The organism is Portibacter marinus (assembly GCF_021533195.1).
GTDB classification, from domain to species: domain Bacteria; phylum Bacteroidota; class Bacteroidia; order Chitinophagales; family Saprospiraceae; genus Portibacter; species Portibacter marinus.
In genome coordinates this window covers 173,015-268,681 of record NZ_JAJNKB010000007.1, presented here as the reverse complement: position 1 = coordinate 268,681, position 95,667 = coordinate 173,015, and the positions used below count along the sequence as shown (strand labels likewise).

Below are 95,667 nucleotides of genomic sequence, written 5' to 3'. Positions count from 1 at the left end.
AGATTTGTAGTCGGATGGTCAATATCTAATACAATGGAGGCTGAATGGTGTGTTCAGGTTGTAGACGAGGCTATAACAATGTATGGTAAACCAGAGATCATAAATACAGATCAAGGATCTCAGTTTAGCTCTGAGATTTTTACAAAGGCTATTACGAAAAAGCATAAGATAAGACTGAGTATGGATGGTAAAGGCAGAGCTATTGACAATGTATTTATAGAAAGATTGTGGAGAACTGTAAAGTATGAGAAAGTATACTTGATGCCTCCAAGAGATGGAGAGCACTTATATTTGATGTTAAATGATTACTTTCACTATTATAACTACAAAAGACGTCATTCAAGCTTGAACGATTATCACCCAGCAACAATCTATAAAACGAAGCTAAAAGTAGCTGCATAAATATTCATGTTTCCCACTATGTTCAACATCTGAAAATATCTTACCATGGATATTTTTGATATTGAAATGTGGAAAACCGAACTGCCAAATTCAAACTTAAAAACAGACTATTTCTGTCTAACAATTGGGGGGAAGCTCAGTTAGCTATGTAGGATTTAGCAGAAATTCAGGCCGTTATTAGGCAACTAAATTGAAAATTAGAAATGAGCACAATATTCATCAGTCACAGTAGTAATGATAATAGTCTTGCTCAACTTGTGAAAGAAAAACTTGAGAAAAAAGGGCACTATTCAATTTTTTTGGACTTTGATCCAACTTTAGGAATTAATGCTGGCAGTAGCTGGGAGCAAACCTTATATAGAAAATTAAGGTCATGTCAAGCTGTAATCGTAATTGTGACGAAAGACTACTTAAGTTCAAAATGGTGTTTTGCTGAATTAGCTTTAGCAAGAATGGAAGGAAAATACATTAATACATTGATTTTCGATGAAAATCTAGACAATAGCGAATTGAATTATATTCTATTAGATCGCCAAATCATTGATATGTCAAATTCTGAAGAAGAAGGTTGGCAACGTTTGTATAAGGGGCTTGAATCTGCGCAGATTTTAGGAGTAGAAGGCGAATGGAAAGCAAATCAATGCCCTTATTTAGGACTTTTATCTTATAAAGAAAAAGATGCGCCAGTCTTTTTTGGAAGGAATGATGAGATTCGAATGGGATTGGAGTTACTTTCTAGAGGAGCACCGAATACGGCTATGGTTGTAGGAGCATCAGGTTCTGGAAAATCTTCACTAGTCATGGCGGGGATATTGCCTAAACTTAGAGCTCTAAGTAATGAGTGGATCATCATTGATCAGTTTCAACCAAGATATGATCCTTTTTTAGAGATTTCTATATCACTTGAATCAACCTTCAAACAATATAATTCTGATGATTACTCAAAAATCATGAATGCAGAGAGTATTCAAGAAAAATTAGAATCTGATGTATACCTCGCAAATGCAAGTAATTATTCTTATGAAAAAAATTCATCGTCACCTACAGCACTGAATAAGATACTCGACAAAATTACACATCAAAGCGCTGAAATACGCAATACTAAAGTTCTTATCGTGATTGATCAATTTGAAGAATTTTTCATCAATTTTAATTCTAATGATAAGATGAATAGCTTTGTGAGAATACTTTCAAATAGCTTGATATTTGATCAAAAGAAACTTTTTCTCTTATTTACTATGCGGTCTGATTTTTTAGGTGTTTACCAGAAAAACAAGACATTGCAAAGGCTTGATTACGAAGTACTTTCTTTAGGTCCTATGCAAAAAGAGAACATGCGTAAAGTCATTGAGACTCCTGCAAGGCTAGGTGCTGTAAGTCTAGAAATGGGTCTTGCTGATCGTTTATTAGAGGATTCAGAAGATGCACTCCCTTTACTTTCTTTCACTTTAAGGAAACTGTGGGAAGATTATGGTGATGATAAAAAACTTAAAATACATGAATATGAGCAATTAGGTGGGATAAAAGGTGCCATTTCAAACGAAGCATCAGCTATATTAAAAAGAGCTTTTGCTGATGATAAGCAAGAAGCTTTAAAAAATGTATTCCTACAAATGGTAAGTGTAACTCATGATGGCAAATATGTGAGGAAGCCTGTTAGAAAAACAATACCCGAAGTAGTTATTGTTGATAAATATATAAACGAGTTTATTGCTAAACGATTGCTAACTACATATATTAATAATGATGAAGTGATGATAGAAGTCTCTCATGAATCATTATTTGATTCATGGCCTTCTCTTAAAAAATGGCTTAATGATAATCATTCTGAACTTCTATTTCTACAACAACTCCAACAAGATGCCAACACCTGGATTGTGAACAAAAGGGATCCAGAAGATCTTTGGTCTGGATTAAAATTGCAGCGTGCTCAAGAGATATTTATAAAGTTACATGATCCGGCGATTATTGAATTTGTCGATTCTAGTCAACTTTTGGTTAATAAAAAGAGGTTGAAAAATAGAATATCAATTCTTATTTTTTCGGTAATAGTGATTTCACTAGTCGTCTCAGTCCTGTTATTTTATTTAAGATATGTAAAACATATTAAGGAATCTGAGATGCTTAGTAAAGCGATAAGCATGAAAGAAATCGATCCCACAATGTCATTGCATCTAGCAACTTATCTTGAAAAAAATGCAACTTACAAAGATTCATTTTTTGAAAGTGACATATTAAGTTTGAAGAATGGTATTTTAAATTGTTATGATAAAACCCATTTCTATTCAAAAATATTTCCTAGACATAATGGTTACGTCTTATCTCTTGATTTTTCTCGAGATGGAACGAAAATACTTTCAGCAGGATTAGGCTCAAAAGTATTCTTGTGGAATACAGATGGCGCCTTAGTGAACGAGTTTGATATTAAAAGGTCGCAAGTAGGATGTGCTCGATTTTCTCCGAAAGGAGACTATATTATTGCAATAGATTATAAAGGCACAGTTACTATAGTTGACTTGGCTGGTAGCGTGAAGCATAAATTTGAACTTGGAGGGTTAGGAAATTACGACATCCAATTCTCCCCCAACGGCGATTTTGTTGTCGCATACAGTAGAAAGCATGCTTACTTATTTAGACCAAATAGTGACAGAGAAGCTAAGAAATTTAATCTTCCAGGCAATAGCTATTCAACACCAATATTTCGTAAAATTTATATATCTAAAGACGGAGCATCTATTTTGTCAATCCATGATAACAACAGAGCTTTTTTATGGAATGATGAAGCTAGTTTGTTAAAAATAATAGACAATAAAAGTCTTGATTTTGCAAATTATAAAAACATGTGGATTGGTCTTAAAAGCAACGGTAGTCCTTACATAATTGACAGTAAAGGACAGATGAGTGAAAATGATTTTCAATTTAAAGGCCCAAACAGTACATTTAGAAATATTACCACATCACCGAATGGTGATAAAATCTTAACATATGATTTTGATAATCAAATCTTTCTTCATGATCTTAATGGTAATTTAATTAATTCATTTAAAGGTATTGAACATCACAATGACGGACTTCTTTTTAAAAAGGGTGAAAACTTATCTTTTTCACCTTCCGGTAACTACTTATATGATATTTCGGAAAGCAAACAAGTTTTGGTGTGGAATACGAAAGGCGAACTCATTTCCACATTTTACAGTCCAAAACCAGGTGGTAGTCTTGCTTTAGTTTTTTCACTTGATGACAAATTAATAGCTTCAAGTCAGCATACGACCTTTGTATTGAGAGATTTGGCAACTAAAGAGTCAGAGCTAAATTTGGACGAGGCAGAAAGAGATACAATTAGAGCTAATTACTTATCTGAAAATATGAGCTTGACTGAAGAAATTGCTAAATATTTTGATCCAGGAAAACTAAATGGATATCTGAATAATTGGAATATCTGTGAGTGAAAAAAACCAAGCTGAATTTTAATAAATGCTATTTGCTAATTTTAATAGGAAAAATTTTCTTTAACAAGTACTTTGCACTCCAATATAACCTCTGAAACCGTTTATTTTTCCTGGGATTGACTCTTGGCTGTGGTCCAATAATTATCTTTTCAATATTGGTTCTAGCATTGTATGCCATTTCTATGACACTATAAAAGTTATCCTCTAAATCTTTCCATCTTAATTCTTTAGCATAACCTGAATCTATATTTTTTTGCAGTCTCTCAGGAACATTATGTTTTTCCACAGGTAGATATAAAGCGACTAATCCTTTTGGTTTAAATGTTACATTTTGAGCTTTTTTTGATTGAATATTTTGAAGCGAATACCAAATTTCCCAATCTATCCACTCACTATTTCCGGTTTCACTTCCTATCAAAACTACAACAACTGATGAAGACCAGAGACGATACTGAATTTTATATGAAATATCATACTTGGAAGATTCACCAAGATCCTCATCATTAAAACCGTAGTCTGAGAATGTTCTATTTTTGAAGATTTCTCGAAGTTTTTTTAAGTACATTAGATTGCTACTATGATGATAGCTAAAAAACACATTATTCATTTTTCGATTGTTATTTTTAATTTTAGAATCCCCATATTATTCTTATATGCCCATCTGCTATCATAATCATTCGCAAAAACAAAAAACTCTCCATCCGCTTGAGCTATAAATGACATTTTTTTTTTACCGATTAAAAAAGCATGGGTATAGTCATCTCCTATCCCTCCGCACAACGAATAGTATTTAGCACCCTTATAAATAGGAGGTAGAAAAAATCTGAATAAGGGATTCCAACCTGCTAAACTACAAGGGACTATTCAATCCTTCCACTTCTCTTTTAACTCTGCTACATTGATCATGTATTTGTGTCCTTTTTCAAGGTAAACTCCTGAAGGGTTCCTCTTAATTCGGGAATCCATTTCAAAGAAATGCGATTTATTATCTATGAGCTTTTTCATTCCTTCAATCCTTCCAATTCTTCCAAAATTTCGTCTATCGCTTCTTTCACCTCCTGATTGGGGATTCTTATTTTTTCCTTTTTGTCGGTATTATTCATCTCTACTAAAAACTTAAAATGTTCTATTTCTGAATTCAATTTTTGAGGATCTCCATATTTTAAGTAGAGATGTTTATATCCCTGCAGAACTTTATCTTTCCTTGATTTGATCTCTTTATATTCAGTGGCATATAACAACTGAGCAGTCCATACATTTATATCAGAGATCTCCTCCCAGAAACTATCCATATTTCTCCATAAACTATCCTGATTAAAGTACTCCTCTACTTTCATTAGCACTTTCTTCGGACTCATTAGATCACCTTCGTAACTAATATCTTTCGTGGTAGGATTCACGTAGTAATGAGCAGTCAAAAAGTTTACCAAGGTATAGGTATACTTTCTTGGCTCAGAATGGGATAACAACTCATAACCTAAGCGGTAATCATCGCTCATTTTGTTTAAATAGGCTAAACGATCTTTCGGGAAAATCTGAGCAAAACGTTTATGAGCACTTCCTGAAATAGCAAGCCTTTCAGGAGTTTTTCCAATAAATACTAAGCTTCTAATTTGCTCAAGAATTATATCTCTTCTATCGGGATCTTTGACACCGTCTTGCACATAGTCTTTTACCAATAGATTACAATATTGCTCTAGTGCGGCTACCGAATAGCTCGCATCATTAATGCTAAAGAGTTCAAAATACTTGCTAATCGCTTTCTTTACATCTCCAAGTTTATTGTAGATGTTGCCTTCTAATTCAATTATTCTCGCATGTTGATGATATCCTGATTTTCGAGCTTTGGTTATACATTCTTTCAAATTATTCCTCACATCTTCCATACTCTCTTGATCCATATTGGAGCATTTAATATATAGATTCTCTAAATCTATTATTACATCTTCTTCTGATATGTATTCCGATTTGCCTGGTTCATAGTAATCCGTATTAACTAACTTATACCAGGGACTTCCATAGCATTGATATGCGCCCCATGTTGCATTATTTCGATTGTGCCTGTAACAAGCTCCTCTTGCAGCTTTTACTGCCTCACCAAAGAATCTCCCTTCGATCATATACTTATATAGTGATTCAGCAAAGACTTTTGCGGCTCCATCGTTAACGGCCCATGCAGCAACGACAATTGCTTTGACCCCCATTTTGATTAGTTGAGTGCCAATATTTGCGGCCAATTTATGACGATCAGCATAGTATCTCTCATATTTACTATCAATTTTGCCAAGATGGCAGCAATTAATGAATACAAATTCCGGAATTAGGGGAAGTTGAGCAATATCTCCTGAAGTCAAAACACCATCCTCTATCACAATGCCTATTCTCTCTTCTTTGTCTTTAGTTTCGGGCTCATATATGCCATGTCCTGCAATATGTAAAATCTTAACCTCACTATTAAATAGCTCATTGGCTATGACATCTGCATTTTCATTGATAAGAGAAGTTACATTAAAATCATGATTTAACATTTCAGCGACCGCTTCAGCTTCTGCTTTTGCACCTGGCAACGAAGGCAGATCTGCATAGATCGGATCACCAATTACTAAAACATCATTGGAAGTGGAAATGACCGTTTTGACAATACCATCCTGATCGATAAGTTGCCTTATTAAACCTGTGTGTGCAAACGTAGGAGTTTTATTTACCTTCCAGTCATAAAGTAGTTCCCATGGATATCCAGCTGTTATTTCATCAAGTTTCCAAATGATGTCTTTGCCTGATCTTAAAATGTCTTTTAATGAAGGCGGTATCAACAATTCAAATAGTGTTTTTGAAGTTTTTTCGTCAAATCCTTCACTCTCGGAAAATTTAGCGATTAGATTTTTAACGAATTTGATTGAGGCAAAGGATTTACTAGCTTCAATCTTAGCGATTCCCGAGGAAGAAAGATATTTCAAGCCAACTTCCCTAGCTTCTTTACCTTCTTTTATACTTTGAGTAGTTAAAGTGTGCCACCAGCCTTGATCTTTTTGAAAAATATAACGTTTTATTCCACCTTGACCTTTATTGATTTGACCGACTACTTCTATAGAATGTTTCTGATTGCTTCTTTCTATGGTCTTTAATTCCTTGTAAATGAAACGTGCCATATCTTCATAGTAGTCGATGAATTCTACATGATTGATTACATATCTGCCATCTTCAATATGTTTTACTTTCAAGTTGGCATCAGAAACTCCTTTGACAATTGCATTCAGACTGGACCCTACATTAAGACCGCCATATCCACTGCCAATACTTAATGAAACAATTCTACCTAGTAACGGACCATTATTATCACAAACTTTATTGTCTCTGTGATGTAAAGCATAATTGATAATAGCTTTTTCAACAGTTATACTTAAAAGAGATTCCGTAAGATCGTCTTTGAGTCCAAGACCCACAATGATTGCTCCCGAAGGAAGGTCATCAGGATTAAATAGGGCTAAATTTTCCCCTATCTCCTCTGGATAGGTTCCAAACAATCTTCGCTCTTCCAATTTGTTATTGAGTGCGCTATTCAAGGCCGCCTCTGCACTCATAATTCCGTCCCCCTCAAAATGACCAACCATAACTGGTTTTCGAGATGCTTTAAGGTTTCCATGCGTTACACTTACAAATAGGGGAGCTCTAACGCCTTCTTTTTCAGTACTCGAGTCATCGATTCCAAAAATACCCTCAATTATACTGGTATGATCTTTTTCGCCATTAGGATCAGAAGGAAGTAACGGTAATGGTGGTGCTAAGTAATTAGCACTTAGTTCCGATCCATCTCTATTTGATGTAAAAGTCAATAAATGGAGAATAAGATCAAAGTTCTTCTTGTCATCCATTAAGAAGTTATGTTCACTTCCTACTTGTGCTATTTGGTTTTTGGGTAATTCTTTTGGAATACCTAATTCCCAACTGACAACTCCATCTCCATTTACGTATGGTCCTTTTGGGAAAGTTAGTTTCTTTCCAAAAAGACTTTCCTTAATTTTGTATCGGTATACCGTTCTCTTCGAACCCTTTATGTAATAGATATTTGAAGTGTCCTTTAATTTGAAGTTACTTGCCTTCTTCTTAAACTCTTTGAAGTTGCTGAGTAAGGTTTTATTTGGAGTGAATAGCTCTGAATTTTCAGCCTCGTTAAACAGTTTAATCCAAAATTTGTCATAGTCTTCAATTTCCTTATCATCAACCGGTAACAAGTCGTATATGCCTTGGAAGGACTGAATAGCTTGGATGACTTTTTTCTTGCTATGTTTACTGTCTGCAATTACGATCTTATTCAGCATTTTACTGATACCAAATAAAGCGCTAACAGCAACATAAGACCCTTTCCATGGTGTTCCTAACATGATTAATTTGAAGCCGTCTCTCTTTTGAAATCGTTCCCAAAGATCGGGATAGGATATCATCACTTCTCTCGCGACCAAACCTCCCATACTGTGGGCTAAAATTTTTACTGGAAATCCATAGTCAATGTAATCTTCTAGAATATCTTTTAATTTTGCACCTCCGACTGACACGGATTGTCTCCAATCATATGGCATAATCAGGACATCGTAGCCTTCGCCTTTTAATTTATCTGTCAACCTTCCATAGAATGATTTAAAAATGGCCTTAGGCTCTAGCGTATAATCCATGCAGTATTTAGTAAGATTGCCACTAAATAATGCTCCCAGGTCGGTCCAGACTACATCGTTGTCTTTTGTGTAAAGATGTGTTGCTAAATTTCCCGGTAAAATGATAATTAATGGTTTCTTCCCACTTACTTTAGGAGGATATAGGGGTTTGAAATTAAGAATCCGTGTAATTCCTCTTTCTTCTTCTGTTCTAGGTATTTCATCAAACCCTTTAGGAATATCTCCGCCATCCCAAAGTACAGCATTTTTAATAGCCACTTGGGTATTGGTATTCTTGAAATAATTAAAATGATGTGTTTGATTATCTTTTGAAAGTGTAAACAGCGTCTTCCCACCTCTTTGTACGCCGTATCTCATGCTATCTGTATTAACCACAAAATCATTGGCTTTCCAATAGAAAAGATTTGATAAGATGACAAATATGGATTGCTTAATAGAACCTCCGATTTCAGCATCTCCTTCTACTATCAATAAGTCACCAGTTACCGTTCTGGAAGGATTGTTTAAGAGTCTTTGCAATGGGGAATTCGGAATCATGGCATTTAGACCAGGCATCTGCTCTGCATTCTTTCTATTAGAAATAACCTGAACAATTAATTCTTTTAGTGCTTCGTATATTGGATTTGCTTTTCCTCCGACTGCTTTGCCGATACACCATAATAATCCATTTAAGAAATGATCCAGTCGCTCAGAAATTAATGTTGTACCTCTAGAAGGACTTGCGACTCTGATTACTCTTCCAACTGAAATTTTCTTCTCATTGGCCTGCTTATTTAATTCATCTATAAGTCCTGGAGAGGGATCAGTGTATTTGTGCCTCTTTTCCCATTCTTTGATATCATCATTTAGAATAGCAATCTCTTCATCAGTGAAACCGTAAAAATTTTCATGTTGATTCACCACCTTATTGCACCTGGCTAGCAAATCACTAATTATACCTCCTCGTGATGAGGATATAATATCGACTTTCGATCCTTCAGGAAGATTTTTTATTACATCTATAGCATTTTGAACGGGACTTGCTGAAATGGTGTGGTGTTCAAGCGTATAAATGTTGTCTTTATATACTTTCTTGATCGCATCCCACAGTCCATTTTTGTTAAACTTTAATATATTTTCAAATGATCCTAGTGTTGAGGATGCTGTACCATGTAAAAAAAGCAAAAGACGTCGGTTGGTTTTCTTAATTTCAGATACTCTTGTTAGGTTGAAGTTTTCGTCAACTTTGAAAATACCTGGGTTTGCTACAATTTTTTCATCAAATTTTGTTGCCACCTTTCCCATAAAGTCATCGAGTCTAGGAATTTTGGCACCAGTGATTTTACGGAAATATTTAAAAATGAAGTCCGTTACTCCTCGGTTATTGTCTGATTGTATATATGCTGGAAACTTAAAATCTGCTTTAGTATTTTCTGCTCCTCTTATTTCAGCATCCTTCTTTTGAGCCTCTGAAAGAATCTCTTCGATATCTTGCGCTGGCCCTAGCCATTCAGAGCCATCTTCGAATTCTATATTGATGGTGTCCTCATTATTGCAGTTCAATATTTGTTCACTAAATTCTCCACGAAAACTACTTACTTCCACTATTTCCTCCACGACCATTTTTAAGCCTAGTGTACTTTTATTGAATTGGTCTGAAGTTAGTTTCTTACCTGGGATGGAAATGCTCTTTTCTGATTTGGTTGTTGCCATGATTTTAATTTTAGACACAGGTTATTAGCCAAAAAGGTACGACGTACCTCTTTGCGGTAAAATAATACCACCGGAATCAGGGATGGAAAAGAGTGTTAAATTGAAAGTCGATCTTCATATCAGTGAAAATCTACTAAATTGGAAAGGATTTAATAAAGTTTTACGTGCTAATTGTTGGTTTTATCGAGCAAAAACTGAATCATGTGTGCCATTCCATGATCTCAAAATAAAATATTTTACAAAATTACCAGCATAATAGAGGCTTATTTAACATATTAAAATTGGCTTTTAGAGATTGAAAAGAAGAATAAAAATGTTAAGACGATACTTAGAAAGAGAAATTACAGCATCGAGAACTGCCATGCTGTCCCCACTCGTCAGCTTCCAATTTAGAACTGTAAATTATTGGCCGTAGTGCTACACTAAAATTGTTAGTGTGTTGCCGTAGTATTTACAAACGCCGCTTCTAATGCCTAAATCGTTAAACAGTTGCCTGCCTATATAAAGAGAATTGCTCAAATACAAAATAATAGTTGTAATGACGTTGTTGATCGATAGGGATGTTGTTCACCCCATAAGAGGTGTTGTTCAGGTACAAGTAATAGATAACGCCATGTTTAATTTAAATGTCACTTTTAAAATTTCAAACCTTTGAAATTTCTGAACAGCAATCATAATCTATGCTACATTGATAATCACAGATTCATATTTTATCTTAGAACACAGATTATAGTGCACTCCAATACTTTCTCTTCTTCTTGAAATAGATTTAGCGCTGATCGTAAATACCCGTAATTATTGTTGCTGATGTGCCAGAAATAATGAATGCAGACACTATGTATTAAGAAATACAATCTGTTTGCCTGACTTTTGCAATTTAAGATTAATTTAAAAGAAAGCAAATTCGGTAAATATCTTTGGAAAGCGAGAATAATGCTAAAGAGATTAATAGTCCCGTGCATAAATCTTTAAGAAATTATAGTAAGATACCAAAGCGACTACAGCTGCAGAATAACTAAATTAATTGAACACTCAACTAATAAACCCGTTCGTAATTATCAAATCATCGAGTATCTTGCTCATTCTTACCTCAAAGATATTATGTACACTGAAGTTAAGACTTACTTATTTAATTTACTTAATAACAGTTACACTAAATCCAACAAATTTTTAAAACCATCTCAAAATAAAACCTAATTCCCAACTGTAAAAACTACCCACACAATATCTTTAATAGAATTCTAAAGATATTAATATATATAATAATGAAATGTAATTTGCTTTAATGAAAACTTTCTTAACCTTAACATATACGCAGTCTCCTTTACCATCATCTTACTCCTTAAAGATAGATATTCAGATGAAAGCTATAATATTCAATGTGGCCACCAACATATTTATAGCAAAAGTTGACTTTTTTACAGAGCGCATGGACACCGCGGGCATTCAATACCAAACGGTCAATGACAAACCGGATTTAATGGGGGTACTGGTGTAAAAAAAAGGACTACCAGTTATCTGGCAGTCCCCATCTTTTTTTAAAGAATCAAACTTTTTATTGCTTGACAAACTTTGTGGTTACCACTTGTGAGTCACTGATAAAAGTCGCATAATAGACGCCATTCACAAGGTCAGAAACGTTGATCGTCATATTTACCTGACCTGTAGTAGCTTCATTCTTCAGCCTCCTTCCTGTCAGATCCTGCACAATCACATGGCCGGGTCCATTTGACTTTAAATCTAAATACAATTCATTAAAGACAGGATTAGGTGAAATGGCCATACTGATCACTTCACTGCTGGTTTCAGATCTTGGTGATGCCTGCGATTCTGGTTCACAATCCGGCGCATCATAGTATTCGCCTTGCGTAAAAGTACATCCTGGTTCCAACTTGATTTTTACCGGAACATCTTCTCTTCCTGTGCTTTCTATTCCTCCTGCACAGATCACAAAGTATTGTTCTCCATCTTCGTCAAAATCGTAACCGATGAATACGATATTGGCCTCTTTTCCTCCAACTCTAACTGTATAATCATCCGCATTCAAAGGTTGATTAAATGGATCTATCCCATCTACCCGAAAACACATGACATGCGAACCAACAGGACCAAAGGCACCTCCATCCTCTGAAAAGATTCCGGGAAGGTCGCAAATAAAGAGAGGGAAATTAGGATCCGGGCTAATTCCCGTAATTTGACACCTTGTACTTAAATCCTGGGATTCAGGTCCTTCACAATCTTGTGATAGGACCCAGCCATGATCTTGAAACATGTCCAAGGTGTTGGAGCCTGGATTGTGATTGGCTTCTTGAAAGCTTAAGAATGGTGTCATCAAAGAGTTAGGGTTACTTGGCGGAAATGTCGATTCATCCCAATGAGAATAGCTGGATCCTCCACGCCAGGTGGAAGGTGCGAATATCTTATTAGGTGAAGACATAGATGGTGTTTCAATGAATAGATCGTTACTTTGCAGCACATTCAAGGTGGTGGGTGAAACCACACTTAGAGGTGCCAAGTCAAAAATGGAGGTCCCTTGACCATTTTGTACAAAAACATCATATATATATGGGAAACCTCCTCTACCGAATAATCCAACTTGAGTGTTAGCAACAGCACTTCCAAAAAATCCCAAGCCGTGTCCCAACTCATGCAACACAACAGTCACAAAATCATAAGTTCCCGGAGGTGGATTTCCATCTGTTCCCAGATACCATCCAAAAGAAGTATTAAAAGTAGTTACAATTTCAGATCCCGTTAGGTCAGGAAAAAAATCAGATACATTTACACTTAAAAGCTGATTAAGCAATGCCTCACCATACCAGGGACTCTCAGCTGTAGGTCTGAAAATATAATTGGTTCTTGCTTGTCCTAAAACAGATGCACCCAGATCCTCAAAATTCGCATCAATGACTGTCTCTACAGGACCACTGAGTTGACTTTCCCAGATAGAGACCGCATATTCGAAAGCATTGATAAAGTCCCTTCTCCTTTTATCACTAAAATTATTTGGAAAATTGTAGATAACAGAAATATTAGAACAATCACTGGCACTTCTGCTGACACCACTTTGTTGAGCCACAAAATTTGCAGGTGGCACAACAAAGGTCTCACTCGTGTAATCAGCCGCAAGCAAGCTACACATTGGCTTGTCAATAATCATGTATTCCATTTCGGCATGTGACCGAAAACCGTCTCCTTTTCTGAATTTTTTAAGTTTTTCAACAGCAGAGGATTTTTGTTCAGATTGTTTTAAAATCTGTGAGCGACTGTGATTGTGCTCATCAATTAGCAATTCCTGACCGTTAATAGCCATTGTACTAAGCATTAATAATAAAGAAAGTAAAAAAGATAACTTCATATTACATTTTATAAAAGATTAAGAAATATGGGGAAGGGTGCTATTATCGCCTGATATTACAAATATCCTTAATATTAATCAAAAAAATAGGAAGGAATATTGGATAAATTGTCATGTTATGTGAAACTAATACGTTCAATTTGAATCCTGGACATGTCTTATATATCAAGTACACATTGCTTTTACGAAGTCTTTCGATTTAGCAGTGGCACTAAATACCTCCCTCCCCTACTGCTTCACGAATCTCTTCGTAATCGTCTGTGATTCGCTGACAAATGTAGCAAAGTATAAGCCGCTGGTCATGGAAGCTACATCGAGTTCTATACTCCGCTGGCCGTCTACCTTGAAGTTCTGAAGCATTCTTCCGGAATAATCCCTGATCACCAAACTACCTTGGTCGTTACCTCGCACCTCTAAATAAAGGGTGCCACGGACAGGATTTGGCGAGAAGCTCAAGTCTAATTCGTCGGTCATGGTGGTCGTCCTTGGTGAAGCTATACTACGAAATCCACAGTCCGGTGCATCATAATACTTTCCTTGAGTAAAGGTACATCCTGATGCAAGTTTTATTTTAACTGGAATGTTCTCCCGACCTGTGCTGGGGACACCGCCTACGCAGACCGAAAAATATTGCTCACCATCATCATCTAAATCGTAACCGACAAATAAGACATTCACATTCTTACCTCCGATTTTAACTTCATAGTCATCCAAATCAAGCGGTTGGTTAAATGGATCTATTCCATCTACCCTAAAGCACATGACATGTGACCCAACCGGACCATAAAAGCCTCCTTCGGGAGAGAACAGTCCTGGATTATCGCAGACAAAAGGAAAAAAATTGGGATCTGGACGGATTCCGGTAATTTGACATCTTTCACTCAAATCCTGAGATTTGGGACCATCGCAGTCTTCTGCTAATATCCAGCCGTGATCCTCAAACATATGCCGTGTATTGGATCCCGGATTGTGGTTGGCCTCCTGAAATCCTAGAAATGGCGTCATTAACGAATTCTTACTGCCTGGTGGGAAGGCATCTTCGTCCCAATGCGAATAACTTGAACCGGATCTAAATCTTCTCGGTGCATAAATCTTCTGTTGGGACGACATAGATGGTGATTTGATATATAAATTATCACTTTGAAAAAGATTAAGCGTACTTGAAGAATATTGGCTGATAGGAGCCAATTCGAAAATTGACTGGCCACTCTTGTTTTGTACAAATTGATCGTAAATGAATGGTGTTCCACCAAGTCCGTAAGTAGCCCATCTAGAATTAGAAACAGCACTTCCGAAAAAGCCCATACCGTGTCCTAATTCGTGCAATACAACGGTTACAAAATCGTAAGTACCAGGCGGCGGATTACCGTCAGTTCCCAGGTACCAACCAAATCCAGTATTGAATATGGTTGTAATTTCAGGAAGTGAAAGACCTCTCAGTTCGGATAAATTGGCTCCTACCAATTGGTTAAGCAAAGCTTCAGGATACCAGGGTGAGTTCGAGTCTAACCTAAATACATAATTACTTCTAGCTTGTCCGAGAATAGAGCTCCCTAAATTCCTGAAATCAGCATCGATTTCAGTCTCTATCTGGCCACTTAATTGGCTTTCCCAAATCGCCACCGCATACTCAAAGGCATTCACAAAAGCTGCCCTTCTCTCTTTGTTGATGTCACTTGGAAAGTTATAATTGATCTTAACTTTTGAACAGTCACTTGCTCCTCGTGAATGCTGATTAGACCAATCAAAATTTGAGGGGGGTGCAATGTAGCTTTTTGGAGAATCTTTGGAAGCCAATAAATTACACAGAGGCTGTTTCACCTTTCTATATTCGATCTGTGTAGACAATCGAAAGGAAGAACCTTTCCTATATTTATTTAAAATGATAACATCATTGATGGAAGCAGCTGACTGATGAAAATCTTTAGTATTAATAGATTCCAGGGCATTCGCAAACACTTCCTGCGCATGAATAGAAGAGTTTAAAAAAGAGTGTAGTATTATAAATAAAGCTATAAATCTCATTTAGTAATGGTTATGATGTGCAAATAAGCATCGTGAAGAGCTAAAGTTTTTGTGATGCTACAAATATATTCAAATAGATATAAATACTCATATATTGACAAAAACTGCACTTTGAGTTTCAATACATTCAACATACTTATTAATAACCAGTTCAGTTCAAGGTTGATAAAACATAACATTTGAAATGCCAATTACACGACCAAAATTAAAGATGAAAATAGTATCAGCTCAGCATTTGAGCTTACAAACCACTCGTAAGTATCAGATTCAGGTCCGTATACTTTAGATCATATCGCTTTGCCAAATACTCATTGGTCAATTTGCCCTGGAAAATATATACGCCACTTCGGATACCCACATCGTTAAATAACAATCGACCTATATCCTGAGAATTGCTCAACTTTAAAATGATGGGGGTAATGATATTGCTGATCGATATGGAGGCTGTCCTACCTACATTAGATGCAATATTGGGTACACAGTAATGGATCACACCATGCTTGATAAATGTGGGATTTTTTAAGGTTGAGACTTCAGAGGTTTCAAAACAACCTCCCTGATCTATGCTAACATCTATGATCACTGCACCGTCTTTCATTTTGGCAACCATCTCTTCAGTCACAATCACCGGCGCACGTCCATTTTTAGAGTGAATCGCTCCGATCACAACATCTGCACTTAACAATTGATATCCTAAATAAACCGGATTCAGAGCAGAAGTGTGAAGTGGCCTTCCTACCTTGTTCTGCAATCGCATCAACTTATAAATATCATTGTCAAAAATACGCACAGAAGCTCCCAGGCCTAAAGCCGTTCTCGTCGCATGTTCACCTACGACACCTGCACCTAAAATGACCACCTTGGCGGGTGGTACACCAGAAATACCTCCTAGCAAAACACCTCTACCTCCTGAAGATTTTGTTAACAATTGGGCTCCGGTCAACATGGCAACCATACCAGCAATTTCGCTCATCATTCGTACTATGGGATAGCTGCCATCCTCACTTTGAATATGCTCCATGGCGATAGCATAAACTTTTTTCTTTTGCAGTTTCTCGATATACTCTTTAGAAATGATCGGTAAAGGCATGGGAGAAACCAGAATCTGTCCCACTTGCATAAGATCTATTTCATCCAATGTGGGGGGCTGTGTTTTGATAATTATATGAGATTCGTAAACTTTCTTCTTACTTTTGGTTACCTCAGCTTCAGCTTCTGTATAATCTCTGTCTGTAAAACTAGAACTTTTACCAGCACCGGACTCTACCAGAACATCATGCCCATAACCTTTGAGAATTCTAATGCTGTTCGGTACAATGGCCACACGATTTTCCTGCAGAGTGGTTTCCAGCGGAATGCCAATGGTCAACTTTCTGGACTTTTCGACTACTTCCAACATTTCAGTCTGAGTCTCATACTGACCTTCAGCAAAAAAAGTAGAAAAAGACCCCGGCCTAACTGGATTGCTCATATCATATAATTATGCTCCGTAACTTAAAACTACCACATTTCGATTATTATCCTCATTAATAGAAAGATTAATTTCAAGATATGGCATATCCAGATAAGGCACAACAAGCTCAGGCCATTCGATCAAACACAAAGCACCACTATCCAGATATTCAAAAAAGCCAATTTCTTCTAATTCTTCAATAGATTTCAAGCGGTACAAATCAAAGTGATATACGGGTCCGCTATATTCGTTCACAATGCTAAAAGTAGGGCTGCTCACCTTATCTGCCACACCCATTGCTGCCACTATTTTTTGTGCCAATGTGGTCTTTCCTGTTCCCAGATCCCCCTTCAAAATGATAATGCTTTTATCCCCTAATTCAGACAAAATAATAGAGGACAACGAATCCAGTTCCGATAGCGTTCTAATTGTATATTCTTTCTCCATTCAGAGCGACAAAAATAACAAGTTTTATAGATTGCTAAAACTATAATAAGACCTTTAAAATTCGTATCTTTGCACGCTGATTAGACATAAAAAATTTTTATAATATATGAGTAGTGAAAACGGGAATTACGGTGCGGATAATATTCAGGCACTGGAAGGACTCGAAGCGGTAAGAAAAAGGCCTGGGATGTACATCGGCAGCACTGATGTCAAAGGTCTGCACCACCTCGTTTGGGAAGTGATCGATAACTCCATCGATGAGCACATGGCCGGGCACTGTGACAGCATCGAAACCATCATTCATGAAGACAATTCCATTTCAGTTACAGATAATGGGCGTGGGATACCAGTTGCGATGCATAAAAAATTACAGAAATCTGCTCTAGAAGTGGTGATGACTGTATTGCATGCGGGTGGTAAGTTTGATAAAGACACTTATAAAGTCTCCGGGGGTTTGCACGGTGTGGGTGTTTCTTGTGTAAATGCGCTTTCTAGTATGTTAAAAGCTGAGGTGCATAGAGACGAGAAAGTATACACACAAGAATATTCGCAAGGAAAGCCAGTTACTGAAGTCAAAGAGGTGGGCACGACCGACCATACCGGAACAACCATTCATTTCAAGCCGGATAGTGAAATATTCGAAACATTGGTCTACAACTTTAACACGCTTCAGACCAGAATGCGGGAAATGGCATTTTTGAACCCCGGACTGACGCTGACATTGACAGATGAGCGGGAAACAGAAGAGGACGGTAGCTTTAAGAAAGAGACCTTCTATTCTGAAGGCGGTCTTAAAGAATTTGTTCGATACCTCGATGAGAGTAGAACACCATTGATCAGCGAACCTATTCATGCTAAAGGAAAGGAAGAAAATGTGGAGGTAGAAGTAGCCCTTCAGTACAATACCGGATATTCAGAAAACATCTTCTCCTTTGTTAATAATATCAATACCAGAGAAGGAGGAACGCATGTCAGTGGTTTTAAAAGAGCATTGGCAAGAGTATTTAAGCAGTATGGCGAGGACAATAATATGTTCAGCAAGTTGAAGTTTAGCATCTCAGGTGAAGATTTTCGCGAAGGACTGACAGCTATTGTTTCAGTTAAAGTTCCGGAACCACAGTTTAAAGGTCAAACTAAAGGCGAGTTAGGAAATTCAGAAGTAACCGGAATCGTTTCGAGATGTGTAGGAGATGTACTTAAAACCTATTTGGAAGAAAATCCAAGCCAGGCTAAAAAAGTAGTTGAAAAAGTGATCGTAGCTGCTACAGCGAGAAATGCAGCCAGAAAGGCCCGTGAGATGGTACAAAGGAAGAATATACTTACTGGTGGTGGCCTACCTGGTAAGTTATCGGATTGTTCCTCTAAGGACCCGGGTGAATCAGAAATATTCCTTGTAGAGGGAGATTCAGCAGGTGGTACTGCAAAGGCAGGTAGAGATCGAAAGTTTCAGGCCATTTTGCCATTAAGGGGTAAAATTCTCAATGTCGAGAAAGCCATGGAGTATAAGATCTATGAGAATGAGGAAATTAAAAATATGTTCACGGCGCTTGGCGTAAGCATTGAAGAGAAAGATGGGGAGCGCATTTTAAATATTGATAAGTTGCGCTATCACAAGATTGTCATCATGTGTGATGCCGATGTCGATGGTTCTCACATCGTGACGTTAATATTGACATTCTTCTTTAGATACATGAGACCACTGATAGAAAACGGCCATATCTATATTGCTTCTCCTCCACTTTATTTAGTGAAAAAAGGAAAGAGCTCAAGATATTGTTGGACCGAAGAAGAAAGAAAAGACGCCATCGCCCAATTCAGTAATGGTAAAGAAAATACTGGTGTGAAGGTACAGCGCTATAAAGGTTTAGGAGAGATGAATGCCATCCAACTTTGGGATACTACCATGGATCCTGAAACAAGAATTTTAAAAAAGGTGAGTGTGGACGATGCCATCGAAGCTGATCATATTTTCTCAGTATTGATGGGAGATGAAGTCCCACCTCGGAGGGCTTTTATCGAATCTCATGCGAAGTATGCCAATATTGACATATAAAATAAAAAGGGTAGATGAATTTGAAAACTTAGAAAATTAGTCTTAGTTTGGGCTGAAATTCAGAATCTAACATTATTATACATATATTCTGATCTACCAATTAAAAACGCAAGCCATGAGGTAATTCCAACCTCATGGTTTTTTATTTTACATTCATCATGAAAACTTTATTCCTATTCACCTGCTTATGCGCATTATGGCTTTCCTGCCAAAATGCCAATGATCAGCTTGTAGGCCACTATTATACCAAAGCAAACCACAACAATCGATTCGACGGTCCTTACATTAGTTCTAATGATAAAACAGTGAGATTTACCAAAGAATCCTTCCTGGACTTTTATCGCGACGGATCCTATCTGGCATACTTTGACAAACTTGAACAAGGGCATTACCAGTTGGTCCGAAATTCCATCGAACTGACAAGTACTGAAGATATAAAATATGAGCTCCTATTCATCGAGGATGGAAGCCTCGGTCATTTTAAATTTCCAATTTCGGAAAAGGTGATAACATTGAGCAAAACCTCTAATCGGCTCAAACCAGATTATCCTTTTATTCCAAAACTAAACGAATGGCGTAATAAGCCGGATGCAAAGATGTCCAATAATGAATTAATCGAGAAGTTTCAAAATTACTCTCTGTTTATGAGTAAATATTTGCTTTGGGCAAAAAAGAATGACTTGCATTTAGGGCTGACACACATCAGTGGTCCGCTCCAATTTGGAAATAATGGACTCATGATGCGGAAATTGAAAGATACTGGTGATTGGTGTCAATATTTCTACCAAGGAGACTGTCAGGAAATGGATAAAATATTAAGAAATTACTTTGAGGATCTGGTCATCGACTGGAAATACACACACGATAGGGTCTCTATGCTTTCCAATGCGCTGGGGCAAGTTTCAAAAGGAATAGAAGTTCATAAAACAAATTTTAAGTAAGAAGAGGTGCCAGGCGCATTCTGTCTTGCGTAATAACAGTGTGGCTGCCCATTTGACCTGCTAGTCGTCCCAGATATTCTTGTTCTGTCTGTCCTGGTGTGGGTATTAGAATGGCTTTTCGTCCCATTGCTTTATAATCCATAAGCGAAGAATATCCAGATCTGCTTATGATATGTTTTGATTCTGAAATCCAAAGGGTCAATTGCTCAACACTTGCATATGGATATATAAGAAGATTATGCGTCTGTTGGACTTCATGTTGTACACCGGAAACAATGATGTGATCTCCCTTGCAATGGATGAGCTGACTTTCCAGTTGCTCCTGAAAAATACTCCTCTGTGGTTCAGGCCCTGAAAGTATACTGATCGATAGATATTTGGGATCAGCAGGTATGGGTATCATTGCAAATCGGGATTGCAGGCCAATGTATTTTTTAGGTATGTCCAGCTCTATATCTTTATTCATTCCGCCTGATAAAGTAGCACCTTCCTCATCAGGAATCCAACATTCATCAAATTTAGAAACCATACTTAAATTTAACTTCGTCGCGGATGCCTGGATAAAAGCATTGGGATGCATCAGTTTTAGTTGGTGCGTTATGAATACATTTTTACAATGATCATTGTAACATCCGTATCGACTGTCAGAAATGATATGTGAAAATTGATGTTTTTCCACGAGAGCATTCACCATCCGATTTTCTTTTCTGATGGCCCTCAAAATCTTATAAGATTGACTAAGAAGATTAGCTGCAATTGAATCATAACGATAGTGAATATGATATGGAGGCAGCTCGAAGGATGGAAGGTACGGAAAGTGTTCCTTCAGCATCTTCAGAGGCAGTCCATCAGAAGCCATACTAACATCATGACCATTTTTTATCAAGTCCCGTAAGATAGGAATAGACCTGCTGGCATGACCAAGGCCCCAGTTTAAAACACAGTATAATGTCTTGTCAGTCAATAAAATAAGATGGTTTTAGCGTCAATTTAACAATCATTTCTTCTAGAAATAACTAACTTAGCTTGCCTAAATATATAAGAATATGAAAGTACTAAAATTATCAGCGATACTTCTGCTTGGCTTTGTTTTTTCAGCGACCAGCAATGCTCAGAATACGAATGAAAAGAAGATAGTGGTGACGGAGCGAATTACAGATCAAAATGGCAAGGTAGTAGAAAGGAAAGTGGTGAAAACCGGTGAGGAAGCGGAACGATATCTCAGAGAAAAGAAACAGGAATTAGGTATAGAGCTGGAAAAAGGGGAGACGACTAAGACCATCAATAAATCTGTGGATGTTGAATACGGTGCCAAAGGGGTTTCTGATCAAAGAAAAATGAGGATCAAAATTGTGGATGAAAATGGAGAACCCAAATTACTGGAATGGGACGGTGAAGGTGAAATGCCTGAAGAGATGAAAAAATATGTGGAAGAACATAATATAGATATGGATGTAGATGTAGATGACATTCATAATGAAATTGACGTCAAGGTCAAACAATATGATGAGATCGCCAATGAGCCCGGAGTAAAGAAAGAAGTAAAGGTAAAGCAAATTGGTAAGGAAGGCCAGGTTGTGATCGAGAAAGTAGAAGGAAAAGAAATCGGAGAAGAGATCATCATTAAGGAAGTTACAGGAAAAGAGAAAAAGATAGTCATAGAAACCATTGAAAAAGAAAATGTCGAAAAGGAAAATATGGATGAGGAGCTGGAAATGCAGATTGAAAAAGAAATTGAATTAGAAGAATATGAAAACGATAGACCTCGACTAGGAGTCATGCCTCAAAATCATGTAGACGGTGTAGAAATTCAGGAGGTCATCACAGGGTCAATAGCCGAAAAAGCCGGACTTAAAAAAGGTGATATCATTTATAGTATTAATGGACAAAGTGTAGGCAGTGTTGTTCAACTGAGAGATCGTCTGAGCAAGGTAAGTGAAGGTGCGGAAGCAAAAATTGATTTTCTAAGAGCAGGAAAAAAACAATTTATTAGAACCAACCTGTAAATAAAATTCTTACTTGTCAAAATAAAATTAAAGTCAAAAGGCTGTCCAGGGTTATGGACAGCCTTTTTAGTGCGTTCAATTGGTTTACCGGGATTGGTAAATGTTTCTATAAATATAACGGTGATTTTTTCTTTTTGTATCACCCGTACGGGTGATATTGTAATTTTATCTTTCTAAAAATTTAATTTTCATCCGTCTTAGATCATCATCAACATGATGCTTAGGTGCATCTTATAAAAATTAAAAGGTGTATGAAAATATTTAAGCAATACTGTTCACCGTATTTTTGGTAAGATACTTGATCTAACTTTTTCATGAAGCAGACAGAAACAGCGGTGTTACTCATGCACTGTGAAGACCAAAGAGGCATTCTAGCGCAGGTGACCGATTTCATCATGGGAAACAAAGGAAATATTATCAACCTTGATCAGCATGTCGATGAGGATGACAATCGCTTCTACATGAGAATAGAGTGGGAACTGGAAAATTTTTTGATTCCAAAAGAGAAAATTGAAGAATACTTTTTAACCATACTGCTTCGGAGGTTTAAGGCAACCTATAATCTCTATTTCTTACCTCGCAAGAAAAATGTAGCCTTGTTTGTTTCAAAATACAGTCACTGCTTCCTTGATATTCTATCTCGCTATGAATCCAATGAATGGAAAGTCAATATTCCAATAATCATTAGCAATCATCAAAAATTTGAAGCCATCGCAGATCGCTATAAAATTCCCTTTTATTACTTTCCTGTAAAAAAAGATAATAAAGAGGAATTAGAAGCTGAAGAGTTGAAACTATTGAAAGAGCATAAAATAGACTTAATCATTTTAGCAAGATATATGCAGATCTTGTCCGATGATTTCTGCCGACACTACCCTAATAAGATCATCAATATCCATCACTCCTCCCTTCCAGCCTTCGCTGGAGCAAGACCCTATGAATCTGCCCATGAAAGAGGTGTTAAGTTTATGGGTGCCACGGCACATTATGTCACAGCTGATTTAGATGAAGGTCCTATCATCACACAGGATGTTATTCCCATCTCTCATCGCGATTCCATAGCAGATATGAAGCGAAAAGGTCGAAATATCGAGAAAATCGTGTTGGCTAATGCCTGTTGGGCCCATCTTAATCATCAGGTACTCTCTTACAACAATAAAACGGTGGTTTTCGAATAGATTTCAGGTGGCTGAAAATAAACTCCCCATGGTCAATGGACGTTCCCCATTAATCTTTTAATAAGTGGAGAAAGCAAGAGGATGACCACTCCGGCACCGATGGCATAAGTAGCAATGACTGAAAACCCAGTGGTGTACACCTCTAAAGTTTCATATCCACCAACGTTCTTATCAGTGCTTTCTATAGCCAATTGTTTGCCAATGAATCCTACTATCTGGAAAGCAAAAGCAGAAGACAGAAACCAAACGCCCATCATAAAGGCCACGATTCTGGCAGGAGATAAATCTGTAATTTTAGATAAACCGACGGGCGACATGAATAACTCCCCTGTGCTAAGTAGGAAATACATGAGCAAAAGGTATGCAAACGGTACCAGCCCATTGGTATCTGCAGCAGAGCCACTTTTAGCCAGTACATAAAAGCTAATCCCTGCAAATAGCATTCCCAGGCCAAACTTGTAAGGCGTTCGAGGATTTAAATTCTTCCTGCTTAACCATGTCCACAACATGGAAACCGGTATGGCCAAGATGATGATAAACATAGCACTCAGTGAATTGGTCTGAGCTGCAGTCATGATTCCATTTAAGTCGACATTCCTGGCTGCAAATAGTGTAATCACACTTCCGGACAACTCTTGAAATCCCCAAAATAAGGTCATGAAAATGGTAATGATAAGAGCAACGAAAAGCTTTTTACGTTCATCCAATGTGGATCTGAACATTTCAAAAGCGAGATATACCAAAACAGCAATGGCTATACCTTTAAAAATAATATTCACAATATTCTGACCCTTCAATAGTCCTTGAGAAGCCACAGATTGATAGGAAGAGAGTAAGAGTGCAATAACGGGAGTAGAAGCCACAGCTAAGATCGGAATCAGGATGCTTTGAGGAATTCCCAATATTTTTTTACTCATGATTTGATCATCTGGTGGCAAGCCCCGGTCCCCAAAAACAGATTTTCTAATGCCTCTCCAGAAAAAAAGCAATCCAGTCAGCATTCCTAATCCTGCCAAACCAAAACCGTAGTGCCAGCCATATTTAGCTGCAAGCCATCCACAAAGCAGTGGTGCACTCCAAGCGCCAATATTAATACCCATATAGAAAATGGTGAAGCCCGAATCCTTTCTAGGGTCACCCTTGTCATAAAGCGTACCGACGAAAGTAGAAATATTTGGTTTGAAAAATCCATTTCCTACGATAATCAGAGAGAGTGCAAGAAAGAAAGCAATATTGCTTTCTATGGCTAATACAAAGTGACCGATCGCCATCAGAATACCACCTAAAAAGATTGAGTGCCTCATTCCGAGTATCTGATCGGAAATCTTACCACCTATTACGGTAGAAGCATACACTAAAGATCCATAGGAAGCATATACTGCGGCCGTTGCATAATCCCGCTCTACCAATGATTCGAAAATGACATTGACCATGTACAAGGTCAACAAAGCCCGCATGCCATAGAAGCTAAATCTCTCCCACAGTTCCGCGAAAAACAGATAGAATAAGCCCTGGGGATGACCCAATATCAACTTTTGATCCGGATTTTTGAGGGTATCTGACATCACTTACCCACTAATCGATACCATGCATCATCTTCTTCATCCATGGATTCAGCGCAAATAATACCAATCCAGCAAGCCCACACACAGCGGTAAACAGTAAGAAGAATCCCGCAATTCCAAAATTTTGAGAAATACTGTTAATTGCACTTCCTGTCATTCCCGCTGACCAGTTTGCGATGAAATTTGCGATAAACCATACGCCGAACATCAAACCAATCAGCCTAACCGGAGCCAATTTGCTTACATAAGATAGACCCACTGGCGAGATGCACAACTCACCCATCGTATGGAAGAGGTAGGCCAGGATTAAAAAGATCATGCTTACGGAGGCTGTATCTGCTCCCCGGGGTATCGACCAACTTCCAAATGCAAGAATCGCAAAACCGAGAGCAACCAATATCAATCCAATACCAAATTTGATAGGTCCGGATTTAATGATCTTTGTTTCCCAGAACCTGGAGAACAAAGGTGCAAGCGTGATGATAAAGAATGAGTTGAGAATACTAAACCAGGAGGCCTGAACCTCTGTTACATCATCTTGTAATCTTAAACCCAGACTATTTGCAAAATCTCTAAAGTATCCCCATTCAAAGGCCAACATAAAAAAGATGATGATCCAAATGATCACGAAACTAATGGCCAGAACGATATTGGCAGCAGAGGTGGTACTCCATGTTACTCCAAATAGTTTAAACAACACCCATGTAATTACTGCCATGGCTCCGGCAGTAAGAACTGTATTAACAAGGTTGAAGATAACTGCGCCGGTACCTGTTAAACTTCTATCGGTATAATCCCTGGAAAAAATGGTCATAGACCCACCTGATTGCTCGAATGCCCACCAGAAAAATACGGTAAATAGCGTTAGTATAACAATTACCCAGACCCTATCTTTCTCCACTTTCGTAAGGGTGGGATCTGTTACCAAAAAACCAATAATTCCAATGACACTACCAAATAATAAGGGCGGTAGTATAAAGGAATTTGCAGTCTTTAACGCACTTACTCCTACATCATTAGGTGCCACTACGAATAGTTGTAAAAGCAATACGACTAAGGACAAAACTACACCGATGATTCCCCATTTCATGACTCTTGATCGACTGGCTTGCTCTGCAACTTTGTCAATGACATGATCCTTGGCTTTTTTTACTTTCGCTCCAATTTCACCAAAGATGGATTTTGACAACCAAAACTGAATGGCACCTGCCACCATAAATATCATGGCAAGTCCGAAGCCGTAAGACCATCCTATTTTCTCCCCGATGTATCCACAAAGAAGTATACCCAGGAAGGCGCCAGCATTGATCCCCATGTAAAATATGGTGTAGGCACTGTCTTTCTTTTCTTCTTCCCCTTTATACAATTGACCTACCATCGAAGAAATATTAGGTTTGAAAAGTCCATTTCCCAGTATTAAACAAGTCAATCCGAGGTAGAAAAAAACAGGTATTTCTAATGCCATGAAGCCATGACCTGCAGCCATTACAAAGGCTCCGATAATTACAGCTGTTCGATATCCTAAGAATTTATCCGCTAAATAGCCTCCTATTAAAGGTGTAAAGTAGACCAGACCTGTATACAAGGCGTAGAGTTCAAGTGCATTCTCTTCTGACCAGCCATATCCACCACTGCCATCTCCCAGTATAGCCGCTGTTAAAAATAAGACCAATAAAGCCCTCATTCCATAATAGGAGAACCGTTCCCACATTTCTGTAAAAAATAAAACATACAATTGAGAAGGGTGTCCCAATACTGTCCCCACATCCGGATAACTCTTATTACCGTCCATTAATCTTTATTTAGTTTTGATAATTCGCTTTATATTTTATTCACTTGATTCCAGGGCGGGAACCGACAATCTGAATCATACTTCAAACTATGCGAGATTTCTTATCAACCGACAAGCCCTGTATCAGCCCAAAAATATAAAATTATATCAATCTAAAGGTAGAATATTATTTGTGCCTCTAATCCTCAGACCACTAATAATTTTGTTAGGATAAAGTTAAATGAGAGGGAAAAGGTGGCGCAGCAATTCTTCTAAAGCGTTTAAAAGGGTTTTCTACAAAGATAAGGGTATTAAGGCTTACCATGAGGATTCTAAAGCTTCAAATTCAACTGCGCCATAGAACTTGAATTCGAGGCCCCAATGTATAAAATAAAATTTTACTTTATGGCTTTTTCCAGAATTTTAACCTCCTCAGGTGCTTCAGGAACTACCAATTCCCATCCTGCGGCGGACAACATCCATCTGAACATATCCAAAAGTTCTTCCTTCTTCTCATCAGCTTCTTCAAATAAGGCCGCGTTGGCCTCTGCGCTGCTTCTGATAAAACTCTTGGCATCTGCATTCAGCTTATTATAATCTGAAGCGGTGAAGGAATTAAAAGTTCCTTCAGAAATATCGTAGTAATCCAAATCGTGGTCAATAGATAAAATTTCGGGATTGGGTAAGCCATATATCGTGACTGTTTTAGTTTCATCATTGGCCTCCATATGGATGTCTTGGAAATCATAACCCACACTTACTTTGGCTTTGACTCTGATGAGTGCTTTCTTTCGAAAAGGACTGATATCGTAGTAGTAGTAGTCTTTATGAGGATAAACTTCAGAATAATAAGCCTCAAGCGTAATCAGCTTGTTGACCTTTTCCATCCTTTCCAAAATGATTTCCTTACTGCTGATCACATTGGCCTCAGGCGCTTTGAATAAACCTACGCCTCCGAACTTCCACATTCCCAACCCTATTACCAGCAGCAAAACCAAGACGACCAAATATTTAAGAGCCTTAGTCATCACTTTTCAACTTTACTGGTGAAGGGATGTTTCAATCCACTGTATTCTTTCAAGACGACCTTCACTGAACCTACTGAAACAGGTGACTCAATGATAAGTGGCACTCTGTTTTCATCATCCGATACCCAAATATTCATTTGCGCATCTTCATTGAAAACCTCTCCTGCAATCAATTCAGGAGAAATCATGAACGTATTGAAATAACCTTGCCCCTTTACCCATTTGTTGGGTTCCCGTCCTTTCATGCGTATATCCAGTTCATAGGTATTCATATCCATGAACATCTTGGCCGGAATAGACTCCCCCTCCTTCATGGATTCATAATCAATATTTCTCATCTTATAGATCAGTGAAAGCATGTCATGAATACAGTTTTCGAATTCAAAGGTCTGCAGTTTAGCCACATCCCTGGTTTTCCCCCTTATGGAAGTGCCTTGTTGTGCGGCCTGATCAAAACTCACCCTGTCGTAGAGGGTATAATTTCCCTCTTCTACATCTCTGATAAAGGTATGCGGCAGGAGTGTGTTCTTGTCAATGTAAGTGAAATAATAATCTCGTACCTTAAAGAACCATTCATAGGAAGGATAAGTCCGACCTGTGGCTGCAATTCTATATTCGTTGGCCGATTCTGATACCTCAAAAGTGACTTCCCCGGCAGATAACCACACAAAATTCCAATTATAAAAAACTTTATAAACGACTTTCTCACCCTCTTTAAAACTGGTATTCTCAGTTCGACACTCTTCATGGTAGTCAGGTCCTGCCACCATTTCAAGATCTTGGTTTTTAACCGTTGGCGATCTGAAGACCAATAATGAAATCAGAAGAAAAAATATGCTTTTCATTTTCATCAAATCTATAACGCACTTCTATTTAAAATAATTTCTATTCAACCCAAATGTTCGAGAAAGGTTACTACTCAGGATCACGACAGCACCCACCAAAGCGGGTAAAATTAAATTTAGAAACCATAGAAAATAGGAAGCTGCCAGGACTGAAATTTCATTCAACTCGTAAGTGCTCCAAACCAACAGAGCAATTTCTCCACGAGCCAGGAAACCAATAATTGGTGGTAACGGAAGGCTGGTTTGGACGAGAAAGATGGTTGCAATTCCAATTATTCCATTGACCACATCCACATCAAGTCCGAAAAACTTCAAAATCAGAAAATATTGAATCAGGTATACGACATACCTGATGAATGCTAGCAGAAGAACTTGTGCCAGGGTTGAAGATCTGTATTGCTTAAGCAGCTGTAAATGAACCAGCGATTTCGCTACCAAGGTGAAACGGTCAAATTTCTTAAGTACTCTATGGATCAGGTCAATGTTAAAATAAAGCAGTATGATGAGTGTAAAAAAAATTAAGCTTACAGATACTCCTGAAAGAAATAAGTAACTCTCCATCGCGCTGGAAATATTTAAAAACATGATGGCCGCAATCAAGCCTAATCCAATGTTCCAAATATTCTGCGCAAAGCTGGAAACCAATGTGGAAATCACTGCTTTCCAATTATTTCTGGCTTCCACAACAACCATTCTTCCGCCGTACTCCCCTATTCTATTGGGTGTCAACAGTGCCACACTAATGCCACCCAGGATGGCTTTAAAAGCAGTCAGAAAATGAATCTTCTCGAAAGGCCATACCAATAAATGCCACTTTTTACTTTCAATGGCCCAATTGATGGGCATGAGCAGTATACAAAACCATAGCAAACCATGGGTTCCTTCCTGAAAATTGAGAATAAAATGATTCCAGGATTGAGTCAAATCATTGTTCTGAAATAGGTGGCGATATAAAAAAAATAAAAGGACAAAAGCAAAAATCAATTTAAGTATGATATTCCACCAGAAAACCGTTTTATTAGAATTATTAGCCATATTTGTGTCGAAGGTAAAATATTAAGCTTGGAATTGCTAAAGAATAGAATTATCGGAATCGATCCCGGAACCAATGTTTTAGGGTTTGCCGTAGTCGATATTGTAAACGGAGAGTGCAAAATATTGGATATGGGTGTTCTAAAGTTGATAAAATACCCTGATCACACTACCAAACTAAAAGAAATCTTTCTCCAAATTCAAGAAATCATCGAGACCTATTTGCCCAGCGAAATGGCCATTGAAGCACCGTTTTTTGGTAAAAATGTGCAAAGTATGCTGAAATTAGGCCGCGCTCAGGGCGTTTCCATGGCAGCTGCAATGACTATGGGACTTGAAATTTGCGAATATTCACCCAAAAAAATAAAGCAAAGCGTTACGGGAAATGGTAATGCTTCAAAAGAACAAGTTGCTTTAATGTTGATGCAAATTTTGAAGAAAAAACTACATGATCAATATCACGATGCTACTGATGCCCTAGCTGTCGCTATGACACATCATCATCAGAGAAGTGGTTCATCGACAGGTAAAAAACAATACAGCGATTGGTCCAGCTTCGTAAAGAATAATCAAAGTAGGGTCAAATGATAAGACAGTAAACTACTCTACTTTGCTGGCTATCTTTTGTGCCAGATCGGCAAACTCACTTTCGCTAAGTTGAACCCTTGCTTTACCAAAATTCATATCAGAAACATGATCAATAGGAATTAAGTGAACATGAGCGTGAGGAACCTCTAAACCAATGACACTTATCCCGATTCGTTCACAGTCGACCACTTGTTCAATAGCTCTTGCCACTTTCTTAGCGAATACCATGAGACCCGATAGTTCCTGATCAGCAAGGTCGAAAATATAGTCTTCTTCTCTTCTGGGAATCACCAGTGTATGCCCCTTCACCAAGGGATTAATATCCAGGAAGGCAGAATATTCGTCATTTTCTGCTACTTTGTAGGAAGGAATTTCTCCCGCAGCGATTTTCGTAAACAGTCTCATTTTACAAAGTAATGCTTAAGATTTCAAGCTCCATATCGCCCCTAGGGGTCGAGATGACGGCAACATCACCCACTGCCTTTCCCAACAATCCTTTACCAATAGGAGAATTAACAGAAATCTTCTTGGCCTTAATGTCAGCTTCTGTCTCAGCAACCAGCTGGTAGAAAATTTCTTTTCCTGTCTTTACGTTTTTCATTTCTACTTTAGAAAGCACAGTAATTTTTGAATTATCCAGTTTACTGGCATCAATAATCCTGGCATTGGCGTAAACTTTCTCCATTTCATTGATCTTCATTTCCAGAAGCCCTTGTGCATCTTTAGCTGCGTCGTATTCTGCGTTCTCTGAAAGATCACCTTTCTCCCTTGCTTCAGCAATGGCTCTGGCGACTTTCTGTCGTTCATCTGTTTTTAATCGCTCCAATTCGGCGACCAGTTTATCGTATCCTTCTTGTGTGAAGTAAGATATATTGCTCATACCTCGTCTATTTTAATGAGTAATAAACAAGCGTTCCACACGAGACTGGTGCAGAACGCAGTTAAATTTTATTCATGGTCGAAAGCTATTCTGAATAGCTAAGTGCCATCTAAGATGTCTTCAACATGTAACCATGTTCTTTAACAACTTCTATACAAAGATAATAATTTTAAATATTTAGCTTAACACCAATATTGTGAGTGCCGCGGAACGGACTGGTCGTTCTGTAAGCGTAATCGATACCTACCTTCTGATGACTGTCTCTTTTTATTGGAATATTCAAAGAAATCCCGGCAGCTAGGCCTGTGTAGATATTATTGGTAGCATCTCCTGGAATGCTTCCAATATCATATTTGTAAGCTCCCCTGAGTACGAGAAAGTCGCTAAAGTGCACTTCAGCACCCACACCGATATTATCACGCGAAAAAGCATTGCTGGTGAAATTGGCCGCAGCCCTGACAAAGCTTTCTTCTGAAATATAGATATCATAGGAGGAGCCAATGTTTAATACTGAGGGTAACTCGAATCGCTGGGCACGCTGTCCAACGGTAATTAAGTATCTTCCAGGGCCTTCAGGATTGCTGGTTTGAAATGATAGCCCCTCGCCGCTAAACCTCATGGGAGTGCCAACGTTTCTCAATGAAACACCCAGCTTGAAATTTTCTTTTTCACCGGTCACATATTGTACCCCAGCATCGATGGCAGCTCCAAGAGCTGAAACATCTGTAAGTGATTCTGAAATAACACGAACCAGTGCACCGACTGAAATTTTATTAGCATAGGTATAGGAATATCCCGCACCAATGTGAAAAAATGCTGCGTTAATGTTTCCTCCTATTCCTTCTGGCTGATCTACAGTAGTAATGGGAACATCTCCGAAATCCATAGAAGTAATGCTTAATCCCATGGCTCCGCTCTTTCCCACATTGGTAGCAAAACCAAAAGCATTCATGCCTAATCCTGAACCTTCGTAAAGTCTTGTATTGCCGAACAAGAACTCTGTGCCTTTGATTCTTCCCAACCCGGCCACATTAAATCTCATGGATTCCACACCACTAATAAATGACGTCGAAAGTCCGTGAAGACCAGCACTGCGTGCCCATGGATTCAGAAGGAGCTCACTGGCTCCAGCCTCTCCTTGTCTATCTGGATTACCCGCAAAAGCAAGTTCACAACCCAAGACTAAAATCAAAATGATATATAATTTCTTCATCATTGCTTCTCTTATTATAATCCTGAAGGATCAAATTTTCTATTGATTGCGAAAAACTTCACCGTCCGCTCCTCACCTAGCTCCGGGGCAGCCACATGAATTAAATAAACACCACTGGCAATCGGGATTCCGCTGCTGTTTCTTAAGTTCCATTCTAAATCTGGGCTAGGCTGGGTACTGATAATGCCTGGATTAGACCGAATGCTCTGTTCCACGCCTCGCTCATCTCTATCAAACTGTTGGATGAACTTACCATCCAGAGAATAGATCGTTACGATAGCTCTCTCCGGAAGATTGGTGAACTTCACCACATTGTTAAATTGATTGACCTCATAAGCAGAATAAGCATAATATGGATTGGGAACAACATTTATGTTTGCAAGGGCTCCTTCATATTGATCCTCGTCCAGCTCAGTGGCACCTTGATTCCTGAATTCAAATTCATAAACCGGATTACCATCTACCACTTCGAAATCGTTGGTCTCATAGTTATAGTCATATTCCAGCCTGAATTTATCATGTACTCTTAACTTTATAACCACATCATTGGGTATCAGACCTTCGTCATAGGACAGCAATTCCGACCCTTCGGCTAACATGGGTATTCCTGCCCAAGCAATGGTTTCGAGCGCTTTCAACTTCCTGGCGAAGATGGGGCTTTTCTGCAAACGGGTCGCAATGTATTCACAACCATCATACTCTTGTCTGGTAACATAGATGGTATGTTGGCCACCAGTAACAAAATTCCAAATGCTGAATGGAACTCCTGGAGGTGGAGTGGCAATAAGTTCATCCGAAGGATTCCACATCATATCAGCACCTACCGGATTTTCGTCTTTCAACAACTCTGCAAAATCAGAATTATAAGTAGAATTCTCACCAAAGAAAATATTTAATCTTTCTCCCGATACCACATCAACAGCATATCCCGGAAACCATCCGAAACCTGTCGTACCTGAGTCGTCCTGATCCGCTTTACCATCTCCATCACTATCTTCTTTGCTTACAGAGGGTGCAGATCTCAGGTCAAACTGCTCTGTATTGTCTACCGTTGTAAAACCTTGACTGGTGAAATCTTCCGTAGCAGTTTCAACGATCACACACCTACTCCACTTTGATTTATCCGAAGTCAGAACAATGTCCACATTATTAATATCCTGCATTTCAGTTCTTCCTCTTACCAGACCATGCCCACTGTTGTCTTTATATCCTGGAGTAATATATGGCCCGGTTTGCCGATAGTCAGCAATCCAAAATGGTATGAATCCGGTATTTCCAATATTATCCAGACTGTTGGTTAAATCAAATTCATAATCAACTTCTGATGGTCCATTTTTTACAAAGTTAAAGATTCCTTGAAAGGCAGGTGTATCATCCGGTATCATTCTCAGCCATTCGGCTCCTTCAGGATTTTGGTATTCGATTGCACCACCGACGACTCCATTCGTAGGACCTTCCTGGTCTCCGGGTTCGCCCAGCTTGTTGACAGAAATTGAAAAGCCAAATTCATTAACGATCTGCTCATTGACCCTCGAAATAGGAAATTCTGACCTAATCGTCCTTCCATCTTCCTCTCTAGTAACAATCCAGTAGGCATCGTCCCCAAATTCACCATTTCGATCTGTCTCACCAAAAATCTCTAGTCTGTATTTGCCGTCTCTAAGTTCTACAGGATTAATCACTTTAATATTAATCGGTCCCTGTCCCCTCTTATAAGTAATCCTCCCATCTAACTCATCATTTAATATAAGATCATATGTTCCTTCTTCAACATCCAAAAAGATATCCGATGCTCCTGATCCTTGTAATCGTGTTACAATAGGACCATCACCATAGAAGCTATTGATATTTTCATAGGCCAGCGTTCTGGGAACTCCTGTATAAACCCTGATGTTCTTTCTACCCTCGCAATATTGCATTTGCTGGCCCAGCCCCGTTCTTGGATCGAAATCGTCATAATTGTTATAAGCATATGCAATCACCATAAAGTAATACTCTTTGTGATTGACCAGATTTTTGTCCGTAGAGGAAAATTCATCTGATGTGACGTTGAAGGTATGCTGTATACCCTGATCCTGACCTTCTACTTTTCTCTCAAATGTCCAGACCAATTCTGAGTTACCTGGATATGGATTGACAGTCGAAGTCCAATTATAAAGTTCAGTGATACCGTTTTTCAGATCCACTTGTCGAATCAATCTTGCTTTGTCAATATCATCTAATTCCTGGGGTGTCACTTGAGAATTAGAAAGTTGGTAGATCTTATATCCTTCAAATCTAAAGAGGCTATCCATGATATCGTCTGGTGCCAATAAATCTACACCTTCATATTCTTCAAATGCATTGTTAGACGATATGGTATCATTGGTCAGAACAATTACCAATTGTCTGTCCAGCTCCACGATGTCCATATCCGGAGCATCGGGACCATCTTTTATCTCAAAACAGCTGTTGAAAAGATTCTGAGCCAAATCATCAGCAGCTTGTAATCTGGTGATGTCCGGACAAGGGTAGTCAAAATTAGGCACCCAAACCGCACCAATAATCAATTCATTGATGGCCTGAGGCTTCAGGGTAAATGGACCGGAAGCCTGGATGGTTCTTCTATCTCCAAAAGGAAGACCTGCGGTACACATCGACCATGCATTGCCTTCATTTGGTGCTCCGGAAAGAACAAATTTTGTAGTGTTCGTACTTCCAGCATTGAATCCTGAACCTCCGAAAGTAATGGGTGTTCCGTCTCTCCAGAATCCACTCAGGTAATTGTAATATTCAAAATCAATTTGAGGATCTGTCGTCGCTGCATTGGGTTGACCAATACCTCCATTATTGTAATAGATAAAGGAGGACATGCCTAATTCCACAAGCGTATCCGGACTACTATTGTCTCCAGGCTCAAGATCTACAAGGGTTCCATTAGGTCCAAATTTTTTGGGTGACAGTGGACCTCTGAAGTAATCTACGCCCAAAATGGGTATTTCATCACAATAAGTGGCTACACCTCCCTGGCAGGTACATCCATTTTCCCCATCAAATTCATCTTCATTATATACATAAGCCAAACTTCTCGTAGTATCACATCCTACATAGTCATCTGTAAAACAACCTAAATCCGGGTCGACCCACATCGCAAAATAGCAATCTCCGATATCTACTTGAGCCCTGTTAATCAATTTATACCGTTGAAACGTCATGTCATTGATCGCATCATTGGTTTGGTAAGCAAAGGCTTGAACCTGCACTTCCATTTGTATCTTTTCTCCCTGTGTAGCGGAGTGAACACCTCCAGCATCATTATAAATCCAGAATGTCATTTCATCCGGATATTGTGGCAGTGGACAACCCCGGATTTCAATAATGGGGTAGTCGCCATTTGCAGGATCGTATGAATTGTCAAAGTCGGCATCCCAGAAAGAGCCCAGCGCCTGCTCTGTATTGGGCAATTCAAATTGGTACTCTTCTAAAAAATATGGATTCCCTTTTCCAGGCCAAAATTTTACGCCATCAGGAATTGAGTCAGGATCATAGGGCACACCGGCCAGTTTTGCTATTTCGAATTTCCTTAAATGCTCATCAATTTCATCTCCGGTAACCCTGAAAAATCGGTCCCAGTTCTCACAAGTCTGCAATTCAGTAGTCCCGGTAACCGGATCTATTGGACCCGGATAAAAATCATTACTTTGATTACTTCTGTAGGTTGCAGCCGCCATTTTAAGGTTCCCCGAAGGGTCAAATCCTCCTAACCACACTGCTCCGGCAAATATGGAAGATACTTCCTCAAGTCCTGAACCAATAGGCACTTTAGGTACTATATATCGGCCGTCATCCAGATTCCACCATACATCTCCTCCCGTTGTCAATCGGGCACGAACGTTATTGATCGCCATATCGATCTGCTCCGTTGCCGGAACACAATCTTCACGAAACGATACTTCACTGTTTTTGGTCAATTCTTTTTTAATCTTAAAAAGCTTAGGATTGATATGAGCATCCACTGTCAGCGCACTCAAAATCAAAACTGCTATTAGACTTATCTTAATCTTCATAATCTTCATGTACAATGAATTCAAATTCATTTAAAAATTAGTAATTACACCTAGTATCAGATTTCTTGGTCTTGTAAAATTGTTGATGTCGTTCAGTCTCCAATTATGCGCTGCCAGAAAGTTGTCAGCATTTTTCCCATCAGTAGCAATTTGTCTTAAGCGATCTTGACCAAATCTGGAAACGATGTAACCATCATCGGTGGGTGAGCCGGTAACCGGGAAAACACCAATGACATTTTTACGATTGAGCACATTGGTTGCCCTGATGTACGCATTGATAAATAATCTTCTTTTACCTTGACCTCCGACAATAAATGTTCTGTCTAATCTTGCATCCAGATTGAATTGCCATGGAAGCCTTGCTCCGTTAATGTCTCCGGTAAATCCGGATCCGCCGAATGGTTCCGCATTTCTAAGTCGTGTATAGGGTTGACCGGAGACAGCTACCGCTTGAATATTTAATCCTGTATTCTCAAATAAATTGACACCTCTGACAGATGGCCCATTGTATCTTTTGCCTTGACCATATCTGTAGTCGATACTTGAAACAAATCGATGCCGCTCGTCAAATGAAAGTGGAAGTAGCACCCTGATATTTCCTCTATCTGTGCTAATACCATTAGAATTGGAACCGGTTCCATCGGCAAATTGCAAGGTGTAACTGGCAGAAAATTCAACATTCTGAGTTCTACGCAGGTCATAGCCGAATGTAAATCCTTTGGTGGTTCCGAAATCAATGTTTCCGTAAGATTGATACTGTGTCAACGTAGGAACAAAAAGGAAGAATCTTCTTTGAATCATATCCCTCATTTCTCTGTAGTAGGCACTGACTTTTATCGCAGAAGAGTTGGTTACTTTCTGTTGAAATCCCACCTCGAAATCTACCGTCTTCTCTGGCTTAAGATTGGGATTATTAACGGTACCTCCAGGATTGTCGTTAAAGAAATAATAATTTAAGGGTGTGAAAACATTGTTCGTAGGAGGTCTCTGTACTTTCACATCGTAGTGGGCAAAAAATCCTGCATCAGAAGAAATCGGGAAAGAAAAACTTACCCTTGGCATAAAATTAACCTGTGGTTTATAATCTGAAAAAGTGGTATTGGGATCAAAATCCGGAGATTTGATGTTCTGTCCAGGAATTCTGTACGAAGGAAAAACCAGACCACCTGGAAAAAGCAAATTGCCTTCCGTAGCCGTTCCATTGGTGTTAAACCACTGGTCTCCTTGCCTGTAGGCCACCACATCCGTAGATTCTTCACCTGAAACATATACTTTATAGTCTCCTCCTACAGATTCAGGTTGTTCCATTCCTGTTCTAGACTCAAACTCATCTACTGTTTCGATTCTATACAAAGAATAGGGATCCTCTATTACTTTAGTATTGGCATCAAAATAGTCCACGCGCACTCCCACCCTTATAATCAAATCCTTATAGCTGAATTTATCCTGAAGGTAGGCAGCTCCGTAAATCGGTTGATTCGCTGCAACCGGAAAGGTTCGTCTTCCGTTCTCATCTCTTGCTGTGAAAAAATCATTAAAAGAGGGCTGGGAATTCAATTGATTCCCATAAACATCATACCCAAAATAGTTCAGCCCTATCCCCCTGAAATTAATCAACTCTGAAGGAGAAAACATTTCCAAACTTAAGTCTTCGGGTTTCAAGCCATTGACATTGACATAATCTGTCAACTCAACACCTAGTTGCTCCCTGATCGATTGGTAAAATAGGTTTTCAGGTCGATCCTCGAACCTCCTATTATAAGTTGCAAATGGATAAGATACTCCACCGATCATTAGAAAAGTCGTGTCGCCTGAAAGTGAGGTAGTATCTACGCCAGTGAAATGAGCGTTTGCCTGCTGACTGGCCAACTGCCAAAGTTGGAGTGGATTTATATTATAACTTCTATTGGCTCTTTGCTCATAAAGAAATCCAAATTGAATATTGTGTCTATTATTGATCGAACCGTTTGGCAGTAAGTCAAATTGCGCATTCATGTTGACCGTATAAACATCATTGTTATTTTTGAATGCAACATTGTAAACTCGGCCTACATTATTATAGTAATTCCAAAAATTATTGGCAGCTCCCAGTAAATTTCCATTCTCAAACTGATACTTTGCAAGCACTGGATTGATTTCAGTATCTGGAATATATTCCCCAACTGCATTCTGGTCATTAAAATCGATGTGATCGAAAAATACATTGGAAAACAACTCCTGCATGGTATTGGTATTCCAAAGCGAAGTATCTTCTACCACTCCGATGAATGCCGGTGAATTAAATTCCTGGTTTCCGTAAAATCCATAGTTGAAATAATCCTCGCCATGCCTGACATCCGACTGATTATTCTGTGTATTCTCGATTCCTACCTGAATATAGTACGATGCATTGCGAATGGTTGTTCCCGAGGTTTGTTCTTTATTCTGGTCAATGGACTGCCTCCCCAATCGGTGTCTGAACCTGAAATTTCCTCTGTACCTGTCCGTAAAAGCATATGGATTGTTTTGCCAATTTGCAAAGGCCCATGCTGTACTTGGCGCAAACTGGTTTATACCGTCATTGTAGCTACCGGAAAAAGAAATATCAATGGCTTTTGATAATTGTGCATCCAGCCTTCCATTGATGCTAATGCTTTGACTGCCTTCATTGGGTCTCCATGCACGCGGAGTGACATCTCCTCGTCCCAGCAATTCACCCGTTGGCTGCATTGCTCCATCTAAATCAAACGTCGGGTTTTCCTCCAGCTCGGCAATTTGATCGGGGGTGAGTAAATGAAAACCATTTGCCGTGACGCCGGCATCTCTGTTGTTCGTATACTGGCCTGCGATCCTAAAACCAAGGACAGAATTGCCCTGTTTATTTCTCAATATGGGACCGCTGAGGTTAAAATTGGCCAGATTGTATCCGTAGGCGTCCAGGTATTCTGAAGTTTCCAATTCTACTCCTCCGTTAAAACTATTGGAGGGACCTTTCGAAGTGATGGAGATGATTCCACCCGTTACATCACCATATTTTGCTTCCAAGCCACCCGTAACAACTTGAAGTTGCTCAATTTCCGAGGCCGGCAGTATTGCAGCACCTGATACACGAATGCCATCCACGTAATAATCTGTGGCATTAGATCTGGAACCTCTGATCGAAATGGCCCCGCCATCTGTAGAAGTGATGCCGGCGGTGGTGGCAGCAATTCTATTGACATTCCTGGTAGGAATATTCCTGATAGCTTCTGAAGTTACCGTCTTTTGTGAGGTTGTATTGTCAAAATCAATGAGAGGTACCTTGTAATCAACAATCTCTACACCATCCAAGACCACTCCCTCTTCTTTTAGGGCAAAGTCTAGCTTCGTAGATTTTCCATTTTTCACAATCACCCCATTTTCTCTTCTGGTGGCCAATCCTATAAAGCTCACCTCCACATCGTAGGTACCCGGATCTATATTGGAGAAAATATAATTACCATCCAGATCTGATTCCGTTCCTGAAATAATCGTTCCTCCTCTGTACAAAGCCACAGTTGCAAAAATAACAGGCTCCCCACTCTCCGCTTCCGTAATTTTACCCTCTAGTGAAGTTTGTCCCATCACTGTGCCTAAAAGGCCTAGAAACAAGAATAGTACAAGTAAATTTCTTTTCATAAAATCTTTATTATAGCACTCACTGCTTATAAAACAGAAGCAAAAATAGCATTTTACATTTCTCACACGCCGCACCTTCCTAAAATTATTGTGCATTATGCAACGGACTCCAGATGCTTCTTTATTTTAGCTATCAAAGTAGAGGCAATTTTTTTCTTTGACTCTTTAGTCCAACCGGCTATATGGGGTGTCAATAAAACCTTATCTGAAGCATATAACTCCTCATACACATGCTTCTCTTGTTCGGTAAAAGTTTGGGGTTTTTCATTCTCGAATACATCCAGACAAGCACCACTAATTCTGCCTGTTTTCAAGGCCTGCAGTAAATCTTCTATTTTCAGGATTTTACCCCTTGAAGTATTGATCACCACCGGTCGCTTTAAACACTTTTCAAAAAATTCCTGGTTCACAAGATTCTTTGTTTCTGGTGTGAGTGGCAAATGAATACTAATAATATCGCATTCCCTTTGGATCTGAGTCAGGCTAGTTTCCATTATGGAACGTTTTTTATCTGCAATATGCTTTCTATACTTATCATAAACATAGATCTGAGCTCTGAAACCTTGAAGTTTTTCAGCAAATGCTGGGCCGGTATGACCATACCCGATGATTCCAATTTTCTTTCCTTCTAACTCGAATCCTCTATTTTTTTCTCTGTTCCATTTAAATTGCCTTACCTCTCTGTCTGCTCTGTTTAAATGATTGGCTAGCGACAAAAGCATTCCCAGTGCATGTTCTCCCACGGCATTGCTGTTGCCTTCCGGAGCACTTAGAACTGCAATACCTTTTTTCTTAGCGTATTCCAGGTCAATGATATCCAATCCTGAACCAAGCCTGCCAATAAAATGTAAGTTCCCAGCTTTGTCTATCATACGCTGATCCATGATGATTTTACTGTTGATGATGATTCCCTCATAATCTGCAATCATATCATCCAACTCAGCATATTCTAATTTTGGTATGTAGGTCACCTCAAAACCAAGTTTTTCAATGGTTCCTATAATGGAAGAATGGACAGCATCAGTAATCAGGACTTTCCCCATAACGACAAATGTATCAAAGGTCTTTAAATAAGTGAAATACAAAAATCAGAAAAACATATACTATTCTCTTATAATAGTAGGTAAAGTTGTCCATTAGTCGCATTACTCTTGCTTTTTAATATAAAGGCAACTTCTTATAGAGTACAAAATTCATTTTACTCACATACCCTCTACTCCCGTATATAAAAGCTCTGGACCATTCATATTGCTATTATTTTAATTTAATGAGTTGGCATTCCTCATTTTATCATTTTCCATATATATTTGCGCGAACTTGATAAATCCAGTCCGCAATGCCTAGAGACAAATCGATCAAATCAGTACTTATTATTGGAAGTGGCCCTATCATCATTGGCCAAGCTTGTGAATTTGATTATTCCGGATCACAGGCCTCACGCTCTTTAAGAGAGGAGGGCATAGAAGTGAGTCTGATCAATTCAAATCCGGCAACGATAATGACAGATCCCCTGACAGCGGATCACATTTATTTGAAACCTTTAACACCCGAATCTATCGAAGAAATTCTACAAGAGAGGCAGATTGATGCCGTTCTTGCAACGATGGGTGGACAGACAGCGCTCAATCTTGCCATTGAAACAGGAAAGTTAGGGATTTGGGAGAAATACAATGTTAGATTGATCGGGGTGGATTTAGATGCTATCGAGTTGGCCGAAAATAGGGAAGAATTTAAACAGCATGTAGTGAAACTGGGTCAGAATGTAGCGCCTTCATTTATTGCCAATTCATTCTTAGAAGGCAAAGAAGCCGCACAGAAAATAGGATTCCCCCTTGTGATCAGACCATCTTACACACTAGGAGGAACTGGTGGTGGATTTGTCATGCATAAAGAGGAATTTGATGATGCACTGCGAAGGGGTCTGAATGCCTCACCTACTCACGAGGTTCTGGTAGAAAAAGCAGTATTGGGTTGGAAAGAGTTTGAATTGGAGTTGCTTCGTGACGCCAATGATAATGTGGTCATCATATGTACCGTTGAAAATCTGGACCCTATGGGCATTCATACCGGGGATAGCATTACCGTTGCACCAGCGATGACGCTCTCAGATACGGCATATCAGCAAATGAGAAATGATGCCATTCAACTCATGCGGTCTATGGGGAATTTTGCAGGCGGATGTAATATTCAATTTTCGCAAAATCCTGAAACGGAAGAATTAATCTGTATAGAAATCAATCCAAGAGTTTCAAGATCTTCAGCTCTTGCATCAAAAGCCACGGGGTATCCCATAGCAAAAATAGCGGCGAAGTTAGCCATTGGCTATACCTTAGATGAATTAAAAAATCAAATTACGAAAACCACTTCTGCCTATTTCGAACCTACACTCGACTATGTCATAGTAAAGATGCCTCGTTGGAATTTTGAGAAATTCCATGGCTCTGATCCCATCTTAGGATTACAAATGAAGTCAGTCGGAGAAGTAATGGCGATCGGTCGAAATTTTTTAGAAGCTTTGCAGAAAGCTTGCCAATCTCAAGAAAACAACAGATCTGGTCTTGGTGCAGATAAGAAGGAGTGGATAAGAACAGAGGATATCTTAAACCGTTTAGAAAAAGCAAGCTCGGATCGCATATACAGGGTGAAAGACGCATTGAGGCTGGGTGTACCCTTGAACACCGTACAAAAGTTAACTAAAATTGATCCCTGGTTTTTAAAGCAAATCAAAAGATTAGTCAAAATAGAAGATAGAGTCCAGCGATTGAATGTTCCTGAAGATATTTCAGAGGAGTTTATGAGAGAGTTGAAGGAGTTAGGTTATTCTGATGCTCAGATTGCCTGGTTGATGCGGGTAGAGGAAGATGAAGTGACTGCACATCGAAAAGCTTTAGGAGTTCGTAGAACCTATAAAATGGTGGATACGTGTGCAGCTGAATTTGAAGCTCAAACTCCTTACTTTTACTCTACATTCGACAAGGAAAACGAGAGCATTCCTACCGAAGGGAAGAAAAAAATCATTGTGCTTGGTTCAGGACCGAATAGAATTGGTCAAGGTATAGAATTCGATTATTGCTGCGTTCATGGCTTGATGGCGATCAAAGAAGCTGGCTACGAATCTATTATGATCAATTGTAATCCGGAGACCGTATCCACAGATTTTGACATCGCAGATAAGCTTTATTTTGAACCGGTCTTTTGGGAGCACATCGAGGAGATTATAGAATTAGAGCAACCTGAGGGCGTCATTGTTCAACTAGGTGGCCAAACGGCACTCAAACTCGCCAAAAAATTTCACGAAAAAGGAATCAAAATCATTGGTACCCAATTCGAAGATATGGACCTTGCCGAAGATAGAGGGAGGTTCTCAGACTTGTTAAAAGAACTTGAAATTCCCTATCCGGAATATGGTGCTGCCAATGATGCCGACGAAGCACTTGCCATTGCAAATCGTGTGACCTATCCGGTTTTAGTAAGACCTTCTTATGTTTTGGGAGGGCAGAGAATGAAGATTGTCATTAATGACGAAGAACTGGAGAAGCAGGTGTTGACCATCTTTAAGCATATGCCAGACAATAAGGTGTTAATCGACCAATTTCTGGAAAGAGCTAAGGAAGCTGAGATTGATGCTATTTATGATGGCGAGCAGGTGCATATAATGGGAATAATGGAGCACATAGAACCCGCAGGTATACACTCAGGTGATAGTTCAGCCGTGTTGCCTACTTACAGCCTTTCACATAAGGCCATTGAAACCATGATTTTCTACACTGAAAAATTAGCGAAGGCATTGAATATTAGAGGGTTGATCAACATACAATTTGCCATTAAAGATGATCATGTGTATGTCATTGAAGCCAATCCCCGAGCTTCACGAACGACTCCTTTCATTGCTAAAGCGTACCAGGTTCCTTTTCTAAAGATTGCTACCCATGTTATGATGGGTACCAAAAAGATCAAGGATTTTGAAATCGATAAAAAACTGGAAGGTTACGCGATTAAGGTTCCTGTATTCTCCTTTGACAAATTCCCAAATGTTGACAAGCAATTGGGTCCGGAAATGAAATCAACCGGTGAGGCCATTCAGTTTATTAAAGATCTGAAAGATCCGTTTTTCAGGGAGTTAGATCGGAACAGAAGCATGTACTTGACGAATTAACAGGACCACGGGTTTTAATCCGATATCTGTTTATAAAGTTAGTTGTAAAAATTCTTAATTTCTTGTATTGGTTAGTGAAGTCCCGTACACGGTAGGATCTACATAAATTCAAGGGTATTCGTCATCAATTCCATTTGCTGCATCAAATCTCTCTTTTCCTTGCCTGGTGCCAATAAAAAATCAAGGATGAACAAAAGTTTCTTTTGTGACTTATCTATTACAACATAGGCAAAAAATGGACCTCCCATATAGTCTTGCGTTGTTTCCCAGATGCCTCTCATTTCATATGCATACTGACCATTGACCTCTATTGTATTGGTATATAAAGGCAGATCCTCATCATTAATGACCATATGTGATCCCGGTGTATTGGTTTTCACATAATCTCTACCAAAATCATTGACCTTCTCCTTTAAGAATTCTTTGTTTAGCTGATCCTGGCTTTCGTAATCCATTGACCACAAAACCATACCAAAGGTAGCAGCTGCAGTTTCTTTCCTGATCCACATCAACTGTGCATCTTCATCCCATTCTGCTTTAACATAATCGGCTGGAATCTCAATCTTCACACCTAGCTTCTCCTGAATTTCAGTAGACAAAGCTTTGTTGTAACCCGAAGCAAAAGTGTAACCTTTAATTTGTTTGTAATCGTGCTGATAAACCCGCTTACTGATGGAGGGAAAGCTTTTGGTAATATTGTCAATTAAAGCCTCTTCATCTTCTCCCATCACATAGATCATCAATTGACCCGCAGCCCATTTATCTCGGCCAATGGTCGTATTTTTAATCCCTTCCCGCTTTATGGTCAATATTTTCTCCTCTCCCAGATCTTTGGAAACAGACTGAACAGTAGTAGAATTGGCATCCGAAAGATTCGCCAGATATAAATAAGTCCTCAACTCCTTTCGAAGCGGGCCTTCTTCTAATTCAGTGGGTGTAAAATGTTTTAAGTCGAAAATGGGTTCGGGCTTAGGAAGCATCGGATAGGCTGCCTCATAAAGCATCCTAAAGGTATCCCCTACTGCTCCTTCCCATAAATCCTGATCCGCTATGACGACAATTTGATTGGCAGTTCCTAATGCATTCGGATTGGATTTCAATTTATTCTGCAGCTCATCGCTACAACTATATAGTAATATAAATGCGGCTATATATAATACAATGTTTCTGATCTTCATAAATACAAAATTAGTAAATATCTAATAGTTCCTATATAGATGTTGTTCAATCTAAGAATGGTGTGTATCCCATTATTAACATAAGTTACATGCCATTATGGCGCCTACATATGATATATTAATGTCATTTTGTCATTCCTCTTGGTTTTAGCCCGCCACTATGACTTAAGTCACACCATGGAATGCGATTTGATGATCAAATAGTATAAACATTAAAAATCAAAAAATATGTATACGACAAAAAACAACAACGGCCACATGGAAATTTTTCCTCAAATTGACAATCTGTTAAAAGACATTTTCAATGGATTTGAAAAAAACATGAAAGGCGATGGATTGGAGAAACATACAAAGCCAGCTGCCAACATCAAAGAATTTAAAGACAGATTTGAAATAGACCTTTCAGTTCCAGGATTTGATAAAGCAGATATTTCTTTGCAAGTAGAAAAGCAAACGTTGTCTGTCTCAGCAGATAAAAAAATGGAAACAGAACAGAAGTTTCAAAGAAGAGAATTTAATTACGGTCAGTTCGAGAGAAAATTTAAGCTGCCTAATACTATAGATATTTCAACTGTACAAGCTAGCCTTGTCAATGGTGTTTTAAAAATTACGATTGATAAAAGAAAAGAGGACATTGACCAGGGGCCAAAAACCATCACTGTCCAATAATAAATTATAAATAATTATAAGTATAAGATCATGTATTTAAGAAGAATAAAGCCTTTTAGGTATGAAATTTTCAACAGAACCATTGGAGATTCTGTTGGAAGTGATCACACATTGAACCAACCTGCGTTAAATGTGGTTGAATTAAATGAGCACTATGAGATATCATTGGCTGCTCCAGGTTTGGAAAAAGAAAACTTCAGTGTCAAAGTAGAGAAGGATTACTTGATTGTATCATCAGAGAAGATAAATTCGAATAATGATAATGAGAAAGGAAAGTACACCAGAAGAGAGTTTAATTACGAAACGTTTAGTCGCAGATTTTATCTACCGAAAACAGTGAATAGAGAAGAAATTTCTGCAGAATACACTAACGGAATTCTAGTAATTACGTTAAATAAGAAAGAAGAGGCGAAAGAAAAAGAGGCGATGCAAATCGCAATCAGTTAGAATCTTTATGGGTTTTGGTAATAGATTGGGGTCGTCACGTATTAGCGTGGTGGCCCCTTATTTTATAAATTAAAGATCTTTTTAATACGATCTTTAATTACTGTCTTTCTTTTTCTATCGGCAGTAGCTCTTAACGCTTCTTCAGGCACATCCTCTCTTCTTTTCAAGACCTTCGACCTTAAGTCATATGCCTTTTTCTGGGCCTCTTTCTTCACCTCGCTTTTTGGCTCCCGAGTATATTCAATATTATAGTTAGAAAGTTCTCGTGTAATCAATGGAACAGCTTCAATCGCTTCTCTTTTTTCTATTTTTTGAGCCGCCACCTGAGTCTCCATCGCAAGATCTTGAAGCGGATCTGCCATGAGCGTAGCCTCGTGTTCTGTATTTGCTAAATAGGTATACATCATTTCGGAAGGTAACTCAAGCACCTTACCCTCTTTTGATTTGGGAATGTGTGTGCCAATGAAAGATGGATTATAACTCCGTATCTCATCTATACTCATCCCAGTGTGTTCAATTATTGAAGCCAAACTGGTTTGTTCATAAATGACAGCCTTCCTGGTTTTGATAAATAGTTGATCCGGATATGCTGGAGAAAGGTCATGATCTTTGAAATAGGTCATTACATAAGTGACGGCAATAAATTTTGGTACGTAATTCCGAGTTTCCCTTGGCAGGTAATTTCGAATAGACCAATAATCTTTGCCACCAGATCTTCTCATGGCTTTCCTAACATTCCCCGGGCCGCAATTATATGCAGCCAGCGCAAGGGTCCAATCTCCGAAACGCTCATTTAAGTCGCGAAGATAGTCCAACGCCGCATCTGTGGATTTAGCCACATCTTTTCTTTCATCTACCTGTCTGTCGATCTCAAGACCGTACATTTTGGCTGTAGACTTCATAAACTGCCACAATCCTACTGCTCCCACTCTCGATCTCGCATCTGGCCTCAGACTGGATTCAATAACAGATAAATATTTTATTTCATCGGGAAGTTGCTTTTCAGATATCTTATTCTCTATAGCTGGAAAATAGATGAGTGATCTTCCGAGCAGTTTTTCACTGCTTTGTCGGTAAGACACAACATAATCTCTTAGATATTTCTTTACTTCGCTAGTCAATCGCAGATCTACGTCTGCATTAAGATCATCAAGACGTTGCTTGATCTCATCTTGTGAGAAGCTGCCTATAAAGTTCTCGCTACCTTCATTTCCTTTGACAGTAGTACTTAGAATTAAGGTTAGCAGTGCCAATACCAAATTATATCGCCTCAAAGGCAATTTGATTTTGCTCATGGGTAAAAATGTTATTTTAACTTAATCAAATACAGATTAAACCAAAATTATAATTTGCTTTATAAAAATTAGCAAAATTAAATGCGGGTAAACACTTAATTTCTTGTTCATTTCAGAATTTGGGCCTGCAAAAGTAATCAATACTATCACAATAGCAAATCCTAGACATATTATAAAATTTCTTAATCTTTAGCCTAAGAAATTCCAACAACTATGCCATGTTTTGCAAAAGAGCCGATAAATTGAAAAGATGATGTTCTTCGAACGAATTACTCATGAGTTGTATCCCCGACGACATGTTTTCACTACCATATCCTAGTGGATAGCTAAGCGCTGGTATGCCACAAAGATTAGCGATTACTGTAAATACATCACTTAGATATACACTAACCGGATCTTGATTTTCATCGCCTATTCTCCATGGATAGTCCATGCTAGTTGGCAATGCGATAACATCTACTTTAGAGAATAATCCGTCAATTTCATCTTTTACAATCTTTCTAATCTTTTGAGCTTTCTCAAAATAGGCGTCATAATATCCAGAACTCAGAACGAATGTACCCAGCATTATTCTTCGCTTCACCTCCATTCCGAAGCCCTCAGTTCTAGAGCGCTTATATAACGATTCTAAATCTGTTATGTTTTGTGCCCTATGCCCGTATTTAACGCCATCATACCTGGAAAGGTTCGAAGAAGCCTCCGCGGTGGTCAATACATAGTAGCACGGTACCAAATAATCTATGCTCTTAAAATCAAGAGGAACCAGCTCATGTCCTGCTTCTTGTAGGGATTCTAACACAGCTTTACTCTTGATCTTAATCTCAGCATTCATCCTGGAGTGCTCAAAAAAAGAGTTCAGTACTCCTACCTTCATTTTTTGATCTATGTCAATATTTTGATAGAAGCCCGGAACTGGATTTCTGGATACCGTGCTGTCATATTCATCTGAACCTGAAATGACCTCTAATACCAACGCCATATCCTCAGTGACTGTTCCGATCAATCCTATTTGGTCAAATGAACTCGCATATGCAATGAGCCCATGTCTGGAAATTCTACCGTAAGTTGGTTTCATCCCTATGACATTGCAAAATGAAGCTGGTTGACGAACAGATCCGCCTGTATCGCTTCCCAGGGCAATCGAGCAGGTGCCTGCCTGAACAGAAACTGCTGCTCCACCGCTAGATCCTCCAGGTATGTATTCAGGCGCATCTGCATTTTTAGTTGGACCGTAATAACTGTGTTCATTTGAGGACCCCATCGCAAATTCATCACAATTGGTCGTTCCAATGATAATTGCATCTTCCTTCAGAAGTCTTTCCACAGCGGTTGAACTATACATTGATTCAAATCCCGAAAGCATCTTGGAAGCTGCAGTAACAGGATGATCTTTATAGCAAATGACATCTTTGATCGAAATCACCATCCCGAACAATCTGCCCATTTGCTCAGGAGTATCTTTATACTTTTGATCAAGTGCTTTTGCTTTCTCTATAGCTTCATCTTTGAAAACATTAACATATATATTGAGATCTTTGGTACTTTCTATTTTTTTCAGATAGTTCGCAACAATTTCCAGTACTGATATTTTTCCCCTTGACAGCTGCAACTGGATTTCTTTAAGGCTTTGGTTTTCCATAGCGATTTCGATTAAGCTGCAAATTTAATCTTTATAATTCTACCTCCGAATTTATTGGTTAAGCTTTCTTAGTTACTCACTTCCTTACAAGGAAACTATCCGTACAGTTAAATCATGGCGACTATAAAACTTATGAATTATTACGCAATTTGTATGTTGAAAAATGAATATTTTTTATATTGAATGGTGAAATACTTGTTAAGCTTTCTCTGTTTAATCTACTTAACATCTTGTGCTACTTCGAAAGTTAAGGTTGTGAAACAACTTCCAATTGGTGTTGGATTGGACACTTTATATCAATCCGCATTTATAATTGGACCTTTAAAGCAGGCCGTGTTTCCATTGCTTGACGCTGCTATTTTTAATCAGAAGCTTCAAATGCGGTCTGATGAAATTATGAATCTACAGCAAGAAGATTTAGCATATATTGAAAATTTACTTAGAACCAAACTACAGGAAATCGTTCCAATTGTAAGACTTCGTTCACAGTTTAACTCAAAAAATACTCACCCATCAGCATCATTTCAAGTGAAAGTTGATAATCAACATTTTCCTGTAATATTCTATGCTAAAGACAGCGATCATCTTATCAATTTTAGTACAAGAAATGAAATAAGTAGTATGAGTTTACCTGATTCAATCAGCCAAAGCAATATCCAAAATCATACATTGGATCATGATATTCCAACATCTATGATCATTTACAACAGACTTGCCGTCTTAAATTCCAGTGTATTGGGAATCAGTGGAAATATGAGATTAGAGACTTATATATTTATTTATGACAGGAATGGTCGATTGCTCATTGAATTACATGGCTTCACTAAACCCGAATTAATAAAAGGTAATCGCTTGAAAGAAATTGAAAATATATGGCATCAATACGATCTTTTGGCAGAGATGATTAAGGAAAAATTACAGGAAATACTAATCAAAAATTGATGAAAAGAACATCAATATTATGTGCATCTATGGTATTATTATTTAAGATAAGTTATAGTCAATATAATTTACCACCAGATAGGTTTTATGAATCAGCGACGATTGGATTAAAAACTTTTGAGGTCCTCAAAGTTGATAGTCTACGGATTCAAGATGAATATGTAAGCTACTCAGGACTATGTGATCCATGTGAAATTCCAATAGACGATATCAATTATATAAGGATTCAAAACGGCAGAAAAACAAAAAATGGAATTATAACTGGACTGGTTTCTGCAGGAATAATAGTAGTGACAGGAATTATAAATGTGCGTAGAATGGGTGATAGCTTGAATGATGACATTGTTGGTATTGTAATGTTATATATGGTAGGGGGTACTTTAATTGGTGCATTTACAGGTCATAAGTTCAGAAAATTTGCAACTTTTTATCTTCATGCTTTAGATGGTTAAATTTTAAAGCTATCCGCGTTTAAATAATCCATGCGTATTTTCATTAGTAAATCTTCAATTATAACCGCATCCTGCTCCCCGCTCCTCATATTCTTTAACATCACCGTTCCGCTTGCAAGCTCTTCATCCCCGATTATTCCCACATACTTCACGCCTATGGAATCAGCATACTTCATCTGTTTCTTCATCTTCCCATGATCTGGATAGACATCACATACCAGACCTTTTTCGCGAAGCTCGGCGCAATATTGAAAAGCTTTTAAGTGACCCGCCTGATCGAAGCAAACAAATAACAGATCGGGAGCTATGCTAAGGTCTTCTGGAAATTTACCCAGTTCCTCCATCACATCGTAAATCCGCTCTGCTCCGAAAGACACTCCTACTCCAGGCATATCTTTCAAGCCAAAATTTGAGGTCAAGTCAGCATATCGCCCACCTCCTCCTATAGAGCCCATTTCTGTTTCAAGGGATTTCACTTCAAAAATACAACCTGTGTAATAACTTAAGCCACGCGCTAAAGATGGATCAAAAACGACTTTATTGTTGCATTCCAGGAGATCAAAGTAGGAATGAAAAGTTTTCAGCTCTTCAATACCCGCTTGTCCAACTCCAGAATCTCTAAAAGCGAGGGATAATTCATCCAGAGATTTTGCACCAATAAGACTGATAATTCCGCGAGCAGTATCTTCAGATATATGGAGTCCCTGTAATTGCTCCACCACTTTTTCCGATCCTATTTTATCCAACTTGTCAATGATTACTGTCATTTCCATGAAGTGATCCGACAATCCGCTTACCTCGGCAATTCCGGCAAGAATCTTTCGATTATTAACTTTGATCTCAACCTCAAGCCTCAGCTCAGAAAAAACTTCATCGTATATCTTGACCAATTCAGCCTCATACATCAACGATTCTGATCCCACCACGTCCACATCACACTGATAAAATTCCTGATATCTCCCTTTTTGAGGTCGATCTGCACGCCATACCGGTTGAATTTGATACCGTTTAAATGGAAAGGAAATATCGTTCTGGTGCATCACCACATACCTGGCAAATGGTACAGTCAGATCATAACGCAAACCTCGTTTAGATATAGAAGAAGCAAACCTTAAGCTATCTCCCTCTTTAAAGGCCTCGGCGTCACTTTTACGCAGAAAGTCTCCATTGTTCATGACTTTAAATAAAAGTTGATCTCCTTCATCTCCATATTTTCCTGTCAGCGTGTCCAGGTTTTCCATGGTAGGCGTTTCGATGGCTATGTAAGCATACTTACGAAATACCTTTTCTATCGTGTCAAAAATGTACTTGCGTTTCAGGACTTCTACGGGTAGAAAGTCTCTGATCCCTTTGGGCAATGAAGGCTTCATCATTAGGCAGAAACAAATTGTCTTAAAAATCGGATGTCATTCTCAAAAATCGAGCGAATGTCACTAATGTTGTAACGCTGCATTGCGGAACGTTCTATTCCGATGCCAAAGGCATATCCGGTATAAACTTCTGAATCAATGCCGCAGTTCTCCAATACTTGCGGATCCACCATTCCACAGCCTAATACTTCCAGCCATCCAGTTCCTTTCGTCAATTTTTTTGAACGCTCATCTGCTAATCCCAAGTAGACATCCATCTCAGCACTTGGTTCTGTAAAAGGAAAATAGGACGGCCTTAGACGAATATCTGTTTCTACACCATACATCTCGCGTGCAAAATATAGCAGGGTTTGCTTCATGTCGGCAAATGAGACCTCTTTATCTATATATAAACCCTCTATTTGATGAAACTGGCAGTGTGATCTGGCTGAAATGGTTTCATTCCTGTAAACCCTACCTGGAGCTATAATGCGGATGGGCGGTTTTTGTGCGGTCATGGTTCTGGCCTGTACAGACGAAGTATGTGTCCGAAGAAGTCTGGTGACTGAATTTTTAAGATAAAAGGTGTCCTGCATGTCACGAGCCGGATGATCTTCTGGAGTATTCATGGCTGTAAAGTTGTGCCAATCATCCTCTATTTCTCTATCCTCTGCTACCGTAAAACCAATTCGACTAAAAATCTCTATCATCTCGTTCATCACGATTGAAACAGGATGTCTTGATCCTCTTTGGATCGGGAATCCCGGCTTGGTCAGATCAATGGCTTCTACTGAACGACCGAGCGATGCTTCTTCCAGCTTTTCATTTATTTCAAGATACTTATTTTCTGCAGCCACCTTGGCAGAATTAATCAGCTGGCCAAATTCCTTCTTCCGATCATTGGAAATATTCTTTATTTCGCCAAACAACGGTTTGATGATGTTTTTACTTCCAAGGAATCGAATCCTGAATTGCTCTAATTCATCCTCGGTTCTGGGTTGAGAACCTTCTATTTCCCTCAACACTAGTTGAACTTGATCAAATACTTCCTGCGCCATAAACTCCATTTTAAAATAAGATGCAAAGGTAAAAATAAAAACTCATACCTTACCGAGTGCAATACAATAGATCACGTGGAGAAAAAGCTTGGCATGGGTGCTTTTCAGAAAATGAGTCAGGGAGTGTACTTCTTATTAATCATCTCATTGCTCTACTCTTTCTTTTTTATTACGATTTCTAACATACTTCTACTCGTGGTAGCATTATGTTACCTATATTTTCATTACCGGGATCATTCTTGGCATTGGATGCCAGTAATTCTTTTGACATTAGGGTTTCTACCTTATTTACAAGGATTAGTCATATCGGATAACGCCAATGAAGCTTTAAAAGCAATCCAGCACAACCTCGCTTATTTGTCACTTCCTTTGGCTACTATTTTACTGCCTCCATTTTCTAAAAAACAAATCATCAATATCATTGCCTTCTTTATAGGAATCACCACTTTAAGCACAGTGCCCGTCTTGATCCAATATGGGTTAGATTACGAGAGCATAACTGCGTCATTGGGTCAGGGAAAGGCGATCCCCACACCCATAGACCATGTGAGGTACAGCATTTTCCTAGCGATAGCCAGTGTTTTTTCTTTGATCGCCGGTTATCAAAAGCAAACTTTTTTCAGGTTCTATGGAAGAATTATTTATTTCATTTTAGGTCTTTACCTTTTCGTAGTCCTTCATGTTCTAGCGGTAAGAAGTGGACTCGCGCTGGTATATATAGGTTTATTTTTATCTGGCTTATTGGTTTTACTACAAGCGAAAAAGTATTTACTCTTAATGGGCTTAGTTGGAATAGTGCTGGTCAGTCCAATAATAGCCTATTACACCATCCCCAGTTTTCATAAAAAAATTCATTATTCCCTATGGGATTATGGTCAACAAAAGGAAGGCCAGGGCGCAAATTACTCTGACTCTGAACGAATGAGGAGTTACCAAATCGGGCTTGAAATCTGGAAAGACCATCCTTTTGTAGGCATCGGCACTGGTGATGCTATGGAGGAGGCTGTGAAAAGATATGAAGTTGCTTACCCTGAAGGTGGGAGAGCTCTTTTACCACACAATCAACTTATAAAATTTTTAACAACCTCAGGGTTACTTGGATTATTATGCTTTCTAATAGCCATTTATGGGCCATTTCTGATGAATGCCCATTATAGGGATCCTTACGTATTGGCACTTACCGGTATGTTGACGGTTTCTTTCATGGTCGAAGCCACTTTAGAGCGCTCCTATATGTTGGGGCTGACCTTGATGTTGTTTACTCTGCTTTACCAGAAGGGTTGGAAAAAACCATTGCAATATGAGGAATTCCATCCTCCAGATAACTTTCACCCCATTCCTTAAAGCCCAGATCATTATAGAAACTGAGCAAATAAGTTTGAGCAGATATTTTGATATCATTATCTGGGTACAATTCTTTACAATACTTGATACTCTGGTGCATGAGTTGCTTACCAGCACCACTCCCTCTATTACCTTCGGTAGTTAAAACCCTTCCAATGGATGCATGGTTTTCATAAGAAATTCCGGGAGGCAGTATTCTGGTGTAAGCTTCAATACGGCCATTAGCATAGCCTAAAACGTGATGACCTTTCATGTCTTTACCATCTACATCCTGATAAACGCAATCTTGTTCCACCACAAAAACTTCGGCCCTGATTTGCAAAATTCTGTATAACTCAGAAGTGGTTAATTGGTCGAATGATTTCAAAACAAATCTCATACTACAACGATTTTCTAAAAACCAGTGTATAGCCTTCAGTATAAGTCGTCTGAAGGTACCTGGTAGAAATAATGGAGTCAACCTGAAATAATTCCCAATGCTTTTCAGCCATATTTTGAATGGTTGTTTGCAAGTCCCGCGCCATTTGAACACCATCTATAACATATTCATTCTTCCCCATATACTTTGCAGGTTTTGCTCTTGGAGCGTTCAGAAAAACAGTATGATATTCGTATTTCAAATCTTAAAATTTAGGAAGTTACATAGAGCCCGTAATTTTTTGTACGATCTTAAATTGGTTGAGAAATTCTTTTGCTATAACCCTTATCACCGTATATGCCGGGATGGCTAAGATCATTCCCATGATCCCTCCAAGTTTTGCAGCTACCAGTATAATAATAAATATTTCCAATGGATGTGCCTTCACGCTACTGCTATAAATAAATGGTTGAAGTATGAAATTATCGATCATCTGCATGATGACAAAAACGATGACCACCTTAATCAACATGGGCGCAAGAAAATTATAGAATTCCACATTAAGATTACTGGAAATGGTAATAAAGATACCAAAAAGCGCCCCGATAAAGGGACCTACATAAGGTATCACATTTACGATAGCGGCGAAAAAAGCGATGAGCAGCGCATTCTGAATACCGAAAATCCAGAGTAGCGTACTTACCAACGCGGTGATGATCAGAATTTGCAGTATGATCCCTCCGAAATATTTTCTCAACATTAAACTGATGTCATGAATCACTTCTTCTGTGTCTTCTTCATATTGGTCTGGAACCATCGCTTTGACAAAATTGATAAACAATTGGTCGTCCCTTAAAAAAAAGAAAGCGATAAATAGGACAGAAAAAATACCAATCAACAGATTTCCTGCGATGCCAAACACATTACCGATAAAGGTGCTGATGTAATTAGGCCTGAACCAATCACTCAGCATGCTGACGAATTTATCTGAGCTCAATTGTTCCTGAGTGACGATACCTAGCTCAATTAACCTTTCATTCAAGGAATTGATGGGAACACTTAAGGTATTGTAGATCTCATTATACTGTACGTTGCGCAGATTGCTAGCTTGCTCTACAATCAGGGGGACAAAAATCATGACCAACAAACCAATCGCCAGAATAAATGTGATTAATGTTATTAAAGCCGCAGGAACACGACCCATTCTTAACCGTTTCCCAATCTTAAACTTCATCAGAAAATTCATAATAGGCTGACCAACCATTGAAATAACCCACGCGATGATAATGTAAGCAACAATATCACTCAGGTAATAAACTACTGTTCCCAGAACCAGTAAGCTTAAAATAATGATAGCGATTCTTTTAGTCTCGGCTTTCATAGATTAAGAAAGTCTTCTGATATGTGAAGTCTGATAGATGTACATTTCTCAAAACTAGCAAAATGTAGCTTACCCTATTGGGATTTTCGACAGAAAAGTGAATACAGAAGGACCGAAGTCCTTCTGATTCTATATTCAAACAAATAAGGGAGATCTATGATTACTTACCAATGCGCTGTCCTTTTGCAGGAACTTATCAACTTCTATCGCAGCCTCTCTACCTTCAGCGATGGCCCAAACAACTAAAGATTGGCCTCGACGCATATCTCCGGCCACAAATATTTTTTCCCTACTGGTCTTATATCTATCATCCTTTACATTTCCTCTTTCAGTCAATTCTACCTCTAACTGGCGAAGCATTCCCTCATGCTGCGGATGAACAAAACCTACGGCGAGCAACGCAAGGTCACAGGCAACTATTCGCTCTGTGTCTGCTTTTTCTTTAAATGAAAATCTGCCGGTTTCAGGATCCTTGACCCATTCCAGATCGACTAGCTTTAATCCAGTCAGCTGACCATTTTCATCGCCTATGAATGCTTTTGTATTGATAGCCCAATGTCTTTCAGCACCCTCCTCATGCGAGCTGGAGATTCTTAGTTGCATCGGCCAAAGTGGCCAGGGGGTTGATGGGTCTCTGGTTTCTGGTGGTTTTGACATCAATTCAATTTGGTTGATCGACTTCGCTTTGTGTCTGTTAGAAGTACCTACACAGTCCGAACCTGTATCACCACCGCCGATTACAAAAACATCTTTATCTGTGGCATAAATGGCGTCATCCCCCTCTATTTTTTCACCTTGAACCCTTCTATTTTGTTGTTCAAGGAATTCCATGGCAAAATGGACACCTTTGAGTTCCCGGCCTGGAATATTAAGATCCCTCGGAATGGTAGAACCTCCTGCCAATACGATCGCATCGAATTGTTTTAACAATGCAGTCACTTTGATATCAACTCCAACATTAGCATTGGTTATAAAATTAATGCCCGCTTTTTCCATTAGTTTAATTCTTCTCTCCACCACCTCTTTTTCCAACTTAAAGTCTGGAATACCATAAGTCAGCAAACCTCCTATCCTGTCTTGCCGCTCATAGACCGTCACCTCATGTCCAGCTTTCAATAGCTGAGAGGCTGCTGCTAATCCAGCAGGTCCGGAACCCACCACCGCAACACTTTTGCCCGTTGACACACCTTTGTTTTCCACCACCCAGCCATTTTCATAGGCTTTTTCAGCAATGGTTTTTTCCACATGTTCGATGGCCACAGGGTCACTGTTTATTCCCAGAACACAGGCTTTTTCACAAGGAGCGGGACAAATTCTACCTGTAAACTCAGGAAAATTATTGGTGCTGTTTAAAACCTGAAAAGCTTTCTCCCAGTCCTGCTGATATACAGCATCATTAAATGCAGGAATATTATTGCCCAGAGGGCATCCACTATGGCAGAATGGGATTCCACAGTCCATACATCTTGCCGCCTGACTTTTAGTTTTCTCTTCTGGAAATTCTTTATAAATCTCTTTGTAATCGTTGATGCGCGACCTCACATCCCTTGACTCAGGTAGTTCGCGATCATACTTTAAAAATCCTTTAATATCACCCATGACTACGCTATTAATTCTTCTTTCTTCTGTTCTTCCTGTAGTTTTAAAACCTTCTTGTACTCCTTAGGGAAGACCTTAACAAAATTCTTTTTCTCTGACTCCCAATCATTCAATATCCTGATAGCAGCCAGGCTGCTCGTGTACTTAAAGTGATTTCTGATCAGCTTTCGGAGTCTGGAGAAATCCTCGTCGGTTAGCTCATCTATATCTATCATCTCTAAATTGGATTTCTTTGCAAAATCTTCCTTGGCATCATAGATATAGGCGATACCACCACTCATTCCTGCGGCAAAATTTCGACCTGTGGAGCCCAGGACTACTACTTCACCACCCGTCATGTATTCGCAACCATGGTCACCAATACTTTCCACAACAGCAGTTGCACCAGAATTTCTAACGGCAAATCTTTCACCTGCCACCCCTTTGATATAAACCTCTCCAGATGTGGCACCATACAAGGCCACATTGCCAATGATGATGTTTTCGCTTTCGTCAAAAGTGACATTTCTATCAGGTACAACGATGAGTTTTGCACCACACAATCCTTTTCCAAAGTAATCATTGGCATCCCCTTCCAATGTAAAACTTACGCCTTTGACTCCAAAAGCTCCAAAACTTTGTCCCGCCGATCCGCGGAACCTGAAGTTGATGGTATCAGGAGGCAAGGCGTCAGATCCGTATTTCTTACTAATTTCACTGGACAACATGGTTCCTACTGCCCTATCGGTGTTTTTGATCTCAAAACTACTGTTAATCGGAGCACCATACTCAATCGACAAATCTGAATACCTGATCAGGCGTCGGTCCAAAACTTTGGTAAGCCCATGATCTTGTTCTATGTTTTTATATTGATTAATAAACTTGGTATCAAAATGCAGAATGGGGCTCAGATCCAGGCTTTCCCACTTCCAATGGTCAAGATGATCTCTGACCTTCAACATATCTGCTCGACCCACCATATCATTCACCGTCTTGAATCCGAGTGAAGCCATAATTTCACGAAGCTCCTGCGCGAGGAAGGTGAAAAAATCCACCAGGTGTTCGACTTTTCCTGTAAATTTCTTTCTGAGTTGTTCATCCTGGGTAGCCACCCCCACCGGACAGGTATTTAGATGGCACTTTCTCATCATAATACAGCCTTCTACGACCAAGGCTGCTGTTGCTACACCCCATTCCTCAGCTCCCAACAAAGTGGCAATGGCCAGGTCTCTTCCGGTTTTCATCTGACCATCACATTGGACAGTGACTCTGTCGCGCAATCTATTTCTAACCAGGGTTTGATGGGTTTCTGATAAGCCTAACTCCCATGGAAGGCCCGCGTGCTTAATAGAGCTAAGGGGCGATGCTCCTGTTCCACCATCGTGTCCTGAAATCAATATATGATCTGCATGTGCTTTTGCAACTCCGGATGCTATGATTCCTACTCCTGCTTTCGAAACCAATTTGACACTGATATCTGCAAATCGATTCGCATTCTTCAGGTCAAATATGAGTTGGGCTAAATCCTCTATGGAGTAAATATCATGATGAGGAGGTGGAGAAATCAAACCCACACCTGGAATGGAATGCCTTACCTTTGCAATCCAGTGATTGACCTTATGTCCCGGTAGTTGTCCGCCTTCACCAGGCTTGGCACCCTGTGCCATTTTAATCTGCAACTGTGTAGCATTAACCAGGTAATTGCTAGTCACACCGAACCTTCCCGATGCCACTTGTTTGATTGCAGAACGCTCCCAATCTCCATTATCCTTTTTCTTAAATCTGGCTTCATCTTCTCCACCTTCGCCACTGTTGCTCTTCCCGCCAATTCGGTTCATGGCTATAGCCAATGTCGAATGTGCTTCATGAGATATAGAACCGAATGACATCGCGCCGGTAGCAAATCGCTTCATGATTTCTTCCACTGATTCGACTTCCTCTAGAGGAATAACTTCCCCTTCCCTGAATTCAAAAAGCGACCTTAAAGTATTGGCTCTTTGTGATTGATTATTGATTTCAGCTGAATACTTCTTGAAGGTGCTATAGTCCTTATTTCTTGTCGAGTGTTGTAGTAGGTGAACCGATTTAGGGTTAAACAAATGATGTTCACCTCTTTGCTTCCATTGGTAAAAACCACTTTCAGGTAGTTCGTTCAATCTATGATTCTCATCAAATGCAACCAGGTGGCGAACGAAGACTTCCTTAGCTAGGCCATTGAAATCCAAACCACTGATCCTGGAAACCGTCCCCTTAAAGCACTTATCAATCACCTTTTCTCCGATACCAATAGCTTCAAATGTTTGAGATCCCTGATAAGAAAGGACGGTTGAAACCCCTAATTTTGACATGACTTTCAACAGTCCTTTTTCCGCAGCATAGTAGTATTTTTGAATCTTTTCGTCACTTCCCAGATGCTTCACCGCTAACCATGGAAAAATGGCATCGGCACCATATCCCAATAAACATGCGTAATGGTGTGTCTCGATAATGTCACCACCTTTGACAACGATTGAAGCCTTTCTTCTTAATCCATTTTTGATCAGGAAATGATGCAAACAACCTAATCCCAGCAAGCTTGGTATGGGCGCCCATTCTAAATTAATTTGAGCATCATCCAATATGATAACATTAAACCCTTCATCGATGGACTTTCTGGCTTTTTCACATAGATCGTCTAGTGCTTCTTCAAGTCTTCCTTCCTTTCCATCTGATTTGAATAGTAGAGGTAAGGTTCTGGATTTGAAATGCTCGGTATCCAGATGGCTCAGGGCAACATATTGTTTTTTATTTAAGATTGGTGAGTCCATTCTCAACATGATAGCACTTTCTTCCTTTGGGGCTAAGACATTAGGTTCACCTCCAAGAAAGGTCTTTAACGACATATATGCCTTTTCTCTGATGGGGTCAATAGGCGGATTGGTTACTTGTGCGAATTGTTGTTTAAAGTAATTGGAAATGTGCTGAGACTGGATCGAGAGCGCTGCTAATGGAATGTCGCAACCCATAGAACCGATGGGTTCGTGCCCTCCTTCACCCATGGCTTGCAGAATCATTTGCTCATCTTCAACAGTAAATCCAAAAGCTAATTTCTCAGTCAAGAGATCATTTTGTGTGGGTGGAAGTGTTTCATCAACCTGAATATCACTGATATGAATTTTATACTTTTCAAGATACTCGCCGTAAGGCTTACGATTACAGACTATCTTCTTCAATTCATCATCACCAATGATTCTCTTTTCATCCAGGTCAGCAATCAAAATCTTTCCTGGCTGAAGCCTGCCTTTATAAAGAATTGAAGCGGGGTCTACCGGTATACAACCTGATTCTGAACCTAATATTAAAACGTTTTCATTGGTCAACAAATACCGTGAAGGGCGCAGACCATTTCGGTCCAAGGTAGCCCCAACTAAAACCCCGTCAGTGAAACAAATAGAAGCAGGACCATCCCAAGGCTCCATAAAAGCTTCATGGTACTCGTAAAAATCTTTCTTATAATCATCGATAAATTCATCATTCTGCCAGGCTTCCGGAATCATCATCATCAAAGCATGAGGAATGGATCTTCCATTCATGATCAAAAACTCTAACACATTATCGAAGTTCCCAGAGTCTGATGCCCCGGTCTCACATACCGGGAAGATCTGATCCAATTCTTCTTTGCTGAATTCTGGTGATTCAAACAACTTTTCTTTGGCACGCCACCAATTGAGATTTCCTTGAATGGTATTGATTTCCCCATTGTGCGCAATGGTTCTGAAAGGCTGCGCTAATCGCCACTTAGGGATGGTATTTGTTGAAAACCTCGAATGCACCAGTGCAATGGCAGATGCAGCTCTCGTATCCTGTAGATCTACAAAATAATTTCTGACTTGATTAGATGTCAATTGGCCTTTATAGATGATGGTTCTACTCGAGCAGGAACAGATATAAAAAATATCTTCTAAGGCAGGTTCCTGCTGATGAATATAATGCGTCAAATAGTTTCTAAAAACATAAAGCTTTTTTTCGAGCTGTTTTCCCTTTAATCCTTCTTCGCATTGCAAAAATATCTGAACAATGTGTGGTTCTGTACTCTTTGCTGTACCTCCTAAATCTGAATTGTCAGTGGGTACATCTCTGGTGCCAATGAGTACGAAGGAAAAACTTTTAATTAACTTTTGAAATGCTTCATCACATATGGACCTATCAGCTTCTTTTTTCGGCATGAAGGTCATGGCTACCCCATAGCTGCCTTTTTCAGGAAGACTAAAACCTGATTCCTGGCATTTTATTGACAGATACTCGTGAGGAATTTGGATCAAAATACCTGCACCATCCCCCGTGTTGGCTTCATATCCAGAAGCACCACGATGCTCCAAACTTTCTAGCGTAGACAGTGCGTCATTAATAATCTTATGAGAGCTGAGGTTATTGAGATTTGCAATCAAACCTATACCACATGCATCTTTTTCTAACTCTGGCGTATACAGTCCGTATGATATCGATTCAGACATTTGTAGGAATTTGTTTCTTGAATGAAGATTAGAAAAATAGACTCCCAGGAGTAAGCCACTAACTCCTTAGGAGCCATTCAATGAAAGAGAAACTGTTCTTAAGTATTTCTTATTTAGGCTTCCTAGCCTTGTTATTCAAATATAACACGGAAATTATTCGTAGCTTGATAGATATAGGTCAAATTGTGCTGGCCAAAAGTAAAAAAGATGGCATAATATATTGTTTTTCAACATACTACACCATCTTATTTTGTGATCTTGAAACTGTTAAATAAGTACTTTTGGAAGTATTTTTTAACATTTTCTGCCATTGAATCTTTATCCGATGGACTTACTTAAAATAACTGTATGGAAAAATTATAGTTGCTTAATTATACCTTTAGAAAGCGTAAACTGCCGCAAGTAAGAAAGATGCAAGACTACTGCTGTATTCATCATTTACAACATCCGTAACGACAGCATCTTCATAAGAGAAAAGGTCTACTCTAAATTCAGGGATAATGGTCAAATTACCCACTTTATAGTTTGCTGACAATGTTAAATCTATGACACTTTCTTCCGGCACCAAGACCTCAACACCATTATCCACAAAATATTCTCCTCTGACACCAAGTGTGAGTGATTCAGAAGTCGCGTACTGTGCGTATATTGCTGCTCCGGCGAAATTATCTTGTGCAGTTGTCGCGTTCAAACCCAAATATGCTTTTTCGCTAACCTGAAATCCAGTGGTAAGATCCATCTGATAAAATCCATCAGAAACCAGGAAATTAAGCCAGGCTCCACCTGCTTCATTAGAGTAGCCTAGCTGAGCTCCCCCTACATAGTCACCCGTAGGATTAAAGTCTGTTGCATCTGTCGGATTGAAAATTCCCAACATTCCGGAAAAACCACCTCCTAAATCCACATCCATTTTAAGACCTGAATGCGAAAATGGACCATAAGAGAACATATAAGAAGTGGAATAATTGAAATTACCTGTTGGCGATATGACCTCATATCCAAGAAAGGTATTAAAATTACCTAGCGTTAATGTTACTCGATCTGTGACATTCCAGTAACCATAAAGTTGATTCACGATGTTTAATGGTGCAGGAGATCCAAATACAGCCTCAGCTCCCCGAGGACCGAAAACCAGGTCAGCGACAAAACCGACTTTAGAACCTTCGTATCCTGTAATCAGGTTTAGCATTCCCAATGAGAAACCTGGTTGATTAGCGAAGGAAGTTCCAGGGGCCATGGTATTCATCACACCATTCTTCTCCACGCTGGGATCGTTGGATGCATTAAGGTTTGCTCTGTAATAAACGTCTACAGATCCACTCAATGTGAAATTACTATCGATTGCTATCTGTGCAAAGCCTGAATAAGCTATTAAAAGTGCGGTCAAGGTTAATATATACTGTTTCATAATTCTTTCGATTTTCTATTGATTAATTGTTTTAGTAATAAATGGAGTCCTTTTGACCCTAATAAATTGAAGGACAAAATGTTATGAACAAATGATCTAGTGTTGATCGCCCATTATCATCATTTTAAAGCCCCTAAAACAGAGTTGGAAAACCGAAAAAACAAGGGTAGAATTTATTTTTTTTATACCTTTATTTTAGTCAAGTATTAATTACGGTTTTCCGTATCTGTGTCACCCGAGCTGCAACTCGGGTGATTTTTATTTTTCTACTGTACGTTTAAATTATAAGCAAGAGCTTCAGATGTAGGATAAGCACTCATTTCATGCTCCGACACATCCAGGCCTTTTAGCTCTTCTTCCTCTGAAACTCTGATACCGACGGTCACTTTTAAAACATAAAAAATGACGAAAGCAATTACAAAGGTAAATGCACCTATTGCAGCAACACCGATAAACTGTATCCCCAGTTGCCCAAGACCAGCCATATCACCAAAAATTCCCACGGCTAGCGTTCCCCAAATTCCACATACCAGGTGCACGGATGTAGCTCCTACAGGATCGTCTAATTTTAATTTATCGAACATAACGACAGAAAGTGGAATGATGGCCCCGGCGATGAGTCCAATAATAATGGCCGCAAATGGACTCATTAAGTCCGCGCCAGCAGTAATGCCGACCAGCCCACCAAGTATGCCGTTCAAAACCATGGATAGATCATGAGTTTTAAACATCACATAAGAGATCACAAATGCTCCAATAGTTCCTCCGGCAGCTGCTAAACTAGTGGTAACAAATACTTTAGCAACAGTCGCCGCGTCCGCTGATAACACTGAACCACCATTGAAACCAAACCAGCCGAACCAAAGTAAAAATACACCAAGTAGTGCTAATGGCATGCTGTGTCCAGGAATAGGCTTGATCCCTTTACTGGTATACTTACCTTTTCTGGCACCCAATAAAATGATACCTGCCAGTGCCGCAAATCCACCTACCGCATGAACTAATGTCGACCCCGCAAAATCGTAAAATCCCATTTCTGCTAGCCATCCACCTCCCCAGTGCCACATGCCAGTGATGGGATAAGATATGGCGACAAAAATAGTGGTGAAAATTAAAAATGGCCCCAGCTTAATTCTTTCTGCTACTGCCCCTGATACAATGGTCGCACATGTAGCCGCAAACATGGCCTGGAATATAAAATCTGTATACGAAGGCATACTAAAGCCTTCAGCTGAAGCTGCAAGTAGTGAATCCAAGTCCCCAGGTGCTGCAACACCTACTCCTGCAAATCCAAAAAATCCCCCTGCTGCCCCGTCTCCCGGATACATTAATCCGTATCCACATACGAAATAGGTTAATAGTCCTATGGCAATGATCATCGCATTTTTAAATAATATATTGACCGTATTTTTCTTTCTTACAAACCCAGCTTCAAGAGAAGCAAAGCCTAAGTGCATGATGAATACTAGTACTGTTGCAATCAGTATCCATAAATTGTGTGCGGTATATAATCCTTCACTCATTTCTAAATGTTTTTATAAAGTTTAAAAGTTTAGTTCTTTAAGCATTGATGGCGTCAGAATCTCTGGCTCCTGATCTGATATTCAAAACTTCATCCAGATCGGAAACCATAACAAGTCCGTCACCATTATCTCCAGTATGTGCAGCTGATCTAATGGCCTTAATGGCATCATCTACTACATGTTCTGATAAAATGATCTCAAGCTTCATCCTTCCTATGTAACCAACATCATAAACAGCACCTCGGTAGACCGTTGCCTCGCTTTTCTGATGTCCATAACCCTTCACTTCATAGAATGTGAAGAAGTTGACATGTTTCTCAGCTAGTGCGTCTTTAACATCTTCGAACTTTGAGGTTCTAATGATTGCTTCAATTTTCTTCATTTGTTTTGTTTTGTTTACTTTGTAAAAGTGTTAAAGAGCTATTTTCAATTCGCGAATGTTTTACAATTATAAAATTTGAACTTGCCAATTTGATCTCTCTTTTACACAGAAATGTAGTTTCTAGCTAATCCATATGGCCTGTAAGTCATTGATTTTCAATAAACAAAGAATCACTTAATTGTTATGCCAATCTCACAATCTGATCAGCTATTTAAGTTAGTTAAGTCTCTGACTAAGTCCGAAAAGAGAAATTTCACCTTGTATGCAAAGCGAATTCAGGACAGCGACGACTTAAAATTTTTACAATTGTTTGATCTGATAGATAAAATGGATCAGTACGATGAAAAGATAGTTTACTCTAAGATTAAAGGGCTCAAAAAATCTCAATATTCTAATCTGAAACGGCATTTATACAAGCAAATATTGATCAGCCTCAGACTCATTCATATTAATAGGAAAATTCACATCGAAATTAGAGAACATTTAGATTTTGCTCAAATTCTATATGATAAGGGTCTTTATCTTCAGGCCTTAAAGATTTTGCAGAGAGCCAAAAAGATGGCTTATAAAGTGAGTAATGAAATATTGATTCTTGAAATCATTGAATTCGAAAAAATCATTGAGTCCAGACACATTACAAGGACCGGACCAGAGAAAAACTTTTTATTGACAGATGAGGCCAATGGCATTATAAACACCCTCTCTAACGAAATCAAACTGTCGAATATCAGGATGAATCTCCATTCCTTTTATATAGATGGAGGACATGTTAAGTCCCAAGAGGAATATGACAGAATCAGTCTTTTTCTGGAAGAAAATCTCCCACAACTGGACTACAGTGAGATGAGTTTTAGAGAGCAGATCTTTTTATACCAATCACTCGTTTGGTACAATTACATCTTACTGGATTTTGATCGATGCTACGAATACGCCCTCAAGTGGGTTAAGACCTTGAAAGATGATAAACTAATGATTGAAAGAGACCCGGACAACTATATGCGTGCCTATCATTATTTATTGACCTCTACTTTCAACATTAACGATTATCAAAACTTCACAAAGCATCTGAAAGAACTTGAAAAATACCGAAAAACCAAATACAGTAAGTTTAATTCCACTTCACAGATTATTTCCTTCCTGTACGTCCACATGGCCCGAATGAACAAGCACTTCATGGAGGGTACTTTTGACGAAGGAGTGAAGATTATTCCTCGCACGCTCCGAAGAATTGGCAGGTACAAGGAAAAACTGGATTATCACAGGATTCTGGTTTTTTACTATAAAATTGCATGGATGCATCTCGGAAATGATAATCCGGGTAAGGCCATTGAATACTTAAATAAGATCATACAGGCTGACAGAAATGTTAATCTTCGCTCTGATATACAAGCTTATGCCCGCATTATGTTCCTAATGGCTCACTTTGATGAAGAAAACTATGAAATCATGGACTATCTGGTCAGAAATGTAAAGAAGTACATCATGAAAATCGAGCAGAAAGATACGCTCATCACCATTGCACTTGATTTCTTCAAGAAGGTAGTCAAGCTACCTCTTGGCGATCGACGACAGGCCCTGGTCGATTTCAACAAAGAACTCATTATGATAAAAAATGCTCCTTATGAAAAAAGAGCATTTTTATATCTGGATATTACGCTTTGGGTACAAAGTAAACTTCGCGGAATGACTTTACAGCAAATTGTAAAGGAACGCTTTCAAAACTCATCCGCCTTTATTTAACTTCATCCACCTGTTTGTATTTGTCGAACCAGGCGAGAATAGCAGCTATTTTGGCAATCAAATTGCTCGGTTTATTAGCGATCCCATGGCTCGCGCCAGGTATTCTGACCATGGCGCTTTCTACACCTTCTATTTTTAAGGCAGCATAAAATTGCTCTGATTCTGCAATGGGCGTTCTGTAATCTTCTTCTCCTGTTAACAACATGGTGGGTGTCTCAATATTCCCAACATAACTGAGAGGAGATCTTCTCAAATAAGGTTCTGGATCCTCCCATGGCTTATTTGGAAACCAATACCTGTAAAAGAAATTAGGAGCATCTGCATAAAGTACAAAACTGTACCAATTGATCACCGGTTTGGCGACTACAGCAGCTCTGAACCGATTGGTCTTGCCAACAATCCAGGCGGTTAATACTCCACCACCACTGCCGCCGGTAACAAAGAGATTATTTTCATCTATAAATCCTTTTTCAATTGCCGCATCTACTCCGGACATGAGATCTTCATAATCATGATTAGGGTAATCGTGGTGAATAGAATTCGCAAATTCCTGTCCGTATCCTGTACTACCTCTAGGGTTGGTGTAAAGCACCACATAACCGGCAGCTGCAAAAGCCTGAATTTCCGCAGAATAAACGGATCCATAACTTGCGAATGGCCCTCCATGTATTTCCAGTATAAGTGGGTACTTCTTACTGGAATCAAAATCAGGCGGCGTTACCAACCAACCCTGGATATCTAACCCATCATACGAAGATTTCCAATTCATCTCTTCAACATTACCCAATTTTCTGAATCCAAATAGATCATCATTCAGATGGGTTAAGCGTTTCGTATTTCCTGTTACATGAGAAGCTAGATCTGCAGGATGGCTGGTACTTGCTAAAGGGAACGCAAATCGACCATTTTTAGAGACGCTATAATCCGCCGCATTATATGGCCTGCCGAGGGATAAACCTCCTATGTTTCCGGTTACAGCCGTAACGTTGCCACTTAAACTCATGTGAGAAAGTTTGGAATCTCCATGATCTGTATATTGAAAATATAGCCCTTGATTATCAGGTGCCCAATTGATATTCTCTATATCTCTATCTAATTGCTGAGAAATCATCCGACTATCGCTGCCATCTATATCCATGACATATAACTCAGTATTGGTATGGCCCTGGTAAGTATCATCATTGCCCAGGAAGGCAATCATTTTACCATCGGGAGAAACTTTTGGGCTGTAATCCGGCCCAAATCTGGAAGTCAAGGCTTTAACTTCCCGGGTATTCAGGTCCAATTCATAGATTTCTGAATCAGCGGGCTGCCATTCTTCATCGTCTTCCAAATCAGCTGAAAAATATAGCTTCCCGCCATCTTCTGACCACTCTGGACTTCCATGATTTTTATCTCCTTTGCTGACTTGCATCGGTGTACCACCCTCTGTAGATAAAATGAAAATCTGAGTATTTCCCGGCTTGTAATATCCGGCTCCATCACCTCGGTAATTCATTTTATCGATGTATGTCGGCGGAGCATTCCACGAAGCTCCTTCAGGTTTAGAAGGCATTTTCACAATAGACTCAGATGTACCTGGGACAAACATGGTGAAAGCCAGATATTCATCATCTCTGGACCATGCCACATTGGAGGGAGCAGATGAAGTATTGGTCAGAGCAAAACTTTCCCTGGTATCTACCCACATCAAATATAGTTTCATCTTATCATCTTCTTTATTCGACTTGTAAGTGATACGGGTTCCGTCATTCGACCATCGTGGATCATAGTCATTATTATTGCCTGTGGTCAATGGTCGATTATTCTGGCCATCGAAATCTATAATCCAGAGATTGGACAGGTTTCGATCGGTCATTACATCTTTAAAATTTCTTACATAGACAATCTTCGAACCATCTGGTGAAATCTGTGGATCGGAGACGTATTCATAGTTGAAAATATCGATTAGCTCGAGATTGGATTTTGTTTGTGCTTGTAGATTCACAGCAACAATAACAAGTAGTAAAATTTTAAGAATTCTCATATCAAATAGGTTAGTTGACCTAAGATATGAAAATCCTTTATTTAATGCCTCTTACCTTGACGCTTATCTCTGATACTTTTGATCATGCGTTTTTTAAACTCATGTTCTACTTCGAAGAGCATAGCGATTTTCTGGGCGGGAAGAACTTCCTTGAGGTCCTTTATAAAGTCTATTTTGAGATCCAACATCTCCTGCTCAGTTTTCATTCTTTTGTCCAGATATGCTAAGGCTTCACTTTCAGTCATTTCTTCCCTTTCTGGTCTGCGAATGTGCTTTCTTAATTCATCGTTTTGGGCTTCATAGGCATTTTTAATGGGCCAAAAGTCTTGGGCTTCTTTTGGAGTGAACGCGAGTCGGTCCGTTATATATGCCACTCTTAAGGCCTCGTATTCCTGTCGCCTATCCACATCATCTCTTTGTGCAAAAAGACTGACATTGATCCCGCAAAATAATATGATGATGATTAACTTTTTCATTCGTAAAGTATTTCAATAGTTTCTAAATCAATTTCGTTGAGAAATTCTTCACCGTTCGCAAAACCATACAATTCCTGTTCCAGCGATTGCAACGCTTCTTCCGTTTCCTCAAATGCATCAAAATCCTCAAAAGTCAGTTCGTCCGTGTACTCCAATAAGTAATCCCAATTTTCCTCTAATGTGAGTTCTGCAAAGTCTACACGTTGCTTCTCACTGTTCCATTGGACTACAAAAAGGACAATAATGATCAACAACATCACAGCAGCAACAGCACCAACCCATGAACTACGCCATATCTTAAGTTTTGGCTCTTCCTTGCCAATGGTATTCATGAGCTTATTTTCAAAATCTTCGAAATAACCTTCCGGGGCTTTCATAGCATACCTTGGATCTTTCCATTTATTCTTCATAAGCTTTGCTGTTTTACAAATGCTTCAATTTTATTTTTTGCATGATGAAATGAGGCTTTTAAAGCGCCTACAGAGGTCTCAAGTATTTCGGAAATCTCATCATAAGTCATTTCATCAAAATATTTCATATTAAAAACCAATCGCTGCTTATGAGGCAGCTGTTCAATCGCCCTTTGCAAGATCAGTACCGCCTCATCACCATCCAAATAAACATCAGCCTCTTTATGGTTCAACATATTTTCAGAATCATCGTTCCTGTATCGGTTACTCTTTTTCAAAAGATTAATGCTCTCATTGGTGGCAATTCTGTAAAGCCAGGTATAAAACTTAGCATCTGCATTAAACTTTTTTATATTTCTATAAGCTTTGAGGAAGGTATTCTGCATCACATCTACTGCATCTTCATGGGTTGATACCACTCCTCGAATATGCCAATAAATTCTTTCTTTATAGGCATTTACAAGCTGCCTGAAGCCTGCATCGACATCAATATTGCTCTGAATATTTTGAATAATCTGCTCCTCGTTCAGCATCTAAGACTTCTGCTTGCTATAATTAGACTCAATGATCATCATAAGGTTTAACGCTGTACATGAAACTACCATTTTAAATCATTCAGTCTTTCGGATACTATCGATTCAAATTAATTACTTTTACCGGATGGGGAAAATCTCACAATCCATCAGCAAATTTCTTTTGCACAAAGTCTGGGGCTTTAAAGTCGAGGGTGAATATGCGTTTCATTTACCAAAGAAAGTAGTCATTGCTGCTCCGCATACTTCCTGGTGGGACTTTCCTCTAGGTGTCTTAATACGCTCCGGATTGCAAGCCGATATCAACTACGTCGGTAAAGCCTCACTTTTCAAACCACCATTTGGTTGGTTTTTCAAAGCCACCGGTGGAGTACCTGTAGATCGGTCTAAAAAAAATAAGTTCGTTGACGCCATTGCAGAAATCTACAAGAAAAGAGCGCGCTTTAATCTTTGTCTTGCTCCGGAAGGAACGCGCAAAAGGGTGGAAAAACTAAAGACTGGCTTCTATTTCATCGCCTTAAAAGCTAATGTACCTATACAAATGTGCGCCTTCGATTTTGAAAACAAGATCGTCAGATGGAGCGAACCATTACATCCCACAGGCAACATTGACAAAGACATGTCTATCGTTGAAGATTTCTTTAGAGGAGTTAAGGGTAAAGTTCCTGAAAATAGTTTCATATAACTATCGTCATGTAAATACAAGTGTCCTTATGAGATTGATAATTTGCCGCACTGCTCCATTTTAAAGTTTCATTTCTCACCTTTTTACTATTTTCCCCTTCAAATTGTCCAGTATGTATTCAACAGCCGAAAGCAAAGTGCTCTTCGATCAAACGCAAAAGCTTTTAAAAAGCAACATCAAGGTTGAAGACCTCGATCAATTAATCAAAGTGCTCCATTTTCATGAGTGGAAATATGCTATTCAGAATGATCCTGTGATTTCCGATTTTGAATATGATACCTTATACAAATCCCTTGAAAAAATTGAACATGAAAACCCAAGTCTGATTAGACCAGACTCGCCTACTCAAAGGGTTTCCAGCGATCTAAAGTCTGACTTTCCTAAGGTAGTGCATCTGGTGCCCATGCTTTCTTTGGACAACTCATATAATGCTGCAGACCTGCAAGACTTTGAGCGTCAGATCAGAAAGTTGACAGGAATCGAAGATGGACCCATTGAATATACGGTTGAACCAAAATTTGATGGGGGAAGTATAGCTCTCGTTTATGAAAACGACTTGCTAGCCAGGGCAGCTACACGTGGAAATGGATCAGAAGGTGAAGAAATGACCGCGAACGCGAAAGCCATGACTTCTATTCCACTAAGAGCGGCATTCTCTGAGCTAGGCATTCAGAAAGCAGAGCTGCGAGGTGAATCACTGATCAGAAAGGATGTTTTTATCAAGTTAAATGAGGAACGAGAAAAAGAAGATAAAACTCTATTTGCCAATCCAAGAAATGCAGCTACCGGAGGACTCAGAACCAAAGATGCCAATCAGACGGCAGAAAGAAAGATAGAGACTTTTGTTTTTCAAATTGGTTATGCGGTGGACGATCAAGGCAATGATATGATTCCCGAATTGAGCACCCACATGAACAGTCTTGACAAGCTGACCACACTCGGTTTTAAAATACCGCAACAGGAGCGAAAGCTGTGCTCCAACATTCAGGAGGCCATTAAGGTTTGTGAGCATTGGCAGGAAATCAGAGAAGAGTATCCTTACGAAATCGATGGCATGGTGGTCAAGGTCAATTCATTTGAGCTGCAAGAAAAATGCGGGTCCACTCAGCACCACCCCAGATGGGCCATTGCCTATAAGTTCAAAGCGAAACAAGCAACCTCTAAGCTGGAAAGGGTGGAATACCAGGTAGGCAAAATCGGTGCTGTTACGCCGGTGGCAAAAATTACTCCAGTCCAATTGGCAGGCGTGACGGTATCATCCATTTCGCTTCACAATGAAGATTTTATCAAGTCGAAAGACATCAGGATCGGAGATACAGTCTTAGTCGAAAGGGCCGGTGACGTTATTCCCTATATTGTTAAGTCTTTCCCTGAATTGAGAAATGGTTCAGAAGAAGCGGTCGTCTATCCTACCCATTGTCCGGTTTGTAATCACGAGTTGCTTAGGCCGGAAAACGAAGCTGTATGGAGATGTGTCAATGTTGCGTGTGAGGCACAAGTTATTCAGCGAATGATCCATCATGTTTCTAAGGATGCAATGAACATTGATGGTTTCGGTGCTTCCTATGTTGAGCGTTTTTATGAACTAGGCTGGTTAAAAGACATCTCTGATATTTATAATTTGGATTACGAAGCCATATCACGATTAGAAGGTTTCGGACAACGATCGGCTACAAAGCTTAAGGAAGCAGTAGAAAAAGCAAAAAATAATCCGATTCATCGCCTGTTGAACAGTCTGGCCATTCATCACCTCGGACGTAAAGCCTCCAAAGTGATCGCTGAAAAAATCGCACATGTGATGAACCTCAAAACCTGGACCATAGAAGACTTCACGAGTATCAAAGACATTGGGCCCGTAGTGGCCGAAAACGTTAAAGCTTTTTTTGACGATGAGGTCAATGTTGAGATGCTTCAACGCATGGAAGAATATGGCGTCAATCTTTTTCAAACTGAGGAGGATAAACCGAAAGAAGTAGCTGCTGACGCTCCGTTAGCAGGAAAAACAATATTGTTTACAGGCACCTTGGAACAGTTAACCAGAAAGGAAGCACAACTAATGGCCGAAGAAGCCGGTGCCAAGAATATAAGTGCGGTTAGTTCCAATTTGGATATTTTAGTCGTTGGAGAAAAAGCGGGTTCGAAATTGAAGAAAGCGGAAGCGTTAGGCACTGTAAAAATTTGGAGTGAGGTGGAGTTTATAGAGATCGTGGGAAGAGTTTAATTCGAGAGGAAAGGCAATTAAAACCCAAACTTAAAAATGATAAAATTTTATCTCTACCGTTCAGTATGGTCAAACTTTGCCTATCTTAAAGTGAACACCGCATATATCTGATGTGGATTGAAAATTCACGACACAGTTCTTTATTAACCTAACCAAAAAACCAATGATCAAATTCTTTAGAACCATTCGACGAAAGCTATTGACTGAAAATAAGGTCAGTAAATATTTACTCTATGCCATTGGTGAAATCTTTCTGGTAGTTATAGGCATTTTAATTGCATTGCAGATTAATAACTTGAATGAGGCCAATAAATTAAGAGTTCTGGAAAAAGATCTACTGGGTGAAGTTAGAAATGGGCTAAAGTATGATTTAACCCAAATTAAAGATGCCATCGCATTTCAACGAATAAGTATCAACAGTCAGGATATCTTAGTGGATTGGGTAGATGGGAAAATCGATTATCATGATTCACTTGGATTTCATTTTTTGCATTCTGTTTTCAATCGTATCATGATGTTTAAGGGTGCACCCTACGAGACCTTACAACAGATTGGCTTACAAATTGTGAAAAATGATAACCTTCGTAATCAAATTTCAAACTTATATGAAATGGAATATCAAAATATCAATTGGTGGCAACAAGACTTTGAATTAATAAAAAGTCGATTTCGAAATTCTTTTGCAGACCATGGCTTTGAATATAAAAACCTAAAAGATAGAAGCGATGGCTACATCCTCCCAGTGAAAACATTAGAGGTACAAACTGATCCAAACTATATTTTCGATCTCAAGACGGTCAGAGCCGTATTACATATATTTACTAATTTTATAATGGTTGATGTACAGAAAGAGATAGAACAGACCATTGAGATGATCAGTCAAGAGATTGATGATGAATAGTAGGCAGTGATTTAGCCAACTATTGGCAAAGTCGCACCCGATAAGGAGAATGAAGAATTTTTCGGGCTGGATTCAACAATGATCTTCCCTATTCAAATGGTCTAAGGGCAAAATTAAGTGGTCTTCTAATTTTATAAATAGAAATAGCTTTATTATTGCAAATCATATAGCGTATCGATTGAAATGAGAAAAATTCATTATTCCTACTTCTTGTCATTTATAATCCTCTTCACCTTCCTGACTTCTTGTGAAGACAAATCTGCTTCATCTCCTGATCCTGGTCGCATAATAGGGACCACTAAGAAGGAAAACAATGATCTGGAAAGAAGACTAAATAATCTTCCAGTCGAAGATCGGGAAGGATGGTTCCAATTTACAGAAAACGACTACTTTCATTTGGATATTCGCTACGCGACCGATAATAATTTTGTTGAAGAAAAAATGTATGAGTGTGGCAAGTGTTATCTCAGAGCAGAAGCCGGCAAAGCACTTCAAAAAGTAGCTAAATCATTGGCTCAGATCAACCATAAAATTGTTCTATTCGATTGCTATCGGCCTAAACCTGTCCAACAAAAATTATGGGATAAAGTACCCAATGCCTCATATGTTACACCACCTGCGAAGGGTTCGATGCATAATCGAGGTGTTGCGATCGACTTAAGCATTATGGATGGTGACGGCAACTATCTGGACATGGGCACTGAGTACGACTTCTTCGGAAAAGAGGCGCATACTGACAATCTGGACCTTCCCAAAAACGTATTGAGAAATCGAAAATTACTTAACGACTTGATGGACAAATACGGATTTAAAGGAATAAGAACTGAATGGTGGCATTTCTCATTCGTCGATGGAAGCTATGAAATCGCCGATTGGGAGTGGGATTGTCTATAGTATGTCATTCGAGAAACCTATATTGCGAAACAATTTCAAGTTTGGGCTCGTTAAACACGGGTAGATTGATAATCGCAAACGAAAAATCTTAAAATCAAAGAAAAAAATGGCGCTAGAATTTAAGTCGGAAGTCGAAGCAGTGGATCACTTAGCAAAATCCTTCAACGCATTATCTGATGAAATCGCTAAGGTAATCGTAGGTCAGAAGGAAGTTGTCAAGGCCGTCATCATCTCTCTATTTAGTAATGGGCATAGTTTATTGGTGGGTGTTCCGGGTCTGGCCAAGACTTTATTGGTCAGTACGATAGCTGAAGTGCTGGAATTGGAATTTAAGAGAATACAATTCACGCCGGATTTAATGCCGTCGGATATCACCGGCTCTGAAATATTAGACGACGATCGTAAGTTCAAATTTTTAGAAGGCCCTCTCTTTTCGAACATAGTGCTGGCAGATGAAATTAACCGTACGCCACCTAAGACTCAGGCCGCTCTTTTAGAGGCCATGCAGGAAAGGTCAGTGACCATCGGTGGCGACAGACATTTACTTCCGCGCCCTTTCTTTGTACTAGCTACTCAAAACCCGATTGAGCAGGAAGGAACTTATCCTTTGCCAGAAGCACAGTTAGACCGATTTATGTTCAATATACCATTGGACTATCCTTCTTATGAAGAAGAATTGCAGGTGGTGAAAGCTACCACAGCTGTCCAGAACATCACTTTGAATCACATTGTTTCTGCGGAAGAAATCTTATTTTTCCAGAACCTGATCAGAAAAATTCCGATCACTGATAATGTGCTCGAATACGCTGTAGGATTGGTTGGAAAAACCAGACCTGGCGGCCCGAAAGCCACAGAGGAGGTCAACAATTATATTTCCTGGGGAGCTGGACCAAGGGCATCTCAATATTTGGTATTGGGAGCCAAGTGTCATGCGGCGATCCATGGAAAATATTCTCCCGATATCAGTGATATTCAGGCCATTGCCAATTATGTATTGAGGCATAGAATCGTGCGTAACTACAAGGCTGAGGCAGAAGGCATCACCGAGGAGGACATCATCAAGGGATTGATGTAATTATTATGATTTAGTTTTAATTCCTGTTCCTTATATACAGGACTACAGGCGGTATTGCTTATTAATGGACTTCATCCCTCTTAACTTCACTTATTTCTGATTTTCGTTTTCAACAGAATTCGTTAAATTACTTGAAATCTCTGCTCAAATGAAAAAGATAACCAATCCCGATTCAGGCAAACATAGACGCGGAGGCCTTCAATATCTTTTAACAAGTGAAGAAATACAGCGTTATCGAGATGTTGGCTACCTGGTCTTAAATGATGTGCTTACAGAGGAAGAAATGTCAACCATTGATCCATGGTTTGAGCATTTCATCATGGGAAAACAACCCGGAATGGAAAGGGATTTTTGTGATATGAGTCAACCTTATGGTACACCTTTCGAAGAATTCCAATTGGTTAATGCCATGCTTCCAAGCCATTACAGACCGGAATTGAAAAACAATATTTTTCACCAAATTTCACAAAATATTGCAGATCAACTCTATCCAGAGGGCAAGGCTGCCATTGACTATGAACAATTTCTGGCCAAAAAACCTTCGAAAGAAAAGGCGGAATTTGCCATGCACCAGGACCTTGGATACTGGCCCAAGACTAAAAATACATGGACAGCTACTTTCTCTCTTGCTTTAACTGACTCAGATTTAGAAAATGGTTGTTTGCAAGTGGTCCCGGGGAGCAACAAAGAAGAAAAATTAAGAGGGCATCGACCTAAGGGTGCAGTTGCTCATTCCAGTGAGGTCAATAGAGAAGATTCTCATACCTTGGTCATTGACATGAAACCTACTGATGAAATTGTTTATTTACCAGTGAAAAGGGGAAGTCTTACCATTCACGATGAGCGAATTGTTCATGGTTCCGGTGGAAACACCAGTAATGGCTGGCGAAAGACTTACGTAGTGGCTTACAGGGATGAAAAAACCATTAAAGAAGAGCGGGCAATGGGTTTCACGCACTCACACAACGACAAGATAAATTGGAATGAGATTGTATAAACACCTCATCATCTTAAGTTTGGTACTACCAAACATTTTAACAATGAAAGCACAAGACTTATCTAAACATCAATGGGAGAACCGCATATTAGTGCTGATGATCGATCAAGAAACTGATATTTATCAGAAACAAATGAAGTTTTTGCAGGACCATGAAGACGGATTGAAAGACCGTAAGTTATTGGTTTACACGGCCAGGGCGAACCAGTTATCCATTGGCCTAAAAGAAAAAAATACCATACCAGATAGCAGTATTTACAATAATTACAAAAAAAATAATGGAAATTTCGAGATGATATTGATAGGGTTAGATGGCAGTGTTAAAGAGCGATATAAAGCTGTCACTAAGCCTGATGACATCTTTAAGACCATTGACAAAATGCCCATGAGGCGAGCAGAAATGAGAAGAGATAAAGGTTGGTAAAATTGAATTCACAAACGACCCCAATCTCTACTGAGATCAATTGTATGATTAATAAAGAAGGTTATCTGTATCAATGATGTGTGCGCTTTGAATCTATCTCCTCTTTCCTTTTATTGATCAAAGCACCAACATTTAATTTTTTACCTTCCAGGTTTTCATGTGCAGTTAATAACAACACTTTTTTTCCAAGATATTTAAAGTAAACCTTTTGGCCAATTTTTAGACTTACTCCACTATCAGAAAACGGGCTGAGATTAGGATTCATTACCCCTGGAATTTTTAGTGGAATGCTTTGTGAAGTCTCATTATGCAAAGTAAAAGAAACTGATTGAGCATAGGAATACATCGTGCCTGTGGCAAATAAAATCATTAGAATTGCTTTTTTCATCGCTTTACTTTTCCATATTATACGTTAAAGGTGAGCATTTGGATCATTTCATTGAAAAATTTAACAAACGGAACCGAAAAAAATGGGCTGAGAAGTCATCACTAGTACATCTGATAAAATGTAAGATTGTCAAGAGCTTACTTCTGATCAATAGTCCATCCCTTCACATTAAATCCGTTATTAAACCGAAAATTGGTAGACGTTTGTATCAGTCTAGGCTGTGTAGAATATTTGCCATTCTCATCAGGCATATAAGCAGACCTCTTCGCCGGAACTTTTAGGCCATTTACAGTGTCATACTCCACCTCTACCTTGACACCCATATAGGACCCATCCTCTGGCATCGCAAAATGAAATTGGTCTACCAGATGGGTTGCACTATTAAGATAAAGTAAATAGGTATCATTGTCCTCTTTACCCACTTCATCAGGATCGTAACTGACCTTTACTTTGTGATACAAGACATCGCCGATTTTCTCATGCCCCTCAGCGGAAAGCAGAACACCCGGATCACTGAGCTTATACATCATGGTGAACCAATAGTAATTGGCCTTTCGGATGCTTGCGCAAGATTTCAGCGACCGTTCATCATCGACTTGCTGGCCATCGATAAAAACGTAGGGTTGATGGTTGATCAGCGTATGTATCACTTCACCTTCTACATCGGGTGAAACAATAGCACTGTGAGTAGTATACCTGGCCCATGTTTGTTCACCTTCAAAGATCATACGCTCCTCTGATATATCTTTTTTACCACTTTCTACATATTCAAAAACATAATCGAACTGTACATCTAGCATATTATAAAAACGCTCTTTGCCGCCCAAGGCTTCTTCCATTTTAGCGATCAGTTTTTCCGGTTTTAAATGTAGAGGTATGGGTGTGTAGGTCAATGTTGCCGCACTAAACATCACAGCTGCCGAAATAATCATCACCATTTTCGACCATCCTGAAATTTTTAAAAGAGTCATATTTTAGTGGTTGCACCAACGAAGTTATGAATGTATTCGTCTTTAGTAGTATGAAAAACATCTTTATACTACAATTCGCATTTCTTATCATTCTAATCTCTTGTACAAAAGAGATTGACGAAGCTGCCGCAGATTATTTCCCCCTTCACGTAGGCAACGAGTGGGATTATATTAAAGGACTTCAGGTTCTTATTGACGTAAAGGAGACCATAAATGGTAAAGAATATTTTAGATTCATTGAAAGCTATGACACTGGAACTGACACTTCTTATTATCGTAATGAAAGGAATAAGATTTATAAAACCACAGGCAATGGTCATGAGTACTTGCTGTTTGACTTAGAAAAAAGAGTGGGCAAGCACTGGAAATTATCTTTTACTCCAGACACTGAGTTTGAATATAAGGCTGAAATCCAGGATAAGAATTATAGATTGGAGACCTCGAACCATACTTTTGAGAATTGTTATCATTTTTATTACGACTTTCCGGATGCAATAGATGATGAGTTCAGCATTTTTCTGGCACCAGGCATAGGAATTGTTCAGGAGCAAGGGCAGGTAAGACCTGAGTCAGGGCTGAACAGGGTGATTATAGACGGTGAAGAGACTTTCTTTTAAAACCCCACTTCAAACTTGGTCCACCCATCCCCCTGATCCGTGTACAATCGATATTCAGCCTGGTGATTGTTCAAAATGTCACGGATTAACATCAGTCCGATGCCCTGACCATCCGGCTTTGTCGAAAAGAAAGGAGTAAAAATCTGAGAAGCCTCCTCATCACTTATTCCTTCACCATTATCTGCTATTACAAGCTGTGGTTTCTCAGGTTGAGTTGTTATTCTCACCGCTCCATTCGAACCAATCGCCTCAAAAGCATTTTTCAGAATATTGCTAATGACTTGTTCCATCTGAATCTTATCAACAGTCACTAGAATGGGTTCAGGATAAGTCCGCAAGTCTATTTCGATGCTTCTCTCACCAGCACTTAACTTCAGGTAATCTACCAATTGTTCCAACAAAGCATTAAGGTCAATCTTTACCAGCAATGGTTTAGCTAGACGAATGAACTCTGCAAAATTGTCGGTAAATTTTCCCAGCTTGCGGTTACGCTCAATCGCTATTTCTAAATAATCCCTGTATTCCTGATCTTCTTCTTCGCTAAGCGCGAAATCACTAACATTCTGCAATATGGAATTCACTGCTCCCATGCTGTTATTCACTTCATGCGACATCATCCTTATTACCTTTCCATAAGCTTGCTTCTCAGCTTCAAGGAGATCACTGGTCAACTCTTCAATGATAACAAACTGCCTTGGGAATCCTTTGTGAATCAATTGATGTAACTTACACTTATACTTGTGTAAGCCGTCAATGGCGATGATTTGCTCCTGAAAAATTTCCATTTTGGCAATCTCCGCTGCTAGTGGATGATCTATCGTTTCCAATTGTTTGTTGATCAAATCACCATCTTCTAAAATTTGCTTCACTTTTTGATTAGCGATCACAATCTTTCTGTCATAATCCATGATCAGCATACCCAATGGAGAATTTTCTATCAGGTCTTCCAGAAAATAACTTTGTTCTTCAGTTCTGGTTTTTTCCTTTCTCAATTGGTCTATCATCCTATTGTAAACCACGATCAGGTCGTCCAACTCTTTTGTTCCTGTTTCGTTAAACTTAATGGTAAAATCTTCTTCGGACATGGTATCCTTCCCTGATTTCAAAAGCTGAAAAGGATAATTAATGGTTTTAAATAACCGAATGGATATGGTCAGCGATATTAAGATGAAAAGCTCTGATAAAACAAACCACCATTTATTGTCCTGAAGAAAGAGATAAAGAAGTACTGTTAAAGCAACATGCAACAAGATAATGAGTGTGAAATATTTAGCTTTGAGACTCATGCTCTATATTGTACTTTTCTAAACGCCGATAGAGCGAACTTCGGGTAATTCCCAATGATCTGGCGGCCTTACTGATGTTGTCTTCGTGAAAGGAAAGTGCTTGTCTGATCATGTGTTCTTCCATTTCGTCCAACTTGACCTCACCCACTCTGGGTAGATTCACAACACTTGATTTTGTATTTCGCAACTTTAGATCTTTGAAATCTTTGGTCGTGATGACTTTTTTATCCAGGTTTAACAATACGGTTCTTTCTACCTTGTTTTTTAATTCTCTGATATTGCCTTTATATGTCTGTGTACTCAACCATTCTAAGACCCCATCTTCTAAAATAGGGATATCCATTTCATAAAGATCGGCCATATTCGCCATAAAATGCCGGACTAAGATAGGAATATCAGAAGGCCTTTCATTTAAGGAAGGTAGATATAAAGTGATGAGATTAATTCTATAAAACAAATCCTCTCTGAAATGACGATCAAATACCATAGATTGCAAATCTTTGTTTGTCGCACTGATCACCCGGAAGTCGGATCGGATGGGTTTGCTGGAACCCAACACTTCGAATGATTTTTCCTGCAGCACCCGCAACAGTTTCACCTGGTGATCCATTTCTAAATCTCCGATTTCATCCAGGAAAATGGTACCCTTATGTGCTTTCTGGAATCTACCCTCCCGATCTGCAACTGCTCCTGTAAATGCACCCTTCTTGTGCCCAAACATTTCAGATTCAAACAAAGAACCTGAAATTCCGCCGAGATTCACCTTAACGAAAACATGATCTTTCCGCTTACTTCCCTTGTGAATAGCTTCTGCCAAAAGCTCTTTTCCGGTTCCACTTTCTCCCAAAATTAAGACAGAAGCCTCTGTGGGTGCTACCCTTTCTGCCATTTCCAGCACTTCCAAAAAATCAGGGTGCTTTCCGACCATTGATATGTCTTCCTCCTCTAATTTTGACACCGAAATTTTAGGATCGTAAATGGTAATGAGAGATTCTATGGCCGAGATCATTTCTTTATTATCCCATGGTTTTGCAATAAAATCCTTGGCACCCAGTTTCATGCCTTCCACCGCTAATTGAACTGTTGCCCAACCCGTCATCAATATGACAAGAACTTCGGGCTGTTGTTCTCTGATTCTTTTTAAAAGAGCCAATCCCTGTCTGCCCGAAGTCTCGATGGTAAAATTCATGTCTAATAAAATCACATGAGGTTTAAAGGCTTCAAGTGATTCTGCCACATCTGTGGGATAATGTACCACATTGACTTCAAACCCCCTCTTGCTGAGTAGAAATTTAAGACTTTGACAAACTGTTCTATCATCGTCAACAACAAGAATTCTATATGGGCTCATGTGATGCTAATTTACTAATCTTCGTGTAATGCTGTTGCAGGCTGTATGCGTGATGCCTGAGCAGATGGATAAAGTGCACAAATCACTACTATTGTTAAAATGATGAGGGCAGAATACAACATGGACCTATAAAAAATCACAGGAGGAATATCAATTAGCTTTAATAAGGGGACTTGCACCGCAAAAAATATTCCCACCAAAACTGCTAAAACAGTCAACATCAGAACTTCACCTGTAAACTGAGATGCGATGCTCTGTCTACTTGCTCCTAATGCTCTACGTAATCCTATTTCAGATCGCCGATTATTGATGTTGTACCAAAGCACTCCGAACAATCCCAGAGCTACATTGATACAAAGAAATCCGCTGATAGATAATAAGGCAATCATAGGTATCCATGTTTCACGGCTGTTCCTTCTTTCCATCGCTGACAAATCCTGAATAACAAAGCTGCTGCTCTTGGTAATACTTTCTACGGTCTTGCTCACTTCTTCTTCAAATGTCTTCGGAGTATTTGGAGAAAGTTTCAAATACACAATCGATGCTCTCTCAGCTGTATGTGGTTGCAGAAAAAATGAAGTGGAAACCGGCTCTTCGAAAATTCCATTATATCTGTAATCATCTATGACACCAACCACCCTTTTATCTCCATCAAAAAGGATAATTGAATCCACCATAGACTTGTCTGGAAAATACTCATTCATAAAAAACTCATTGACGATCATAGGTTCATAAGTTGCATTTACATCGTCTTCTTCAAACCATCGGCCCTCTATTACATTTATTCCCATGGTTTCTTCAAAATCTTCATCTGCATAGACATATCTGGAAAAAATCTCGAAGCCCATATCATCTGAGCTGGACTGCCAGGTATTATTGCTATATGGTCCCACGCCATTAGTGAAGGAGACCGCTTCTATGTTTGGCATGGCGCGCAATTCTCTTTTTAAAGTCGTTTTCATTTCTGCGATAGCAGTCGAATCCATACCATCATTGTTTCTATCCAAATAAATCAGCCATCTATTTTCTGTCTCAAAACCAGTGGTAATCGAAAGCCGATCGGTATTGTAGATCACATAACTTAAAACGGCGAAAAGCACAAGAAATGAAAGAAAGATTTCTATAATCAGAAGGCTGTTGTTACTTTTTTTATTCCATATCAGTTTGAGAATATGCGATATCATAGTTTATTTGATTTAAGAGCGTTAACAATATGGATTTTTGACATACGATACGCCGGTAAAAATCCGGAGATAATACCGAAGAGAATGACGATAATAAAGCTGATGATGAAAAACTTATAATTCACAGTGAGCTTCAGAAATTCAAGTAAGTTGGCACTGTTTATAAAATAAATAAGCAGTGAAGCTAGCCCCAGGCCTATAAAACCACCGATAATCGTTAAGATCACATTTTCAAAAATGAACTGACCTAGAATATTTCCTTTGCTTGCACCGAATGCTTTCCTGACGCCAATTTCCGAAGACCGTTCCATGATGCGACTGACGTTGAGATTGATCAGGTTCAAGGTCGGTAAGAGAACGAATAAAGTGATGAAACCGATCAGGATGATACTCAGTGCCCTTCCTGCTCTGCGTGGCTCATTGAATGGAATGAGGTTCCTTGCAAATGCCTGGAACATATTTCCAGTTTTATCTTCTAAAAACATCTGATTATAGTCTTCGATGATGTCTAATGGTATTTCATCTTCTTTGGCTTCTATTTCAGCTTGCAACTTGGTTACATCACTTTTGGATCGGGCTAAAAAATAAGATCGGTATCCTCCTGTATACCGATCTATATCCCCTAGGTAATTGGCTAAAAGTGTGGTGGGGGCCCATACATCACCATTCAGTAATGAAGAAAGGGGTTTTTTAATCAAACCGATCACTTTGTGGTTTTTGCCATCCATCTTGATCTCTCGTCCTACGATATCCTCATCGGTACCAAAGTATTCATTCGCTATTTTATCTGTAATCACGACTACTTGTTCCGCTCTGTCGAACATATCCTGGTCATAGGGCCGTCCTTCTATAAAATTAAAATCCAGAATTTCCCAGTAATTTGGATCGGTGTAATAACAGTCAAGTACTATTTTAGAATCATTTACATAAGCATTATAAGATACCCCTGGTATGTAAAAAGTTTCGTTCTCTGCATACTTCAGGTCCCTGAAATGGTTTTCGAGGAATCGGCCTCCCAGTGAACTGATCGTTGTGGAGTTGCTGGTTTCACCTACAGATTTAGTGGTGTCATAAGCCATAACGCCATCTACCAGGGTAGAGTCAATAAGAAAAGTAGTATCTGGAACTACATTTCTCATTTCGATCATTCCAAACATTACCATTCTGTTTCTGTTGGTCCAGGGCTGATCTGTTCCAAGTTCTGTTTGAAGAAATGATATGATGACCATCAGGATGCCCAGTGTAAAACTGATTCCAAATAAACTGATGAAGGTGAAGAATTTTTTTCTGCCTAAAACTCTCCAGGCAAGCAGTAGATAATTTTTAAACATGTGTTGTGGTTTTAAAGATTATTGAATTTGGCTTCCGTCATATAATCTCACTAACCTGTTGGTTTTTCGAGCCATATTCTCATCATGAGTTACCATGACGATGGTGGTTTGTCCTTCCTTGTTAAGTTTCATCAGTATGTCCATCACTTCATTACCCATCACACTGTCCAGGTTTCCGGTAGGCTCATCTGCCAGAATAATTTCAGGTTTACCTACAATGGCTCGGGCGATGGCAACCCGCTGCTTCTGACCACCAGACAACTGGTTAGGAAAGTGGTTCATTCTGTTTTTTAAACCTACAGATTCCAATGCTTCTTCACTCAATCGCCTTCTTTCCTTTCCACTGACGTTTCTGTATAAAAGTGGTAATTCTACATTATCTATCACCTTGAGATCAGGAATCAAATGAAAGCTCTGAAATATAAAGCCCAGCTTCTCATTTCTAAATCTGGAAGTAGCTTTCGAACTGTATTTTTGAACGGTTTGTCCCGCGACAATGACAGCTCCATCAGAAGGTTCATCCAGTAAACCAATGATATTCAGTAAGGTGGATTTTCCACATCCTGAAGGCCCCATAATACTTAGAAATTCACCTTTAGGTACTTCAAGGTTGATATTATTCAATGCTGTTGTTTCAATGGTTTTCGTTCGGTAAACTTTCGAAACATTTTGTAGTGATATCATAATCAATAAGTTATTTGTTCATTTTTAGCAAAATCAAATCCTGTGAGTAATCGGAGCGAGTAATATGCATTCCAGTAATTACTCAGGGTCTGTATATAATTTCTTCGGGTCTGGTCTTTTTCTCTTTGCGCCAATGTGAAATCTGTAATACTGATGGCCCCCAGAATGTACCTCTCATTGGCAATCTCGAATCTTTTGTCGGCCATTGCTCTGATGGCTTCCTGATCTTGAACTGCTTGTTGCAACATCAGAAATTCACGAACTTTAAGTTTGGTATTGTTTTCAATTTCGATTTTGTCCTGGCTGATGTTGGCCAGGGTATTTTGCAACTGGATCTCTGCTTGCTTACGCGTAGATTTTCGCCTTCCCCAGTCCACGATCGGAATGGAGAAACTTAGACTCAGTTGTTGTTCTGTAAATGGGTCGGCATATATTTGCTCTAAGTTCTTCGATCCTCTGGCCAGTCCGAAACTCGCAAACAGGCTCATTTGTGGTCCGGTCTGTGCCTTAACCTGTGCCATATTTCTCTGACTTTCCAAAATTTGACGCTCGTAAGCAATGATTTCTGGTCGATTCTTGAGTGCCATCCGTACAGCTCTATCTTCGTCAATCATTATTTCCTGAAGAGGTTCTGGTATGATAAAGGTGTAATTGCTTATGTCAATGGAATTATTGCTATTTCCAAAAGTTGAACTGGAATAGAGAAAGGTTGCTAAATTATTCTTAGCTGCCTGTAGGTTGTAATTCGAAGTTCTGAGATTCGTCCTGGCATTTTCCAGCTCAATCTGTAATTGAAGTTTTTCATCTTCTGAAATTTTGCCCAGTTCCAGTCTGCGTTCCGCTATTTTAATCAGGTTTTCATTTACTTCAGTATTAAGCAAAGCGATCTTGCTGTTTTCTTCCGCGATGATGACCTGGAAATAAAGAAATGTAGCTTGAAACTGTGTGTTTTCAAGGTCAAAGTTGTATTGCGTTTCAGCTTCGTTTAAATAGACCGGAGCCAACTTACTGTCCCATTTAATCTGATTGAATCCGAAAAGGGGTTGGCTGATCCCGATTCTTAATGGTATCCCGTTATAAAGTCGATTATTGAGTGTGAAATCGTCGAATCTCTGAAGATCTGACTGAACGAATAATCTGGCGCCTGTGAGTGGAATATTTTGCTGGGCGAATAGGGAGAGGCTGGCATTGTTTTGTGAAATTCTTTGAAACTCAATGGTGCCATTAGGTTGAGTGATCGCTGAGGAAGAGCTAAAAAAACCGGGGACTCTTCCATCTAACGAAATGCTAGGTTTTAACCGCGTTTTAAAGATTTCATAATCTAATTGGGCCATTTCCTTCTGCTGTGTGGCATCTACCGACAGAAAGCTACCATTTCTTGCAGCCTCCAGTACTTGGTCGAAGGTGACCACATCGTCCTGTGTGCTGACATGGTTGCTGAAAATGGTCACCAAAATAAAAGTGATCAATCCGACACTCTTCGAACAGCCAGTCAACCATTGACATAGCAAACCCATTTTACACTCTTCTGCTTTCATCACTTGTTGATTTTAAATTGTTCTAAGTGTTCATACTCCTCTGTATCTGAAATGATAATCCGCTGACCTACTCGAACATTGGGGCTGGCGATTTCTACATAGTCTGCATTACTTAGTCCCTTGGTGATTCTGATCTTCCTAGCTTCGTCACCTTCGATGGTAAAGACATCTAGATTGGTGGCTCCATTAAATGCTGCACCGTTCTTGATTTTGAAAACATCTGATTTCTGATCGGTGATCAGGAAAACCTCAGCCCTCATATTAGGTCTAAGAGACTCATCGTCTTTTTTATCCAGCTCGACGATAAATTTTACCGTGTTGTTTTCCACTGCAGGAAGCACATTGCTGATGGTGCCTTCCAAGATATTGTTGTTGATCCTTACGTTTACCGGCATGCCCACATTGATCTTTTCAGAGTTTCGATCAGAGGTGCTGGCTTCGACCACATAACTATCCAGGTCAGCAATTCGAACCAGTGGCTCACCCTGACTAACTGTCCTTCCAACATCTTCTAAAATCCAGGTAATGACCCCATCTAATGGTGCCCTAACTTCTGTTTCTGTCAATTTTCTTCTGAGTTCCTGCAAGCGCTTTTGCTGTATGGTAAATTCTAATTCAAGATTTCTTTTCTCCTTAACATTGGCTTTGCGGGTATACTCGAGATTGTTTTCAAGCATGAGTTTTTCAATTTCTGCCACTTGTAATCTCAAGCGTGCTTGCTCTAATTCTTCAGCGGTAGCGCCGCCAACTTCTACCAATCTTTCCTGGTCCTTAACCTGTGCCCTTAGTTGGCTCAGATTTAAAGCCTTTATTTGATCCTCATAATCCAAATCCTTAAGCTCCTTGTCGTATTGAAGTTTCAGTTTGTCAAGATTATTTTCCTTCAATTCCAACTCGTCATATAATCTCTCGTATTCCAATTGCGTAAATTCCTGGTCCAGATTCATGATAAGTTGGCCTTTCTCGACAACGGTTCCTTTTGGAAGCACTACCTGATTAATTTCGGTATTGACAGGAGCGTTGATTTCCCTTTCGAAAGAGGGTTGGACGATTCCAGAAGCGGTGAGTGTGTTTTGAATGTCTCCTTTTTCTACCACAGCTATGTAAAAATCATCCATTGCCCCGGTTTTTTTCAAGGCATTTCTTCCCCAATAAAAAATAGCACCCAGGACCGCTACGATCAGAATCCACTTTAGCACTTGCCAAAGTTTACCAGCAGATCTCTCGTGTTTGTTTATTTCTCTATCCATGTTAGATCTAAGATTATAGTTGGTCGAAACTTTCATCAATCATCCGACTTGTTATATATAATGCCAATTGACATGCCACCATTTACACTACTGATTATGTATAGTTTATATATTATTCTTTAATATATATTGTGCGATTTCGGACAGGCGGTGTCCGATTTATAATTGGTGTATATTGATTTTATAAGATGGACAGGTAAGTTTTCTTATGTTCACATCATTTGGAATTGAATCAAGAAATTAAGACAAGGATGCATTTCTGTTGGTATAAAAAGCAAGCTTGAAAGTTTGAAGATTGGTGGTTATAAGGTCGTAGAGGGTAGCTTAATTTCTATCCTTTTTCTTTTGGAGTGAAATAGATTTAAATACAACTTCTGTATAGTTATCTTTTTCAAAAACAATCCCAATTTCTCCAGTATTTAGAAAATCCATAGTAGAATATGCGGCAGGACCATTGTAAATTAATTCGATTTCCTGCCAGGATTGGCCTGCGTCAGCACTTCTATGAAGCGACAAATTTTTTCTCTCCTTATTGTCAAAGGCATTGGAGAAATATAGCATGCCATTTTTATTGATAAGGGAGGCGTTGCAGGATGGATCTATTAAGTTAGGATCCTGTTCAGAAATCCATGTTTTACCTTGATCATTACTGATGTGAATCCAGCGCATGCCTGCCTTATTCACCCTGGAGTTTACCATCCATCGACCATCATCTAATTCCACGATTTTAGATTCATCGCCCGGGGAGAGAGCACCACTCATCAGGCTCCATGCTTCTCCGTTGTCGACACTTCCGTAGACAAAGGCGCCTTTTTCAAGATGCACTAGCGTATGAAGTAACCATCCTTGTTTGGTCTGAATACCTCTTCCAGAAGTGATAAATTTAAAATCCTTAGCCCAGGAATCTTTTGATATTTGTGGGGTTATGTCTATAGGTTTGGTCCAGGTGGCACCGTTATCCAAACTCTTAGTCATGTGGAAATAGTATTGATTAGGCTCGTCAAGAACATCCATATAATTATAGAAAAGGAAAATAGCACCTTTGTGATGGTCTACGATGAAAGAAGGATCAGAAGCAGATTGGCCGTTAGGAAAATCAATAATTTTTTCTAATGGCTGCCATGTTTTTCCATGATCAAAACTACGCCTGATGACAATATTGATATCTTCATGAGATCGCAGATCATCACACTTCCCTACTCGCTCATCAATTGCCACCAAAACATGTCCGTTATTGGCTGTAGCAATTGCTGGGATTCTGTAACAGCCTTTATCCAGATCCTCAGAATCAAAAAGCAATTCGAAGTCCTGCGCAGCGATTGAGCAAACCATCATTAAATATATCAAGACGGTAGTAGCAGTGTACTTCATATTTTATAACTTATTTTTCACATTAATCCTCATTTTCATAATTAGGGCATCATGTTCAGGATTGCCGAAGTTACAGAAGTTGTACTACTATCCACAGCAGTCCAAGCGAAAATCAGTTGATCACTGGATCGAACCATCCGTGGAAATCCACTTGATCTGGAGGCATCAAAATCAGAGATGGTCATCTCGTGATCGATAACACCTTGGTGATCTATTGACTTGATCTTAAAAACAGCTCCTTCATCATTCCTTTCGATGTATGAAACGATGGCCTTCTTTTCGGAAGGCATCACCACATCCACACGACCCATCGGATTGCCGTCATCGACCCTAATAGCTTTCCCAAATTGATCCCCGGAGTCTCTCGAAAAAGCGAGTTTTACTTTGGCCTGCTCTCCATCCATTGTAAACCATGTCAATGCAACATTATCATTGTACGCAGCTAATGAAGGTCCATTGACCGGACATCCTGCAATCTTCCAGTTGTCCTTGGAAACATTAACAGGATTAGACCACTGACCATCAGACCATTTGACTACTGAAATATCTCTTATTTCTTCCTCCGATCTATCCCTGTAGGCCGCCAGAATATCGTCTCCGACTTTCACTGCACTGGTTTGACAACAATCACAAATTTTCGAATCTAATTCTTCTTCGTAGGAAAGTGCTCCTTTGACATCAACAACTGCACCTCTGAGTGTCATTGATCCATGATGCCCATGTCCACCTTCATGATCATCCATCCCTTCGCCTACTGTTTTCCTTCCGTCCAACCAAATGGCCATAGTTGATGAATCACTACAGGGGACCATGCTTACGAATCCGTGTTCAGAAGGTAGCGAGTCTCGATGAGGAACAAAAGAATCCTCCCAGGTTTCACCCCCGTCATGAGATAAGGATATTCTTACATCATAATCGAAAGTTCCCGCAGCACTTTTTTGAAGCCAATGGGCCATCATTTCCTGATCATTGCTGCCAAAGGCAATTAAGGATGGAAAATCCGCCCAGTTTACAAACCAATTTCCACCTCTTGCAATCTCTTTGGGCTTCGACCAGACATTGTCCTGGAGTTTAGAGAACAATAAGACGTCTGTAGTATCGTCGGCATATTCCACCCAGGATAAGTACACATGATCGGAAGGTGATACATAGAGATTGGGCTCTCCACCCACTTTTGAGGGTGTTTCTATAATGTTTAATTCGGATTCTGTGAAGGTAATGTTCTCATGAGAATTACATGAAAAGATAATAGATAACAGTACCATCACAAACCATCCACTTCTTGTTTTATCTCTCATATTTCAGCTTTTATTCAAATATTAATCTGCTGACTCTACCTTTTCCTGCAGCATAGGCCTCTCTCGAGTCCACAAATCTGAGGGTATAGAAATCTTCGTCACTAAGGTGTTTCCAGCTTTCTCCACCATCATTGGAAACGTCGATGCCATTGAAACCTACCAAAATAATTTGCTTGGCGTTGCCTTCCGGAACGAATTGGACACAACTTCGATATCCTGGATCCTTGCCATTAGCGACTAAATTCCAGGTTTGACCACCGTCCGTTGTTTTAAGTTTTGTGCCCTGATTACCCTCCGGACTGGTATAATCACCTCCCACTGCAAAACCCGTCTGAAGATCGTAAAAATCGATAGAGTACATTCCTGTAGTGGCTGTTCCCTGTATCACAGGAGATTCAAAAACCTCCCAGGTCTCTCCCTTATCTGAAGAGTGAAAAATCCTACTGACCATTCCGCCGGTAGCTATCCAGGCATGATCCCCAATTAATTTAAGATTGGTGTCACTTGCGGCAAATGCACCTTCCCCTTCTACGCCATCTGGTAATTTTTCGCATGGTACCTTAGCCCAGGTTTCGCCACCGTCCCTGGTGATGATGATACTCATACAACCACCTACCATATCGCCCATAGCTATTCCCTCCATCTCATTCCAAAATTCCATAGAGTCATAAAATGCATCAACATTATCCTCGCGATACACAATCTCTCCATTTTTATAGAGAAGCGCAGGCGAACCTATTCCCAAAGCAAAGACATTGTCGTTCACGATGGCCAATGATCTAAAGTTAGGACTATTGAGTTGGTCCTGTGGCCATATTAACTCTGCGCTTATGCCCAAAGCGGTACTTTTCATCACTCTTCCATCAGAAGTAGCAAAAAAATAATCACCATTCGAGATTTCCAGAGCCCGGCAGTTAAGCGTTGAGTCCGTAAACACATTTTCTATGTATACCTTGGTGATAGGGGATTGAGCTAAGAGAAAATGAAGCTGAAAAAGCGTAACTAGGATCAGGAATTGACGCATGGATGGATTGTATTTTGTCGCAAATTAATGAATTCGATCTTCCAAACTGCTAAAGCTTGGGGAATTTTGTAGGGGAGAGTGCGTATGTATGCAAATCTGATGTGAAAGTGGTTGTGTGGACGGGAAGAGAGACTTAGAAGTGAAGGTGAGTTTGTGCTTGTAAATAGGGGTGAGGCATGTTCAAATCAATATGTTAAGTACCCGATCACTAAAGATCGCTTTAAAACGAACCTCTTATGGCTGCGATCACGTTCAGTCCCGGTCCACTCACTCCTGAAGCAAATGGCCTGTAATGCTTGTCAAATATATTCTCCACTCCCAACTGAAAAGTGTAATTTCTCCACTTGTAATCTGCATAAGCATTCACGATAGTCCAACCAAGCGCACCTTCAGGTGTCGCGTATTCAGGATTGTCGACACTGCCTCCAAATTCTTCCAATGGCTTTCGACCATTATATTGGCTTAAAAGCGTAAAATTCCACTGATCTAAATTGTATTCTAATTGTGTGCGGCCGTAAAGAGGGGGTAAGTGAGATAGCGGTTGTTGTTCATCTCCAAGCACTGAACCCTTGATGAAATTCAGAGAACTTGAAAGTAAAAGACTGTTTAAAATTGAATATTTGAAATTTACCGACAGTCCATAAATTTCTGCTTCTTCAGCATTGACATTCGCTTCCACATTATAGGTAAGCCCATTGCTTATAAATGTTGTGCTTCCATCTGGCAACATGAAATTTTGACGAATGATGACATCTGTCAGTCTTGTATAAAATGAGGTTATTGATAATTGACTTCCTCTCCCGAAACTTCTGTTGATGTTCACTTCACCATTCCAAGATTGCTCTGCGTCTAAGCTAGTATTGGGAACCACCACATTGTCATTATTGATTCTTAACTTTCCAATGTCATCAACATTGGGAGCTCTAAAAGCAGTAGAAGACAGAAGTCTTAGAGTCCACTCAGGAGTTGGTTGCCAATTGATTCCAGCTGACCAACTAACGGAGCTATTGATAGCATTGACCCCATCATAGAAGAAAGAAGGCCATTGGATAGGATCAGACTCCAGGTACTTAACAGAAGTAGCATATGAAGAAAATCTGAGACCTCCATGAAAAACAAAGTTAGAATCAGGAGACTCATTAATGTATTGCGCATAGATGCCACCTATATTCATGGTGGAACCTGCACTGGGATATCGAGTTAATGCTTTGTCATTTCTTACGTCACCAATGATATTTTCTTCCCATGCTTCAGATTGAACTGTATTGTATTGAAAATCAGCACCGTAATAAATTGTATGCTTGCGTCGACTAAAAATGTCCTTCTTTGCATCAATCGTCAAAGCACTGACACCTACAGTCTCTACACCTACCTCTCTAAAGGTAAAGCCGAATCCCCTTTGTATTCTGGATTCTTCTATATTCTGGCGAGACGCTATGACCAAGAATTCATCCATCCATGGCTTGCTCTCAGTCCACTTGTACTTCAGACTGTACAGCGATCGGTCTTGAGGGCCATAATACCATTCTGCAAACCTGAAATTTTCACCATCCTTTACAATCAGTTGATCGTATCTGGGGATGTCAGATGAAGTGGAACTCTGAATATTTGCCGTAATATTCATTCGATCATTGATCTGAAACCTGAATTTTTGCAAAAAATCAAATTGGCTGTATCCGGTCGCCACTTGAATGTTTGGATTTGGATTAGATTCAACACGATCTTCAGCAGGCAGAAAAATACTACCCTCGCTTGTCGCCGGAATCTGAAATTCAAACCTTTTTCCATATTCAGGATATGCTTTAGTTCTCCTGGAACCCATGCGCAAGTCATCAAAATCACTGTATGAAACACTTGTTAAACTCGCCCATTTCTTAAAGCCAATATTAATATCACCATGTACGGTTTTTTCCTGATTAGCACTACCGTATCTGGCAAAATAATTTCCAAAAACTCTTGCTTTGCGATTTTCATCTAAATTTAAAACTGGATCTTTGGTTCGAAAGTGTATGACCCCACCTAAGGCGTCACTACCATACATTAAAGAAGAAGGTCCATAAATCACTTCCATTTGTTCTAACATGGAATTATCGATGGTAATGGCATTCTGCAAGTGGCCGTTTCTGTAAATGGCATTATTTAATCTGACGCCATCTACGACCAGAAGCACTTTATTTGCTTCAAATCCTCTGATCACTGGTGACCCTCCACCCATTTGTGACTTCTGTACATATACATCTGCATTTCTGGCTAAAGCGTCCACCGAGGTCTGTGGATTGGTCACGGCAATGTCTTCACTTCTAACCGCATCTATTTTTTGCAGAAAATCTCTCGAGCGAATGTCACTTCTACCCACCAGAATCACCTCTTCCAGAATTTCGTTGGTAGGTTCTAATTTTATAGTAATGTCTTGAAGATCAATGGTTTTTAGATTGATACGTTCATTTTTAAAACCTAGGTACTTAAGATTAAGCCATTCATTCTCAAAAGTCTCTGAAACTTCCACCTGACCATTTAGGTCACTCACCTTCGCAAAAGTAAATTGATCATTATAAATTTCGACTCCTATAAGGGGTTCATCTTGCTGATCAGTAATGGTGATGGTTTTTTGACACTGAGAGTGGTAAGTTCCCAATAATAAAAATAGGAGACTAAGAAGTTTTAGGTAAGTTGATCTGAAATGTAGTCCCCTCATTCAATTTAGAATTTTTAACAAATATTTTGCCCTTATGATACTGTTCAATGATCCTTTTTGCAAGAGATAATCCTAATCCCCATCCGCGTGACTTTGTAGAATATCCCGGCATAAATACGGTTTTTTGCTTAGAATCCGGGATCCCTTTACCAGTATCCGATAAAAGTATAACGACTTGATTGGCTTCCGTGTTTACTTTGGCCGATATTTCACCTTTCCCTTCCATCGCATCCAGTGAATTTCTGATGAGGTTTTCTAGTACCCAAACAAAAAGATGTTTGTTAATGCTGACATAGGTTTCATGGTCAGAAGCGGGTGGAAAATCAAATCTGACATTTCTGGAAGCACGTTTTTCCATGTATTCCTT

Annotated in this window: 73 protein-coding genes (1 of these 73 running past the window's edge); 23 read left to right on the top strand and 50 right to left on the bottom strand. The window is 39.2% G+C overall.

The genetic code is table 11. The features are described 5' to 3' along the window. Together L2567_RS16115 and L2567_RS16110 are read left to right on the top strand one after the other, a co-directional pair. The coding region (locus L2567_RS16115; protein WP_262913186.1) for an integrase core domain-containing protein at positions 1 to 402 on the top strand (402 nt) is incomplete at its 5' end. 203 nt (positions 403 to 605) lie between these two features. Further along, positions 606 to 3,851, top strand: a complete 3,246-nt coding sequence (locus tag L2567_RS16110; protein ID WP_235298836.1) for an nSTAND1 domain-containing NTPase — start codon at positions 606 to 608, stop codon at positions 3,849 to 3,851. A gap of 28 nt (positions 3,852 to 3,879) precedes the next feature. Here the strand turns inward: L2567_RS16110 and L2567_RS16105 are convergent, their stop codons facing one another. The 3 genes from L2567_RS16105 to L2567_RS16095 all read right to left on the bottom strand — a co-directional run bounded on the left by L2567_RS16105 (position 3,880) and on the right by L2567_RS16095 (position 10,213). Further along, the gene (locus L2567_RS16105; protein WP_235298835.1) at positions 3,880 to 4,458 is read right to left on the bottom strand and encodes a TIR domain-containing protein; all 579 of its coding nucleotides are present in this window, start codon (positions 4,456 to 4,458) and stop codon (positions 3,880 to 3,882) included. A 257-nt stretch (positions 4,459 to 4,715) separates the two neighbouring features. Then, entirely contained in the window at positions 4,716 to 4,856 is a 141-nt protein-coding gene (locus L2567_RS16100; RefSeq protein ID WP_235298834.1) for a hypothetical protein, read from the bottom strand. Continuing rightward, positions 4,853 to 10,213: a DUF7379 domain-containing protein gene (locus L2567_RS16095; RefSeq protein WP_235298833.1), complete on the bottom strand. Its 5,361-nt coding sequence runs from the start codon at positions 10,211 to 10,213 to the stop codon at positions 4,853 to 4,855. The genes L2567_RS16100 and L2567_RS16095 overlap by 4 nt, the downstream gene beginning before the upstream one ends. A 1,285-nt stretch (positions 10,214 to 11,498) precedes the next feature. Here L2567_RS16095 and L2567_RS16090 point away from each other — a divergent pair. Beyond that, on the top strand, positions 11,499 to 11,711 hold the full coding sequence (locus L2567_RS16090; RefSeq protein ID WP_235298832.1) for a hypothetical protein: 213 nt from the start codon (positions 11,499 to 11,501) through the stop codon (positions 11,709 to 11,711). Between the two features lie 57 nt (positions 11,712 to 11,768). Here L2567_RS16090 and L2567_RS16085 read toward each other — a convergent pair whose 3' ends face one another. The 4 genes from L2567_RS16085 to tsaE form a co-directional block, all read right to left on the bottom strand. Further along, complete coding sequence (locus L2567_RS16085) at positions 11,769 to 13,571, bottom strand: T9SS type A sorting domain-containing protein (protein ID WP_235298831.1); 1,803 nt, start codon at positions 13,569 to 13,571, stop codon at positions 11,769 to 11,771. A 228-nt stretch (positions 13,572 to 13,799) separates the two neighbouring features. Next, entirely contained in the window at positions 13,800 to 15,596 is a 1,797-nt protein-coding gene (locus L2567_RS16080) for a T9SS type A sorting domain-containing protein (RefSeq protein WP_235298830.1), read from the bottom strand. A 241-nt stretch (positions 15,597 to 15,837) separates the two neighbouring features. Continuing rightward, positions 15,838 to 17,067 (bottom strand): alanine dehydrogenase, encoded by a 1,230-nt coding sequence (locus tag L2567_RS16075; protein WP_235298829.1) that lies wholly within the window; start codon positions 17,065 to 17,067, stop codon positions 15,838 to 15,840. A 9-nt stretch (positions 17,068 to 17,076) separates the two neighbouring features. Further along, positions 17,077 to 17,496, bottom strand: a complete 420-nt coding sequence (tsaE, locus tag L2567_RS16070; RefSeq protein ID WP_235298828.1) for a tRNA (adenosine(37)-N6)-threonylcarbamoyltransferase complex ATPase subunit type 1 TsaE — start codon at positions 17,494 to 17,496, stop codon at positions 17,077 to 17,079. Between the two features lie 106 nt (positions 17,497 to 17,602). Between tsaE and gyrB the strand changes: the two genes are divergently transcribed. Next, positions 17,603 to 19,549: a DNA topoisomerase (ATP-hydrolyzing) subunit B gene (gyrB, locus tag L2567_RS16065; protein ID WP_235298827.1), complete on the top strand. Its 1,947-nt coding sequence runs from the start codon at positions 17,603 to 17,605 to the stop codon at positions 19,547 to 19,549. Between the two features lie 158 nt (positions 19,550 to 19,707). Beyond that, complete coding sequence (locus tag L2567_RS16060; protein ID WP_235298826.1) at positions 19,708 to 20,490, top strand: hypothetical protein; 783 nt, start codon at positions 19,708 to 19,710, stop codon at positions 20,488 to 20,490. On the opposite strand, the gene L2567_RS16055 is transcribed toward L2567_RS16060, so the two are convergent. Beyond that, positions 20,483 to 21,454, bottom strand: a complete 972-nt coding sequence (locus L2567_RS16055; protein WP_235298825.1) for a glycosyltransferase — start codon at positions 21,452 to 21,454, stop codon at positions 20,483 to 20,485. The two genes, L2567_RS16060 and L2567_RS16055, sit on opposite strands and share 8 nt — an antisense overlap. 82 nt (positions 21,455 to 21,536) lie before the next feature. Between L2567_RS16055 and L2567_RS16050 the strand changes: the two genes are divergently transcribed. Together L2567_RS16050 and purU are read left to right on the top strand one after the other, a co-directional pair. Further along, positions 21,537 to 22,496 (top strand): PDZ domain-containing protein, encoded by a 960-nt coding sequence (locus tag L2567_RS16050; protein ID WP_235298824.1) that lies wholly within the window; start codon positions 21,537 to 21,539, stop codon positions 22,494 to 22,496. 314 nt (positions 22,497 to 22,810) lie between these two features. Further along, positions 22,811 to 23,674, top strand: a complete 864-nt coding sequence (gene purU, locus L2567_RS16045) for a formyltetrahydrofolate deformylase (protein ID WP_235298823.1) — start codon at positions 22,811 to 22,813, stop codon at positions 23,672 to 23,674. A gap of 32 nt (positions 23,675 to 23,706) precedes the next feature. Here the strand turns inward: purU and L2567_RS16040 are convergent, their stop codons facing one another. From L2567_RS16040 to L2567_RS16020, 5 genes are all read right to left on the bottom strand, one after another. Beyond that, positions 23,707 to 25,239: a peptide MFS transporter gene (locus L2567_RS16040; RefSeq protein WP_235298822.1), complete on the bottom strand. Its 1,533-nt coding sequence runs from the start codon at positions 25,237 to 25,239 to the stop codon at positions 23,707 to 23,709. Positions 25,240 to 25,249: 10 nt separating this feature from the next. Beyond that, positions 25,250 to 27,031, bottom strand: a complete 1,782-nt coding sequence (locus tag L2567_RS16035; protein ID WP_235298821.1) for a peptide MFS transporter — start codon at positions 27,029 to 27,031, stop codon at positions 25,250 to 25,252. A 377-nt stretch (positions 27,032 to 27,408) separates the two neighbouring features. Then, on the bottom strand, positions 27,409 to 28,038 hold the full coding sequence (locus tag L2567_RS16030) for a DUF4230 domain-containing protein (RefSeq protein WP_235298820.1): 630 nt from the start codon (positions 28,036 to 28,038) through the stop codon (positions 27,409 to 27,411). Continuing rightward, positions 28,038 to 28,883 carry a DUF3108 domain-containing protein gene (locus L2567_RS16025; RefSeq protein WP_235298819.1) on the bottom strand — a complete coding sequence of 282 codons (846 nt, stop codon included), beginning with the start codon at positions 28,881 to 28,883 and terminating at the stop codon, positions 28,038 to 28,040. The genes L2567_RS16030 and L2567_RS16025 overlap by 1 nt, the downstream gene beginning before the upstream one ends. A gap of 24 nt (positions 28,884 to 28,907) precedes the next feature. Beyond that, positions 28,908 to 29,918 carry a lysylphosphatidylglycerol synthase domain-containing protein gene (locus tag L2567_RS16020; protein WP_235298818.1) on the bottom strand — a complete coding sequence of 337 codons (1,011 nt, stop codon included), beginning with the start codon at positions 29,916 to 29,918 and terminating at the stop codon, positions 28,908 to 28,910. A gap of 27 nt (positions 29,919 to 29,945) precedes the next feature. Here L2567_RS16020 and ruvC point away from each other — a divergent pair, with 27 nt between their 5' ends. Beyond that, positions 29,946 to 30,503, top strand: coding sequence for a crossover junction endodeoxyribonuclease RuvC (gene ruvC / locus L2567_RS16015; protein WP_235298817.1), 558 nt, complete (start codon positions 29,946 to 29,948; stop codon positions 30,501 to 30,503). Between the two features lie 12 nt (positions 30,504 to 30,515). Here the strand turns inward: ruvC and L2567_RS16010 are convergent, their stop codons facing one another. From L2567_RS16010 to L2567_RS15985, 6 genes are all read right to left on the bottom strand, one after another. Continuing rightward, positions 30,516 to 30,908: an HIT family protein gene (locus L2567_RS16010; RefSeq protein ID WP_235298816.1), complete on the bottom strand. Its 393-nt coding sequence runs from the start codon at positions 30,906 to 30,908 to the stop codon at positions 30,516 to 30,518. A gap of 1 nt (position 30,909) precedes the next feature. Continuing rightward, a complete protein-coding gene (greA, locus tag L2567_RS16005; protein WP_235298815.1) occupies positions 30,910 to 31,383 on the bottom strand; it encodes a transcription elongation factor GreA in 474 nt (157 codons plus the stop codon). 169 nt (positions 31,384 to 31,552) lie between these two features. Then, positions 31,553 to 32,599, bottom strand: coding sequence for a PorV/PorQ family protein (locus L2567_RS16000; protein WP_235298814.1), 1,047 nt, complete (start codon positions 32,597 to 32,599; stop codon positions 31,553 to 31,555). A gap of 11 nt (positions 32,600 to 32,610) precedes the next feature. Further along, a complete protein-coding gene (locus tag L2567_RS15995; protein ID WP_235298813.1) occupies positions 32,611 to 36,642 on the bottom strand; it encodes a hypothetical protein in 4,032 nt (1,343 codons plus the stop codon). Positions 36,643 to 36,672: 30 nt separating this feature from the next. After that, positions 36,673 to 40,278 carry a TonB-dependent receptor gene (locus L2567_RS15990; RefSeq protein ID WP_235298812.1) on the bottom strand — a complete coding sequence of 1,202 codons (3,606 nt, stop codon included), beginning with the start codon at positions 40,276 to 40,278 and terminating at the stop codon, positions 36,673 to 36,675. Positions 40,279 to 40,373: 95 nt separating this feature from the next. Then, positions 40,374 to 41,321 carry an NAD(P)-dependent oxidoreductase gene (locus L2567_RS15985; protein ID WP_235298811.1) on the bottom strand — a complete coding sequence of 316 codons (948 nt, stop codon included), beginning with the start codon at positions 41,319 to 41,321 and terminating at the stop codon, positions 40,374 to 40,376. A 293-nt stretch (positions 41,322 to 41,614) separates the two neighbouring features. Between L2567_RS15985 and carB the strand changes: the two genes are divergently transcribed. Continuing rightward, positions 41,615 to 44,434, top strand: a complete 2,820-nt coding sequence (gene carB / locus L2567_RS15980; RefSeq protein ID WP_235298810.1) for a carbamoyl-phosphate synthase large subunit — start codon at positions 41,615 to 41,617, stop codon at positions 44,432 to 44,434. Between the two features lie 98 nt (positions 44,435 to 44,532). On the opposite strand, the gene L2567_RS15975 is transcribed toward carB, so the two are convergent. Further along, positions 44,533 to 45,612, bottom strand: coding sequence for a DUF4837 family protein (locus L2567_RS15975; protein WP_235298809.1), 1,080 nt, complete (start codon positions 45,610 to 45,612; stop codon positions 44,533 to 44,535). Between the two features lie 228 nt (positions 45,613 to 45,840). Here L2567_RS15975 and L2567_RS15970 point away from each other — a divergent pair, with 228 nt between their 5' ends. Continuing rightward, positions 45,841 to 46,281, top strand: a complete 441-nt coding sequence (locus L2567_RS15970; RefSeq protein ID WP_235298808.1) for an Hsp20/alpha crystallin family protein — start codon at positions 45,841 to 45,843, stop codon at positions 46,279 to 46,281. A gap of 30 nt (positions 46,282 to 46,311) precedes the next feature. Next, positions 46,312 to 46,728: an Hsp20/alpha crystallin family protein gene (locus L2567_RS15965; RefSeq protein WP_235298807.1), complete on the top strand. Its 417-nt coding sequence runs from the start codon at positions 46,312 to 46,314 to the stop codon at positions 46,726 to 46,728. A 62-nt stretch (positions 46,729 to 46,790) separates the two neighbouring features. Here L2567_RS15965 and L2567_RS15960 read toward each other — a convergent pair whose 3' ends face one another. Both L2567_RS15960 and gatA read right to left on the bottom strand, forming a co-directional pair. Beyond that, a complete protein-coding gene (locus tag L2567_RS15960) occupies positions 46,791 to 48,023 on the bottom strand; it encodes a lytic transglycosylase domain-containing protein (protein WP_235298806.1) in 1,233 nt (410 codons plus the stop codon). A gap of 211 nt (positions 48,024 to 48,234) precedes the next feature. Next, a complete protein-coding gene (gene gatA, locus L2567_RS15955) occupies positions 48,235 to 49,662 on the bottom strand; it encodes an Asp-tRNA(Asn)/Glu-tRNA(Gln) amidotransferase subunit GatA (RefSeq protein ID WP_235298805.1) in 1,428 nt (475 codons plus the stop codon). A 255-nt stretch (positions 49,663 to 49,917) separates the two neighbouring features. On the opposite strand from gatA, the gene L2567_RS15950 reads away from it, so the two are divergent. Both L2567_RS15950 and L2567_RS15945 read left to right on the top strand, forming a co-directional pair. Beyond that, a complete protein-coding gene (locus L2567_RS15950) occupies positions 49,918 to 50,604 on the top strand; it encodes a hypothetical protein (RefSeq protein ID WP_235298804.1) in 687 nt (228 codons plus the stop codon). Next, positions 50,604 to 51,056: a hypothetical protein gene (locus tag L2567_RS15945; RefSeq protein WP_235298803.1), complete on the top strand. Its 453-nt coding sequence runs from the start codon at positions 50,604 to 50,606 to the stop codon at positions 51,054 to 51,056. Before L2567_RS15950 ends, L2567_RS15945 begins: the two co-directional genes overlap by 1 nt. Here L2567_RS15945 and hisS read toward each other — a convergent pair. Both hisS and pheS read right to left on the bottom strand, forming a co-directional pair. Next, positions 51,053 to 52,429 (bottom strand): histidine--tRNA ligase, encoded by a 1,377-nt coding sequence (gene hisS / locus L2567_RS15940; protein WP_235298802.1) that lies wholly within the window; start codon positions 52,427 to 52,429, stop codon positions 51,053 to 51,055. The two genes, L2567_RS15945 and hisS, sit on opposite strands and share 4 nt — an antisense overlap. After that, on the bottom strand, positions 52,429 to 53,463 hold the full coding sequence (pheS, locus tag L2567_RS15935; RefSeq protein ID WP_235298801.1) for a phenylalanine--tRNA ligase subunit alpha: 1,035 nt from the start codon (positions 53,461 to 53,463) through the stop codon (positions 52,429 to 52,431). The genes hisS and pheS overlap by 1 nt, the downstream gene beginning before the upstream one ends. A 249-nt stretch (positions 53,464 to 53,712) precedes the next feature. On the opposite strand from pheS, the gene L2567_RS15930 reads away from it, so the two are divergent. Further along, positions 53,713 to 54,807, top strand: a complete 1,095-nt coding sequence (locus L2567_RS15930; protein WP_235298800.1) for an O-antigen ligase family protein — start codon at positions 53,713 to 53,715, stop codon at positions 54,805 to 54,807. Here the strand turns inward: L2567_RS15930 and L2567_RS15925 are convergent. The 8 genes from L2567_RS15925 to L2567_RS15890 all read right to left on the bottom strand — a co-directional run bounded on the left by L2567_RS15925 (position 54,722) and on the right by L2567_RS15890 (position 65,930). Then, the gene (locus tag L2567_RS15925) at positions 54,722 to 55,186 is read right to left on the bottom strand and encodes a GNAT family N-acetyltransferase (RefSeq protein WP_235298799.1); all 465 of its coding nucleotides are present in this window, start codon (positions 55,184 to 55,186) and stop codon (positions 54,722 to 54,724) included. The genes L2567_RS15930 and L2567_RS15925 overlap by 86 nt on opposite strands. A 1-nt stretch (position 55,187) precedes the next feature. Next, positions 55,188 to 55,427, bottom strand: a complete 240-nt coding sequence (locus tag L2567_RS15920; RefSeq protein WP_235298798.1) for a hypothetical protein — start codon at positions 55,425 to 55,427, stop codon at positions 55,188 to 55,190. Positions 55,428 to 55,445: 18 nt separating this feature from the next. Then, positions 55,446 to 56,546 (bottom strand): AI-2E family transporter, encoded by a 1,101-nt coding sequence (locus tag L2567_RS15915; protein WP_235298797.1) that lies wholly within the window; start codon positions 56,544 to 56,546, stop codon positions 55,446 to 55,448. 135 nt (positions 56,547 to 56,681) lie between these two features. Next, positions 56,682 to 58,145, bottom strand: coding sequence for a glutamate synthase subunit beta (locus tag L2567_RS15910; RefSeq protein WP_235298796.1), 1,464 nt, complete (start codon positions 58,143 to 58,145; stop codon positions 56,682 to 56,684). A 2-nt stretch (positions 58,146 to 58,147) separates the two neighbouring features. Further along, a complete protein-coding gene (gene gltB / locus L2567_RS15905; protein WP_235298795.1) occupies positions 58,148 to 62,617 on the bottom strand; it encodes a glutamate synthase large subunit in 4,470 nt (1,489 codons plus the stop codon). A 379-nt stretch (positions 62,618 to 62,996) separates the two neighbouring features. Next, positions 62,997 to 64,025, bottom strand: a complete 1,029-nt coding sequence (locus tag L2567_RS15900) for an outer membrane beta-barrel protein (protein WP_235298794.1) — start codon at positions 64,023 to 64,025, stop codon at positions 62,997 to 62,999. A gap of 266 nt (positions 64,026 to 64,291) precedes the next feature. After that, positions 64,292 to 65,548, bottom strand: a complete 1,257-nt coding sequence (locus L2567_RS15895; RefSeq protein ID WP_235298793.1) for an ammonium transporter — start codon at positions 65,546 to 65,548, stop codon at positions 64,292 to 64,294. Positions 65,549 to 65,585: 37 nt separating this feature from the next. After that, the gene (locus tag L2567_RS15890; protein ID WP_235298792.1) at positions 65,586 to 65,930 is read right to left on the bottom strand and encodes a P-II family nitrogen regulator; all 345 of its coding nucleotides are present in this window, start codon (positions 65,928 to 65,930) and stop codon (positions 65,586 to 65,588) included. Positions 65,931 to 66,113: 183 nt separating this feature from the next. On the opposite strand from L2567_RS15890, the gene L2567_RS15885 reads away from it, so the two are divergent. Next, entirely contained in the window at positions 66,114 to 67,670 is a 1,557-nt protein-coding gene (locus L2567_RS15885) for a hypothetical protein (RefSeq protein WP_235298791.1), read from the top strand. On the opposite strand, the gene L2567_RS15880 is transcribed toward L2567_RS15885, so the two are convergent. The 4 genes from L2567_RS15880 to L2567_RS15865 are packed head-to-tail and all read right to left on the bottom strand — an operon-like array spanning position 67,663 to position 71,115. After that, the gene (locus tag L2567_RS15880; RefSeq protein ID WP_235298790.1) at positions 67,663 to 69,696 is read right to left on the bottom strand and encodes a S9 family peptidase; all 2,034 of its coding nucleotides are present in this window, start codon (positions 69,694 to 69,696) and stop codon (positions 67,663 to 67,665) included. The genes L2567_RS15885 and L2567_RS15880 overlap by 8 nt on opposite strands. A 41-nt stretch (positions 69,697 to 69,737) precedes the next feature. Beyond that, positions 69,738 to 70,172: a hypothetical protein gene (locus tag L2567_RS15875; protein WP_235298789.1), complete on the bottom strand. Its 435-nt coding sequence runs from the start codon at positions 70,170 to 70,172 to the stop codon at positions 69,738 to 69,740. Then, positions 70,169 to 70,582: a hypothetical protein gene (locus L2567_RS15870; RefSeq protein ID WP_235298788.1), complete on the bottom strand. Its 414-nt coding sequence runs from the start codon at positions 70,580 to 70,582 to the stop codon at positions 70,169 to 70,171. The genes L2567_RS15875 and L2567_RS15870 overlap by 4 nt, the downstream gene beginning before the upstream one ends. Further along, positions 70,579 to 71,115: an RNA polymerase sigma factor gene (locus L2567_RS15865; RefSeq protein WP_235298787.1), complete on the bottom strand. Its 537-nt coding sequence runs from the start codon at positions 71,113 to 71,115 to the stop codon at positions 70,579 to 70,581. The genes L2567_RS15870 and L2567_RS15865 overlap by 4 nt, the downstream gene beginning before the upstream one ends. A gap of 127 nt (positions 71,116 to 71,242) precedes the next feature. Between L2567_RS15865 and L2567_RS15860 the strand changes: the two genes are divergently transcribed. From L2567_RS15860 to L2567_RS15830, 7 genes are all read left to right on the top strand, one after another. After that, a complete protein-coding gene (locus L2567_RS15860; protein WP_235298786.1) occupies positions 71,243 to 71,800 on the top strand; it encodes a 1-acyl-sn-glycerol-3-phosphate acyltransferase in 558 nt (185 codons plus the stop codon). Positions 71,801 to 71,912: 112 nt separating this feature from the next. Next, on the top strand, positions 71,913 to 74,021 hold the full coding sequence (ligA, locus tag L2567_RS15855) for an NAD-dependent DNA ligase LigA (protein ID WP_235298785.1): 2,109 nt from the start codon (positions 71,913 to 71,915) through the stop codon (positions 74,019 to 74,021). Between the two features lie 163 nt (positions 74,022 to 74,184). Then, positions 74,185 to 74,922 carry a DUF6090 family protein gene (locus L2567_RS15850; RefSeq protein WP_235298784.1) on the top strand — a complete coding sequence of 246 codons (738 nt, stop codon included), beginning with the start codon at positions 74,185 to 74,187 and terminating at the stop codon, positions 74,920 to 74,922. Between the two features lie 183 nt (positions 74,923 to 75,105). Then, positions 75,106 to 75,816 carry a M15 family metallopeptidase gene (locus L2567_RS15845; RefSeq protein ID WP_235298783.1) on the top strand — a complete coding sequence of 237 codons (711 nt, stop codon included), beginning with the start codon at positions 75,106 to 75,108 and terminating at the stop codon, positions 75,814 to 75,816. A 106-nt stretch (positions 75,817 to 75,922) separates the two neighbouring features. Further along, complete coding sequence (locus tag L2567_RS15840) at positions 75,923 to 76,891, top strand: AAA family ATPase (RefSeq protein WP_235298782.1); 969 nt, start codon at positions 75,923 to 75,925, stop codon at positions 76,889 to 76,891. Positions 76,892 to 77,039: 148 nt separating this feature from the next. Continuing rightward, complete coding sequence (locus L2567_RS15835; RefSeq protein ID WP_235298781.1) at positions 77,040 to 77,888, top strand: phytanoyl-CoA dioxygenase family protein; 849 nt, start codon at positions 77,040 to 77,042, stop codon at positions 77,886 to 77,888. 43 nt (positions 77,889 to 77,931) lie between these two features. Next, entirely contained in the window at positions 77,932 to 78,312 is a 381-nt protein-coding gene (locus tag L2567_RS15830) for a DUF4174 domain-containing protein (RefSeq protein WP_235298780.1), read from the top strand. A 70-nt stretch (positions 78,313 to 78,382) separates the two neighbouring features. Here the strand turns inward: L2567_RS15830 and L2567_RS15825 are convergent, their stop codons facing one another. Continuing rightward, complete coding sequence (locus L2567_RS15825; RefSeq protein WP_235298779.1) at positions 78,383 to 78,700, bottom strand: hypothetical protein; 318 nt, start codon at positions 78,698 to 78,700, stop codon at positions 78,383 to 78,385. Positions 78,701 to 78,837: 137 nt separating this feature from the next. Next, positions 78,838 to 79,671: a DUF6503 family protein gene (locus tag L2567_RS15820; RefSeq protein ID WP_235298778.1), complete on the bottom strand. Its 834-nt coding sequence runs from the start codon at positions 79,669 to 79,671 to the stop codon at positions 78,838 to 78,840. Between the two features lie 50 nt (positions 79,672 to 79,721). Between L2567_RS15820 and L2567_RS15815 the strand changes: the two genes are divergently transcribed. Then, on the top strand, positions 79,722 to 80,288 hold the full coding sequence (locus L2567_RS15815) for a hypothetical protein (RefSeq protein WP_235298777.1): 567 nt from the start codon (positions 79,722 to 79,724) through the stop codon (positions 80,286 to 80,288). Here L2567_RS15815 and L2567_RS15810 read toward each other — a convergent pair. The 12 genes from L2567_RS15810 to L2567_RS15755 all read right to left on the bottom strand — a co-directional run. After that, positions 80,285 to 81,574 carry a sensor histidine kinase gene (locus L2567_RS15810; RefSeq protein ID WP_235298776.1) on the bottom strand — a complete coding sequence of 430 codons (1,290 nt, stop codon included), beginning with the start codon at positions 81,572 to 81,574 and terminating at the stop codon, positions 80,285 to 80,287. The two genes, L2567_RS15815 and L2567_RS15810, sit on opposite strands and share 4 nt — an antisense overlap. Further along, positions 81,558 to 82,925 (bottom strand): sigma-54-dependent transcriptional regulator, encoded by a 1,368-nt coding sequence (locus L2567_RS15805; RefSeq protein ID WP_235298775.1) that lies wholly within the window; start codon positions 82,923 to 82,925, stop codon positions 81,558 to 81,560. The genes L2567_RS15810 and L2567_RS15805 overlap by 17 nt, the downstream gene beginning before the upstream one ends. Before the next feature lie 14 nt (positions 82,926 to 82,939). Further along, positions 82,940 to 84,109 (bottom strand): ABC transporter permease, encoded by a 1,170-nt coding sequence (locus L2567_RS15800; RefSeq protein WP_235298774.1) that lies wholly within the window; start codon positions 84,107 to 84,109, stop codon positions 82,940 to 82,942. Continuing rightward, a complete protein-coding gene (locus L2567_RS15795) occupies positions 84,106 to 85,440 on the bottom strand; it encodes an ABC transporter permease (protein WP_235298773.1) in 1,335 nt (444 codons plus the stop codon). The genes L2567_RS15800 and L2567_RS15795 overlap by 4 nt, the downstream gene beginning before the upstream one ends. 18 nt (positions 85,441 to 85,458) lie before the next feature. Next, complete coding sequence (locus L2567_RS15790; RefSeq protein WP_235298772.1) at positions 85,459 to 86,124, bottom strand: ABC transporter ATP-binding protein; 666 nt, start codon at positions 86,122 to 86,124, stop codon at positions 85,459 to 85,461. Positions 86,125 to 86,126: 2 nt separating this feature from the next. Next, positions 86,127 to 87,662, bottom strand: coding sequence for a TolC family protein (locus L2567_RS15785; protein WP_235298771.1), 1,536 nt, complete (start codon positions 87,660 to 87,662; stop codon positions 86,127 to 86,129). Continuing rightward, on the bottom strand, positions 87,662 to 88,912 hold the full coding sequence (locus L2567_RS15780) for an efflux RND transporter periplasmic adaptor subunit (protein ID WP_235298770.1): 1,251 nt from the start codon (positions 88,910 to 88,912) through the stop codon (positions 87,662 to 87,664). Before L2567_RS15780 ends, L2567_RS15785 begins: the two co-directional genes overlap by 1 nt. Positions 88,913 to 89,236: 324 nt before the next feature. Next, the gene (locus tag L2567_RS15775; protein WP_235298769.1) at positions 89,237 to 90,283 is read right to left on the bottom strand and encodes a sialidase family protein; all 1,047 of its coding nucleotides are present in this window, start codon (positions 90,281 to 90,283) and stop codon (positions 89,237 to 89,239) included. Positions 90,284 to 90,324: 41 nt separating this feature from the next. Further along, the gene (locus L2567_RS15770) at positions 90,325 to 91,581 is read right to left on the bottom strand and encodes a hypothetical protein (protein ID WP_235298768.1); all 1,257 of its coding nucleotides are present in this window, start codon (positions 91,579 to 91,581) and stop codon (positions 90,325 to 90,327) included. Positions 91,582 to 91,591: 10 nt separating this feature from the next. After that, positions 91,592 to 92,605, bottom strand: a complete 1,014-nt coding sequence (locus L2567_RS15765; RefSeq protein WP_235298767.1) for a WD40/YVTN/BNR-like repeat-containing protein — start codon at positions 92,603 to 92,605, stop codon at positions 91,592 to 91,594. A 220-nt stretch (positions 92,606 to 92,825) separates the two neighbouring features. Then, entirely contained in the window at positions 92,826 to 95,300 is a 2,475-nt protein-coding gene (locus tag L2567_RS15760) for a TonB-dependent receptor plug domain-containing protein (RefSeq protein ID WP_235298766.1), read from the bottom strand. Then, a protein-coding gene (locus L2567_RS15755) for a sensor histidine kinase (RefSeq protein WP_235298765.1) crosses the window boundary here: on the bottom strand, positions 95,257 to 95,667 show its 3' end. It continues 744 nt past the right edge of the window; only the last 411 of its 1,155 coding nucleotides appear in the window; its start codon lies off the right edge, out of view; the stop codon is at positions 95,257 to 95,259. The genes L2567_RS15760 and L2567_RS15755 overlap by 44 nt, the downstream gene beginning before the upstream one ends.

What these genes read in the sequence shown, in the direction of transcription:
- L2567_RS16110 (WP_235298836.1), top strand. Translation starts at nt 606, where the DNA reads ATGAGCACAATATTCATCAGTCACAGTAGTAATGATAATAGTCTTGCT.
- L2567_RS16105 (WP_235298835.1), bottom strand. Translation starts at nt 4,458, where the DNA reads ATGAATAATGTGTTTTTTAGCTATCATCATAGTAGCAATCTAATGTAC.
- L2567_RS16100 (WP_235298834.1), bottom strand. Translation starts at nt 4,856, where the DNA reads ATGAAAAAGCTCATAGATAATAAATCGCATTTCTTTGAAATGGATTCC.
- L2567_RS16095 (WP_235298833.1), bottom strand. Translation starts at nt 10,213, where the DNA reads ATGGCAACAACCAAATCAGAAAAGAGCATTTCCATCCCAGGTAAGAAA.
- L2567_RS16090 (WP_235298832.1), top strand. Translation starts at nt 11,499, where the DNA reads ATGAAAACTTTCTTAACCTTAACATATACGCAGTCTCCTTTACCATCA.
- L2567_RS16085 (WP_235298831.1), bottom strand. Translation starts at nt 13,571, where the DNA reads ATGAAGTTATCTTTTTTACTTTCTTTATTATTAATGCTTAGTACAATG.
- L2567_RS16080 (WP_235298830.1), bottom strand. Translation starts at nt 15,596, where the DNA reads ATGAGATTTATAGCTTTATTTATAATACTACACTCTTTTTTAAACTCT.
- L2567_RS16075 (WP_235298829.1), bottom strand. Translation starts at nt 17,067, where the DNA reads ATGAGCAATCCAGTTAGGCCGGGGTCTTTTTCTACTTTTTTTGCTGAA.
- tsaE (WP_235298828.1), bottom strand. Translation starts at nt 17,496, where the DNA reads ATGGAGAAAGAATATACAATTAGAACGCTATCGGAACTGGATTCGTTG.
- gyrB (WP_235298827.1), top strand. Translation starts at nt 17,603, where the DNA reads ATGAGTAGTGAAAACGGGAATTACGGTGCGGATAATATTCAGGCACTG.
- L2567_RS16060 (WP_235298826.1), top strand. Translation starts at nt 19,708, where the DNA reads ATGAAAACTTTATTCCTATTCACCTGCTTATGCGCATTATGGCTTTCC.
- L2567_RS16050 (WP_235298824.1), top strand. Translation starts at nt 21,537, where the DNA reads ATGAAAGTACTAAAATTATCAGCGATACTTCTGCTTGGCTTTGTTTTT.
- purU (WP_235298823.1), top strand. Translation starts at nt 22,811, where the DNA reads ATGAAGCAGACAGAAACAGCGGTGTTACTCATGCACTGTGAAGACCAA.
- L2567_RS16040 (WP_235298822.1), bottom strand. Translation starts at nt 25,239, where the DNA reads ATGTCAGATACCCTCAAAAATCCGGATCAAAAGTTGATATTGGGTCAT.
- L2567_RS16035 (WP_235298821.1), bottom strand. Translation starts at nt 27,031, where the DNA reads ATGGACGGTAATAAGAGTTATCCGGATGTGGGGACAGTATTGGGACAC.
- L2567_RS16030 (WP_235298820.1), bottom strand. Translation starts at nt 28,038, where the DNA reads ATGACTAAGGCTCTTAAATATTTGGTCGTCTTGGTTTTGCTGCTGGTA.
- L2567_RS16025 (WP_235298819.1), bottom strand. Translation starts at nt 28,883, where the DNA reads ATGAAAAGCATATTTTTTCTTCTGATTTCATTATTGGTCTTCAGATCG.
- L2567_RS16020 (WP_235298818.1), bottom strand. Translation starts at nt 29,918, where the DNA reads ATGGCTAATAATTCTAATAAAACGGTTTTCTGGTGGAATATCATACTT.
- L2567_RS16010 (WP_235298816.1), bottom strand. Translation starts at nt 30,908, where the DNA reads ATGAGACTGTTTACGAAAATCGCTGCGGGAGAAATTCCTTCCTACAAA.
- greA (WP_235298815.1), bottom strand. Translation starts at nt 31,383, where the DNA reads ATGAGCAATATATCTTACTTCACACAAGAAGGATACGATAAACTGGTC.
- L2567_RS16000 (WP_235298814.1), bottom strand. Translation starts at nt 32,599, where the DNA reads ATGATGAAGAAATTATATATCATTTTGATTTTAGTCTTGGGTTGTGAA.
- L2567_RS15995 (WP_235298813.1), bottom strand. Translation starts at nt 36,642, where the DNA reads ATGAAGATTAAGATAAGTCTAATAGCAGTTTTGATTTTGAGTGCGCTG.
- L2567_RS15990 (WP_235298812.1), bottom strand. Translation starts at nt 40,278, where the DNA reads ATGAAAAGAAATTTACTTGTACTATTCTTGTTTCTAGGCCTTTTAGGC.
- L2567_RS15985 (WP_235298811.1), bottom strand. Translation starts at nt 41,321, where the DNA reads ATGGGGAAAGTCCTGATTACTGATGCTGTCCATTCTTCCATTATAGGA.
- carB (WP_235298810.1), top strand. Translation starts at nt 41,615, where the DNA reads ATGCCTAGAGACAAATCGATCAAATCAGTACTTATTATTGGAAGTGGC.
- L2567_RS15975 (WP_235298809.1), bottom strand. Translation starts at nt 45,612, where the DNA reads ATGAAGATCAGAAACATTGTATTATATATAGCCGCATTTATATTACTA.
- L2567_RS15970 (WP_235298808.1), top strand. Translation starts at nt 45,841, where the DNA reads ATGTATACGACAAAAAACAACAACGGCCACATGGAAATTTTTCCTCAA.
- L2567_RS15965 (WP_235298807.1), top strand. Translation starts at nt 46,312, where the DNA reads ATGTATTTAAGAAGAATAAAGCCTTTTAGGTATGAAATTTTCAACAGA.
- L2567_RS15960 (WP_235298806.1), bottom strand. Translation starts at nt 48,023, where the DNA reads ATGAGCAAAATCAAATTGCCTTTGAGGCGATATAATTTGGTATTGGCA.
- gatA (WP_235298805.1), bottom strand. Translation starts at nt 49,662, where the DNA reads ATGGAAAACCAAAGCCTTAAAGAAATCCAGTTGCAGCTGTCAAGGGGA.
- L2567_RS15945 (WP_235298803.1), top strand. Translation starts at nt 50,604, where the DNA reads ATGAAAAGAACATCAATATTATGTGCATCTATGGTATTATTATTTAAG.
- hisS (WP_235298802.1), bottom strand. Translation starts at nt 52,429, where the DNA reads ATGATGAAGCCTTCATTGCCCAAAGGGATCAGAGACTTTCTACCCGTA.
- pheS (WP_235298801.1), bottom strand. Translation starts at nt 53,463, where the DNA reads ATGGCGCAGGAAGTATTTGATCAAGTTCAACTAGTGTTGAGGGAAATA.
- L2567_RS15930 (WP_235298800.1), top strand. Translation starts at nt 53,713, where the DNA reads ATGCCAGTAATTCTTTTGACATTAGGGTTTCTACCTTATTTACAAGGA.
- L2567_RS15925 (WP_235298799.1), bottom strand. Translation starts at nt 55,186, where the DNA reads ATGAGATTTGTTTTGAAATCATTCGACCAATTAACCACTTCTGAGTTA.
- L2567_RS15915 (WP_235298797.1), bottom strand. Translation starts at nt 56,546, where the DNA reads ATGAAAGCCGAGACTAAAAGAATCGCTATCATTATTTTAAGCTTACTG.
- L2567_RS15910 (WP_235298796.1), bottom strand. Translation starts at nt 58,145, where the DNA reads ATGGGTGATATTAAAGGATTTTTAAAGTATGATCGCGAACTACCTGAG.
- gltB (WP_235298795.1), bottom strand. Translation starts at nt 62,617, where the DNA reads ATGTCTGAATCGATATCATACGGACTGTATACGCCAGAGTTAGAAAAA.
- L2567_RS15900 (WP_235298794.1), bottom strand. Translation starts at nt 64,025, where the DNA reads ATGAAACAGTATATATTAACCTTGACCGCACTTTTAATAGCTTATTCA.
- L2567_RS15895 (WP_235298793.1), bottom strand. Translation starts at nt 65,548, where the DNA reads ATGAGTGAAGGATTATATACCGCACACAATTTATGGATACTGATTGCA.
- L2567_RS15890 (WP_235298792.1), bottom strand. Translation starts at nt 65,930, where the DNA reads ATGAAGAAAATTGAAGCAATCATTAGAACCTCAAAGTTCGAAGATGTT.
- L2567_RS15885 (WP_235298791.1), top strand. Translation starts at nt 66,114, where the DNA reads ATGCCAATCTCACAATCTGATCAGCTATTTAAGTTAGTTAAGTCTCTG.
- L2567_RS15880 (WP_235298790.1), bottom strand. Translation starts at nt 69,696, where the DNA reads ATGAGAATTCTTAAAATTTTACTACTTGTTATTGTTGCTGTGAATCTA.
- L2567_RS15875 (WP_235298789.1), bottom strand. Translation starts at nt 70,172, where the DNA reads ATGAAAAAGTTAATCATCATCATATTATTTTGCGGGATCAATGTCAGT.
- L2567_RS15870 (WP_235298788.1), bottom strand. Translation starts at nt 70,582, where the DNA reads ATGAAGAATAAATGGAAAGATCCAAGGTATGCTATGAAAGCCCCGGAA.
- L2567_RS15865 (WP_235298787.1), bottom strand. Translation starts at nt 71,115, where the DNA reads ATGCTGAACGAGGAGCAGATTATTCAAAATATTCAGAGCAATATTGAT.
- L2567_RS15860 (WP_235298786.1), top strand. Translation starts at nt 71,243, where the DNA reads ATGGGGAAAATCTCACAATCCATCAGCAAATTTCTTTTGCACAAAGTC.
- ligA (WP_235298785.1), top strand. Translation starts at nt 71,913, where the DNA reads ATGTATTCAACAGCCGAAAGCAAAGTGCTCTTCGATCAAACGCAAAAG.
- L2567_RS15850 (WP_235298784.1), top strand. Translation starts at nt 74,185, where the DNA reads ATGATCAAATTCTTTAGAACCATTCGACGAAAGCTATTGACTGAAAAT.
- L2567_RS15845 (WP_235298783.1), top strand. Translation starts at nt 75,106, where the DNA reads ATGAGAAAAATTCATTATTCCTACTTCTTGTCATTTATAATCCTCTTC.
- L2567_RS15840 (WP_235298782.1), top strand. Translation starts at nt 75,923, where the DNA reads ATGGCGCTAGAATTTAAGTCGGAAGTCGAAGCAGTGGATCACTTAGCA.
- L2567_RS15835 (WP_235298781.1), top strand. Translation starts at nt 77,040, where the DNA reads ATGAAAAAGATAACCAATCCCGATTCAGGCAAACATAGACGCGGAGGC.
- L2567_RS15830 (WP_235298780.1), top strand. Translation starts at nt 77,932, where the DNA reads ATGAAAGCACAAGACTTATCTAAACATCAATGGGAGAACCGCATATTA.
- L2567_RS15825 (WP_235298779.1), bottom strand. Translation starts at nt 78,700, where the DNA reads ATGAAAAAAGCAATTCTAATGATTTTATTTGCCACAGGCACGATGTAT.
- L2567_RS15820 (WP_235298778.1), bottom strand. Translation starts at nt 79,671, where the DNA reads ATGACTCTTTTAAAAATTTCAGGATGGTCGAAAATGGTGATGATTATT.
- L2567_RS15815 (WP_235298777.1), top strand. Translation starts at nt 79,722, where the DNA reads ATGAAAAACATCTTTATACTACAATTCGCATTTCTTATCATTCTAATC.
- L2567_RS15810 (WP_235298776.1), bottom strand. Translation starts at nt 81,574, where the DNA reads ATGAGTCTCAAAGCTAAATATTTCACACTCATTATCTTGTTGCATGTT.
- L2567_RS15805 (WP_235298775.1), bottom strand. Translation starts at nt 82,925, where the DNA reads ATGAGCCCATATAGAATTCTTGTTGTTGACGATGATAGAACAGTTTGT.
- L2567_RS15800 (WP_235298774.1), bottom strand. Translation starts at nt 84,109, where the DNA reads ATGATATCGCATATTCTCAAACTGATATGGAATAAAAAAAGTAACAAC.
- L2567_RS15795 (WP_235298773.1), bottom strand. Translation starts at nt 85,440, where the DNA reads ATGTTTAAAAATTATCTACTGCTTGCCTGGAGAGTTTTAGGCAGAAAA.
- L2567_RS15790 (WP_235298772.1), bottom strand. Translation starts at nt 86,124, where the DNA reads ATGATATCACTACAAAATGTTTCGAAAGTTTACCGAACGAAAACCATT.
- L2567_RS15785 (WP_235298771.1), bottom strand. Translation starts at nt 87,662, where the DNA reads ATGAAAGCAGAAGAGTGTAAAATGGGTTTGCTATGTCAATGGTTGACT.
- L2567_RS15780 (WP_235298770.1), bottom strand. Translation starts at nt 88,912, where the DNA reads ATGGATAGAGAAATAAACAAACACGAGAGATCTGCTGGTAAACTTTGG.
- L2567_RS15775 (WP_235298769.1), bottom strand. Translation starts at nt 90,283, where the DNA reads ATGAAGTACACTGCTACTACCGTCTTGATATATTTAATGATGGTTTGC.
- L2567_RS15770 (WP_235298768.1), bottom strand. Translation starts at nt 91,581, where the DNA reads ATGAGAGATAAAACAAGAAGTGGATGGTTTGTGATGGTACTGTTATCT.
- L2567_RS15765 (WP_235298767.1), bottom strand. Translation starts at nt 92,605, where the DNA reads ATGCGTCAATTCCTGATCCTAGTTACGCTTTTTCAGCTTCATTTTCTC.
- L2567_RS15760 (WP_235298766.1), bottom strand. Translation starts at nt 95,300, where the DNA reads ATGAGGGGACTACATTTCAGATCAACTTACCTAAAACTTCTTAGTCTC.